We start from the raw sequence: 115343 nt of genomic DNA, 5'->3' as shown, positions 1-115343 counted from the left end.
CCGCCGAGCAGCCCCGTGACGGCCCCTTCGACGAGGAACATCGCCGATATGTCCGACGGTTTCATGCCGTGCGCCCGCAGAACGCCTATTTCCCGTATCCGCTCGTACACGCTCATGAACACGGTGTTGAAGATGCCCACCACGGCGATGATGAGGATGATTCCCATCACGACGAACATGGAGATCCGTTTTGCGCGGGTGATTTCCATGACGCCAGCGCCGAGGTCGAGAAACGAATTGATCCGCAGGGAAGGGAAATCGGCCTGCAGGTCCCGCTGGATGCCCTTGACCGTGTTTGAAAACCGGGCGAGGTTTTCGTTCCGGGGGACCGCCACGTCGAGCTCCGTGGTTGAGTTTTCAAGGTCCAAAAAATCGTTTGCCGCCGCGTACGTCATGAACACGCCGCTGTGGTTGATGACCGGGTCGGCCGTCGAAAGGAGTCCCGCGATCCTGAATACGTCGGCGTTGCGGCTGTCGTATTTTGTCAAGGCGTACAGCGTGATGTTGTCGCCCGCGCCCACCCCCAGGTCCTGCGCAAGCTGCTTTCCCATGATAATCGACCGCGTGCTGCCGGTGTCGAGGAAGGAGCCCGCGAGGTAGCGCCTCAGGCCGAACACAAGCGTGTCCGTGGCAGGGTCGATGACGGTCCCCACCACCGGGATGGTCTCTTCATAGTTTGAGAGCTGGCCCAAGAACAGGGTCCGCCGCGTCACATGGGAAACGCGCTTGTCTTTCGAAAGCGCGAACGTCAGCCGGGCCAGGGTGCTGTCGAGGGTGTAGGTGAGGGGAAACGATTCCTTTTCCTCGTCGTACCGCCGGGTATCGATCTTGAGCGCGCCCGCCGACAGGGTGATGAGATTGTCGATGCTCATCCTGTCCACGCCGGTGAGCGCGGAGTCCATGTATATGAACACGAGGAGCCCCGCCGCGATGGTGATGGCCGACAGTATGGTGCGGCGCTTGTGGCGGCCGATGTTGCGCAAGGCGATTTTTAGGATCATGCCCATGGTTACCTCCGTTCGTCCTTTTCCACGCCGCCGTCGCGGAGGGTGACGATGCGTTTGGCGTGACGCTCCATGCGGAGATCGTGGGTTGAAAAAACGAATGTGGTCGCCCGCTCGGAGTTCATTTTTTCCATGATGGAGATGACGTCTTCCGCAGTGGAGGAATCGAGGTTGGCCGTTGGCTCGTCGGCGAGCACCACGAGCGGCTCCTTGACAAGTGCGCGCGCGATGGCCACGCGCTGCTCCTGGCCTCCCGAAAGCTCCCGGGGAAGACGGTCGGCCATGGCCCCGAGCCCGACGCTTTCGATGACGCCGATGGCTTTCCTGGCCATTTCGGCCTTGGAGTATTTTCGTTCTATGACAAGCGGGAGCTCGACATTTTCCCTCACGGAGAGCACCGGGATCAGATTGTACGACTGGAAAATAAAAGCGATGTTGTCGCGGCGGTAGTCGGAGAGCTGTCTCTCCGTAAAGTTGCCGAGTTCTTTTCCATTGTATAAGACGCTGCCGCTTGTGGGCGTGTCGAGGCATCCTACGATGTTGAGCAGCGTGCTCTTGCCCGAGCCCGACGGGCCCACGATCGACAAAAATTCCCCTTTTTCAATGGCGAGCGTCACCCCCCGCAACGCCTCGATCTTCTTGTCGCCCTTGAGGTAATCCTTGCGGATGTTCTTGATGTCAAGGATAGGCATGCAATACTCCTCCTGTTTCACGTGTCCCACCACGGAGGCACCGAGAGCACAGCGCTCCCCTACAGAGTTGGAAGTTGAAGGTTGAAAGTTGAAAGCAACGGCCCGAACAAAACATGTTCAACTGTAAACCATTTGTCTTCTCTGTGTCCTCTGTGTCTCGTGGTGATTTTTTATTTGGTCTTCAGCCTTTTAACCAGATTCTCCATGTCCTTTAAGTAGCGTTTGAGCGCGGCGCTGCCCTCTGCCGTGAGCGACGCCCGGGTGAGCGGCTTGTTGTCGCGGAACTCCTTGGTGATCCGTATGTATCCCGCCCCCTCGAGTGTCTTGAGCTGCACCGACAAATTCCCTGCTGTAAAGTCAAGTTTCTCACGAATTTCACCGAACGGAACGGAACTCCTCTCGCAGCTGGCGAGGTACGAAAGAATCAGGAGGCGTGCCCGCTCGTGGATGACCTTGTCCTCCGCCAGCGAACCGAAATCATACCCAGCAACCGTCATGCCTGGCTTCCTTTTTTCTGAGGAAGATACCATATGAATGATAGAAGCAGCAGTCCGCATCCGAGCGTAAGCGCAAGTCCCAGAAGCGGTGAAACGGTGTTGAAGACCACCAGGATGCAGCCGGTGACGATGAACCAATAGCCGAAAACCAGGAATTCATCGATCCTCAGGAACGTGTTGAAGGTGTTGTACAACAGCCCCACGCCGATCGAGACAAAGGGAATTATCAGCTTGGCATGGCCCGTTTCCCACGCGCAGACGCACGCGAAAAGAAGAACAAGGCCTGTCGGGATGAAGTGGTGATACATCTTGCCCGCATAGTATTCCCGCACGAGCCGGAACAGCGAGATGCCGGGATCGAAGGCGCGTGCCGATTTCAGAACGCCGGTGTTCTTAAGGATTCCCAGCATCGCGACATCGAGCGCCGCGGCGCAGAATGCAAGCGCCTTCAGGTAAACGGGGATTGCATCGAATCCACCGAAATGCGCTTCAAGGAAATAAAAAAGGCCGCAGAACAAAAATACCGACAGGGCCGACAGCAGCACGGTGAGCCGGAGTGATCCGCGGAAGTCGATCTGGTTGAGTATCGATGAGTTCTTTTCAATCGCCTTCCTTACGAAAGTAATATCCTGCGTAAGCTGGTCCAGTTGTTCCCTGGAGAGGGTGTCCATAGGCGTCTCCTTCCGCATGGCAAAGTAGTTTGTATTATAAACTACTTTGTAATATAACACAAAAAGGCGAAAATGTCAATAGGAACCAAAAAAAGGAGATAAGAATGGAATGGTGAAGCTGTGGGTCTTTAGGGTTATGAGCAGGTGTTCCGTTTTTCCTCTTCCCAATGCTTGCGGAAGGCCTGGGCATGCTTCTCGATCCACTCCTTGCAGATTTCGTTCATGGAGCGGTCGTTGAGGGGATCGTGGCCCAGACGTTCGCCGAGATACCACTTGTATTTTTCAATCTCGTCGATTTCGGCCTTGATCGTTTCTTCCATTTCCTTGCCGGACCCGGAAGAATCGTTGTTCTGCCCCATAGCTCTTTTCACCGTTTAAATGGCGCCCCCGCATTCAAAAGAAAAATCGCCGCGCGAAAAAGCGGTCGATGTTTTCTTTCTTAATGTAAAAATAATATGCGAAAAGCCATATATGCAATTCCGAATGAATGGTTTCTATTTTAGTAATGGGAAACAAATTCACGAAAATTGCAAGACGAGGTACCGAAAGCATCCGCTGGCGGGTGCCCGTTCTTGTCAAGCGGCGGCCGCAGGCCCGCGGCCGGGAATTTTCACGATGTTCATATGGTCATTTTGATCAATTTATATTATACTTATATTCTGACGGAGTTTACATTTCTGAAAAAACATTTGATGCGCGATTGAAGAACCCCGCGCCAAGTCACGGGGAACACGCGGGCAGTGCCAGGCAAACAGCGTCGTCCGACCGAAAAGAGTTGAGTCGTTATGACCATTTCAATTCCCAAAAACGTTTCCGAATTGTTCTCCCGGCGGATCAACATCCTCGTTGTCGAAGACGATGACAACCTTCGTGTCACGCTTGCAGACCTGTTTTCGACGCCGTTCACCGCGGTTACCGCTGCCGCCGATATTGACAAAGCGCGAAGGACGATTGCGAAATTCAGCGGCGTGTGGCATTGCTGGATCATTGACCTGTGCCTGGGCGGAAAACAGGACGAGGGCATGGCGCTTATCAAGGAGAACGGCAATTTTCAGTTTGCCGTAGTCTATTCCGGCATCGGTTCCATGGAAAGCGCGTCCGATGCGATCCGTTTGGGGGCCGAAGCGGTCATTGACAAGGGGAGCGGCAGCATCGCCAAGCTCGTGAGGGAAGTGTGCGCCCTTGCGCCGCTGGCCCTTCTCTGCAAGGGAACGGTGTCCAAAAGCAAGGAAATCCTTTTTCTGCTTAAAAACCCCTTGATCCGCGAGCCCAAGGAGTGGGCGGAGAGGGCGTCCATCACCCTGCGGCAGCTGCAGAACATTTCCACGATGCAAACCGGACTGCCGCCGTCTTTTGTGATACCGTTTTACCATTCCCTGCGGTGCATGCTCGAAGCAACCATAAGCGGAAAATCCCCGCCGGCCGCCGAAGACCGTGAATTCTGCCGGAATTCCATGAAATTTCTTGAAGAAAACCTGCCGATGTACCAAAAGTTGTTCAATCCCGCCACGGCGAAATAGATTTCGTCGATATTTCCCGAAAAATTTGGTATAATATATTGATTTGTCTTTTCCGGTAAAGCCAGGCAAACGACCACGGCGAGGGATTTCCCCGTGATGAAGAGCAATGCGAACATGAATAGAAGTAAATCGCTCGAGGCAACCTTGCAGACGAGCGAAGAGCGTTTCAGGATGGTTTTTGAAGACGGACCGCTGGGAATGACGATGGTGGACCGGGCGGGAAAGTTCATTCGCGCCAACAGCGCATTTTGCCGCATGCTCGGGTATACCGAGAAGGAGGTACTTCAAAAGACGTTTTTAGAGATCACCCATCCCGACCATAGGCAGCAGGATGATGAAAAAGTCAAGAGCCTGTGGACGGGAAAAATTCCGTTTTATAAAACCGAAAAACGTTATCTCAAGAAAAACGGGGATGTGTTTTGGGGCGCCCTGACGGTCGCCATCATCCATGGCGTCGGGGGAAAACCCCTTTACTCCTTGGCGATGATCGAAGACATTTCGGAGCGCAAGCGGTCGGAGTCCATGCTCCAGCAGCTCGTTCGCGACCTGCTTTTCGTTTCCCATGCGGCAATGGAACTGGGTGACCTGCCGAGGGAAAAAGACCTATACCGGCTCATCGGCGAACAATTCGAGCAGATAACACCCCCGAATACGGTGCTGGCGGTAAGCGAATTCGACGAGGGCACGGGCAAGTTTCGTCCCAAGTGCATCATGGGGCTAGAAAAAGTCATGGAGATGGTCAGAAAAATGCTCGGGAAGAACCCCTTGGAAATTCCCGGTGATTTCGGCCCCGAGGCCAGACAGGCATTATTGACTGGTAAATTGGAGAAAGTAAAGACGGGTTTGGGCGATCTGGCGCATGTATTGCCCGAAGCGGTCATGCAACCCATGGCAAAGCTCCTCGGCGTGTCGGCCTTTTATGTTATCGGTTTTGTCAAGGAATCAAAGGTCCTGGGCGGAGTGTCAATCTTTCTTCGCGGCCAAAGCGCCGTTGCCAACCCTTCGGTGATTGAGACCGTTGCCGCGCAGGCGGCAATGGCCATTGCCAGGACAAAAGCGGAGCATGCGCTCGCCGAAAACGAGATACGCTACCGCATGGTGTTCGATCACGCAAAGGACGGCATCGCCCTTGCCGACGCGGAAACGGGCGTGCTTACCGACTGCAACCGGGCCTTCTGCGAAATAGCGGGGCGTGACAAGTCGGAGATTGTGGGCCACCCCCAGTCGAGCCTTCACGCGCCCCAGAAGCTGTCCGGCGGACGGACCCCAAGTTTCGTCGAGGCTCTTGCGAGCAGCGGGGAACTGATCTACCATGACCGGCTCGTTACAAAAACAGGCAAGGAAATCCCTGTGGAAATTCGGGTCGGGCATGTCGAGTTGAACGGCCGTCACTATCTGCTGGGAGTGTTCCGCGACATCACCGAGCGAATGCGGGCCGAGGAAGCGCTGCGAAAAAGCGAATCGCAGCTTTCCAATGCGGTAAAAATGGCCAGGCTGGGCACCTGGGAACTGGATGTCGCCAGCGGAATATTCACGTTTACGGACAGTTTCTACGCCATCTTCCATACCACTGCCGAGCAAATGGGCGGCTACCGGATGTCCATTGCCGATTATGCCAAACGTTTCGTGTACCCGGAAGATTCGAATCAGGTGGCCGAGGAGACACGCAAGGCGATAGAAACCGACGATCCTTATTTCAGCCGCTACGTGGAGCACCGCATGCGCTATGCCGACGGCGGAATCGGGCACATCGCCGTTAGGTTCTTTATTGTCAAGGACCAAAGCGGCAAAACAATCAAAACGTACGGCGTCAACCAAGACATCACGGAGCGCAAGCGGGCCCTGGAGATCCTGCAGGAGAGTGAAAAGAAATACCGGATGGTGGTCGAAAACGCAAACGAGGGCATCATCGTTGTGCGGGACGGGAAACTCGCGTATGCAAACCCGAGAACGCTGCGCATTCTCAATGCCAAAGAGACAGACCTTATCGGCCTTTCTTTTTTGGAATTGGTGCATCCGGAGGACCGCGGGTTTATCGCGGATCGGTATCAGCAACGGATGCGCGGCGAGGCGGTGCCCGACCGATACGAGTTTAGAGTGGTGGGACTGGACGGCAAAATCCTGTGGGTCAACAACGCGGCCGTGCTGATCCAGTGGGAAGGCAAGCCCGCTTCCCTGAATTTCCTCACCGACATCACCGCAGGCAAGCTGGCCGAACAGGAAAAGGAAAAGCTCCAGGCGCAATTTCTCCAGGCCCAGAAGATGGAAGCCGTTGGCAGGCTGGCGGGCGGGGTGGCGCACGATTTCAACAACCTGCTGTCGGCGATTTCCGGGTATTCCAGCCTGGCCATGGCCAAGCTCAACGAGTCCGATCCCATGTACCGCGACCTGACCATGGTGAGCAATGCGGCGGCAAAAGCCGCGAACGTGGTGCGCCAGCTCCTGCTTTTCAGCCGGAAGCAGCCCATTGAGCCGGTGCCGCTCAACCTCAACAGCACTGTGAAGTCGCTTGCCAAGATGCTCGAGCGTCTCATCGGCGAGGACATCACCATCGAGATCAAGGCGGCGGATGACCTGTGGCCGATTTACGGGGACGAGGGCAGCATCGAGCAGGTGATCATGAACCTCGCGATCAACGCGCGCGATGCCATGCCGGCGGGCGGGAAATTGTGCATTACAACCGAGAATGTAAAAATCGATGAAGCCTATTGCAGGGCGCACAGCAACGGCAGACAGGGCGATTTTGTCCGCCTCGCCATCACGGATACGGGAACCGGTATGGATGAAAAGATCCTCGAGCACCTCTACGAACCGTTCTTTACAACAAAGGAAAAGGGCAAGGGAACTGGGCTGGGACTGTCGGTCGTGTTCGGGATCGTGCAGCAGCATAAGGGATGGGTCAACGTCGAAAGCAGGCCCGGAGCAGGAACCTCGTTTACCATGTATTTCCCCACTTCCACCGTTCACCCTGAGCAAAAAAACGGTAAAAAGGTGATCACCGCCGAGTTTAAAGGCGGCGGCGAACGCGTCCTGCTCGTGGAAGACCACGAGGAGGTGCGCTTTCTCGCCCAAGAGATACTCTCGACAAACGGTTATGTGGTTTTTCCCGTGCCTTCGGCCAAAGAAGCACTGCGGGTATTTGAAAAGGAGAACCGGAAATTCGACCTGGTGTTCACCGACGTGGGGCTTCCCGATCAAAGCGGGGTCGAGCTCGTGGACGAACTGCTCAAGCGCGGAGCCATAAAGGTGCTGTTTTCCAGCGGCTATACCGACGAAAAGGCGAACCGGGATTTTATTAAAAACAAGAACTTCCGCTTTTTACAAAAGCCCTATACGATCCCGGACCTTCTTGTCGCGGTTCGGGAGGTATTGGGGAAGAAGCAATAACGAGGGTGAGAAACAAAAAAGTCAGCAAGCAACTCATTGACAAGAACAAGAAAGGCCTTGACGCACGATGGTAGGAAAAACCGAGATTCTCAAGAGCAGGATCCTTGTCGTTGACGATGAGGAATTTGAGGTTGAGTTGATAAAGCGCATCCTGACAGAGGCCGGCTACCAGGCCGTGGACACCTCGTCGGACCCGCGGGTTGTTGCGCCGCTTCATGCGGAGAACAACTACGATCTCATCCTGCTCGATCTCATGATGCCGGGCATGGACGGGTTCGCGGTGATGGCTAAGCTCAAGGCCATCGACTCCTCGGGATATCTGCCGGTGGTGGTGATCACCGGGGAACTTGACAAGAAGATACGAGCGCTGCAGTCGGGCGCAAAGGATTTTCTGCCGAAGCCCTTTGAGCCCGCCGAGCTGCAAATGCGGGTATACAACATGCTCGAGGTGCGCCTCCTGCACAAGGAACTGCAGCACTATAACGAGATGCTCGAGGAGAAAGTGGTGCAGCGTACCGCCGACCTTAAACAGAACTACCTCGAGACCATTGTGGCGATGACCCGTGCCGCGGAGTACAAGGATAAAGACACGGCCGACCACCTTGAGCGCATCAGCTTCTACTGCAAGGAGATCGCCCTCATGCTCGGGAGCGACGCGGACTTTAGCGACCGGTTATTCTTCTCGAGCCCCATGCATGACATCGGCAAGATAGGCATCCCCGACAATATCCTGCTCAAGCCCGGCGGCTTTACACCGCAGGAATGGGAGGTCATGAAGGCGCACGCCGCCCTTGGCGGCAAAATCCTCGGCAACTGCAAGTCACCGTACCTTAAAATGGGCGAGGAGATCGCCGTGGCCCACCACGAGCGGTGGGACGGCACCGGATATCCCAGAGGGCTCGCAAAGGCCGCCATTCCCCTGTCGGCGCGGATCATGAATCTCGCCGATGTCTACGACGCCCTCAGGAGCCGGCGGCCGTATAAGCCCGCGTTCGACCATGTAAAGGCCGTGGAGATCATCACCAAGGGCGACGGCCGCACCATGCCCTCGCATTTCGATCCTGCGATCCTCGACATGTTCCGCAGGAACAACAGGAAATTCGAGGAGATTTTCGATGAGTTTAGCGGGAAGCCGGTACGTTGATCCGGTAAAGAAAAATTCCGAACTAATTACGGCGCATAATTATTCCAGCCTGTAAAAATGAAAAAATTATAAAAGCCCCGTTTCGGCCCGTGCGTGTAATTCCTTGGCATGCTTGGAGTAACATAAGACCGTATTTTCTCCCCTCGCCGGGCGAAATCGATTTCGTCGCATTACCCTGAATTTTAATTTATAATAAAATGAAAAACAAGAAAGACGACGGCCCGATGGCCAACCAAATCGCGTTGCGCGCAGACACGTTGAAAAAGTGGGAACCCGCAGCCGGGTTGAGGACGATAATTCTTAAAAGTAAAGCAAATGCGACCGTTGAGAAAATCGGAAGAATGGACGAAAAACAAAGGCGTCGCCTTACTGCCGTTGCATTCGGGGAAGACTACAACAAACTCCACGAAAGGGTAAAAAAGGAATTTACCGGCGAGACCTGCATTCTCCCGCCGGCGGCGATCTGCAACGTGCGTCAGGGAAAAAGAAAAAAAGCGACCTGCACCTGTGCGGATATCCACTTTTACTGTTCAAAGATTTATTTCCTGCTGGAATGAGAATGGAGACCCGGAAGTCTTGATGAACGGGCAAGATAAAACGGGGAAGCACGGAAACAATAATTTCCGGAGGTGCCATGCCCACCCAAGAATATATCAATAATCTTGACGCATTTTACAAAGACAACCTTTCACAGGTCAATTCCGGTAAAAGGTTCACCGACAAACTCGACGTGGAGCAGTCCTTTCTCGAGTCTCTGGGGTTCAACGTGCTGTTTGAACAGCAGGCAAGAATGCGAAAGGAATTGAATGAGCTTAACTGGTTCCTGATTACGGCATGCAAATTAAGCCGGGGCCCGTTGTTTGCGGTAGGGTACGGCGGCGGTCACGAACCGCACTCGAAATTCAAGGCATTGATCGAGGCGCTCAATAATATGGACGTGAAAAGGGAGAATTAACCTGTCGTTGTCTGATCATCTTTTAGTAACTATCAAATGATTATTTCCAATTTGGACAGTACCTTTCCAGATTGGAAGAGCAGCTTTTCAAATTATCCTGGTTTATTCCGGCAGTGTCTGAAGGGAGGGCATTTCCAAACCCGGGTACGTTTACCTGTGCCTTTCCGGAAAAGCTCGTGGTCGTCGCAACCGGCAACGAATAGCCGAACCACTTGCCCGACGACGCGATGTCTATCCCGGCCGAATCCTTTAAAATCTGAACGTCATTCGCATAGAGGCCGTGTTCGAGGTGATAGGAGATCTGCCCCGTATACATGGCGTTCAACATTACGGGGAATTCAGAGGCCTTCGCCTTTTCCGAGGCGCTTAAAAACTTGGGGATCACGACCGCAGCCAGAAGGCCGATAATAAGGATAACGGTCATGAGTTCAATGAGGGTGAAACCAGCCGCCCGACGGGTCCACATTCGCGCTCCTGTAAAGGAAACAGGAAATATTATTTTAAAAAGAAGGGACCGCGATCATAACCGAATGAACTCCCATGTAAAGAACCTGAGCTGTACACACGGACTATCAGGGGTGCATGCCGCTTTTTACACGCCTTTTCCGGAGGCCATCCTTACCCTATAATATATCGATTTTGTTGGATATTGTCAAGGTAATAAAAGGCGGAATTCTCGGCAAACAGGAAGCCGGTTTCCGGTCTTTGCATCAACGAATCGCCGTCCTGAGGTCTTTTACTGCGCATTCGCCTCCGTTTCTCTCCTTCCATCCTTTATTTTTCCATTCATGAACATCCAAAGCATGCGGATGCATTTTGGGCCGATGCCATGTGGAAAACTGTTGCGGCTTTTTGTACTCCCTTGTTTCGCCGCAGGAGCACTCGTCTCCTGCGTGCATAACGGCATCTCCGTTACGCGTCCTCCCCCCTCCCTCTCGGTCCGGGGCATACCGCCAATTCCGGATTCCCTTGCGCGGGCGGTTTCGCGCTACCGTAGCTGGAACTTCGCGTCATTCGCGGGCTGGGCGCCGGGCGGCAGCGGAATGGTTGTGGTCTCCCGCGTCAAACAGATCAACCAAGTTCTTTTTGTTGCTTCCCCCGGAGCGCCGGCCAAGCAGCTCACCTTTCTTGGCGAACCCGTCACGAACGTGGCCGTGTGCCCGGATTCATCGCGCCGGATGCTGCTGTTCACCAAGGACAGCGGCGGCGACGAGAATTTCCAGATCTACTCGCTTTCTTTCGGCGAGCGCTCGCCGGCGCGTATCACTTCCGGCGCGGCGCAAAACGAGGGAATCGTCTGGTCGAACGCGGGCGACCGGTTCGCCTTCCACAGCAACAGAAGAAACGGCAGGGATTTCGGCATTTACTTATGCGATATCCGGAACTCCGGGTCCGTCAGACCCCTCGTGGAGGCGACGGGTTCATGGTCGGCGGTGGACTGGTCGCCCGGCGACAGCCTCCTGCTGCTGCTGCATTACCTTTCAAGAACGGCGTCGTATCTTTACGCGTGCAACCTCAAGACGGGCGCCTGTGCGCCCCTGCATGACACGCTCGATACGGTGTCGCAGGAGATCGGCGCGTGGGGTCCGGACGGCCGCGGGATATTTCTCACCTCCGACGAGCGCACGGATTTCCGGACGCTGCGGTACTTTGATGTCGCCTCGCGGCGCGAGACCGTGCTTTCCGCATCAATTCCCTGGGACGTGCGCGAAATCGAAATGTCGCGGGACCGCTCCCGGCTCGCGTTCCAGACCAACCAGCACGGGTACTCGCATGTGTATATCATGAATACCGCCACGTTTGCCTACAGGGAGGTTCCGGGACTTCCCCGGGGAGGGATTTACGGACTCAAGTTTGATCCTTCGGGTGAGCGGCTCGGCATGACCATCACGACGGCGCGGCAACCCGAAGAGGCTTTTTCCCTGCGGCTTTCCGACTTTTCGCTTGTCCGATGGACCGCGAGCGGGCTCGGCGGACTCGATTCGAACGCGCTCGTGACGCCGGAACTCGTGGAATATCCGACGTTCGACAGCGCCGGCGGAGTAACGCGCACCGTTCCCTGTTTCGTTTACAAACCGAAAAACAAGCGGGGCCCCTTCCCGGTGCTCATCGATGTCCACGGCGGGCCCGAAAGCCAGTTCTGGCCCTATTTCAAGCCCGACCTACAGTATGACGTGTGTGATCTCGGACTGTGCGTTCTGGCACCCAATATCCGCGGCTCCGGCGGCTACGGCAAGGAATGGCTGTCTCTTGACAACGGGTACAGGCGCGAGGACGCGGTGAAGGACGTCGGCGCGCTGCTCGATTGGGTTGCCACCAGGCCTGACCTCGACGCGTCGGCCGTCGCGATCTCGGGCGGATCGTACGGCGGCTACGTCGCGCTCGCCTCGCTTATCCGGTACGGCAACGGGCTTACTGCGGGGATTGACCGGTACGGCATCTGTAATTTTGTGACGTTCCTTGAACGCACCGCGCCGTACCGCCGTGATCTGCGCCGCGCCGAGTACGGCGACGAGCGCGACACCGCCATGCGCGCATTTCTCCTGCGCATTTCCCCGCTGACCGGCGCGACCCGCATCAGGTGCCCGCTTTTTATATTCCAGGGCGCGAACGATCCGCGCGTCCCACTTTACGAATCAGAACAAATGGCGGGAGCCGTGCGGGCAAACGGCGGAGTGGTATGGTCAATCGTGGCGAAGGACGAAGGACACGGCATACGGCGGAAGGCGAACCAGGATTATCTTGATTTTGCGGAGGCGATGTTTTTAAAGATGTTTTTATTGGAAAAACGGAAAAAGCAGCAATAAAACACGCCGGCGAATATTTTTTTTATATCAATAGTTCCATTTTGCCCTGCTGTATTCAACCCCCTCCTCCACGGTATACCTGATTTTCACCCTGCTTCGTATCTCGCTCGTCAGCCCTGTCCGGTCCTTCGCACCGAGCGTGATGATGAGCGCGATGTCCTGCGGTGCGCATGAATCGGCGCGGGAAGGGGAAGGCAGGGGAGCGGTTTGGTCCTTTTCAATGGAGAATTTCACCGGGATCGCGCCCTCGCTGAAATACCGCACCGCCGTGTCGTTTTTCCGCAGCGTGTCGCTGTCGAGCCGATAGGTGACGGTGTCGCCGTTGCCGCGGGACAAGAACGTGATGCCTTGGTCGTTGAAATAGATCACCTGGGGCGATGTCCTGATGTCGTTGGAAATGAGCGCGGCTGCCTGCTCGGTCTGCGCATAAAAGGCACTCTTGCGCTTCTGGAGCGTGGTGTGGCGCGAGATGAAGGTCCAGGAAAATAAGGCGAGCGAGATCGCGATGCCGGATATGACAATCGCGACAATGAATTCAATGATGGTGAAACCGCCCTTGGCGGCGGGGCGGCTAGGGCGAGGGCGCATTATCATTGGAAAATCCCTGTAACAAGCGGAACGTTACCGAAGGTCCCTGCTCCGGGGCGCGGCGCACCGAAACAGCGAACTCCTGGTATACAACGACCGAATCGGCCGGCAGGGAATCCCTCCGGATGCGCGTGCGCGTTACCGCAAAGGTGAGACCATTGACAGTATCGGAATAGACCGTATCGCCGGGCAGCACGGGCGACCTCTCGAAGGTTTTTAATCGTTCCATCTCGTTTGCCGCGATGATGGAGGCGCAGGCGACGTTGGTGCGCCTGCCCGCGATTTTATCTCCGGTCACAATGAGCCCAATCACCGCGGTCGTGGTGAATCCGAGGATCAAAACCGCGATGAGCGACTCGATGACGGTCATGCCCGAGGTCGGGCTGCTGAAGAAAATCCGTGGCAGCAGCATGGCGCTATCCCTCCTCCCATCGCGCAATGATCTGCCTGCCAAGGAAAAACGGCATGAAATACTCCGTGACGTTGGGGAGCCTGCGTATCGATCCGCTCATGGAATTCCTTGGCTGTACCGCGGGCGCCGCGGGCAACCCGGACGTCTTTGCGCGCGCCTTCAGCGTCGGCAGGTCCACGAGCTCGTTCGCGCGAAGAACGCCGTACAGCGTTCCCTGATGGCATATCGCGCCCTGCGCCCACAGGATTCCCTTGACAACCGTGTTTTTGTCAGTTTGTATGCCGCCGGGATTTCCGCACGCGACAATTACCGCGTCAACATTCGCGTCCTGCGAAATGAACACAGATACCGGCAACTGGGGCCTGGGTGTCTTCGCCGGCGCGGCCGGAAGCCCCTTGTTCTCGCCGTAAGCAACGATGATGCTTTTGTTTTCGATCCTGCCGCTTTTATATACGAGGAGGGACGACAGGGTCAGCGCGGTGCCCGAAAATGAAGCGCGGTCGCCGATCACGAGCCGTTTGGGGCAGAACACCGAAACATTGAAAAGCCTGGCGTCATCGAAGCATTTGAATTCCCCCGACGTCACGAACTCCACGTCCTCGATGCTGGCCTTCCCGGTTATCTGCACGTCGCCCAGCACAAATATGCGGCGTTTTTCCTTCCAGGCAATGGTGGTGAACGAGCCGTTGATCAGGAGCGAGCCGTTGACCACCTCGGGGATGCCGGCGGCCTGATCGCTGTTCTGTATCAGGAGGGGGGCGACCGGAATCGTGGTGTCAAGTTTCGCGCCGAGCTTTGAGCGGTAATAGGCCACGAGTTTAGCGAGTTCACCCGTTGCCAATTGATCGGCGGACTGTTTTTTGTTGACCGGTTCCGGGCGCGGCTTGCTCGCCGAAACGGGTTTGAGGGCCGCTTCAGGCGCGGGAAAAACCGTTGTTCCCTCAATCCTTCCTCCACCCTCAGGAGCCGAACCGGTCGTGAGAAAACAAACCGAGTCGGGCGAATGATAAATACTGCCGCCGAGTAATCCCTTTGCTGACTTGATAATGTCCCGGAAACGGCCTTGTGACACAAGGACTTTGTAGCACGTTAAAAAGGTGAGCGAAACGGCGCAGTCGCCGAACGAATCCGAGGAAAAAGGCTGCACCGCCAAAGGGGTGTCGTCGGGGACGAGACCGGAGAAGGAGTCGGAGGCGATCGCGGCCGTGGGCCTGCCGAAAAGTTTCTTGTTGAACAGGGAATCGAGGGTGTTGATTTTTGCGAGGGTGTCGGAGGGCTTCTTTGACAAGAGCTCGAGGCCCTTCCAGATGCCGGAACGCGCGTTGCACAGCGCCTGCAGTGACGCGGGACCGCGCAGCGAGGGCTTTGCGATGGTCAGCTGGCCGGCGGTATAGACCGAAGCGACAATGAGGGCGAACACCGCGAAGATGAGCACGGTGGGAAGTACGGCGCCGCCGTTGCCACGGATGTTCATGCAACACCTTTAAAAAGAGTTGACGCAGAAACACAAGGACATAAAAAATATAGTTAGATGAAAATTGAAGAATGTCAAGGTTTTATAGCCTGGCCGCGCTGCTTCGGATTTTCACCCTTCAACTTCCCGCTCAATTTTATTTCTCTGTGGCTTGTGGCGACTTTTTTTATTCCTTTACCGTCAAAACGTACGCGCCGTGCCGGTCGCGAAGCGTCACCGCAGTTTTTTGGATTGCCGTCACCTTCTGGCCCGACAGGGTGTCGCCCACGCCGAGAATGGAGGTCTTGCCGTTGGCGTCTTCGAGGATCGCGAGCGGGTTGCTTTTGTAAAGGATTCCCTTGAGTGAAAGCCTGGGTCGCGCCGACGCCGCCGCGGCGGCGTGATGCACGGTTTCGTCGCCTTGGCGTTCTTGCCAAACGGTTTTAAAGGGGCTTTCAAATCCGCCGCCGTAACGGACGACGGGGGGAGCGGGAGGGAGGCCAAGCGCCTTTTCCACAAGCGCAAACGACGCCGAAAAGGCCGCTTCGTTTTCGAGATCCGGGCTCGCGTGCCGAGTTCCCGAATGCTCCCCGATGCCTAAAGCAAGCCTTGCCGCAACGACCCATGCCGCGATGATGCAGGCGCAAAGCAAGATAAAAACTGGGCGCTTGAGGGCCATCGCATTACTCCGTTTTCGCGAGGAAACAGGTGACGAGGACGCGTACGTCGAGGCCGTTTTTCTGCGCCGTGACCGCGAGACGCTCCACCCGGAAAACCCGCGGCAGGTCCTCGAGCGACGAAACGAAGCGTCCCAGGGAATGGTACGCCGTGGTCATTTCGAGGACCACCGGATATTCCGCGCGCCCCTGCCGCCGCGCTTCCTGCTGAGGAAGCATCTTTACAAACCGTATGTCGGCATCCTTGGCCTTTGCGATCAAAAGCTGCAAAAGGCCCGAGAGGTCGGCGGCGGCGGGGCCGGCCTGTCCCGGCGCCAGCCTTGCGTAGCCGTGGGAAAGCTGCTGCTGTTTGTCAACGAGCCGCGCCCGTATCGCGCCGTAGCGGTCCTTGTCCGACACCAACATCTTGACATGTGAGACCTCTGCCGCGACTGCGCGGTATCCCTGCCACAGCGGCGCAAGCGCGTAGCGCGCGACGCACAGCGACAGAAGAACCGCGCCCGAGAAGACCGCAAGCGGTATTATTTCGCCGGAAAGCCGGCGGAAACATTGAGGTTGCATGTTATCCTAAAATTCAAAAGGTTCGACGATTCATTTCGCTCCAGCGATGAAAGCGTCACGCTGGGATACAGGCCGCTCTGCTGCAAAGACGCGATGAACCCCGTCACTTGTGATTCGCTGTGCACCCACCCCGACAACGCAACGCGCACCGTGCCCGACGCGGGGGAGCCCTCGCTGCCGAGCATTTCCAGAAACATTCCGTCGGGACGCAGGGCACCGAGCGTCTGCAGCATCTGGGACCAGCGCGTCCGGTTGAGAGTTTCGTCGTGCGCCGAAATAAGGAGCCGGGCAAGGGAATCGTTTTTGCCCATGAGCACCTTGAGGTCGGGGTTGTTTGCCAATATGGCCTGATATTGCTTTTTATACGAGGCGAGCCTTCCGTGTGTTGCGGCGGCGAGCATGGGGAGCGCGGCGCACGCGAGCAGGCAACAAAGCACCATGCCTGCCGAAACCGCGTACAGGGCGGTGCGCAGCTTTCTCAACGAGGCCGGCGCCGTATCGGCCGAAAATCGCGGCACGCTCCCGAACCGGCCCGAAAGCGCTGCGCCGGCCGCTGCGAGCGCGTCCGGGTCAGACAGGTCAATTCCCAAGCCGGAGCAGTCGAGCCGGGTCGCGGGAAATTCCGCCGGCGCCTCGCAGGAACCGAGAAGATACACCCGGTTGGGAAACGGTGCGGCGGCCGCGATGCGCGCCCAGTACCGCTCGATCCTTGCAAGGTGAGCGGCAAGCGCCTGCGGCGCGGCCGGGGCCATGGCAAAAACCCCGGCGAGACCGCCGTCGACGATGATTCCTATTTTGTAAAACGACGCCTCTTGATAGACAGAAATAAACGACCGCTCAATATCCGGGACGAGGGCGAGCGGCAGGGTGCACAGGAAGGCGTCGGCCGGGACAACGGCAAGCAGGTTGTGCGAGAGGCGGCTTGTATAATTGGTGATGATCGCCTCGCCCGCCTGCGGCGCCAGGGGGCCGCCCGTTTGCGAGGTAACGAGGGAGCTTGCGGAAACGGAAGACGGAACGTCCGGTCTCCAATGCGAGGGCGCCGCGCCAACCACGCCGCGGTGCAGCAGCAGCAGAGCGCCAAGGGCGTTGCCCGCGTTCCACCGGCGCAGGCGTTTCGCGACCCAGCCCTGCGGGGTTTTTTCAAGGCTCGCCATGAGAAACGAACCTTCGTCGGTGGCAATGATGCCGTGGAGGTGGAACATCGCTGCGATTTCCGTTTTTGTTATTGGGGCGCCTTGACGGTATCGCGGACCACCGGCCGGCGAGCCCCGTTTAAACCCGATGCGGAATCGGGTTTTTTCGATTCGGAATTCTTGTTGATGCTGTCCTCGATTTTTTTGTCCATGAAATCCTTGCTGCTTTTGTCAAGGTTTTTCAATTCCTCCTTTAGATCAACGGCGCTGGCCTTGGTGAGGATGTGCGGCGTTATGTACACCACGAGATTTGACTTGTTGCGCACCTTTGTCGTTGTCCTGAACAGCGGCCCGATAAGCGGGAGATCGCCGAGGAACGGTATTTTTTCCTGTACCTCGCTTTCCTGGCTTTTGATGAGCCCTCCCAGGACGATGGTCTCGCCGTCCTTGAGCCGGACCGTGGTGGTGATTTTCCTGCTCGAAATGTTCGGGTAACCGTCCTTGTTGATGCCTTCGGAGCTCTCGACGTCGGGAGAGATCTCGGCGGTTATCTGGCCGCCCATGGATATCCACGGCGTGATGTCGAGGGTGATGCCGAACTGGATGGGTTGGAACCGTATGGTGTAATCGGTGCCGGCGACGCTGCCCGTCGTCATTTTAAAATACTGCGTCTGGGAGACGTTGATCGACGCCTTGTTTCCGTTGAGCGTGACCACCGAGGGCTGCGCAAGCACCTTTGCCTGGTCCTGCGATTCGAGCATATGCAGAATGAAGAAAAAGTCGTCGGGGAGCGCCGAAATGATGGACGGCACCTGGCTCGCGCCGAAGAGAAAACTTTTAATGACCGAGCCGCTCGTGCCCAGATCAAACGATGAAGCGGCGCTGTCGTACGGTGTCTGGAAACTGGGTGAATTGCGGTACGATTGGCCCTGGGTGTCCTTCCGGTGCCACCAGGCATTGACGCCGAATTCCTTGCTCAGGTTTTCATTGTACTCGACGATCACCGCGTTGATGCCCACCTGCGGGGTGGGGATGTCGATGGTGTTGATGAATTCGCGCACGCTCACGATGTCCTCCGATGTCCCGGACACGAGGAGCGCGTTCTGCTCCTTGATCACCTTCACGTTGTTGGGCGGGATGTCCTTGGGCAAAATCTGCATCACGCCGTCGGCCTTGATGCAGTTGAGGTGGATGAGTTCCGATTTGGAAAGGGCCTGCCCCGAGGGCGTGGCCGCATTGCGGTCGCCGATCAGGATGATCGAGTCCTTCTGGACAAACGTGAACATGGTGCCGCCCAGAAGCAGGGCGAGCGCCTCGGTGAGCGGGACATTCTTGAGCTTGGCGTTGATCTCGCCGCTCACGGTGCCGTACGTGATGATCTGCATGTCGCTCTGCTCCGAGATCGCCTTGATCACGTCCTGCAGGTTGCCATTGGTCACATCGAGCGAGATTTTTCCGTTCGAATAGTCGACGACGAACGAGGTGGCGCCGCCGCGGCCGCCGCGCGGGCCTCCCCCCGGGAAGGGGGGCGTCATGCCGGCGGAAGGCTGGCTGCCGCCGCCCTCGGCCGAGAATACCTGGTAGATGTTCCGCCGCTTGACAAGCTTGAGTCCGCTGCCTTCGAGAAGCGCGCGCAGGCCGTCGTCGAGGTCAACCTGGTAGAGCTTGCCCGTGATCTTGGCGTCCACCTTGGCGTCGGGCACGATGGAGATCGCGGTCTTTGCGCTGATGTCCTTGAGGAACTCCTTCACGTCCATGTTCTGCACGTCAACGGTGAGCTTCCCGCGCGCATAGCTGATCACGGAGCGCAGCTCTTCGGTGGTCTTGCGGATCCGGTACACGCTGCCCTCCTTCACCACCTCGAGGCCGATGGACTTTGCCAGGGTGCGCAGGCCCTCGATGACCGGCACGTCCGACAGGTGCACCGTGACCTTGCCGGCCACATCCTTGTCGAGGATGATGTTGAGGTTGTAGCCCTTCGAGATGGTGCGGACCACGTCCTGGATGTCGGCGTCCTTCACATCAAGCGGAGACATGATCTGCTGTTCCGGGTCGACGGGTTTCTGCTCCGCCGCGGGCTTGACCGCCGGAGCGGACTTCTGCCGCTGTGCCAAGGCGGGAGAACTCCCGAACATTATAAGCGCCAGCACAGCCAGAATACATGCATGGGTACTGCGGATCATACAAGTTCCTTTTCGTTATCGGAAACAGACCGTTTGAGACCGAGAATGTCCTCCACCATTACTACGCGCAAAAGTTCATCGGGCGAGGTGATGCCCTGCTGGATTTTTTCAACGCCGTTTTGGATCATGGTCTTCATGCCGATACCGCGAAAATGAGCCCGGAGCGCACCGTCGGTTGCGTTTTCGGAAATCATCTCGCGTATTGCATCGTTCACCGCGGCAAGCTCGAAAATCCCGGTTCGGCCTTTGAACCCCGACTTGTGGCATGCCTCGCAGCCCTCCGGCACAAAATGCTCGGGCATGGGGATGCCGGGGAGCATGGCTTTCCAGCGTGACAGCGCCTCGCCTTTTTTGTCCGCGCGTTTCTTGCACACCGGGCACAGCACGCGCACGAGGCGCTGCGCGAGAATGCCGAGCAGCGAGGACGAAATGAGGAACCCGGGAACGCCCAGGTCGCGCAGACGCGTGATCGCGGCAATCGCATCGTTGGTGTGCAGGGTGGATAAAACAAGGTGGCCGGTCTGCGCGGCCTGCACCGCGATTTCGGCGGTCTCGCGGTCGCGGATCTCGCCGATGAGGATCGCGTCCGGGTCCTGGCGCAAAATTGAACGCAGCGTGGCGGCAAAGGTGACGCCCGCCTTTTCGTTGATCTGCACTTGGTTCACGCCCTGAACCTTGTACTCGATCGGGTTCTCGATGGTGGTGATGTTGATCGCCTTGGTGCGGATGCGGTTCAGGCACGCGAACAGGGTTGACGATTTGCCCGACCCGGTGGGGCCGGTGACGAAAATCATGCCCTGCGGTTTTTGAATGAGTTCGGAGAGGGTGGCGTATTCGGCGGGTCCCATGCCGATGTGCGAAAGCTCAAGGAGGCCCGCGTCGTGCGCGAGGATACGGACCACGGTCTTTTCGCCGTGGTGCGTGGGAAGCGTTGACACGCGGAAATCGTACGTCTCGCCCTGGTGGGTGTAACGGATACGGCCGTCCTGCGGTACGCGTTTTTCCGCTATGTCAAGGTCAGCCATGATCTTGATGCGCGAGGTGATCGGCACGTACATGCTGTGCGTGGTCTCGGTGTGCTGGGTGAGCATGCCGTCGATGCGGTACCGCACCACGGCATTGTGTTCCGTGGGCTCGATGTGGACGTCCGAGGCGTTGAGCTTGATGGCTTCGTCAAAGATGAGCGACACCATTTTCACCACCGGCTCGCTCTCGGTGCGCTTTTTGATTTCCTCAAGGGAAAGCGATTCATCGCCCTGCGCCTGCCGCTCGTATTCCCGGGAAATCTTGCCGACCGACTGCTTGAGAAAGGAAGCGCCCTCATACAGCTTTTTCTTTGCGGCGGCCATTTTTGAGGGAGAGGTGAGGCTACAGTCAACGAGAAGCCCGGTGGCGGCTTGCACCATAAGAAGGGAGGTGAGATCAACAGGATCACTCACCACTAACTTCAGCACATCGTCGTTGCGCTCAAGGGGAAGGCAGTCCACCTCCTTAAGGGTTTCAAAAGACATTTCACTCATAAGGTCGCGGTTGATGAGCCCTTCTATTTCCGTGAGAAACGGCAGGCCGAACTGCGCTGCCAGTGCTTTATATACCGATTCTTCGGGTACATTAAATTTTTTTACCAGGCATTCGCCAATCCGGTGATAGCCCGCGCCCGAGGCCTTTTCTTCCTGCTGGAATAACAAAGCCCTGTCAAGCGTGTCGCGCCTGATTGCCCCGCAAGAAACCAGTATTTGTCCTAATTGCTCTATCATGCTGATTTTCTATCAATTTATATTAACATATAAGCATTGATTTTATCAAATATAATCGATTTTTATATAATAAATGGAATTTCGGGTTTGAACCCTTAAAGCTTTCTTATCATTCAGCCTACGCGCTTATTTACTGTTGCAATATTGTCTGATGAATTGACATTGCGCTACCAAGTTCGTATAATTAATATTAGATATAGATCGATCACGATCGCGGTTGCAGATCAAATTCCAGGGGACGTTCGTGGCGATGATCCCAAATCCGTTTTCCGTTCTTGAAAAAACCGTTAATGTGCTTGTGGTGGACGACGAGCCCGTGATACTCACGATGCTCGAGCGCGTGCTGAGCGAATTCGGCATTTACTCCGTCCAGATCGCCGAAAGCACAAAAAAGGCGCTCGAGACGATCGAGCAGTTTCCAAAACGCTTCCACGCCTGCCTTTTCGACCTCGGGGTGAACGACGTGGAGCGCAACGAGTTCCATCTTCTCGACCGCTTCGGCAAGACCATCCCGTTCATCATCATTTCGGCCACCGCGGACACGGAAAAATCCTTTGAATGTAAAAACAGGGGCGCCAAGGCGTTCGTGAAGAAGGCTTCAGAAATGTTCAACACCAGGCTTGTGTCAAGCCTCAATAAATACGCGCTCATCAACATGATCTATCCCGGCTACGAGAAGGACGACGAAAACGTTTTGAGCAGGAGCGTGGACGCGCTTGAGACATCAAGTCCGCTCAATGTGAGGGACTGGGCGAAGGAGGTTGACATTTTCGAAGTCAAGCTGCGCAAGGAAAGCAAAGGGCAGATGACCCTCAAGCCGAAACAGGCGCTTTGCGTGTTTCACGTTTTTTCCGGTTTGTTCAGGCACATTGAAAATTCTTTTAACGAAAAAGACCTAATTAAAAATTTTGATTCCAACAAGAGCGGCGAGGCGCTCCTGGACTCAATTGCGTATAAAAAAGTCTTCGAATACTACCTTGCAAACAGGGTGGAAATAGACCCGCGTATTTTCGGCCGTCTTCCCCTCGCGCCAATGGATTGATTCAATTGCGGGGCTGGTTTCTTCTTCCCGCACCCTGGAAAATTCCTCTCCGATATTGCAATAGTTTCAACGGCCGAACGCGCTCTCTATTGGCGCTGGTTTGAAATAAAAAAGGCCGTCATTCAAACAGCCTTTTTAAACGCAAGGATTTTTTTAGCTCATCATTTAATTTTTATCTTTTTCGTGATGCTTCTCAGCCCGCGGTTATTTAGTTGCCCCCACAAACGCGCCGTCGACAAACGCCGCACAATGTTCAATGCCGACAGTGTGGAAATCAAATTCATAGACGGTCAGGAGCAGCCCGTAATTGGTAGGGACGTTGAACCTGATCCTGGCCTGCGAAACCGAATCAGCCGAAAACGCAACCTCGTTCCACACGGTTCCGCCCGCGGCATCATTGAAAGTGCCCGAAGGAAAGACATTGGTCCATGTACCCCTTATAAGAAGCCAAATGTCAACCGAGGTGATCTCGGCCGTTTTCTTGGCCATGAAACGGATTTTATCCGCATATAACTTTTTGGTCGTCAGGTATAAATAAGGGCCCGGCGATGCATCGTTAATGGTGTGGGTGAGGTTTGTGCCTGTCAATCCCTCGTCATCATATGCGGCAGGCATATTGGTCCATCCCCCTGAGTTCGGTGTGGGTGGGGTGGAATCGGTAAAAGAACCTGTGGGGCTGACCCATCCGGTGAGAGGCACGGAGCTCACGGTAAAAGCAAGGTCATTGCCGTAGCTCGTGCCCGCGCTGTTGCTCGCCGCCGCGCGGAAGTGATATGTTCCGGAAAGGCCGCCTAAAAAAGCACCGAAAGTCTGGCCGGTGAGGCCACCGGTTTGGATTGCCGTGGTCGATCCGTAGGCAGTTGTCGGACCATACTCCAGCCATGTTTGGCACGGTTCGCCGCCCTCATCGTTGATCAGGCCGTGTATGTCGGCCGAGGCCGTGTCAACCGACGTTGCGTCAAGGGTAACAACGGTCGGCGCGACAATTTGGGAAGCGGATTGATACAATCCCACTTCGTAAAGCCAGAACTGCCAGCTCGCGTTAATATAATGATACCTGAAACGCATTTTTGAAACATTGCGCGGGGAAAACGTCAGTTCGGTATATTGTCCATCAGTGACCGTGCCGCCAAAAATATTTTGCCATGACGACAAATCGGAATTCCATACATCAACCTGGACCGAGTCGACATGCGAATAACCGAAATCGCAGTCCACCCTCACGCGGCCGCAGTTGATCGGCGCCGGAAGGCTGAAATCGGCCCAGCCGGCCCACCCCAGCCGCGGGGAATTGGTGGCGTAATTGACCGTGGGCTGCACCGGGTTGTCGTAGGCATTCTGCAAATTTGTCCACTGGCCGCCCTCCTCGTCAAGGTATCCGGTGGGAGATACCCATCCCACGGCACATGCCGATGATGCCACGGAAAGCAGAACCGCAACGAACAGCACTATGCGGAACATGAAAGTATTCATGGTACCGTGCACCTCACCGTTAGCGTCACGCGCGTCACCGAAGTTACCGAGTTCACCTTGAAACCGATCACATCGCCTTGGTTGATCGCCGTGCTGGTCCAATTTGTAAAGGTGTTGCCGCTTGAGTACTGCGCGTTGGAAAGCGTGGGCTTGGTGCCCGTCCCGCAGATGCTGTTGACCGGCATGGCGCCCGCGGCGCGCGTAATGTCAATGACGATTGAGCCGCTCACGTCCGACACAATCGTCCAACCGACAATGGTGCCGGTGAACGGCATGGTGGGATTGGCGCCGGATTTCGTCCCCAGGGTGATGGGGGTTCCGCCGTTGTCGATGGTGATACCGAAGCAATAAGTGGCATTGCCTTGCGGCCCTTGAGGGCCCTGCGGCCCGGCAGGCCCTGTGGCTCCAGTCGCTCCTGTCAACCCGATCGGTCCCTGCGGACCAGTGGCGCCTGCAGGTCCAGTTGCGCCAGTCAAGCCGATCGGCCCTTGGGGTCCCGTGGAACCGGCCGGCCCTGCCGGCCCGGTAGCTCCTGTTGCGCCCGTCGCGCCAGTCAAGCCGATGGGCCCTTGGGGGCCCGCGGGACCGGCTGGTCCGACGGCGCCGGTCAAACCAACAGGGCCTTGGGGTCCAGCCGGCCCAATCGGCCCCGTGGCTCCGGATGGTCCGGTTGCACCTGTCAACCCGATCGGTCCCTGCGCCCCGGTGGCCCCCGTAAATCCAATCGGACCTTGAGGCCCAATGGCGCCAGAATCACCCTTGTCGCCTTTTGGTCCCTGCGGACCAGCGACGCCGGTGTCACCCTTTGGTCCCTGCGGGCCAATCGGGCCGGTCAATCCCTGCGGTCCCTGAGGGCCTGCAGAACCCGTCGCACCCGTCAACCCAATCGGTCCCTGAGGACCGGTAGGTCCGGCAAGGCCGATCGGGCCGGGGTCTCCCGTTGCACCCTGAGGCCCCTGGATTCCTTGAGGGCCTGTGGTGCCTTGGCTGCCCATTGCACCGGTCGGTCCGATGATGTTCATGACCACGGTCCAGGCCCCTGCGGACTTTGAACTTACATCGCCTGTTGAGGTATTCAAATAATAATCGCCGTCATTGCCAGCCCCGGACGTAGGCGGGGTAGATCCGTTCATCCATGCCGCGGCAACATCATTGACATTGTTGGTCAGGAGCAATACCGGTGCAAGATGGCCTTCCTTTGAATCGAACGAGGCCACGAGTCCGTCATCCGATGAGAGCGCCACTCCTTTGAATGTCCCGCTCTTCAGCGCAGCGGTCAGGTCGAGCTGCACGACTTTTTCGACGTCAGCCGTTCCAAGTACCTGGGTCGCCGCCGGCGTCGTTTGGGTTTGAATGTCCGAAAGCCTGACATTATTTTCCGGCGCGGTGATGTCGGCGGTCAAGAGCAGTGCCTGCAGCGTTCCGGGACTGGACAGCGCGTTCACATACAGCACCAATTTCGCCGACGCGATCTTCGATACGTCGACGCCCTGGGTCTGGAACGTGACCCATCCCACGGTCTGCAATGCACCGCCGTCAACATAGATTGACTTGTCGGTACCGGTATAGCTCGCGGCCGATGCATCGCCGTCTTTAAGGACGAAGACCGGCGTGGCGATGTTCTGGGAAAGTACGGCCGTTGCACAAACCCCGAGCATTGAAAGGATGATCGCAATTCGTTTCACGCGTCGCCTCCCTAGTTATATTTTGTAAAGTTCAGCGCCTGTTTATCAGTTTCACTCGTATAAACCGCTATAAAGGAACCTTTGCCTACTAGGCCGTTTAAGGGGACAAGTCCCGAATGTCCCGCCATGACTTGGCAGATGCGTCTGCCCGCCAAGTCGTAAAGAGCAATCAGCCCGCGGCTGCCAGAGGTAAGATGGGCAAAAAGCTGGCCGTGATTGCAGCTTAAAACGGCCTGTTGTCCCCCAATCGGACTGGCGTTTGTGATTGCGGCAACCGCTTGCGTATCACGCCATGTATAAACAATTTGATAGACAAGGGTATTGGTTCCATCATAATCCTCATCTTTGGTGCGGTTGCCGTAGGCATCGTAAGTATACGCCAGGGAATCGGTCATGGCGGTACCTGTACCGTCACGGTCGTGCGTTGCAACGGATACCAGAAATCCATTTGAGTAACTCATGAAAGCCGTGCTGATGCAATACCACGTGCCGCTGCTCATCAGCCATTGCACTTCTTTTGCCACCGTTGAGTCCGGATTATAGGTAAAGAGCGTCGCCTGTGTAGCGGTAAAGGCGGAAGAGACCAATTCATAAAGAGAATCCGCCACTGTTTTTCCAAAAGCGTTCAATGTGTACCGGTGGTAATATGTCTCAACTCCTGCGGATATCCGCTGCTCCTCGATAAGACGTCCTTGGCCGTCATAGAGCATGCTGTCGGTGTACCTCAATGAGCCGTCTTTTCTCAAGGTGTGCACGGCAATAAGGTTGTTGCCGCTGTACACGTAGCGAACGATTGTCAGAGTATCAACGCCGGAGAGAAGTAATTCTTCCAATAATTGCCCGTTGCCGTTATACGTGAGTTTATCGGTGCTCATGGGCGATGTCGAACTGTCTGAACCACTCCATACTCGTGACTGGATCCTATTCCCTTGGGCATCGTAGGAATAACCGGTTAGAAACTGAGTGGTTGATCCATTGGCTGCAAAGTTGGTTCGAAGCTCTGCATCAAGCAGGAAGCGGTTTGCGCCAAAACTCAACGAAACAATTGCAAATACCCAGATGGGAAAAAGCTTCACTAAAAACTCCTTTCATAGACATTTAATTAAGCGCTTAAATTTTAGGCCATTATTTTTGAGCCTGATTTTAAAAATCTTTAGATCTATTTTACCAATTTTTAGATAAAAAGTCAATCTTTTTCTTTTTATTTTCGAATTAAGATGAATCTTTTAAATAAAAGAGAAAAGAGGGCGCCGGAAAACAGAAAATGGGATCCTTTACTACTTGCAAAGAATCCCAAATAAATTTATTGCGGAGGAAGAGGGACTCGAACCCCCAAGCCGTTGCCGGCAACGGTTTTCAAGACCGTCGGATTACCATTATCCTATTCCTCCGGCGCAAGAAAAATACGTTGGAAAAGGCAGCGCGGCAATCCTAAATAAAAAATAAGCGGGGCGTCGACATTATTGAATAATATTTAAACCGATTAAAACAGTTGGATCCTACAATAATGGGAATACGAATTACTTCCCTGAAAACCCGGGCCTTCTTTCCCTGTCCTGCCCACAGTTCCGATATGTAAAGTTCTTCATTCCGAATAGACGGTATCGCATGGTGAACTCCTTTACCGAAGTGGATTGAACGAACGAGGACGGCTATACGACGATAAAACGGCAATCTTTATGCCAGGTAAGCATAGTGATGTGATTTTTTCATCAATGTTTTAGATGATTCTCATAATTGGGAGAGGCGACGAGAAAACATTCTATCAATGAAAAGACGAAAGTTTTTCTCCCCGATGCATGACGCAGGGTTCATAAGTTTATTTTAGGAAATACTTAGTCATGGGGATAACTTTTCCCGTGGCACACTAATTGCAGAAATTTTTACAGAGTTCGCTTGGAAAAGAAACCAATCAACAAAGGAGGGAAAAATGCCGCATAAAGCCGCAAAACCGATTCCTGAAGGACTCTATTCACTGACACCACAATTATGGTTCGGCGGGAATTGCCGCGAGGCGATTGACTTTTACAAGAAGGCGTTCAATGCGGTACAGGTCGGCGATGTAGAAACAACGCCGGACGGCAAGGTGATCCATGCGTTGCTGAAGTTCGGAAGCAGCCCCGTTTTTCTTGCCGACAGCATGGGGGGAAGCGACCGTGTCAAACCGCCGGAGCATTACGTTACCATGGGGTTGTATTTTTACGTCGGGGACGTTGACGCTTTGTTCACTCAAGCCACGGCAGCGGGATGTGAAGCGACAATGTCGCTGCAGGACGCTTTCTGGGGCGACCGGACGGGCCAGATAAAAGACCCCTACGGCTATCTCTGGGACATTGCAACCCACACCATTGAGCTGACACCCGTTGAAATGAAGAAAGCTCAGGAAGAGTGGATGGAACAGCAACACGGAGTTATGGCTTAACGGCGGCTGTAATCAGCCGATTGAATGCCTAAAAAGCAAGCGCCGGCACATTGACATGAGCCGGCGCATTTTTTTTGGTAGCCTTTGTTAATTACCGTACAGCGCCTTGAGCTGTTCCACGGTCGGATGGCCTGCGTAAAATTCTCCCTGTGGACCAATATACCCGTTGTTGTGTTTTGCCAGTTTCACGGGCGTAAATCCGCCCTTGGCGTTGGGGATGTTTATCGTCGCAGTGTCCTGTACTGACGAATGAGGTTGCGAAGCGATCTTGGAGCCGGATTTGGCTTCCTCTTTGGCTGGCTCGGACGTTGAAGATGCCTCCGGCACCTGCTGGGCGCTGGACTCCTTTGTCGGAGAGGTCACCGCTGCCGGGTTTGCAGCTGGTTCAGGAACAATTACATAGCCGTTCGAATACGGCCTGAAGTAATATCCTCCGCAATAATAATAAGGAACGCCGCCAACAATAATAGTGGCATATCCGTCGGGAAGGTAGGCGACAAATGTTCCGAAGGGAGGGGCAATCGGGCCGTAATCATACCAGTAAGGCCACCGGGTTCCCCACCCGTAATATCCATGATAAAAACCGTGATGGAAACCATGATCATAATACCCGCCTCGAAATCCGCCCCATGCCGCAGTATCGATTGCCGACACGGCAATGATGATTCCCATGAAGGCGATAAACATCAAAGAAACGTTTGATGAATTTTTCCTCATAATGCACTCCTTTGTTTCTCACCACCCATTAGACCGTCAAATCAAATAAATAGTTACTGAAAAGCACCTGTTTCAACGGAAAATATAAGGCCTCACGCCTAGAAAATCAATAATTAATCTGGAAATTTTACTATTTATCCCGATTGAACCGCAGAATTTTTCCTTTAGTGCAAAAGTCTCAGCCCCTTGCGAGCGACAGCACGCGGACAGCCTTCGCGCCCGCGTCGAGCAGGATGGCTGCGCATTGCGCGGTGGTTGCTCCCGTGGTCACCACGTCATCAACGAGTGCAATGGTTTTTCCTTTTATAAGGCGCGCTTTGCCGGGCGGGACCTGGAACGCGGCAGCAAGGTTTCTCGACCGCTGTTCCTTCGATAGCGCCGTTTGCGTCCTGGTTGCCTTCCGGCGCGTAAGCGCCTGAATGCAGAGGACGGGATGCCCCGCGCTTGAAGCCAGCACCCCGCGGCAAAAATACTCGGCCTGATTGTACCCGCGTCTCAGCTTTCGCAGAAAATGGAGCGGTACCGGCACCGCGATGTCCGTACCGTTGAAAAAGTCCCGAGGAATTAGTTCACCATAGATTTTTCCAATATCAAAGGCGAGCCTCTTAAATCCGCCGTACTTGAATGCGTGTGAAAGTTCTTTCACCGTATCGTCATAATCGAACAATGAGTAGATTCTTTCAAACGGAAAGTCCCAAGCGTATTCACATGCGCACGGCCTGGCGCGGCGGTTCTGGCCGCACAGCGGGCACGCGTCGCGGCGCTCGTGGTTTTGCACGAGGTGGGAAGCGCACCGTGCACAAAGCCAGTGGTTTTTGTCGGAACAGGGATTGCGGCACACGATGCAGAGGCCTGGGAAAACAAGGCCGGCTGCGTTGCGGGCCGCGCGATCAAGAAGGGATTTTATTTTTTGCCGCACCTCAGGCAGATGCATTGGGCTGCCCGGGTTGCGCAGTATCTTCCTCTTTAAAAAGGAAGTGCCTGAGTATGAGCCCGGAAAACAGGATGAAAAACACGATGCACACAATCTGGTTGTGGGACAGCGGGCCGAGTCTCTCCTGGGGCGTGTAGAAGCGCGTGAAATCAACGGCGAACCGCAGCACGGCATACATGATGCCGGTGAGGTACAGGCGGAACCCGGGAAATGTTTTTCGCGTTCCGACAAGCAGTATGATGACGACGATGAGAAGGCCGCCGCTGCTCTCGATGAGCTGGGACGGCAGAAGCGCATGCGCGTGCATCTCGTGCTGGTATGCGCCAGCCGGGCTGTGCAAAGGAAAACTGATGCCGCACGCGGATGAAGTGGCCGCGCCGTAGCAGCAGCCGTTGAGGAAACAGCCGATTCTGGTGAGAAAAATTCCAAAGCCGAGACTGGCGCAAGAAACGTCGGCGTAGGGAAGGAACGGATCCCCTTTCACCCGGAAGTAAATTATTGCGGCGACCAGCGCGCCGATGAACCCGCCGTACATCACGAGCCCGCCGATTCCGAGGTTGCCGGCATGGAACGGATTGATGATGGAAAGCAGGTCGCCTTGGAATTCCTCAAAGTGAAGCACCACGTAGTAGAGGCGCGCGCCCACGATCGCGGCGAGGATCACCCAGAAGCCCAGGTCGGTGATCACGTCGGGATGCAGGCCCTCCTTTTTTGCGCGCGTCGCGGCAAACCAGATGCCGAACAGAAACGACACGGCAAGCATGAACCCGTAGGAGTGGATGGGGACGGTGAATTTCATGAGATGGATATTGAACAGAATGGGGTGCATGGATGAGATGCTTTCCTTGTTGGGTTTTTGAACAATAAGTTACCCATTGAAAAATAAAATCTGAATGGGGATTAGTGGTATAGACTTTTCAAATTAAAAATGTCTGGTGGGGCAACCACTTCGTGGTTTCCCCTGGGGTGGCGCGGCGATCTGCACCCACACCCCTTCAAACAGAAACGCGCGCGAAGCGCAACGCATCCGCCTTGCGGACGTCGCGTTTCCGTAACGCCTTGGTTGCGGTGCATCCTCCTCCGCCTTCGGCGGCCTCCCCCTTGATAAGGGGGAAAGAGTCGCGGCAGAAGGAATTATGCCCGCGCGCCAGGGGCGACCGCAGGCCGTCGCTGGAGCGCGGCGCTGCCCGGACGCCGCCGCGAAGCGGCCTCGCGCCGTGGCAGCCCGAGCCGAAGGCGAGACCGGAGGGACGGACCCTTGGAAGTACCCGAAGCGGTAGAACCGGTGCCGTGACCGGCAGGCGCCATGATTGTTTTGGTAGTTACGAGGCAGGCTGAACTTGCCCCACATGAATATTTAATCAAAAATCTTGTTTGCCGTACCTTGCATTCAACAAAAATCCCAGCAGTATCGCTATTGTCAAGGTAAACGACCCCCCGTAGCTCAAAAAGGGCAGGGGCACGCCCACCACGGGCATCATGCCGAGGGTCATGGAGACGTTGATGAAAATGTGAAAGGCAAGGAGCGACACCGAGCCGACGATGACGAGGTTGGTGAACCGGTTGCGCACCACCTGCGTCGTGGTGTATCCGCGGATGATGATAAAAAGAAATAAAAGAAGGATGGCGATGCAGCCGGCGAGTCCGAACTGCTCACCCAGTACCGAGAAGATGAAATCGGTGTGCTGTTCCGGCAGAAACGACAGCCGCGTCTGCGTGCCCTTTTGGTAGCCCTTTCCCGCCAGCGAGCCTGAGCCGATCGCGACCTTGGATTGGATCACCTGGTATCCGGCGCCGGCAGGATCCATCTGCGGGTTGATAAAGGTGAGAATGCGTTTTTTCTGGTAGTCCTTGAGCACGCCGTTCCACGCCACGGTGGTGATGCCGGCCGTGAACAGGTTGATAATCACGACGCTTGTAAGGATGAGAAACCGCGGCCGCGCAAAATAAAGCACGCTGCACAGGATCACGAAGAAAATGCCCCAAGGGATGGTCTCCCAGATTCCGCCTTGCGTCTTAAAAGTAAAGGCCAAGATAAGGGGGATTGCCGAAAGTGCGAATGAAACAAGGGGCGAGAAAAGGAAAAAAAGCTCCAGGATCGTGAGCCCCGCCCAGTACATCATGGGCACCGACATGAGGCCGAGAATGAGCGCGGTGCCCAGGTCGGGCTGTTTGAGGATGAGCCCGAACGGCGCCAAGATCATAATGCCGGGCACGATGAACGACGGCAAGCGTTCCAGCGTGACGGTCTTGGTGGAAAAATACCGGGCGAGCGCGAGCAGAAGGCCGATCTTGGCGAACTCGGACGGCTGCAGGCGGAGGCCTGCGATGGACACCCATCGTTCCGCTCCCTTGCTGATGACGCCGGTGAAGACACCGTACAAAAGCAGCAGCAGCGAAGCGCCGTACATCACATAGGCAAATGAGAAGTAGAACCGGGCCGGGATCGAGGTGACGAGAAGAATGATGAAAAGCCCCATGATGATCCAGATGATTTGATTCCTCGTGGAATGGATGAGCGGCCCCGCATCGTAGATGTGGGTGGCGGAATACACGAGTAGAACGCCGATGGTCCACAGGGCAAGCGCGGCAAGGATCAGCGCAAGGTCGAATTCGTTTTTTTTCTGCAGTTCGAACATATCGTCATCACCGAGCCGCTGTTTTTATTTTGCCTTTTTCGTCGCGCGCGGCCTGCGCGTAGGCATCGGAAATTTTTTTGCCCTCTCGGTCGTTTGCGAAGAAATACCGCAAAACCGCGCCCGCAATGGGCGCCGCGACGCTTCCGCCGTGGCCCGCGTTTTCGGCAACCGTGGCGATGGCGATCACCGGGCTGTCGACCGGTGCGCAGGCCATGAACAGAGCATGAGTCTTCTGGCCCGGGTTTTCGGCGCTGCCGGTCTTTCCGCCCACCGGAACATTGGGCACGGCGGCACGTCCGCCGGTGCCGCCCGCGGCCATCACCTCGATGAGGGATTTATGGAGCGCCGCGACCACCGTTGAATCGAGCGAAAGCGTCCGTGACACGACAGGGTTCTGCTGGGCGATCACCGTGCCGTCGCTGCTGCGCACCTCCTTCATGAGGAAGGGCCGGTACACGCATTGGCCGTTGCCGAGGGCGCCGGCCAACGAGGCGAGCTGGATCGGTGTGACAAGCTGTGTCTGCCCGATGGCCATGTCCATGTCCAGGCCCTTGGTCCACACCCAGCCGCGCGCCGCGAAGCGCTTGTTGTATTCCTCTTCGCCCGAGAGCCATCCCGTCTTTTCACCCGACAGATCAATGCCGGTGGGCTGGCCCAGACCGTACAGAGCCGCCGCCTTGTTGATGAGCTTGTCGCCGAGCCGCAGGCCCAATTGGTAAAAGTAAATGTCGCATGACTGCTTGACAGCGCCCACGAGGTCGAGGCTGCCGTGCCCCTTGAGGTCCCAGCAATGGGCGACACGGCTGCCGAACCGGAAACTTCCGCGGCAGGGAACCGGCATATGGGAATCGGCGGTGATTGTTTTACTCATGAGCCCGGCCACCGCAGTCACGGGCTTGAACGTCGATCCCGGCGGGTAGGTGCCTGCAATGGCGCGGTTGTTAAGCGGCAGGGCCGGGTCGAGCGCGATGGATGCCCAGTTTTTCGAGCGCAGCGTTGCCGCTGCGGAGAAGATGTTGGGGTCGACACTGGGGCTGGATATCATCGCGAGCACCTCGCCGCTGCGCGGGTCAAGCACGACGGTCGCGCCCTTGAGCGTGTCCGGGAACGAGTCGTCGGCCGTGGCCTGCAGTTTGGCGTCGAGGGTGAGGTACACGTTGCCGCCCGGCACCGGTTCGATCCGCGGCATGTTTTTTATGGGGCCCAGGCTTTTCCCGTAGGCGTTGACCTCGATGTATTCCTCCCCGTCCTTGCCCCGGAAGAGGTCTTCGTACTGCCGCTCGATGCCGGCCTTGCCCACGAGGTCGCCGAACCGGTAGCCGAAGTTCTTGAGGGAGTCAAATTGATTTTCGGGAATCTCGCTCATGTACCCGACGACGTGGAACGCCTTGGCGCCCAGCGGATATTCGCGCCGTGATTCCGTTTCCACCACGATGCCGGGCAGCTCCATGGAATGCTCCTCGATGATGGAGACGAGCGCCATGGAGACGTCCTCCTTGAGCCGCGCCGGATCGAACCGCCGCTTTTGCGCCTCACGCATCTGCTGCAGCAGTTCCAGGCTGTCGAACACGGGATTTCCCTCGTCGTCGCGGATCTTGATGAGGTTGTTGATAATCTCGGATCGTTTTTTCACCTTGTAGGGCAGCACGCAGACGGAATAGGAAGGGCGGTTGCGCGCGAGCACGACGCCGTTTCTGTCGAGGATCAGGCCGCGGGGCGCCTTGATGACGCGCAGCTGCATGCCGTTTTCCCTTGACAGACGGGCATTTGTCTCGCCCTGGATCACCTGCAAAAAGAACAGCCGGGCGATGAGCACGGCAAACAGCGCGCACACCACGATGATGAGGCGGAGGCTTTTCGCCGCGCGTTCCTGCTGGTCGTCCTGGAAGTGCAGGCTGATCGGCATGGGCGCCCTACTTTCTCACGGAGGGCTTGGGGATCATTTCCCATAAGTAAAACAGCGCGGCAACCGCCACGGAATACAGCGCGCGGGGAAGGGTGCGGAAAAAGAGCCCGGAAAACAGCGAGCCCAGCGAATCGTGGAGCTTGAGCACCTGCACCGCCATAAAGAGCGCGTCGTGGACGATGAACACCACGATCAGCAGTACGGTCTTGACGAGCGGGTCGGTGCGCATCACGCGCTCGTTAAACAGGCCGATAAAGGCGCCGGTCAGGGTTTTCACGAGCGCGTTCTGCCCCAGAAGAGAGGGCGAATAGAGGTCTTGTCCCAACCCGAGAAAGAACCCGACAAAAATACCGGGCATCACGCCGTATTTGAGCGAAAAGAAAAAAAGCACGATGAGAAGAAGGTCGGGGGTAGCGTTCCCGAGGGAAATCGCGGGAACAAACGACGTCTGCAGGACGAGCGCCGCTAAGAACGCGATGAGCCATTTTACGGGATCGGGTATCATGGCGCCGCCTCAAGGGAATCGAGTTCGCTTTTGAATGACGCCCATCGGGGGGGCATTTTTATCACAAACACTTCCTCCAGCCGGTCGAAGTTCGCCTCGATTTTCACCCATGCCTTTTTGAACAGGGGGTCGCGGTTCTGTTCGAGCCTGGCAACAAGACCTGCCAGGAGTCCCCGCGGATAAATGCCTCCGAGGCCCGAGGTGATGACGCTGTCGCCGACCGCGACATCGGCGTGCGCCCTGAACATGATGAAGAAATCCGTGCCGTTTTCGGTTTCGAGGATGCCGATTTCCCGGGTGCGCCGGATCATGACGCTGGTGCGGTTCGCGGGATCGGCCATGAGTTGCACGAGCGACATGCGGCCCATGACCTTGATTAGCTTTCCCGCAACGCCGCGCGTGGTCATCACCGGCATGTAGGGCAGAAGGCCTTTGTCCTTCCCGACGTTGACAATTGCGCTGCGGGAGATGAGCGACGGGTCGCGCGCCACCACGCGCGCCGGCACCAGCGTATAGGGATACTGCCGGGAGATGTCGAGAAGGTCGGTGAGCCGCTCGTTTTCCTGCGTCCGGTCGGCCGTCTGGGCGAGCTTGACTGAAAGGGAGGCGACCTCCTCCTTGAGCCTGCGGTTCTCGGCGAAGATGTTCTTGATGTGCGTGGTCTGGGCGATGTAAAAATGGAACGGGTAAAAAATGCTGTAGATGAGGACCCTGCTGATGAGCTGCTGCTGCAGCACCGAGCTCGACAGCATCCAAAGGCACACGCCCGCCACGACCACGAGCGAGGTGATGTTGCGATGGGTGGCGAAAAACCGGATGATCCACTGCATGATTTACTCTGGCTGGGATTTCCTTAGCCCGGCCGACACACCAGGCTATCGCCTCCTGCCGGTGTTCAGGAGCACGGGCTTGTACGTTTCCAGGTTTTCCATGATCTTGAGCGCACCGCGCGCGACGCAGGTGAGCGGGTCGTCGATCACGTTGACCGGCAGGTTGGTTTCCTGGCGGAGCCGCTCGTCGAACCCGCGGAGGAGCGCGCTCCCGCCCGTCATGATTATTCCTTTGTCAAGAATGTCGGCCGACAGTTCGGGCGGCGTCTGCTCGAGCGCCTGCTTCACCGCCTCCACGATGGTGGAGATGGGCTCGTTGAGCGCGTCGCGGATCTCGGTGGACGTGATGCGCAGCGTCTTGGGGATGCCCGCCACGAGGTCGCGGCCCTTCACTTCCATCTCGAGTTCTTCCTCGAGCGGGAACGCGGAGCCGATCTGGATTTTTATCTGCTCGGCTGTCGTATCGCCGATGAGCAGGTTGTAGGTCTTCTTGAGGTACGAGACGATCGCCTCGTCCATTTCGTCGCCGCCCACGCGCACCGACATGTCGCACACCATGCCGAACAGCGCGATCACCGCGATCTCCGCGGTGCCGCCGCCGATATCGATTACCATGTTGCCCGACGGCTCGTTCACCGGAATGCCCATGCCGATGGCCGACGACATGGGCTCGGCGACCAGGTACACCTCGCGCACGCCCGCGCTCTCGGCCGAGTCGATCACCGCGCGCTTCTCAACTTCGGTGATGCCCGACGGCACGCCGATCACGGCGCGCGGCCTGAAGAGCGACGGGTATTTCCTGACTTTATTGATGAAGTGCTTGAGCATCTCCTCCACGAGGTCGAAGTCGGCGATCACGCCGTCCTTCATGGGACGGATCGCCTCAATTTCGCCCGGCGTGCGGCCGAGCATGCGTTTGGCCTCGAGGCCGAAGGCCTTCACGTTTTTTGTTGTTTTGTCAAGAGCAACGACCGACGGTTCGTCTATGAGAAGGCCCCTGCCGCTCACGTAGATGAGCGTGTTTGCCGTTCCGAGATCGATGCCTAGATCGTTCGAGAGAAAAGGAAAAAGTGCCATCTGGCAAGCCTCATAAAAATCAAAACGTGGAGAAACGGACATGATCAACTGCTGACGTTAAACCGGCTTTGAGCTTTAAAAAATAACGCGTTACGCACGACGCCAGCGGCAGTTCACTTTAAAAGAAAAATATACATCTTAACACCAATTTACGTAAAGAATTGTCGCAAAATGGAAAATGATATCAAACCTATAGGATTTATTGGCCTTGTGGGGCGGGTGGGAGTGAAGTTTTTGACGAATCAGGAACAGCGGGAGCAACCTTCTGCTCTACGGGCGTTTGCGTTTCCGGCAAAACGGTTTTTTCCGGCACCAGTGCACTGTCCGTCGGCACGGGTGCGGGCTTCTCCCCGGCACCTTTATTGGAGGACGAGAGGGTGTCGGGCACGGGCGCCGCCGGGACCGGGGCGGGAGCGGCTTTCTGTTCCGGAGGGGCGTTTTGAACGGCAGGAACCGGTTTGTTGACATGTGCGACTGGCTTCGGCTCCGGCAGGGAGTAGGTGAGCGCGAACGAAGGGTTGAAGTCAACGTCGGTCACGAGCGAACTTACCACGAAGGCCATGTCGAGGGTGAGCATGGCGAACCGCAGGGCCGCGCCGAAGTTGATGATCTCGGTCTCATAATTAAACCGTTTTCCAATCCGGATAGCCACATATTTAATGGGCCACGCCTCGATGCCCACGGGCACGGTCAGGCGGTTTGCGATCTGCGATGCCGAGGTTATTTTATTTCCCACGTCGCGGTACACGACGTCGGCGGCAACGGTGTACGGGATGCGCAGCAGCGTGTCGGTGTAGGCCGCGCCGGCGCGGCCGCTCCGCGGCAGGGGCGCCCCCTGCCCGAAATTTTTCGTTTCGTCAAGGAAGCCCGTGGTGGTTCCCACGTTGAGCACGCTGGCGCCCAGCGAAAGCTTTTGCGGCATAAGCCAGTAGGCGATGCCCGCGCTCAGGCAAATTCCGTAGGCGGTGGTGGTGACGATGCGCTCCTGAAGGCCGTTGATGGTGAGACCGAGCCCGAGGTTCTCATTCTTGTAGCCTACGCACAGGGACATGTCGGTGCCGTCGTAGGAACCGGGGGTGTTGTATTGGGGAACGGCGTTATAATCTGCGGGGATTATTCCGTCGATGAAATGATTGGCGACCGACGCGCCGAAAAAAAGATTTGAAATGCTCCAGGCTCCTTCAATGGACGCGATGGTGTAATCAAAGGGACGCGGCGAGGCGCACACCATGAGATAGGGCCTGTCGGTGAGCATGAGCGATGCGGGATTGAACGAGGTGAACCCGTACCCGCCCAGCGCCGTGCCCGCGTAGCCGAGGGCTATCTGCCGCGGCGCGGGCGGGTTGTCGAGAAACTGGAATCCGGCCATGGATGCTTCTTCGTCAAGCGCGAACACATCGAAGACGAGCGCAAGAAGCGGGATGAAGATGCGGGAAGATTTACGGATGATTCGGTTCATAAGTGATTGAAAGATACATCGTGATACTACGTGATTATCAATTCAATATTTGCCTCTCATCCTTTGAGGGAAATCTTTTCTGTGGAATAAACCGTTAAAATTTATATACAAGATCTAGCTTCTGGTCTATCCCCGCCCAGACCTTGTCGGTTGTTACCGCGTAATTAAGCACCAGCCCTTTTCTGACCTTGACAAGCTCCCAGCCGAATCCGGCGGTGATCTTAAAGGTGAAATCCCGCCAGTACGAACCGCCGTCCGACACGATGTCGCGGTCGATGACGATGTCGCCGAGGCCCGTGCGCAGGCAGAAGGTGCTCCAGCACTGCCACTCGAAGCCGGTGAAGAACTGCGCTGCCATCTTGTCAAGCCTTGTAAACGTCCCGTCAACGATGTAACCGTTGAGGTCGCAAGTCCACATGAGGGGTTTCCCCTGGAGGCTGGCGTGATACGCGCTGGCAAGAACGAATACCGGCATGACCATGTCGGTTATCAACGAGGGGCTGCCTTCGTCACCGAGGCCGTAGTCCTGCTCCAGGGACGACGAAACCTGCCACTCCATGTCGATGCTTGCCGGCGCGCCGGTGAGGAGTTGAAGCGGGTTGACATCGCGCACAATGAGCGCGAGCATGAGGCTGTCGGCGGGTTTGTACTGGACGGCGAGGGAGAACCCGCCCACGGCGGTCGCGTCGGAATAGGTGAGGCTCGTTTTCACATAGGACGTGGGCACGCGCTGGTAGAAAAACCCGACGGAAAGCCCGGCGGACAGGCGGCGCGTGATCAGGTAGCTGAGCGCGGCCTTCACCGTGAGCGTGGTGAATGAGCCGGCATCGAGCTTTTCCTCGGAGGCGTTGTACAGGTTGTCGATGAAGGGGTCGCCGCGGTACAGCGCGCCGAGGCCGATGCCGACGCGGGGCGGCAGCTTGAACTCAAACGAGGCAAACGCCTCGGTGCGGCCCATCGAATACAGGCCCGCGCCGAATGAGAATAGCCGTTTGTCAATGAGCGAGAGCTGCGCCGGGTTCCACCACGTGGAAAAATAACCGGGGGAGGCGCTCTCCGCCCCGCCCATGGCGGCAGCCTCTGCGTCAACGGGCGCCCGCAGATACGCGCCGGGCTGACCGCCCGACTGCGCGCGTGCGCCCATGGCCGCGCATAAAAGCGCCGCGGCCAGGACCGTCCCGATCCGCAAACTATTTTGCCACGATGATTTTTCCAAACGACCTTTCCCCCGTCTGCGCCGTTATCCTGAAATAGTACACGCCCACGGCCACGCGCTTTCCGGCGTTGTTGGTGCCGTCCCAGACATCACGCGTCCGGTCGGTGCTCCTGCCGTTGCCCAGCGGATCGTCCGTGCCGGCCTTGCGGTCCTCGTTGGTGATCACGTTCTTGACCAGGTCCATGTTCCAATCGTACACCGTGATGCTCACCTTTGAGGCCTTGGAAAGGCTGTAGGCGAAAATGGAACGCGTCGGGCCGAACGCACTCCCGCCCAGAATGCCGGGATAGGCATACGACTCCTTGAGGCTGCTCTCGATTTTTCTTTCACGGTGCACATACACAAAGGGGGTGCTGTCGGCCTCGTCCTGCGGCTCGTGGCGCGAGAAGAAAAGCCCGTTGTTGATGACGCCCGACGATGTGGTGCCGATCCAGAACGAGCCGCTAGTGTCCGATTTCGGGAGATACAGGATGTCGGCGATGTTGTCGGGCGTCAGGCCGTTCATGGCAAGGGAGATCCGGTGCGCAAACGACTGCTCGGAACGAAGGGTTTCGTTCTTGACGTTTCCGGAAAACGCGGACAAAATGCTGGTGTTCTCGTCCTTGTTGGGCTTTCTCGCGCAGTATACGGTGCTGTCCGGGCCGAAGGTGATGGAGGTTACGTATTGCGAAACGGCATAGGGTGCCCATGAGCTGTCCGCGGAATGGTACCGGTACAGCAGGGTGTCGAACGCGCCGCCGCCGCTCGCGGTGACGATGCTCGCAAAAAGCAAGGGCGAATGCATGCTCGAAAACAGGTCGAGGTATTTGTTAAACGGCCCGGGCGCGTTGGAAAGCCGCGCCGGAAACCGCGACCACAGGGTGTCTTTCGGCGAAAACCGGAACAGCGCGGCGGGCGTCAGCACATAGAGGAGCGTGGAGTCGGCGGACTGGTTGAGCGCGCCGACGGCAAGCACCTGCTTTGAGGAATCGGGGAACACGCTGAAACTGTCGGCGCTCGTCAGCCGCACCGCGGCGGGATCGAACCCGCGCTTGACACCGGGGAAAAACGCCTGCATGGTGCGGCCCGATGGGTCCCACCGCACCAGCCCGCCGTCGACGCAGGCGATCCAGAATGCGTTGCCGGCGTACGCGACGCCGATGCCCCGCACCTCCGCCGCGGCGGGAAGCGAATCGGGTTTGAACGGAAGCGCGATGCTGTCGTACGAATGGGCGGCATGGCGGTAGTACCAGAGTTTTGCGGTTCTTGTGAAGTGAAGCGTGTCGAGACAGACGACCGCGGTGCCGCCGCCGAACCCGAGGGCGAGAATGGAAAGCGGCGCCTTGTAGCCGAGCCAGGAAAGGGTGTCGGACGTTGCGATGGTGTAGTTGAGGCCCTGGTCGGTGACCATCCAGAGCGTGTCGCCGTCGCCGGCAAACCCGTAGATGTTGTTGCTCGTTATTTCCCGCGTGGGCAGATCGGCCCCGCCGGCGAGAGAAAGCGCGCACAGGACGAGCGCGCCGGCGAGCACGGCCTTGCGTAAATTATCTCTTGTCAACTATGCGCGCTCCTTTCGGCGGCTCGAACGTAAACGAGCCTTTCGGGATTTTCCCGTTCCACGTGGTCTTGGTGAATGCATAGGTGGTTTCGTTGCCGTGCGAATCGATGATAAAAAGTTCATGAACCACTGCCGACTTGCCCTCGGCGGTGATGCGGACGTATGAAGCGTCCCCTGATTTCTGGTCCGACGCGCTGTCGGCCTTCCATTCGAGAACGTCGTACCCATTCTTGTTTTTCGATGCGGTGAGGGGATAGTTACCGCAGTATTCCGCCACCATGCGCGAGGGGATCATGGAGGTGTTGTTTGACAGGGAAGAAATGACCACCTGCGACAGGTTCCTGTCGTACTGCCACAGGGTGGCGCCGTCGCTCACCCACAGCGTAGGGCCGAGATCTACCCGGAACTTGTCGCCCGGCGCGAGCAGGATGCTGCCGCGCAGGTTGTCGGTCTTCTCGCGCACCTTCCACACGATGCGGACGTCAACCGAGGCGGAGAGCGTTTTCGATCCGTTGTAATTCTGTTTGATCCTGTCAATAAGCCGGTCTTGTTGACAAAAGCAACAGGTTGCGGCGATGACGAGGAAAAGAAAGGTTGATGTGATTTGTCGCAAGGAATTGTCCGAATCTGTATATAAAAAACGTTGAATGATAACAACTGACAGTAAATTTTCCTCGACAACCGGCCTCCGCGGGTGCGCCCAACGGATGTGTGAATCTTGCGACTCGCGGTACCCGGCCGCACCCAGGAGAGGGGAGTGCCGAGGACCCCGCAGCCCCGTGAGGGGCGAGGAGGTCGAGGCCGGGGGAGATACCTCTCCCCCGGAAAAATCAACAAAAAGAATTACGAATATCCCAAAAAATTGTTTTTACAAATAGTTACAAACTTTGCCCGCCTGCCGCGCCCCCCGATTTCTGGCCCTGCAGGAAATGCTCGAGCTCGTCGGGCTTCATGCGCACCTCGCGCATCTTGCTGCCGTCGGGCGGGCCAACGATGCCGGCCTGGTGCAGCTCGTCCATGATGCGGCCGGCGCGCGCGTAGCCGATTTTCATCCTGCGCTGCAGAAGCGACGTTGAGCCCTGGCCCATGCTCACGATCATGCGCGCGGCCTCATCGAACAGATCGTCCCGGCCGCCGTCGCAGCTGTAGCCGTCGGGCCCGGCGGATGCGTCGCCGACAAGGTCGGAGAAATTCTCGAACTTGATCATTTCGTAATGCTGGTCGTTGATCTCCTTTGCCAGGCTTTCGACATCTTTTTCCGATATGTATGCGCCGTGATACCGTTCGAGGTCGGGCGCGCCGTTGCGCAGGAACAGCATGTCGCCTTCGCCGAGCAGTTGCTCGGCTCCCTGGTGGCCGAGGATAGTGCGGGAATCGATCGACTGAATGGTGCGGAACGCCATGCGCGACGCGAGGTTGGCCTTGATGGGCCCCGTGATGATGTCAACCGACGGCCGCTGCGTGGCCACCACGAGGTGGATGCCGGCTGCGCGGCCGAGCTGTGCGATGCGCAGGATGTGGCTTTCCACGTCCTTGGACGCGGTGAGCATGAGGTCTGCGAGCTCGTCGACGAAGATGACGATCCTCGGCAGCGCGATTTTTTCGTCTTCGGTAAGGGATTCCTCAGCGTATTCTTTTGCCGCAAGCCGCGCGTTGGCGCCCTCGATGTCGCGCGCGCGCAGTTTTTTAAGGAGCGCGAACCGGCGCTGTATCTCCATCACCACCCAGTACAGCGCCTTCACCGCCTCCTTGGGCTCGGTGACCACGGGCGAAACGAGATGGGGGATGCCCTCGTAAATAGTGAGCTCCACCTTTTTGGGGTCTATCATGATCATGCGCAGCTCGTGCGGCGTTTTCGTCATGAGCAGGCTGCACAGAATGGCGTTGATGCACACGCTCTTGCCCGATCCGGTCTGGCCCGCCACGAGCAGGTGCGGCATTTTGTCAACGTCGGTGACGAACGGGACGCCGGAGATGTTCTGTCCCACGATCATGGGCAGCTTTGCCTTTGCCTTCTTGAACGCGTCGGACATCAGGATGTGCTTGAAGTGCACGATCTGCTTGGTCTTGTTCGGCAGCTCGATGCCGATCGCGGCCTTGCCCGGGATGGGCGCCTCGATGCGGATCTTCTGGCCGCCCACGGCCATGGCGATGTCGTTCTGCAGGTTGAGCACGCGCGCCACCTTGACGCCGGGCGCAAGCTCGATCTCGTAGCGCGTCACTACCGGGCCGTAGCACACGTTGCTCACTTTGCCCTCGATGTCGAAGTTGAGCAACGTGCGCTCGAGGATCTGCGAGTTCTCGTTGATGGATTTTTCGTCGGCCTGCAGCGCGGTTTCGGGCGGGGTGGACAGCACGTCGGGCGAGGGCAGGCGGTACGGGTTCTGGTTCTCGATGGGCTTGCCGGGCAGCACGGGCGCCTTTGAGCGGCCGCCTGCTTCCCCTGTGTCAAGAGCTTCCTCCGGCACCGGTTCGGCCGCGGCTTCACCGGCGTCTTCGGGCTCGATGGCCATGGTGGTGATCTTGATGGGCTCCTTGAGCTTTTGCCTGAACGCCTGCAGGTCGCGTTCCTGTTGCAGCTGGCGTTCGTGTTCCACTTCGTCAATTTCCTCGCCCTTGCCGCCGGCCGCCTCTGCCGCGGCAGTCTCGGCCTTTTTGGGCTTGGCAGCGCCTTTGGCCCTGGCCGGCGTCTGGCCTTGTTTCGGCCGTGAAAAAACGCCGCCGAGCCAGAGCGCGGCGGCGATCACGAACTTGTACGCCGCCACGCTGGCGGAAACGGGGTTGATGCGGAAGCAGAGCAGTCCCGTGATCGCGATTGCGAAAAAGGAAATAAAATAGGGGCCGAACTCATGGCTGCCGAACAGGTAATGGAGCGCATCGGTGATCGCGTTGCCGATGAGGTTCTCGGTGACGGTGAATTTCTTCTGCGCGAGCGCGGGCAGGTTGTGGATGGCAAACACCAGCGATATCTCCACGACGAGCGCCGATATGAACAGCAGGGTATTGGTCTTGAGCTCGGTGCCGGCAAGGTTTTTCCACCCGATGAAGCAGAGGGAAAGCGGGAACAGCAGCGACGGCAGCGCGCCGAACAGGTACACGAGTCCCTTTGCCATACCGGTGCCGAAATACGGGCCGAGGACGTTTTCGGTGTTATTGACAAAAAAGGAAACAAGCGAGATAAGGACCAGCACGCCGAGCGCGATGAACGCCATGCCCCATACCGGATGGCCGTACACGGGCTTCTTTCGGGGCCGCGACGGCCGCCGCTCGCGCGGGGCCTTCTCTTCCTGTTCCTCTGGCTCGACGTCGTCTTGGTCCAGGTCGTCGTCTTCTTTTTCTGTTTTGTCGCCGTTTTTTGCCATGGCAGCGATTACTCCGGAAACTTTTTTTCAAGTGAATAAAGCGCGAAACGTACGATCTTTGCCTTTTTTGAAAGCTCGGATGCAGAAGTAACTTTTAAAAATTCCTCAATCACGCGGCCGGCCTCCTGGCCGCGCTTGAAATTCGCGCGAAGAACGTCGCCGGCCTTTGCGCGAAACAGCTCCTCGGGCCGGTTCCCGTCCGCAAACGGGTCTGAACCGGTATCGCGGCCCGCAAGCAGGTTACCGCGGCCGATCCCGGCTTCAACCGCGTCAAGCGAATGGCGCATTGATTTGAGAGAGACCGCGCAACGTTTGTCGAGCCGCATGAACCGGTAATATTCCTCGATCACGCGGAGCGCCTCGCGCAGCCGGTTGAGGTTCGCGTCGAGCACACGGTAGACCTGTTGTGAGGCAAGATCGGGTTTGTTTTTTTTCGGCATGAGCAAGGAAAGGGCATCCTTTTATTTGGCCGATTATGAATGAATATTCGCTATAAAATATAAGTAATGGGAGGGGAGACGGAATTGGAATTAGGCGGTATGTTGTTCAACGGGGGAAATTTGCTTTTTAAGGATGGAAGAGATAGTTTTTTAAGGTGATGTGTTGAGGGGTGTGACATATAGAAAAAGAATTGCGTGGCCCGCACCTTCAGGTCGGGCCCGTTGAATGGAACAGTTGTAAATTGAAATCATGAATAATCGTTTTAATCCAAAAGTCCATCCGGTTCATTACAATGTTGCCGGTCATGTACATGAACTGACATTTTCATGCTACAAGCAGCGTTCTTATCTGAGCGATCAGACAGCGTGCGAGCTTTTCTTGTCGGAATTGCAGAAAGCAGGAGATGAACACTTGTTTAGTTTATGGGCCTATGTTTTGATGCCTAACCACGCTCATCTGCTGATTTGGCCGCAAAAAACCAGTTATGATATTTCGAGAATTCAGAATGACATCAAAGGAAAGATGGCGAAACGGTATCGGGATCATATTTTATTTAATGAAAAAGACCGTTTTAAGTCGTTTATCCTTCTGGAAAGGAATCGAGAGGTGTTCAGGTTCTGGCAGCACGGCGGCGGATTTGACCGAAATCTTTGGAACGCAAAGGCTATCTGCGATTCGATAGGCTACATCGAAGCCAATCCGGTAAGAAAAAAATTGGCGTCAACTCCGGAGGAATACCGATGGTCTTCGGCATATGCCCGGATAAACAAATGTAGTTTGATCCCAGATAGATTCAACATGCCGGCTGTGATGCTCAATCCGCAAAGGCAGCAATTTACTTTTAGGTAAATTCTTTTTACAACCGGCAGAGGCCCGACCTGAAGGTCGGGGCACACGAAATATCCTAATAAAACCTATTTGAAATAAAAAAAAGGGTGGCCTGTATCTTTAGGTCAGGCCTGTTGCAAGCACAAGTATAATTATGATATGAAAACCACCATCTATTATTTCTCCGGCACCGGCAATTCCCTCCGCGTCGCAAGGGACCTTGCGGAAAAGTCCGGCGCAAGCACAATCCCCATAGCTTCAGTCATTGACGAGAAAGAAATCAAACCCGACGCCGACACCATCGGCATCATATTTCCGGTGTATTACAACGGCTTGCCGCCCATCATAAAAACCTTCGCCGAAAAGCTTTCCGTTCTTCCTTCCCAATATATTTTCGCCGTTGCCACCTACGGCGGCGGCATGGGCGATTCGTTCAGGAATCTCCATCGCATTCTCCGCGCACGCGGAGCGGGGCTTTCCGCAACCTTCGGCGTTCACATGCCGCAAAACGCGTTTAGAAAGTTTTGGGAGAATCATCAAAGAGTTTTTGCTGCCTCTAAAAGAAAGTTGGAAACCATCGGCGCAAGAATTGCGCGGCGACAAACGGGCAGCTTACTATCCGACAAGCTTTGGTACATGGCCCTGATCCCGCTTCGCCCATTGTTCAATTCGCTGGTCAGAAATTCTTTGGCAAAAGTCTCCGTCTCTCCGCGGGAAACGCCGGTGGAGGAACTCATCCATCGCGCAGACGCGGGCTTTCAAATAAATGACAAATGCAACGGCTGCGGCATCTGCGCGAAAGTCTGTCCTGTCAAGAACATCAAAATGGCAGACAATAGACCTCAGTGGCAGCATCACTGCGAAAACTGCCTTGCCTGCTACAACTGGTGCCCGAACCGGGCGATTATCGGGACGGTGGCGCAGAAGGGGTATTTTTACCGGCATCCGGAGGTTACCATGGCGGAAATTATTGAACAGCGGAAGACAAAATGATTGGACCATTCCATTCATCAAACATCACGCAAATCAGCATTTATCATTATAGTAATATTCACGCGTCATAATTAATTTTAGTCATGAATCATCAAACAATATGATAGAGGATAGTTCATGTTCGAAATCTCCACCGAATCCTCCTTTTCCGCGGCCCACCACCTCAACCGGTACGACGGCCCGTGCGAAAACGTGCACGGCCACAACTGGCAGGTGCGCGCCGTTGTCAGATGCGAAAAGCTCGACCCGATCGGCATCGGCATGGATTTCCGCACATTCAAGGCCGCGCTTACCGACGTGCTCAAGGAGCTCGACCACTCCGACCTCAACGCGCTGTTCGAGAAAAAGAACCAGAACCCCTCGTCGGAAAACTGCGCGCAGCACATCTTTGAGAAGCTCGAGGCGCTTGTCGCAAACAATGGCTGCAACATGGTGCGCGTGGAAGTGACCGAAACGCCGGGCAACACTGCGGCCTATTACCGGTGACCCATGCTTACCGTATGCGAAACATTCAAGAGCATCCAGGGTGAGTCCACGCTGGCGGGCGAGGTGTGCGCGTTCGTGCGGCTTGCGGGCTGCAACCTTTCGTGCGTGTATTGCGATTCGCGGTATGCGCGTACGGGCGGAACGAGCATGAGCGTGGACGACGTTTGCGCGTGGGTGCGCTCGCAGGAGTGCCGGCTGGTGGAAATCACGGGCGGCGAGCCCCTGCTGCAGAAAGAGACCGCCATCCTTGCCGGCCGGCTCTGCGACGACGGCCACACCGTGCTCGTGGAGACCAACGGCTCAAAGGACATCTCCATGCTCCCCGAGCCGTGCATACGAATACTTGATGTCAAGAGCCCTGCCAGCGGCGCGGGCGGCTCGCTGCACATGCCCAACCTCAACGAGCTGCGGCCGCACGACGAATGCAAGTTCGTGCTGTGCGACCGCGCCGATTTCGAATGGGCGGTCGATTTTGTCGCCCAATACCGGCTGGCCGGCCGGTGCACCATTATTTTCTCGCCTGCCTGGAACATCCTCGCGCCCAAGGACCTTGCCGCATGGATGCTTGAGAAAAACACGGTGGCGAGGCTGGGGCTGCAGGTGCACAAGTTCATCTGGGGCGACGCAAGGGGCCGTTGACATGCGGAAAAAAGCCGTGGTTCTCCTCAGCGGCGGGCTCGATTCGGCCACCTGCTGCGCTATTGCCAGATCGCATGGTTTCGAGATCCACGCGCTCTCGTTCGATTACGGGCAGCGCCATTCCACGGAACTGGCGGCGGCGAAGCGCGTGGCAAAATCCTTTTCCGTCAAGAACCATCTGACAATCAAGATTGACAAATCGGTATTGGCGGGAAGCTCCCTTACCTCGAAAAAACCGGTGCCGAAGAAACGGTCCCTTAAGAAAATCGGGTCTGAGATTCCGAGCACGTATGTTCCCGCGCGCAACACCATTTTTCTGTCCTATGCGGTTGCCTATGCGGAGATCATCGGCAGCAGGGACATCTTCATCGGGGTCAACGCGCTTGATTATTCCGGCTACCCGGACTGCAGGCCGCTCTATATAGCCGCGTTTGAAAAAATGGCCAACCTTGCGACCAAAGCGGGAGTTGAGGGAATAAGAATCAAAATTCATGCGCCGCTGATCAATTTGACAAAAGCGCAAATCATCAGGCGCGGCAAAAAGCTCGGCGTGGATTACGGCATCACGCACAGCTGCTATGATCCAGCGCCGTCAGGGCTTGCCTGCGGCGCCTGCGACAGTTGCCTGCTGCGGAAAAAGGGGTTTGAGCAGGCCGGGGTAAAAGATCCGACAAGATACATCAAAAAAGATGGCCACGGAGACACAGAGAACACAAAGTGAAAAGAAAGGTATTTCCCCAAGGAGGTTTGTGATGAAAAAAGTGCTCAAGATCACCGGAATAGTCGCCGGCGTGCTGCTCGCGCTTATGGTCATCGGCGCCTTCGTCGGCAGCATCGGCATGGGCGAGATCAAAAAGCTGACTATCGCCAACGTCGATCTTTCCCAAAAGGCCGACGGCGTGTACCGCGGCTCGTACCACAAGGGCAGGTGGAATTACGACGTCGAGGTGGCGGTGGCCGGCCACAAGATCATTGGCATAAAACAGACCAACCCTGCAATGCGGGCGACCAAGGGATTGACGGATAAGATTGCGGCAAAAATCATCGAGAAGCAGGCGGAGAAGATCGACGCGGTGTCGGGCGCGAGCGTGAACACCATGGCGATGTGCAAGGCGGTGGAAATCGCGCTGAACCAGGGAGCCGTTGTGAAGTGATCGCGCCAAAAAGGGCCGAGGGGTTTGTTGAGGGGGAACCAGGATGAAAACTGTATGCGCATGGTGCGGGAAGCTGCTTGACGATTCGGACAACGGCCGCGACTCCGGCGGCAAACCGATTTCACACGGAATATGCCCTGATTGCGCGCGCAGGCTCCTGTTGACGCAGGCAAGGCCGCTCCGGCGGTTCCTTAACCGCTTTGCCGAGCCGGTGTTCCTGGTGAACGCGGAGGGAAGGGTCATTGCCGGCAACGCGGCCGCCCTATCGGCGCTGGGCAAAAAACCGGAAGAAGTGGACGACAAACTCGGTGGAGACGCGATCGGGTGCAGATGGGCTTCATTGCCGGGTGGGTGCGGAAAGACCGTTCATTGCAAGACTTGCACCATCCGGAACACCGTCACCAACACGATTAACACTGGCAAAAGCAATATAAAGGTTCCGGCATATCCCGACCTCGCCAACATAACCGGGGATTTTCGTATTCGGTTTCTCATCACCACGGAAAAGGCAGGCGAGGGTGTGCTCCTCAGGATAGATGAAATAAAGCAAGAACGGGCATGAAGCGGCAACAGGAACGGGTCCGCAGAAAAAAATCGCATTCCACCAGCAGATGCTTATTTTGTTTCCGGCATCCTAACTACTATTTTCCTATAACAGTCGATAAAATGAATCTTCGATAATAACGCCTAACTTTCGGGAGGCAATCATGAAACTTTCACGGATGATTCTGCTCATTGGCGGCGCGGTGCTTGTCATGTCGGCAACCGCGCCCGCAAAATCGCTGCTGGAGAAGCCGATCTTCTGGATCAACGCGAAGACCGGGAAGCTTGACAGCTGCAAATACTGGAAGATGTTCATCGGCAAGTACGACGCGGTGACGCTCGTGCGGAAGTTTCCGGGCGAGGACTCCCTTCCCGTCAATGCCGACATCAACCTCACGGTGATGTCGAGCGGGTACATCGAGGGCTCCGGCTACTCGGCCAAGGGCCGCGTCGACTGCAACGCCTTGTTCGTGATCGACACCGGCGGTGGCGCCGTGAAGCTCCCGGTTGACAGCATCGACTATGTTTTCGCCGGCGGCGCAAAGGTGAAGCCGAGGGGTGGGAAGGTGTGCGACCTGGCCATCGACGTGGAGGGGAACAAGGTGCCCGGCGTTAGGCAGATGCTTTTGACGAAATACAAGCTGGTGGTGGATGCCGACGAGCGCAACCTCAAGCCGCTGGAAGACATCACGCTCGCGTATTTCTCCTTTTCCAAGTCCTCGCTCGCGGCGGCGCAGAAGGCGGACAAGGAGGCGGCCGCATCCGGCAAGTGATTTCCTGATTTGATCAACGTTGACAAAGGGGTGTCCTGCTGGACGCCCTTTTTTATTTCAGCATGTCAGGCGTGAAAATGGTCGCATGGTTCCTGCCGTGCTCCTTGGAAAAATAGAGCGCCTTGTCCGATGCGTCAATGAGGGGCTGCTGCGCCGCGGCGTGCTGGGGCATCACCGCGCAGCCCAGGCTGATGGTGACGTGGAGCTGCTTGTCAAGCGAGACAATGGCGCGCTGCTCCACGGTGCGGCGGATGCGCTCCGCGATGATCATGGCGCCCTCGCCCGCGGTTTCCGGGATGATCACGGCGAATTCCTCGCCGCCGTAGCGCGCCGCGATATCGTTGACGCGGATGGACTGCCTGATGCACTGCGCGATTTCCTTGAGCACCAGGTCGCCCACGGGGTGGCCGTAGGTGTCGTTGAACGACTTGAAATGGTCGATGTCCATGAGCAGCAGCGACAGGGGGCGCTTGTAGCGCCGGGCGCGCTCGATTTCCTTGGCGAGCTGCTCCTGGAAGGTTCGGTGGTTGTACAGCAACGTGAGGCCGTCGGTGCTGGCGAGCATTTCCATTTTCTGGTACAGGTGCGCTCGCTCGATGGCCACCGAAGCGTTGCCCAGCAGCGTTGAGAGGTATTTTTCGGTCTCGCCCGCGAACTGGTTTGCCGCGTCGCTCTCGATCGACAGCAGGCCCAGGATGCGCTGCTCCTCGTCGAGGATCGGGAAGATGATGAGCGACAGCATGGACGGGTTCCGCCCCTCGTTGGGCAGGAAGCGGTAATATTTCCCCCGGTACGACGGAAGGTTTCCCATGTTGACGATGGTCCGTTTTGTAAACGCGTACGAGTACAGGCCCGCGTTGATGGGGAATTCCATCCCCTCCTGCAGTTCCGGCGAGGCGCCCACAATCCGGTTGATCACGCCGCGCTTGGTCTGCTCGTTGAACGTGACGAGCATCATGCGCGCGGCGCGCGTGAGGAGGCCCACCATGCTGAACAGCACCTCGAACACCTGGTCGGCGCGCAGCGCGGTGATGAACTTTTGCGACGCCTCGTAGAAGATCTGGAAGCTCCTCGCGGCCCGCTCCTGCTCGAAACGCATGCGCACGTTGGTGATGAACGCGGCCGCGAGCACCGAGAACCGCCGCATCGTGTCCTTGTGCTGCTCGTTGAAGCAGTGCTTGTCGGGGCTGTCGACCACGAGCGCGCCCAGGAGCTCCTGGGAGTCCGAGAGGATGGGCACCGCGAGCACCGAGTTGATGGGCTCGAGCGCGGTATAATATAAAAGCTCGGCCGGGTACATGGTCAGATCGCCGGTCATAAAAGAGTTTTTCTCCACGCCCACGCGGCCCACGAGGCCTTTCCCGAGGGGAATCGCGATGCTGTTGTTGATGGCATGGCTCTTGGAATGGAACGAATTGAGCGCGAACACCTGGTTCACCTCATCGTACACAAACCCGAGCGCCGAATAGGCCTTAAAATTCCTGCTCATGAAATAGACAACGCTTGACAAAAGATCGTCCATGCTCGATTTGTTGTAGATGCCCGTGTCCGGTTCCATTAAAAGGTTCTTGGAATTGCCCGGAGCGGGGGAGGCGACGGGAGTGGGCATTGGCGGGCCCATGGCGAGCGCCGCGGTTTTTGCCGGTGCCGGGGAAGCCTGCCGGGCGCTGGCTGCGGGCCTCCGCTGGCGTACAATAAAATAAGGAATAAGGCCCGAAATAACAAGCGCCGCCAGGGGCTGCCAGAGCGGGGATATCCGGTGCGCGAGCAGTTGCAGCCAGTCGGGAGACTGGAACACGTTGAAATAGCCGTTGACAACCAGGGAACCAATCTCGGCGCCAAGGATAGAGCCGAGCACCACGAGCCATTGCGATGCCGAGCCCAGCGTTCCGTACAGGATGACCGCGGCGAAGTACAAAAGGAAAAGCGGGGACGACGGATAGCCGTAGAGGGCGCCATGGCTTGACAAATGCACTGCGGCGATGGCGAGCATCGCAATCAGGCAGGCCGGACCCAGCCGGAGAACCAGGATCAGTTCCTCCCGCGCCGCCACGATGACGCCCGCCATGCAGGCGGCCGCCAGGATTCCCAGCGCCCACGAAAGAAAGGGAACTTTCACAAGCGCGGGATCGGCCACTCCCGAGGCGAAAAATGCGGCGCAGGCGAGGAACAATACCGTAAGGGCGGCGTTGGCCGTGCTCGGTGGTCTTTTATTCATGCAGGCCCGCACCTCGGGAAAAACAATGTATTTTCATTGTTGCCGGAATCATTCTCATCTATTATTATCCGGGCGCCGGAGTCAAAAAAAGCGGGGCGGCGTTTGACCCTTAAGACATTGTAATATGCGCGCATGAGAAAATCAAAGCTTTTCGGAAGTTTCAAATCCTTTTTATCAAGTTTCCTGCCCGACGCCGCGATGGTGTCGCTGCTCAAATGGAGCGTGGCGCGGAAATACAAGGCGCCGCGGTTTGAATTTCCCTACGCGTGCGGCCCCCTCCCGCGCATCCTCGTCATTCTTCCCGAAGAGCCGCTTGCGGCGCTCCACCAGGTGTCGTGCCTCACCTCGGTTGCCGCGCATTTCAAGGCCGCGCATTTGGTGGCGCTGTGCGAAAAACGGGTGGCGCCGTTTTTCAAAACGCTCGGCACCGTTTCGAAATTCATGGAATACGACGCGGCGGACCGTTATCTTTTTTCAAGGGAATTCGACGGGATCGGAAGAGAAATAAGCGCCGGGCGCTTCGACATGTGCCTGATGCTCGAGCCGAATCCCGACCTTTCGCTGCTCTACTGCGCGGGCAAAAGCGCGGCCCAGGTGCGCATCGGCATCAAGGGCGCGGGAGACTATCCGTTCCTCAACCTGCATGTGAATCCCGCGCCGTGCCGCACCTATCTCACGGACCGGAGCATGCTTCTTGCCGCCATGCTCGGGGTTCCTTCGGGGCCCAAGGCGCGCTGGAGCGTGACCCGGGAAGCTGCCGATGAGGCGGGGCTTATGCTGCGCGAGATGAAGGTGCCGCTCGCGGCGCGGCTCATCGGCATCGACGGCGCGTATTTTTACCGCCGCCACGGCAGGCAGTGGACGCAGTCACTCCTTGACATGCTGCAGAAAAAACCGTTCGTGTGCTGGCTGTTTTCACACGGTGAACCGGGGGGAGACGCGGCGGCGTGGGCCGGCGAGCGGAACCTGCCGCTGCTCGCGGACCTGCCGGCGGCCCGCAGCGCCGCCGTTATTTCCAAATCGGAATTCGTGGTCGCTGGGCCCACCGTGTTGTTCGAGCTCGCCGATTTGCTGCGCACGTCCGCGGTGGGCGTGTTCGAGGAAGCGGAACTTGGCACATACTGCCGGGAGTCCGCGACGAGCAGGGGTCTGGGGTATGTAAGCCGTCCCGACGGTTCGACCATCGACGCCATTGAACGGTGCGTTGACGCCATGCCGGTAAAACGATAAGGACGGCATGAAAAACTTACTCTTTATTGCTGCGGTTTTATTTCACTTTTTTTATGCCGGCTGCTGCGCCCCAGAGTAGTACAATTCCGAGTCGGCCTGCCGGAAGTCGCTTAATGACAAATGCGAATCGGCGCAGGAGGCCTGCGGGGAGGTACCGATTCAGAAGGGACTCATTAAAAGCCGCAGCCAGAGCACGCCGCGCCCAGTTTTTTTGCTTACTTTTTAATCTTTCTTCGGGGATGATTATTCTTGCCCCTTCCTACCATCTGCCCGCCCTATAAATTGCCCTTGTTGATAAATTATAGAAAATTATCCCCAGATGAGTTATATTGGAATCATACCTGTTACAAGAACAGAATTTTTACACCTGGATCGACGAATATTTCTTGAGACGCAGGCTGTAAAGGGGCAAAAACAATGGAGCCGTCTTCGCACGTCTTCCCCCCGACACTATCCGCCGTCGACGAGGCTGCCGCGGGATTCTGCGGCCAGGTGAAGGAGCTCAACCCCAAGGTCGATGCCGCGCTCGTTGACAAAGCGTACCGATTTTCGTGGAACGCGCACCGCGACCAGAAGCGGAAGTCAGGCGACCCGTTCCTGGCGCATCCGGTGGCCGTGGCCCTCATCCTCGCCGAACAGAAGTTCGATTCCGTCACCGTCGCGGCCGGCCTGCTTCACGACGTGCTCGAGGATACTTCCATCACCCGCGAGAAGATCCGCGACGAGTTCGGCGAGGAGATCCTCCTGCTCGTCGAGGGCGTTACCAAGATCCAGCGCTTCCAGCTGCGATCGCGCGAGGAGCGCCAGGCCGAGACCTACCGCAAGATGCTTCTCTCCATGGCCGAGGACATCCGCGTCATCATCATCAAGTTCGCCGACCGCCTGCACAACCTGAGGACCCTCAGTTACCTCGAGCCCGCGAAGATCCGCCAGGTGGCTGCCGAAACGCTCGACATCTACGCACCGCTCGCGCACCGGCTGGGCATGGCGAAAATCAAGTGGGAGCTCGAGGACCTCGCGTTCAAATACCTCTACCCGGCCGAGCACAAGGAGATCGTGGCAAAGGTGGTCGCCTCGCGCGGCGAGCGGGAGGTGCTCATCGAGACTCTTGCCGAGCCGCTGCGCCGTCGGCTCAAGGAGGAGGGCATCGAGTCAACGGTCATCGGCAGGCCCAAGCATTTCTACAGCATCTACCGCAAGATGATACAGCGCAACAAGCCGTTCGAGGAGGTATATGACCTGCTCGCCATCCGCATCATCACCAACACGGTGCGCGACTGCTACTTTGCGCTCGGCGTGGTGCATTCGATGTGGAAGCCCATCCAGGAGCGATTCAAGGACTACATCAGCTCGCCCAAGCCCAACGGCTACCGGTCGCTGCACACCACGGTATTCGGCGAAAAGGGGAACATCATCGAGGTGCAGATCCGCACGTGGGAGATGAACCAGGTGGCAGAGGAGGGCATCGCCGCCCACTGGGTTTACAAAGAAGAAGGCGGCACCGCGGTCTCGCGCGACGACCGCTCGCTGTCGTGGCTGCGCAACATCATCGACTGGCAGAAGGACCTCACCGACTCGACCGAGTTCTACGAGTTCTTCAAGATCGACCTGTTCCACGCCGAGATCTTCGTGTTCACGCCCAAGGGCGACCTCATCTCGCTGCCCAAGGGCGCCACAGTGCTCGATTTCGCGTTCGCGGTCCACACCGACCTCGGCATCCACTGCATGGGCGCAAAGGTTGACGGAAAGATAGAGCCGGTCAGCAAGGAGCTCAAGAGCGGCATGACCGTGCAGGTGCTGCATTCGGTCAACAAGAAACCTTCGGTTGACTGGCTGCGCGAGGTAAAAACCGCCAAGGCGCGCTCCCGGATCCGGCGCTGGCTCAAGAGCGCCGGCCGCCAGGAGAGCATCGAGCTCGGCAAGAAGATCGTGGGCGCGCAGCTCAAGAAGATCAACCGCACCGGCGCGTTCATCGAACAGGCGCCCGCGATCCTGTCGTCGCTCGGCGTCAACACGCTCGACCGGCTCTACGAGATGATCGGCTCCGGTGAGCTCCCCGCGGCCCGTGTCATTGAATTTGTCCAGAACCGGAACGTGCGGCGGTTCGGGCCGTCGGCGATGGTGTCGCGCATCGTGCGCACCTTCCGCAGGGGAAACCGGGTGCGCGGCGTCCTCGTGGGCGGCTCCGACAACCTCATGGTGCGGTTCGCGAAATGCTGCAACCCGATCCCGGGCGATCCCATCACGGGGTTCGTCACGAGGGGACGCGGCATCGCCATCCACCGCACCGACTGCCCCAACGTGCCGCTGTTTTCCGACGACGAGGAACGCAAGGTTCAGGTGAGCTGGGACGAGGGCGAGGCGAAAAAATACACGGTGTCGCTGCAGATCACGGCCGGCGACCGGCCCGGCCTCCTGCACGAGGTGTCGGAGATATTTTCGAACCTCGGCGTCAACGTGTCGGACGGCAGCATCCGCACGCGGGGCCAGCAGGCGAACGCATTATTTACAATAGAGATTTCCGACAAGAACCAGCTCAAGCAGATTTTCAGGAGAATCCAGAAGGTTAAGGGGATCGAGAAGATCGTGCGGACAAAGGAGCGGGAGGATTTGTCGGAGAAGGAAGACGTGTGAAAAAAATATTCCAACCTCGGCCTCCGGCGGGCGGGGTCTCTCCTGGGTGTAGCGGGGCACCAGCCGCTGCAAGCCCGAACCTCCCGCTGGGCGCACCCTTGGACCGACGGCGAGAAAACGGCTTTTTCAACAACCTGTTAGGCCGCTCCACTCCGATAAAAATTAACACTCAAACTCTTACCTCCTCACCTTCCCAACAACTCAACTTCTAAACTTGTAACCCTCCACGCCCTCACCTCGTTTACGCGTCAACCCGTCAACTTGTTTTCGCATTTACTATTTTATTATCATGACTTTGGACGCCCTTACCATCGTTATTCTCTCCACCGGCTTCATCACCGGCGTGGGCGGCGGGGTAGGGCTGCTTTTCCTTTTTTCCTTCCTGCGGCCAAGGGAGGTCAAGGAGGAGCAGCATTATAAGACTACGTTTGCATTCCAGGGAAACCTTCGGCAGACCCATCTGCTTGACGCGATACAGTTCCTCGAGATCGGCAGGCGCGAGGGCATTCTCCACATCTACTGCGGAAGGCGCAAAGGGTATCTTATTTTCATCAAGGGCCAGGTGGTGGACGCGTTCTACAGGAATTTCACCAAGCGCGAGGCGGTGTTCGCCATGCTCGACCTTGAAGACGGCGATTTTTACTTTGAGCCAAAACACATTTCCCAGCCGCGCCTGATTTCGGACTCGGTCATGGACATCACGTTTGAGTGGGACGCGCGGAAAACAAGGAAGGCGGGCGGTGACGGTGTTGGCCGAACCTGATCTGAGATAGTATTTTATACTTTCCTTTAAAAAATATTCCTGAGAGGCGACAGACCATGAAGGACACGCTTAAAATCTTTTCCGGCAATTCGAACCCCGAACTTGCCAAAAAAATCTGCAGGCATGCGGGCATCGCGCCGGGAAAGTGCGAGATCATCAAGTTCAGCAACGAGAACATCAAGGTGCGGATCCTCGAAAGCGTGCGCGGCAAGGATGTGTATGTGGTGCAGTCGTCGTGCCCGCCGGTCAACGAGAACATCATGGAGATGCTCATCATGATCGACGCGATCAAGCATGCAAAGGCGGATTCGATCACCGCGGTGCTGCCGTACTACCCGTATGCGCGTTCGGACAAAAAAGACGAGCCGCGCATTTCCATCACGGCGCGGCTGATCGCTGACCTGCTCGAGACCGCAGGCGCCGACCGCGTCATGACCATGAATCTGCACTCGCCGCAGATCGCGGGCTTTTTCCGCATTCCGGTGGACCACCTGCTTGCCGGAAAGCTCATTTGTAAATATTATAAGGAAAAGGCGGGCATCGAAAACAGCGTGGTGGTGGCGCCCGATGCCGGGAGCGCGAAGCGCGCCGGCATATATGCCATCAACCTGGGCCTGCCGCTTGCCATCCTCGACAAGCGCCGAGACGACGATTCTGAATGCGCGAAGGTCCACCACGTGATCGGCGAGGTCAAAGGCAAGCGCGCCCTCATCTTCGACGACGAAATAGCCACGGGCGGCTCCATCCTCGAGGTGGTGCGGGCGCTGGAATCACTCGGCGTCAAGGAGATTGAGGCGAGCTGCGTGCACGCGGTGCTCTCCGGAAAAGCGGTGGAGCGGCTCGGCAAATCGCCGCTTTCGCGGCTCGTGGTCACCGACACCGTGACCATTCCCCCTGAAAAGCGGATGTCTAAAATGGTGGTGCTTTCGGTTTCCGAGCTTTTTGCAAAGGCAATTGTCTACAGCAACCGGGGCAGCTCGATAAGCGGGTTGTTTGGGACGATGTAGACAAACTACTGCAAATAGATCCGCTGCTAGCGTAAGCTGCCAATTTCCGGTTATTTTAAAATGAGGATCTTATTTTTAATTCATTAACCATCATTTTCCAATATCCGAACTTTAATTAATGGCAGATTTGGCTTTGCAAATGCACCATTTTTTTCTTGCATTTTTATCAAAAAGTGCTATATTTTCCTATAACTGCTTTGTAACCGATTTGAAATGCGATTGACGGGCCAGGATAATTAGCAAATTCAATTAGATAGACGAGGTAAGCGTTTTTTAAGCGAAACGGTTCAAGCGTTAAAAAACCTAAGTTTCTTTTTGCCTTACTATGAATTTCCGTCACCAAAGATAAACCCAATTTAATTTAAAAAGGGGGACTGATGAAACGATTTAGTGAACTTGTGTTGATGATTTTTGTTTGTGCGGCGAGCGTCTTCGCCTTGCCGAAAAATGTTACCGATACGTTGAAAATGGGACTTGTATGGTCCGACGAATTCAACGGCACCAAGCTGGATACGAGTTCCTGGTACAGCGATACCGGGCCGGTGTACAACGCAGAACAGGAGAAATACGTTGACAGTTGCATTGAAGTCAGCAACGGCAGCTTGAAGATTTGGTCCAAAAGTAAAATAACCGTTCCCGTTCGCGGGGGTGTTTATCCTTCCGGCCGAATCGACACCCATGACAGGAAGATATTTACCTACGGTTATTTTGAAGCGGCCCTTAAATGCCCGCAAGGAATGAATGGAAAGAATGGGCCTGGTCTGTGGTCTGCATGCTGGCTCCTGGGCAACAGCATCCAGCACGGCGTTGCGTGGCCCACCTGCGGCGAGATGGAACTCTACGAACAGAGAACCTGTTCCTGCATCGTACCCGCAAACGCGGCGCAGCCGGTGCCGGCGGTTGCGGGCGACGATGAATTCATCGCATGCTGCCACTACGGCATCAATGGCGCACCGAGCTATCACAGCTGCCAGCATAATTATCCCACGGCCCTCACCGACCGCTACCACACCTATGGGGTTCTGTGGGACACAACCTATGTAAAATATTATTTCGATGACACGTTGTTCTGGGGCCCGAATTACCCCTCCGCGCAATTCACCACCCCCAGCATTACTACACCAGACAATGCCGTGGCGTTTCGTTCGCCGTTCTACTGGATCATCAACGTCGCGGTGGGCGGCGCGTACCAGGGACAGAACATCGACGCTTCAATATTCCCGACGCACATGGACGTCGATTATGTCAGGGTGTACCAGAGGAACGCACCAACCATCGGTGTTAAAAATGATTTCAGGTATCACGCTCCGAAGCCGTCTTCATTCGTTCTTGCGGACCCGTCGGCCGCTCAGCTCAAGGTTTATGACCTGAGGGGGAAACTGGTTGCCGATTACACCAGTAAGGTCCGCGCAATGCAAAAGGGAGAAAATGCGCTGAAGGCGCTGCCTGCCGTCGGGGCAAATGCCTATGTGGTGCGGCTGTTTGATAACGGCAATTGGCAGTCTCAGAAATACGTGGCAACAAGATAACATTTCTTTTATTATCAAGAAAATAGCCCGGAAAAAATCCGGGCTATTTTTTTTATCCCCTTTTCGCGAGCACGCCCTATTTTTAAAGGCAAGGAATTCCGGACGGTACATTACATGTTGAAAAATCCTGCGCAAAATTCTCTTTATTCACGGGCCATCCCGCACATAGTTTTTTTTACGTTTTATTTCCTCTATTTTTATTTCATTGTTGATCCGCAGCTTCGCTTTTTTGCCCACACGACGTTGGGCGACCTTCATCTTTTTACCCAGAAAGAGGTGCTGCTGATCGACCTGTGGAAAGCGCCGTGCCAGCTGAGCCTGCTCTGCGCCGATTTCATCCTGCGCTATCTTGTCTTCGGATGGGCCGGGCCGGCGCTTTTTACGGTCTGCGGCATTTGCCTTTTCTGGATCACGACACTTCTGGCATCCTCGACGACCGGCGCGAAAGCAAAGGCAATTCCTTATCTCCCGGTTTTGATGATCCTTGCATTGCCCCTGGAACATGATTTCATTTACGCCAATCTGCTTCCTTTTTTCCTGGCGCTTGCCCTCAGTGTCCTCTATGTCAATTTGCCCAAATCGTCGATGATACGAGTCCCTGTTTTCATTGTGTTTGCGGCAGTGGTCTATTTTGTCGGAGAAAATGTCTTTTTCATCTATTGCGCCATTTGTCTTCTTCATGAAATCTTTGCCGGGAAATCCATTTTGAAAGTGTCGCTCATTGTCGTCATGAGCGCTTGCATTCCGGCCGTGGCCCGCCTGGTTGTCTGGCCCACCGGGCTTCCGAGAATGAACTCGCTTTCGAATTATTTATGGTATGACTGCTCCACAAAAGATTATATCACCCTCTACGGTTTCGCTTGTTCGGTTCCCTTCTCCATGCTGCTTTCGTGGATCATAAAACGGGCGGATCAGGTGAGTTTACTTGCGAGAACGCCGGAAGACGCCCCGGATGCGGGCGCTTTTTCGTGGCGCTCGGGGACCCTGTTTTGTGCGGCCGCCGCCCTTGTCGGCGCGGGTTTTCTTCTTGACAGGTTTCTTCACGCCTACTTGACGCTGATACCCGTTACAGGCCCCCGGCTCTGGATCCACGAAGCGACCATGACCAATGCACCTGTAGGATATGGGGTTCTGTTTTTTATCGAGATCATCCTCTCTTTATCCGTTTCATTGTTGATTTACTTCCGGTTTTCACGGATGCGCGCTGCGATCAGGTTTGTGGCATTCTTTCTGCTTTCCCTCTTGACAACTTATTTTCTCGGCGCCTATGTTCTCATTTTTGCATCGGCGTGCATCCTCGGTGAATGGCACCTGAATAAAAAGCCGGTGCGGATCATGATTCTTGGTATCACGGCACTCGCGCTGTCATTTGTTATTACCCTTATTGCACAAAAAGCATGGACGCAGGCCTTGATTCCGTTTAACCCGTTTTTATTGCATGCCGAAACCAATGAGGGGCCCTGTGTCCTGAGAATGATGCAGTTTTTTCCGCTCCTCATGGTTGTCGCCGGTTGGGGAATTTCCTGGAGAAAATTCCACTTAGACAAGGGCCTGGTCATTCCGGCAAGGGAGCAAAAACCGCCATTGCGTTTTACAACCGCTTTGTCTGATTTCCTGGATCGTCCCTTAAAGCGGTCCGGCGTCGCCATCACAAGTTTGCTCATGCTTCTTGTCTTAGGGTTGGTGGCTGCCGGTGTCACCTTTGATTTCGAACGGCATGCCAGGTTCCGTCTCAATTACATGGCGAGGACCGGACAATGGGACAAGGTGCTTTGGGAGGCGCGGTATCTGGGCGAAAAATCGCTGAACGCCAATGTCCGAATGGACATAAACCGCGCGCTGTTTCAAACCGGACGGATGAGCGACGATTTTTTCATGATCCCCCAGAATCCGAATTACGTTCTTCCCGGCTTGGAAGACGCGCATGTTCGCCTGCAGTATGTCGAGACATGGCTCGAGCTCGGCCTGATATCGCCGGCGGAGGAGGAGGCGTACAACATCCTGGCCGAGGCAAAACATCCCCTCATTCTCCTTCTGCTGGCCAAAATCCATTGCGTGAAAGACCAGCCGAACACGGCGCGGGTGTTTCTGAGGGCCTTGGAACAACAGCCGGGATGCGCCGCATGGGCGGAACCGTACGAGCGGTATCTTGACAATCCGGCATCCGGGCCGGCCGCGCCGGAAATCAAACGGCTCCGGGAGCAGGCCTTCAGGGGCAGGCAGCTCATGGGAAACAACACTAATGTCCTGGCCCTGCTCGAAATACTCCTCAAGGACAATCCCGGCAACAGAATGGCCTTCGAATATTGGATGATTTATAATTTGCTGTTCCTCAGGGAGAAGAAGCTCGCCTCTTCTTTACATCTGCTAAACGATCTGAACGTGCCCGGTTACCACCGGCTTTACCAGCAGGCATATCTGCAGATGAACATGAGCGGTGCGCCGCAGTTCAAAGTGGATTCGATTGCCATCGAGCCGGCCACAAAACTCTTGTACGACAGGTTCATGGGCGCCTTCCGTAACCGCGATCCCAATGCGCCGCCCCTCGACGCGGTGTACGGCTTCCGGAATACCTATTTTTACCTGGATCTATACCTGGAATCGATGCGGAACAATGAAAACAATAAAGATTAAAACAGCATATTTATTGCTTCTTTGCATCGGCGCCGCGGCCGGCGGCATCCTGTTTTTTTTATTGTCTGTTCCGCCGAAACCCGACCTGCGGTCATGCGAGGTGGTTTACACGGTGCCGCGGATCAAGCCAGATTATACCAACGTCACCGTCCCTCCCAACATCGCGCCGCTCAATTTCCTGATTGAGGAGCCGGCGGACGCATACTTTGTACAGTTCATGGGGCAGGTTGGCGAACCCTTTGCAGTCGCCTCGAAAACGCCGGCGGTCAAAATTCCTTTCGGTAAATGGAAAAAGCTGCTCTCCGGCAACGCAGGCCAATCATATCGGATGGACATATATGTCAAAAAGGAAAAAAAATGGACGCGGTTTGTTTCCGTTACCAATGAAATCGCCAAGGAAAAAATAGACCCTTACTGCACCTACCGGAAACTCTCCACGCTGTTCTTCAACCCGAATCCCGAAATGGGATTATACCAGCGAAACATCGAGAATTTCGACGAACGGCTCCTGCTTCACCGGCGGCAGATCAGGAATTACTGCATCAACTGCCACACCTCGGGAGCGGACCGGACCGAGACCATGCTGTTTCACGTGAGGCGCTCCCACGACCGTGGGCCCGGCATGGTCATCATGCACAAGGGAACCGTGCGGTTCGAGACCCGATCAATGACGCCGCGCGGCCTCATCTCCCTCACCAGCATCCATCCCGACGGCACGGTGATGGCTTTCGCGGCTGTCAAGATGGGCTTTTTCTCGTTCATCGGCAACAAGAGCAACGACGACCGGCTGCAGTTCGAATATTCGGCGGACCTCGGCCTGTACGACATCGCGACGGGCGAGATCAGGTTCATTCCGCAATTGTCAACGCCGGACTTCAACGAGACGTGGCCGAACTGGTCGGGCGACGGCAGATATCTTTATTTTTCGCGGTGCCCCGTGATTTGGCCCATGCCGAAGCTGAAGGAAGAACGGGTATTGCCCGAAAATTACAAAGACGTGAAATACGACCTCATGCGGGTTTCGTATGACGGGGCGACAAGAACGTTCGGGGAACCGGAAACGCTGCTCACCGCCCGGCAGACCGGGAAAAGCTGCCTGCAGCCGAGCGCCTCCAACGACGGACGGTTCGTGGTGTTTTTCCTCACCGACTACGGCGTGTTTCCCATCAACTGTCCCGAGGCCGACATGTATCTCATGGACACCAGGACCCGCGCCTACAGCGCAATGGCCTGTAACAGCCCGCAGGCCGAATCGATGGTGCGCTGGTCGGCCAACGACCGCTGGATCATGTTCGGCTCAAAACGCAGGGACATTATGTTTACGCGGCTCTACTTTGCTTATGTTGATTCGAACGGCCAGAGCAGGCGCGCCGTGGAACTGCCGCAGGAGGACCCCATGGCCGCCGAGACCGACCTCAGGCTTTTCACCACCGGAGCGTTTCTGAGCGAGCCGCATCCTTACCCCACCGAAGATCTGGTCAATGCAATTCTGGACGTGGAAAAGAATGAAAAAGCGAGTGAAGCTTCGAAGCAAGAGGGCGGAAGGATTCCGGGCGAACAGGGACGTTAATGGGCGTTTCCAATAAAGATAAGAGAAATTGATTTGGCGGAAGGAGTCTCTCTCCGGCCGCCGGCCACCGCCGCCGCAAAATGCCGCACATAACGTTAACGTGGCGGCATCGCTCAGTCGGGCATTCCCAAAAACACACGTGATCGCGCAAATATCACATTGACGTATGGGATCCGGCGCTCACTTCTTACCGGCAAAAACAACCGCGTTCACCGGGGAGCACGACGGGGTTTGCGCGCGCGAAAAGGCGTCCAGCGGCACCAGCTGCGGAAATTCTCCCATCATGAGGCCGTCATCAACGGTATGCAGGTCGGAAAGCGAACCGCAAAGTTGGGCCACGGCATCATCTTTGAACACAATGAACGAGGCGCCAAAACGTTTCCAGAAATCAATGCCGGTTTCGAGAGCGCCGTCGTCATGCGCGACGCGTCCGAACAGCAGGACCTCCTGCGGCCGGGCATACATCGGCCGTATCGTCTGGATGGCGAGATTGACCATGTAGGCGGCGAGGCCGCTGTAGTAGAGGATGCGGTCGCTGACATTCGACAGCAGGTCGATAAAAAAAACATGGCCGGCATCGAGGTGCGTGACGAGCAGCGCCCGGATTCCGTTTGGCCCGTCGATGGAAACCGTGACATTAACGTGCCGGCCCGGCACCACTTCAAGCGTGGTTTGCACCGCATGCGCGCCGGTGTGTTCCCAAACGTATACGCACGGGGGTGATTGAGATGAGTCAGGTTTTTGCGCTTGCGCCCCGACCCCTGCAGCATGTGCTTCTTTTACCATACAAAAGTTAGACAGCGGTTTTACTGATTTTGTTTCACCGCCGCATCGATGCCCGCTTTCGCACCACGGCCTCCTCAGAAACCGGCTTCGCCAAGAAAAGGGTCCAACGCTTTATTTCATTATAACAACATGCCGTTCCAAATGGGTGCTTCCGCTGGAGAATCGGAGTAGGTACAAACCCGGCGAAAGCATGCCGAGGTTCCACACGATTTCGCTTCCGTCTGATCCCTGCGCCGTCCGGCAATATTTTTGCACCATTTTTCCCGACGCCGTGAACAGATCAAGTGTTGCCTCACGGCCGCTTTTAATTGCGGCCCTGACAACGGCCGTGCCGCGGCGGGCATTTGATATTGTCAAGTTACCGGGCGCGATTTCCCGCGCCTTCGGGCTGATCACCGCCTGCGGCCCGCCGACAATGGACTTCATCGCCGCGTACTTGTAGTTGCGGTTCGGATTTGCAATGTCGTCGGTGAGGCCCCAGCACCCGTAGCGGTTGTACCCGCTGCTCAGGGTGAACTGCATGGCGAGCAGCCCGCCCAGGGCGAGGAACGCCGTGTCGTAATTGTATTTGAGCAGCTCGCCCATGCCCGCGTCGCGCTCGGCAAGGATGCGGTTGGCGATGTTGGTGGTGCTGCCGCCGCCGTGGTCGGGCCCGCCCTCGTAGGAGACGAAGCCGCCGGCGAGGCTCCACGTTTTTGCCTGGGCGATCCACTGCATGCGGCCCGCCTCGTTGACCTGGCCGGTCTCGTCGATCTGGCTCTGGATGTCGGCGTGGCAGTCGGAAAGGATTTTGGCAACGCTTTCTCCCGTGTCAACGCCGCCCGTGAAATACGTCTGACAACCGATCGCGTAGAGGTAGTTTTTCGGCGGGCCGAAGGCCGTGTTGACATACTGCAACATGGGCTCCACCCACCATTTGAGCATGGGCTTGTGGCTGCACAACACCACGCGCACCCGGTTGTTGAGCGCGCCGGGTCCGAACACGCTGTCGAAGGTCATGGCGAGCGACACGGTGCGGCGCGCGTGGTTCTGCTGCTCGGTGATCCCGAGCGCGGCGGCCCAGGCCTGGTTGTAGGCGGTCTGTTCGTAGCCCGGCGCCGTGTTCCACACCTCGTTGCTGCTCTCCACGTAAATGTTGAGACTTGACTTGAGGGAATCCTTGAACAGCTGCGCAAGGCGGCGCACGTAGCCCGCGTCCGCAGAGATCGGCACGTTGATCCACGCGTCCTTGTTCACGGTGTTCGCGATCTGGATCACGTATTCCCACGCTCCGCCGTCGGGCTTTCCGATCGGCGCGATGGCGGTCTGTCCCGCGTCGGAAACGAGCTTGCGCTTGCTCCACGGCGTGGTGCCGGGATACGCGGGGTCAATGCCGTTGGGGTTGGTGAACGGCATGAACCGTATCGCGGCGAAATTTATTCCCGAGAGAGCGGCGAGAAAATTGTCGGTGAAAACCTTGGACGTGCCCAACGGATATCCCGGATGGCTCATGACAAACCGCGTGAACCCGCTGCCGGCCGCGCTCGCCGGGGCGCGCTTCGTGCCGGTGAACTCAAGACAGATGAACCCGCCGCCGGGCGCGGGCGCGTCGGTAATGACAAAATCAAAGGTTGTGGCATTTGACAAGGAGTCATACGCGAGGTTCTGCACCGTTCCCTCGCCCGTGCTGCGCACGCTCGCGCGGCCGGTAAGGCCGCATTTGTACGTTCCGCGCAGGTCGAGATGGTACGACGCCGGGTCGTCCACCGTGCCCGCCCACTCCGCCACCGGCCGCAGGTCGAGCACGAAATTGGCGTCGCACGCGGGCCAGCCCGACGAATCAACGTCGGCCGTGGCGAGGTCGGCGCCCGTGCCGACCTTGGTCCAGCGGTAATTCTCCTTCGCGATATCGACAAAGGTGCCTCCGCGCTCGGGGAGACTGATGTTGATGCCGAGCTGGCCGGCGAGGGAAGTCAGGACAAGCAGGGCGACGATGATGAATGATTTTTGGATTTTCACGACAGCTCCTTATTTTTCTTTATGGCTGATTGGAAAACCATCGTTAGTAATGTAAAATATTTTCGATCGGGCGAGACGAACTGCTTCTATATTGTATAATATATCATCAAAGAATTGACTTTATCATTGAAATTTCTCTCGAACCCATCAAATCAATACTATTTTTCTTACTGGAGGCGACTTCAATGAACCGCAGAAAATCAACTTCATCCGGATCGACCAAAAAAGAAAAAGGCCGCCAGGTGTTCGGCGCCAATGCCGACGAGATGCTGGCGAAAAAGATAATCGCCCATTCAAAGGAAAGCGCCGGCGGCGGCAAGGCCGGAAAACAGGTACACGGCGCCGCGCCGAAAGAAGCAGAAACTCCAAAGCCCGAATTCACCTACCGCACTCCTGAGGAAAAACGCCGCTCCAAAACAGCGGGCTACGGCATCGCCGCGCTGGCGTGCCTGTTTGTCCTCGGCATCATAAGCTTTCTCTGGGCAAAGCTGAAAAAAGACTGATCCGTGAGACTGCTCGTCCTCGCCGACATCCACGCGAAAACCGCTTCACTCGCCTCGATTGCGGAAGAACTTGCCGCGGCCGACGCCGTTCTGGCAGCGGGCGACATCACGCATTTCAGCGGCAGGGAAGCCATGCTTGCCGTGATCAACGAAATAAAAAAATATTCCCCGTCGTTCTACGCCGTGGCGGGCAACTGTGATAAACCCGAAGCGGGCGCCGCGCTCGCTGAAACCGTTTACGGCATAGACAGGAAAATCGCAAGCGTCAAGGGAATACCCGTTGCGGGCATCGGCGGGTCGCTGCCGTCCCCGCTGGGAAAAACGCCGAACGAGTTCGCAGAGGCGGATTTTAAACGTTTTCTTGATCAGGAACCGTTTGCGTCTTGTGAACCGGGCGCATTCATTTTTCTTTCGCACCAGCCGCCCTATGCCACCAACGTTGACAAGGCGTGGGTCGGCGGTCATGTCGGCAGCAGGGAAATAAGAAATTTCATTGAAGTCAAAAAGCCCTTTTTGTGCGTCACCGGGCATATTCACGAGTCGCGGGGCGTTGATGTAATAGGTGATACGACGATCGTGAATCCGGGCGCGTTTAAAAGCGGGAATTATGCGGTGATCGAGGTAGAGGGTGGAAGGGTGAAGAATGTTGTCTTGAAGAAAGTTTGATGATGGTCTTGCCGGATCAAATATTCCACCGGCATAATGCAAATCCCTCATGCTTTTCTGATTATCACCTTGTCAATATCCACTTCATTAAGCTTCTTCCAAGCATTTCCTAAAATGTTTCCGATATGCTCCACCGGCCATGCCGGCGTCTGGCCGAAAAAAATGCACAGGTAAGATCCTCGATGACTGTAGGCGATTCCGCCCGGAGGAATCGACGGCACGAGTTTCCCTTTTTCATCACGGGAAATGGGTATCGTTCCATACAATTACCCGCCCCAGGCGGTCAATTCGACCGTTGCCGGAAGGATCTTGACAAGCGCACCGCACACCGGCAGGTCAAAAAGCTCTGCGCGCAGTTCGAGCGATCCGAAATCGAGGATTATCTTTTCGGGCATCTGAAGCATCCCTGAACATGGTCGTTCACCATTCCCACCGCCTGCATGTGCGAATAGCAGATGACCGGGCCCACGAAGGTGAAGCCGCGTTTTTTGAGATCGGCGCTCATGGCGTCTGAAAGCGGCGTCCGGGCAGGTATGTCTTTCCAGGTTTTGTACGGCCGCTTCGGCAGCACGGTCTTGCCGTTTGTAAAACGCCACATATAATCGGAGAACGTGCCGAATTCCCCGAGGACCTCGATGAACCGTTTCGCGTTGTTGATCGCTGATTTGATTTTAAGCCTGTTGCGGATGATGGTCTTGTCCGCCATGAGCCGCTTGATGTCTTTTGGGGTATATTTTGAAATTTTTACCCAGTCCCAATTGTCAAACGCTTTCCTGAAATTCCCGCGCCGCTTGAGTATGGTGATCCAGCTCAGGCCGGCCTGAAACCCTTCAAGGATGAGCATTTCGAACAATTTCTTGTCATCGTGGACCGGCATGCCCCATTCGTTGTCGTGGTAGTCAAGGTAAACAGGGTCCATGCCGGCCCACGAGCACCGTATCGGTTCTTTTTTCATGTCATTAAGATACGCTTCGGATGACAGGCATTTCCACTATTTTGATCTGATGAAATTGATGAATGGATGGCCGCTTGATTCAAAGAAAAAAAATTTCATTGTTCAATAAGCGACATATGGTGCAAGTGTCATTCCCGCGAAAGCGGGAAAACGACTGTGACCGCATGCATGACTAATGGAGTTTGGGTTCTCTTACCAATCCATGCTTGAATTTTTGACTGGACTCCCGCGTCCGCGGGAGTGACATTCGTTATCCATTTACGCTGATTAATATCACGGAAAAAACATATTTTAGGTGGGAGCCATAAAGTTCATCAAATATAAAAAAACGCATGCGCTCAAAATTGATTACAGGCATATTGGTTTTTACCGCTCTGGCCATCAGGCTTGTCTATGTTTTTATTCTTCCGCCCACGCAGACGGTTTCCTTTCGCCTCGAAGGTCTTAACGACGAGGCCTCGCACCTCAATTACGTCCATTACCTCGCGAAGCACAGGGAATTTCCGGTCCAGCGCCACCATGCGCGCGAAACCGACTCGTTTGTCAGAAACGAGTTCGAATACTATCAGGCGCCCGCGTATTACCTTCTCGGCGCCGCGCTCGAGCTCGTGGTCGGAAGAAACCACAGCCTCCTTGCGTGCCGGCTGCTGTCGTTTATTTTCGGGGCGCTGTCGCTGCTTGTCATAGCAAGAATTTTTACGGCGCTGTCTTTTCCCGCCGGCGTCGGCACCGGCGCCGTGCTGTTCACGGCATTCCTCCCGGTCCATGCTTACTTCTGCTCCGTCGCGTCAAACGACGCAATGAGCTGGCTCATTGCACTGCTGATCGCCCCTGAAATTATCCGCCTGTGCGGATTGGGAAAGGAAATGCCCGCACCGGAATTGCGGCGGATTGCTGTCTATTTGGGTCTGCTGCTGGGAATAGGCATGCTCACGAAGACCTCGCTCATCCTTTTTCTTCCTGTCATCATCGCGCTTTTTATATACCGGCTGTTAGTGTCGCGCAACGTTCAATGGCTTTTTTCACTCTGCGCCGCGCTCGGCATCGCCGTTGTTCTTGCCGGACCATGGTACCTGCGCAACCTCGGCGTGTACGGCTCGCTGTTCGCCTTTGGCGTGGGGAACGGCCCGCCGCAGTTCTTTCTTTTCACGCCGCGCCAGTTTGTCCGCTTTCTCAAGCTCGCGCTGTACTGCTTCTGGTTCCCCATGCAGCATGTGCCCGCGTCGCACGCCGTGGGTGCTTTCTTGTGGTTCGAGGCGGCCGCCGTGCTCGCCAACGCGGCGCTTTTCGCCGCATACATGGTCTCCAAAAAGAAAATTGCTTTATGGGAAATATTCCTGGCCAGCCTTTTGCTGCTCAACATCGCGGCCTACATCAATTACAACCTGCACTGGGACAACGCCGACGGCAGGTTTCTGTTCCCGTCGCTCGCCGCGCTGCTTGTTTTTTTCTGCGTTCCATTGTATCATTTCTCCGAAGGGCGGAGGTGGCGGCGGGTGGTGATGCCGGTGCTGGTGGGTGAGGCGCTGGTTCCTTATGTTTTGTTGCTGCTGGTGCCGTAATCTTTTTTCCTCAATGATGATCATGGATGAATCAATGGCTCACACTTTTTTAACCGCTAAAAGGATTGTCTTGCCGCTTGTCAATCTCAGTTTGATCATCTTTTTCCTGCCCGGTTGCGGCATCCACCGCTACGAAAACCCCGCCATCATGAAAAAACCGGTCCCTGCCGCCCCGAATGAGTATGAAACGATCATCGCGCCGCTCGACAGCGAGCTCGTGCCGATCGGCAAGCAGCTGTTCTTGTTGAGAAACGACGTGGCCGACATGAAAAACAAGCTCTGGGACGGCGGGTCGAACCAGCGCATCAACAGGATCGACAACAACATCGACACCGCCAAGAAGGAGATTTCCGCGCTTTCGAGGATACGCAAGGAGCTCCTCAATACGATATACTACATCGATCCCGGATACGTGGAGGCGGAGGTGGTACCTTACAAAGGGGAAAAAACGAATTATAAAAAGGGGAACGCGCCCGTCATCCTCGTCACGCTCCAGGACCAGCGGGCATACCTTGACGCAAGGGAAAACGGCGAGAGACTGTCGGAGACCATCGAGTACAGGCCGCTCATCAGGATGGCGATGAAGCAGTTTGAGAGCCTGCCCGATTCGCTCAAGCCGAAGATCCAGCCCATCGGCTCGCCCGGGCCCGTGCGGCATTTGGAACCGTATACGCCTCCCAAGGCGCCCTAGCCTGATGTAATCAAAAATTCATTGCAAAGAGCGAACTCAATAAGGCTCCGGCCGGACCGTTCTCAGTAGGCGACACCTTCCTTGCGGCTTCTGAACCATTTGAGATACAAGTCCGGTTCGGAAAAATCCTGCCCCGTGGTTTGGACGAGAAACCCGCGCGCATTGGACTGCTCGAGGCTGTCGCCGAACCAGAGCTGTCCGATTGCATTGATGATTTTGATCCGGTCTATGGCCTCGGGCCAGACCTTTTCGTTCCAGCGGGTCTCGGAGAATCCCGACGAATCCCAGATGGCCCTGTCGAACCCGATGGAAATCATTTCGGCCCTCACATTGGGGCTGCTAAAACCGTTGAAATACATTTTCTCCATTTCTTCCCTGAATTCCCTGGTGTCAAGCCTGCCGGCGATTGTGCCGCCGTTGGCGCCGACCCATTCTTTCCATTGCTGCAGCACGAGGGCCGGCTGGCTGCTCTTGAACCACGGCTCCGGATCCGCGGGCATGCCGAAGTCCTTTCCGCAAAGGTAGCGCAGGCTCCTGATGGCGGCCAGGTACTCCTTCCAGAGCGCGCCGGTCGTGTCGCGGCAGGCGGAGTCCATCCGCGCGATGCATGCGTCAAGCACCATTCTCGAATGGACCGCGCTCAGGATGTGCGCGTAAACGGCGGGCTTGGTGCGCGCCACGTTGCCGTCGTACCGGTCGGCGGGCAGGCGCATCGCCCGCAGCGGCGCGCCCTCGATGAAGAAATCGCCGGTTCCGACCTTTTTGGCGGCCGGCGGCTTGAGCGGGTGGGCGCGGGGATCAAACGGAACCTGGTTGACGGAAAGCACCTGCGCGTCGCCGTATGCCTTTTTCAGATAGTATGCCAGGAAATATCCCATGGTGTTCGTCGCGTACCGCAGATGGTAAATGTTCTTGTCTGTAAAGTTCTTGATCAGGTGGCCGTTTCCGTAGAAGATGACCGCCTTGGCGTCGGCGCGGTTCGCAAGATGTCCGGTGATCGCGCGCGCGAGCAGGCTGTCGCGCGCATGGAAGAAGAAATCGGATTGGGCGATCGTCAGCTTGTAGTCGGGTAGATCGCGGCCGTATTCCGGCGTGGTTTCCGGGCCGAACAGCTCAAGCGTGATTTGTTTTTGCAGGGGCGCATGCGCGTTAAGGCTGTCGGTCCTGACGGCGATCCGCCTCAGGTCGCAGAGGAATTCCATGCCTTCCATGGTCCCGTGTGGGGCAAGCACCGTGGATTGAAAGAGCGGCTTCGGATCATTGGTCCTGATGAAATCCTTTATCAACGCAATTTGCGCGCTGTCCCTTTCAAGTACCAAAACGATCTTCCGGTCGACATCCGCGTCCTTCGCTGCCAATGAAACCCATTTGTTAAGCAGCTGGACAAGGGAATAATAGGGAAGGGGCTGGCCGTGCCCGAAATCGCCGAACATCAGGATACGCCTGGACCTCAGGTCGTTCAGCAGGTACTCTTCGGGGCTCGTGTGGATTCTTTTCAGCACCTGGCCTCCGCAGGACGCGAGGCCCGCGGCAAAACAGGCAAGAAGCACAAGCAGCAATTTTTTTGGTTTCAAGGTGCGTCTCCGGTTTCAATGCGATTTTAACATGGGGGAAAACAGCGCGGACTCAGGAGCGCCTGCGGAGGCGATTGATCTTTTCCCACAGCGCCTGCGCGAGCGTGAGGTCCTGTTTTGCGGTGATCTTGAAATTGAGCGGGTCGCCCGGTGCGATGCCCACGGGTATTCCCGACGCTTCCATGAGCATTGCCTCGTCGGTGGGGGGAAGGGGGAAAAATGCCGCGTGGCCGAGCGCCTCGATCAGTTTGGCGCGCCTGAACAATTGGGGCGTCTGCACGCGCGCCAGTTCGTTTCTGTCAAGTGTGTCACCTGCGCGGTCAGCGGTGAATTTTCTGACCGTGTCAACCTCGGGCGTCGCGGCGATGACGGCGTCATATTTCTGCGATCCGGCAATCACCGAGTCAATGATTTCCGGCGACACGAACGGACGCGCAGAATCGTGTATCATGACCCATTCCGCCCGCGAAGCGTCCACGCCGTTTTTCACCGACTGCCAACGGTGTTCGCCGCCGGGTATAATTTCGATTTCTTTTTTGACAGGGCACTTTTTTATGATGCGACGGGCCCGCGAGATCATATCTGATGGAACGACGAGAATAATCCGGTTCATCGAACCATGGCGGCAGAACGTCAGGAGTGAATGGACGAACAGCGGCCTGTCGCCAAGCTTTACAAATGCCTTGGGGGTTTTTGCGCCCAGGCGCTTCCCGCTTCCCGCGGCGACGATAATGCAGTCAATGTAGTCATTTTTCATGATTATTAATCCAGCGATCTGAGTACAGCGGTCACCAGTTAGATTTCAGCTGTCAGCAATCACCGGTCAGTAAAAATTAGATTAATGTGTCTTTTATTAATTCTGCCATTTGATAGATGCTAATCGTTTGTCCGTAGCCAGTCGAAGGATGAACGCCCAGGGTTCCCCTCCTTAAAGCTCAGGGTAAACTCGCCTCACCGCGAGCGGTGTGATTCAAACAAAAAAATCCGTCCTCATCAATAACTCTTAACTCTTCACTATTCACTCTTCACCGTTTCTCTGTGCCTCTGTGTCTCTGCGGTTATTTTTTTTTCTTTCCCCTTTCCACAATCCCCGCCACCTTCATGGGCAGCCCGAAAATCCTGATGAACCCCCGCGCGTCCTTCTGGTCGTAGAAATCGGTGTCGGTGAACGAGGCGAGGTCGTGCAGATACAAGGATTTCGGCGAAGACGCGCCCGCCGGGCAGATGTTTCCCTTGTACAGCTTGAGTCTCACCGAGCCGGAAACGTTTTCCTGCGTCTTGTTGACAAACGCGTCAAGCGATTCCCGCAGCTTGGAGAACCACTGGCCGTAGTACACGAGCTCGGCGTATCTAAGGGCGACCGCTTCCTTGAAATGCAGGGTGTCGCGGTCGAGCACGAGCCGCTCGAGCTCGCGGTGCGCGGCATAAAGGATGGAGCCGCCCGGCGTTTCGTACACGCCCCGCGACTTGATTCCCACGAGCCTGTTTTCCACCATGTCGGCGTGGCCCACGCCGTGCAGGGCTCCGATGCGGTTGAGCTCGGTGAGGAGCTTTACAGGGGATAACTTTTTTTGGTTCATCGAGACCGGCGTGCCCTTCTCGAACCCCACGGTGACATACTGCGGCCTGCCGGGCGCCCTTTCGATGGTGCTTGACAGAGTGAAAACGTTGTCGGGCGGCTGCCGCGACGGGTCTTCGAGCACGCCGCCCTCGTGGCTGATGTGCCAGATGTTGCGGTCTTCGGAGTAAATCCGTTTTTTCGATTGCGAAACCGGAATGTTCCGCGCTGCGGCGTAGGCGAGGCAGTCCTCGCGCGAGCGGAGCTTCCACTTGGGGTCCTTCCACGGCGAAATGATCTCAAGCGTGGGGTCGAGCGCCATCACGGTGAGCTCGAACCGCACCTGGTCGTTGCCCTTGCCCGTCGCGCCGTGCGCCACGGCCTGCGCATTTTCCCGGTGCGCGATCTCGACCGCGCGCTTCGCGATGATGGGCCGGGCAAAGCTCGTGCCCAGCAGATAGCTTCCTTCGTACACCGCGCCGGTCCTCAGCGTGGGGAAGATGTAATCGGTGATGAATTCCTCGCGCAGGTCTTCCTGGCAGTATTTCCATGCGCCGGTTTTGAGCGCCTTTTGCCGCAGGCCGCTTGTTTCCTCCGCCTGCCCGACATCGGCGCACATGGCGATGACCTGGCAGTCATAGTTTTCCCTGAGCCACGGGATCATGATGGAGGTGTCGAGGCCGCCGGAGTAGAGCAGGACGACTTTTTTCATGGGAGAGCCTTTCAAAGTATAATGATGATGCTTGACGACGTGTGGATGCCAGTCCTATCTACCGCGCAGAAACACCTGCGCAGAAATAATATCTTTGTTTGATTTGTCAATTATAAAATACATTCCCGTTGCAAAAGTTCCGACGGGAATCAGAATCCGCGCGCGTTCGTTGCGGATAAAAGTCAGGGGAATTGATCTGCCGGCGCAATCCACCATCTGCAGATGGTCGGTCGGCTCTCCGCGGATAAAGGCATAGGTGTTTTCCGATGTCCTGATCCTCCACAAGGGTCGTCCGTCGGGCGCTTGGACGGGCGCGAAGCGGACCCCTGCCATTCCCGAATCGCAATTGATGATGTCCCCGAGAAAGTCGCTGATCATGGTCACGGTCGTGTCCATGTCGGCCGAGATGGCCGGGAAACCGTGGCCGGTGCCGTCGAAGAGCCGCAGGCCGCTGTAGATGCCCACATGCTGCGCGCGGCGGTACAGGGGAGCACTGCCGTACACGTGGAGGATGTTAAGACCGTATCCCCAGAAAATGCTGCCTGTATCATACGGCACAACGCTGTCCTGCAGTCCGTGGAAGCTAATCACGGGCGCGTCACCGCGGTTCATCCACAACGTGTCGCCGATGGCGCCCCAGCAGTTGATCACCGCGCTGATGCGCGACGAGTAGCCGGGAGTGCCGCTGTTTCCCTCGATGTTTCCCAGTGCCGAGGTGTCTATGGCGGTCCAAACTTCGCTTTGGTCAAGATAGGCATGGTGGATCGCGGTGAACGCGCCCGCCGACGTGCCGCCTTCAAAGATCAGTGACGTGTCGATGCGCCAGTCGGTTGCATGAGCCCTGAAGAACCGCACCGCGGCCTTGGCGTCCTGCACCGCGCGGTAATTCGCACGCTCAAAATAGTCGGCCTTGGGCGCCGTGATGGACTCGATGCCGAGCCGGTAATTTATCGACGATGTGACATAGCCGCGGCGGCCGAACTCGGCGCACAGCCTGAGTATCACATCGTCGGAGGCCTTGTCGCCGGTGATGAACGCGCCGCCGTGGATCAGCACGAGGAGCGGCCGCTTCTGCGCGGTGTCACCCCGGGGCTGGTACACGTCGCAGCGCAGGGTGTCCATGGCACCGGTCAGGTCGATATTTTTACCGTACACAAGGTCTCGCGTTGTGTCAAGACCAGAAAACACCGGCGACAGGTATTTTCCCGAGCACGCGGCATGGCAGGGCTGCGCGGCAAAAAACAGCGCCGCGCATGCGCACACGAAAATGATCCGTGCGGTTATAGCTTGCATTCGACAAGCACCCGCTCGAAAATAGAAAGCGCCGTTGAAATGTCTTTTTCCTCAACGATGAGCGGCGGCATGAACCGCATCGTATTGTGCTCGGCCTTGATCACCAGAAGGCCCTTTTCCCTGCACTGCGGCACAAGCTCCTTGGGATCGCTCTCCATTTCGGCGCCCACGAGAAGTCCCATGCCCCTTATTTCCTTTATGGAGGGATGCTTTTCGGCGATGCCAGCAAGGCCCTTTTTCAGCAACTCGCCGTTCTTCTTGACATTAGAGAGAAACACCGGCTGTGTGATGATGCTGAGCGTCACACAGCCGAGCGCGCACGCCAGCGGGTTGCCGCCGAACGTGGTGCCGTGGTTTCCCGGGGATATGGCCGCGGCGATGTGCTCCCTGCACACCGCGGCGCCGAGCGGCAGTCCGCCGCCCAGGGGCTTTGCGGCCGCGAGGATGTCCGGGACAATGCCGTATTGCTCGCAGCACCACAGCGTGCCGGTCCGGCCCATGCCGCATTGTATCTCGTCAAAGACGAGCGCGATTTTCTTCTGGTCCGCATAGTCCCGCAAAAACTGCAGAAATTCCTTTGCCGCAGGATTGACCCCGCCCTCGCCCTGCAGCGGCTCCACGATGATCGCGGCAAAGTCGTTCTTGTCAAGAGCTGCCTTCGTGCCGGGGATGTCGTTGAGCGTGGCATAGTGGAAACCCTCGAGCAGTGGGCCGAACCCCTCGTGAAAATGTTCCTGCGCCGTGGCCGAGAGCGCGCCGTAGGTCCTGCCGTGAAAACCCTTGTAAAAGGAAAGGATATGGAACTTGTCCTTCGAAATCGCGCTGGCCCATTTCCGCGAGAACTTGATGGCCGCCTCGATCGCCTCGGTGCCGCTGTTGCAGAGAAACACCTTGCCGCCGAAGGTTTTCGCGGAAAGCAATTTCGCGAGCTCGTACTGCGTCTGGGTGAAATACAGGTTCGACGTGTGGATGAGCAGCGAGCCCTGCTCCTTGAGCGCGGCGACAATGGCCGGATGAGAGTGGCCGAGTGCGTTGACCGCGATGCCTGATCCGAAGTCGAGATACTGCCTGCCGTCGGCGTCGTAGAGGTACATGCCCTGGCCCCGGACAAACGGCGAGCCGCTCCGGGAGAAGGTGGGGACGAAGACGTCGTTATAATCGGTATGTTCCATGATTTCCTTATTTTATTTGATTGGTTGATTTTTTCTGATTACCCCAGAATCACTTCATAATGACGGTGCCGCTTGATGTGTCCGGCTTCATTTCTTTTTTAAACGTGTCTTTTCCATTCCATCCGCAAATATGAACCTGCCTGACCCCGTTCTCCACCGATTCCTTTGCCCCTCTTACCTTCGGCATCATGCCGCCCTTGATGTGTCCCGCGGCAATGAGGTCTTCAACTTCTGACGTTTTTATAGTATGCCGAACCTTTCCTTCAACCAACACCCCTGCCACGTCGGAAACAAAAACCAGGTGAGCCGCGTGCAGCGCCTTTGCGATTTCGCTCGCCGCGACGTCCGCGTTTACATTGTAGATATTCCCGCTGTTGTCCCTTGAAATCGGCGACACGACAGGCACAATGCCGTTTTTGGCGCACAAGTCGATGATGCGCGTGTCAACGTGATCGATGTTTCCCACAAAGCCGATGTCCTGTCCCTTGATGGTCATGCGCGACGCGGTGAGAAGGTTGCAGTCTACGCCGCTTATGCCCAGTGCGTGCACGCCCGCGGTCTCAAGGCTATTCACCAACCGTTTGTTCACGTCGCCCGACAGCACCATCTGCACCGTGCCCACGGTCTCGGCGTCGGTGACCCGCATGCCCTCAACGAATTTGTATTCCTTTTTGAGAAGGTCGAGCTGCCTGCCGATGTCCTTGCCGCCGCCGTGTACGATCACCGGAAAAAAGTCCCGCAAAATCGCCGCGATGCTTTTCGCGAAGTCCGCGCAAAAGCCCGTTGCGTCGAGCGTCGAGCCGCCAATTTTGATACAAACGGTTTCCACTTAACTTCCCTTTTTTTCTTAATAGATGGTTTTAAGTCGAAAGGTGGAAGTTGAAAGCAAAGACCATGGTTTGTTTTTAACTTTCAACTCTCCACCTCCAACTTCCAACTCTATTTTGTCTTTCTCCGTGCTCTCCGCGTCTCCGTGGTGATGTTTTTTAAAGCAATCCTGTGGTCTCCGGGAACCCGAACATGATGTTCATGTTCTGCACGGCCTGGCCGCTGGCGCCCTTCACCAGGTTGTCAAGCGCCGACACCGCGATCACGGGCCGGCCGTTTTCCCCGTCCGTAAAGGTGATGTCGCAGAAGTTGGTGTGCGCCACGCCGGCGATGCACGGCAGGTCCTGCGGCTCGCGCATCCGGATGAACGGCTCGTTCTCATAGGCGTTTTTCACAATGTCAAGGCATTCGGCCGCGGTCTTGTTCACGCAAAGGTAAATGGTGGAAAGAATGCCCCGGTTGGTCGGCAGCAGATGCGGCGAAAAGGTGATGGTCACGGGTTTTTTTGCCGCAATCGAAAACTCCTGCTCGATTTCCGCGATGTGCCGGTGCGCGTGGCCGATCGCGTAGGCCGAAAAATTTTCGTGCACCTCCGCAAAATGGCTCGTGAGCTTGAGCGACCGGCCCGCGCCGCTCACGCCCGACTTCGAATCGGCGATCACGAGCGACAGCTGCACGGCCTTGTGCTTGAACAGGGGCAGCAGCGGCAGCATGATGCTTGACGAATAGCAACCGGGGTTGGCCACGATCTTCGCCTTCGCGATCCGGTCCCGGTAATGCTCGCACAGCCCGAACACCGCGTCCTCAAGGAGCTCCGGGCAGGGGTGCTCGGTCTTGTACCATTGCTCGTACGCCTTCGGGTCCTTGATCCGGAAGTCCGCGCTCAGATCGACGACCCGAACGTTCCTGGTGATGAACGGCATGAGCATGCCGGCCGAGGTCGCGTGCGGCAGGCAGGAGAAAACGCAGTCAACGCCGGTGTCGAACGTCTTGTCGGGCGCCATCAGCACGTCGTCGCAGACGCCTTTTGTCTGCGGAAACACAGCGCTCAGTTTCTGGCCCGCGTACGACTGCGACGACACAAAGGCGATGTGTACGAATGGGTGCGACGCAAACAGTTTGACCAGCTCGATGCCGGTGTAGCCGGTCGCGCCGAGAATTCCTACATTTATTTTTTTTGACATAATGTAAAGTCCTGATGTTTTTTTCTTCCAACAGGTTTAAATGCCGCTATAAAATAATTTACCCTTTGCGCCAAAGTAACAGCCGCCCTTTCCGTCATCGATTTCTGGTATAGGTGCCCACCAGCTCTCCCTGCGCGAGAACATGCCCCTTGATGGCCTTGAGGATATCCTTCTTGGTCTTTTCCGCAGGAAGGTTGAGCATGATGTCAAGGGCATACATCTTGAAGAAATAACGGTGCGTGCCGCCTGGAGGGCAGGGCCCGCCGTACCCGATCTTGCGGAAATCGGTGGTGCCCTGTTTGCCGCCGCAGGCAAGGATGTCGCCGTGCGGTACGGCTTCGGGAAGGGAATCAACCGTGGGAGGGATGTCGTAGCACACCCAGTGCACCCAGTCGCCGGCGGGCGCGTCCGGATCGTCGCAGATGAGCGCAATACTCTTCACGTTTTTCGGGACATTGCTCCATGAAAGCGGCGGCGAAACGTCCTCGCCGTCGCAGGTGTATTTCCGGGGGATGGGCTGCATTGAACCGAACGCCGTGCTCGTCACCGTGATGGACATGGTACCTCCCTTTGGGCCGCAGAATGCGGCGATGCAAAAAAGTAAAAGACCCGCTACCGAATGATGCATTTTCATGAATGCCTCCTTTCAATGAAAACCAATATACAAGGGAATAACAGAAAACAAAAGCCCTTTTGGGGAGCGGCCAAAAGGGCTTTCACAACGATGTGCGCTGCTTTGGCTATTTTTTCCGTCTCCCGTTCCTGCTCGGCGTTTCGCCGCGGATGATGCGGTACACCTGTGAAACCGACATCCTGAATTTCTTGGCCAGCCTGGTGCCGGCGATGCCCGACTTGTAGGCCTTTGAGATGTCCTGGTTGCGCTCGCAGTGCTTGTCTTCCAAAGGGCAGATGTCGTATTTGTTCCGCAGCTGGTGCACGGCCTGGCGCGTGATGCCGAATAGGTTGCCGATCGCATCGTCGGTCTTGTATTTGGCCTGCAGTTTGATCAATTGCTGCTTGCTTATCCTTGCCATAAGAACTCCCCTTAGAAACACGATTATGTCACAACGGAATGGGCGATTTGATTAATAAGAATATAGATATGTGGAAATCCGCCTGCAAGAAATTTTTGAACGTTCCCTTTGTCAAAAGCTCGACGGTCTATTTAGTCCCTTGCTGCGGCCGGGCGCAGTCCATGATGCCATCTATTTCCCCTTTTGTAAGCGAGATCTTGAGGGTGACGGTATACCCTTTCTTCTTTGCGTTCGTCTGTTTCACCGTGACCGGGTTGGCCACCCGGCCCACGCAGACGAGCAGGGTGTCCTCCGACAGGGAGCCGTCGTCGACCCGAGGCATGAGCTGGTCCGCGACTTTTTTTATCGCCGCCTGCCTGGCCGCGTCGCGCGCATCGAGCAGCGACGGGCGGCCGGCCGTGGCCGTTGCCGAAACCGTAGTGAGGTGCGAAATTTTTCGCGGCGCCGGGTTTCCAGCGCTGTCCGCAAAGTCCCATGTCCTGTTTTCGTGGAGCACGATGTTCTTGTCGCCGTACACGTTCACGGTGATGTCGCCGGCAAGCCCCGTTCCGCCGCCCTTGATGTCCCACGTGTAGTTGTCGTGGAGGATAAGCGTGCGGCCGTCGGAAAGGGTCACGGATTCGTCTTCGCCGGCGCGGCAGGGAAGGAAAATGCAAACGAGACAAAATAGGGTGAAGGTCATGATGGATTTCATAGGTGCCCTTTCAATCGGGATGCCGCGAGATACCGGGCGGCTTTGAAAATATAGGTTGAAACGCCCGATTGACGCAATGCGGAGTTATGTTATGACCTCGTGATGACAAAAAAGCATGAAATGACGCCGATGTCATTCCCGCTTTCGCGGGAGTGACATGTCCCTAGAAGCAATCACTGTAACATTGCGGTTCAACTAAACGTTGTTTAATTGAAAACAAAATTAAGGAAGAATGCCGACATTTTCAAGGAGGTACCTATGTTTGCAAGCCACGGCCAGACCGACCTGCAGGAAAGCCACGAAATGCAGGTTGACCTCAAACCCTTTATCAATTTTCTCGTGGTGCTTATTCCAGTGCTTATGCTTTCGGCGGAGTTCTCAAAAATCGCGGTGGTGACGTTCACCAACAGCCATGGCGGTGCAAACACCGATTCGATATCAAAAAGGCCGCAACCGGAAAAAAACGATATCGGGCTCACCGTTTTTATTTCAGAGTCCACCCTGACCATCGGCTCGAACAACGGGTTTCTGCCGAGCCTTTACTACAAGGAATTCCATTCCTTTGCCGCAAAGGGCGACAGAAGCAAGGTAACGATGGAGGAGGTCAGTCCCGCCGATTTTAGGACACCGCATGACAAGGATGCAAAGCAATACCAGAAACAGGAGATACTGCTGTATGCAAAAAATCACAGCACAAACGAGGTCGTCAAATCACTGTACTTGAAAAACGGGAATATCTTGCTTGTCAATAATGAGATCAAACCCGTCTCTTCAGCCAGTTTGAATGACGCCGTTTATCTTCTGGAGAATTCACTGAGAAGGGCGCCGGCCGATATCGCGGGGCTCTATGAGATGCGGCCGCTTTCCGCATACGACGAGCTCAAATGCGGGCTGATGAAAATCAGGAATGCGTATAAAGACAAGCCCGGGTGCGAGGACATCATCATCGCCGCGACCAACAGGGTGGTGTACGACAAGATCATCCAGATCATGGACGTGGCACGGGAGACGGGGTTTGTGAATGTGAGTATTGCGAAGGTGAGAGGGTGAGAAGAATTGTGGATTGTGGATTGCGGATTGATAAATCAGAACCAGCAGAATGCCTTCTGCCGATATAGTATGTTCTTCTTCCGCCGGGTAAGCTGGGCTTATCACATAAGGAACGCTAGCCACCCGGGTCTCCGCACACCACAAGACTCCGGCGCCAAAGAGGGGGTGTGGGTGCGGATCGCCACCGCCATCTTGGTTTCTTTTTTGACAAGAAGGCGGCGGAAGCCGCACCCCAGGGGGAGACGTCCCCCACCAGAATTATTTTACATTACATTATCTTGTTTCCCAGCCTTGCCCATCGTATAATAATTACACTTATAGTTTTTCCAGCCAGAAACGGCAACAATCTCACAAGGATTATACTATGGAAACGCAGGAACTGCTGAAATTCCTCCAGGAAAAAGTCGAATTGTTCAAGGGCTTTCCCGAAGAGCGGCTCAGGGAGCTGATCGACGGCTCGCGGCTCAGCACGTTCGAGGGAAACGAGGCGGTCATCGAGTTCGGTGAGGAGGGAAGGTTTCTCGGCGTGCTCCTTTCGGGCACGGCCGAGGCCGCGGTCACCGACAACACCGGCCGCAAGGTGCAGCTCTCGAAGATGGAGGCGGGCGACATTTTCGGCGAGATCTCCCTGATGACCGGCAACCAGACGCTTGCCAACGTCATCGGCATCACGCGCTGCGAGGCGCTTCTCATTCCGCAACAGCTTTTTTCCACGGCGCTCATCACCTATCCGCCCGCCATACGCTACCTTTCGCGGGAGCTGAGCGAGCGCATGGCACAGTGGGCCACGGTGCACAACCTGGCGGCCGAGGCGCTGCAGAAAAGCGACGACCCGTACGGCCTCAAGCTTTCGACCGACACGCCGTCAAAATTACTGGTTGTCAATTGCGGCTCGTCGTCGCTCAAGTACTCGCTGTTCGACACGGCGAACGAGGCGCGAGTGGTGCGCGGGGCAATCGAGCGGATCGGCGACGAGGGGGCGAAACACACCTGCCGCGTGGCGGACAAGGAAGTGTCGGTGGCCGCACCGAAACCGGGCGGCCATAAGGAGGCGTTTCTCGCCATGATGGACGCGCTTTCATCAAAGGCGGTCGGCGCCATGGAAAGCGCCGCCGACATCACGGCAGTCGGCCACCGCGTGGTGCACGGCGGCGACAAACTCACCACACCGGTTGTCATTACGAAGGAAGTAATTGCCGCCATCGAGGAGGCCGCGACGCTCGCGCCTCTACACAACCCGGTGAACCTCGTGGGCATACGCGAGGCCATGAACCTGTTTCCGCACGTGCCGCACGTGGCCGTGTTCGACACCGGGTTCCACCACACGCTGCCGCCGTACGCCTACATGTACGGCCTGCCCTACGAACTTTACAAAGAGAAAAAAATCCGGCGGTACGGGTTCCACGGCACGTCGCATTTGTACGTGTCGCTCAAGGCAGCGGAGTTCCTCAAGCGGTCGTTCAACGGGCTCGAAATCATCTCATGCCATCTCGGCAACGGCGCGTCGCTGGCCGCGGTGGACCACGGCCGGTCCGTGGACACCACCATGGGGTTCACCCCCACGCAGGGGCTCATCATGGGAACGCGCAGCGGCGACCTTGACCCGGGCATCCTCATCCACCTGATGCGCACCGAGCACATGGAGGCCGACGAACTGGAAAAGCTCATCAACAACAAGAGCGGCTTCTTGGGAATGTCGGGCATCACCAATGACATGCGGGAAATCGAGAAGGCCGCGCAGCAGGGACATCACCGCGCGCTGCTTGCCTACAAGACGTTCTGCTACCAGATCCGCAAGTACATCGGCGCGTACGTGGCGGCCATGCAGGGGCTCGACGCGCTCATCTTCACCGGCGGCATCGGGCAGGGGAGCGCGGGCGTGCGCAGCCTCGCGTGCCAGGGCCTGGCGCACATGGGCATAGACCTTGACGAAAAGAAAAACAGGAGCGCCGACGGGTTCAAGGAGATTTCCGACATATCAACCGACGGCTCGGCCGTGCGCATCCTGGTGGTGCCGACCGACGAGGAGCGCATGATCGCGCGCGAGACCGTCCGCGCCGTGTCGTCGGGCTACATCGGCGACATCATCCAGACGCAGAAAAACACGCCGGTGCCCATCGAGGTGTCGGCGCATCACGTGCATTTGTCAGTCGAGCACGTCGCGGCGCTGTTCGGCGCCGGCCACAGCCTCACGCCCGAGCACGAACTGTCGCAACCCGGCCAGTTCGCGTGCAGGGAGAGCGTGAACCTCGTGGGGCCCAAGGGCCGCGTTGAGCGCGTGCGCGTGCTCGGGCCCGAGCGCAAGGAGACCCAGGTGGAGATCGCCATGACCGAGCAGTTCAAGCTCGGCATCCACCCGCCCATCCGCGAGTCGGGCGACCTGGAGAACACGCCCGGCATCACCATCGAGGGGCCGGCCGGCCCGATCACCATCCCGAGAGGCGTGATCTGCGCGCTGCGCCATATCCACATGTCAACCGAGGACGCGCTCAAGTTCGGGCTGCGCGACAAGTTCAAGGTGCGCGTGCGCGTCGAGGGCGACCGCGAGCTCATTTTCGGCGACGTGCTCATAAGAGTTAATCCACAGTTTAGATTGGCAATGCACATTGACACCGATGAGGCGAACGCGGCAAATATTGCGACCGGAGCAATCGGGCATATTGAGGCGGTACAAACAAGAGATTAATAATTTTGATGTAAGAGAAGATAATAAAAAAGAGTTGGGCGTTCCCCCTTGTAGAGGCGCACAGCCGTGCGACTCTACAAGGGGTCGGTCTCCCTACGGGCTCGGCCATTCGGCCTCGTTGCCGCACTGCCACGATGGCCCTTCGGGCCGTGGTCAGGCGGCAATGCGCTCCGGCGCACCCTGCGGTCCACCTAACGCGGCGGCGGATCCCGGTGTATCAATATACTGTGGTTGCGCCGATCGGGCTTTTAGCGCAGAAAAAGTTATGTTAACTGTGTGGCCTGGGGCTCTGGCCCAGGTTCGCAATAATTGGGGAATTTTACTTGCAGATTTGTGGATAAGCCGAGAACCTAAAATGAAAAAATCCCTGTCTGAAAATTTTGCAGAACGATATCGGTTTGATTTGAGCATAGCCATTCTGATCGTGGCAAACCTACTCCCTGTCTTTGGCGTGCTGTTTCTGAAATGGGATGTCTTTTCAATTGTCGCCCTGTATTGGATAGAAAATCTGGTAATCGGTTTTTATAACATTTTGATGATCATCCTTGCCGCCCCACTTAAAACCAAAAATAAACCTGTGAAGATTTTCGATTTGCTAATTTTTATAATCCATTACGGGGCATATACTGGGGCTCAAGGTTTTTTTATATTATTTGTAGTAAAGGGCCTCAATGGAATAGAAGCTGCGTCTCTCATGGGGACCGCATGGCCGGCATTTCTGGCGCCCATACAGTCGATTTACAATGTTGACCTGTACATGTGGAAGATACTGCCGTTTCAAATTAAGCTAACAGTGCTTGCTCTTCTTGTCAGCCACGGAGTATCGTTTATCCAGCATTACCTTGTTGGCAGGGAATACAAAAAGGCGACTTCCGTAAACTTGATGTTCAGGCCATATTCCATGGTGCTTATGATGCAGATGGTCGTTTTGTTCGGCTTTTTCCTTTTTACTTTAAGCTCGATGGCATCTTATTCACCCGCCGCTCTGGCGATTGTTCTTGTGCTGGTAAAAACGATAATTGATGGATTGAAACACGCAAGGATTAATCCAAAAATGGGTAGTTGACCTTCGCAGTCATTCTGTAAGTATTCCGCGAAATCCCGTGTGCAACGCAACCATTGCGGTACATCCCCCTCCGCCTCCGGCGGTTTCCCCCTTGATAAGGGGGAAAGAAAAATGCCGGATTTGACTTGATGCTGCGCGTTAGGGGCGACTGGAGGCCGCGCTGGAGCGCGGTGCTGCCCGGCGCCCCGCGGAGCGGCCTCGCGCCGTGGCAGCCCGAGCCGAAGGCGAGACCGGAAGGAGAACCGACCCCGCCTCGCCCGAAGGTGCGAGGCGGGGGAATGCCCATTTCTACTATGTTTTGTTAAGTATGATTTGACAATATTAATTACTGGACAAAACGAAATCATCAAATTATAATTATGTCAACGGCCGCGGAATGGGGCGGGTGGCGCCGCGGCAGGGAAAAATCTCCCGGTGTCAAGAAGTCTCGCTTGTCAGCGCTCTCCATCTTCGAATTTTCAGGACGCAGATACGCTTAAAGGGGAAATTATGGAAAAAAAGGTTTTATCGTCCCTGTTTCTGATTTTCGCGGTCGTTCTCCAGGCCCGCGCCCAGGCCATCATAACGCAGCAGCCGCAGTCCGACACCGTTCAAGTGGGTCAACCGGCGTCATTCACCGTCGGCGTGGCGGCGGGCGGGCCCTACCTGTATCAATGGTACAAGAACGGCGCGCTCATCACTGGGCCGGGAACCGGAGCCGCCACCTACACCATCAGGGCCGCGGCCCTGACCGATGCCGCCGCCTATTTCGTGATCGTTTCAAAGTTTACCGGTGGCCCGGGCGGATTCAGGATTCAGCGGGACACGTCGGCTATTGCCAATCTGGTGGTGGTGCAAAGTCCTTCGATCACGGTCCAGCCCGTCTCCCAGACCATGTATCTCGGAGGGTCGGTGGTGTTCACGGTATCGGCCACCGGCTCGCCGCTCTCGTACCAGTGGCAGAAAGACGGGACCGATATTCCAGGAGCCACGAGTTCCGCTTTGGCAATCGATAACATTGGATACGGCAGCCCAGGAAGTTACACGGTCATTGTCAGCAACGCCGCGGGCAGTGTCACTTCCAACAAGGCGACCCTCACCGTTGTGGGAATCGTTTTCCAGAACGATCTCAGGGACACATCTGTCAATGCGGGCAGTTCCATCACACTTTCGGTCACCGCCTGGGGCGCGGCGCCGATGACCTATCAATGGCAGCGCTTCATCGCTGGTTTTCCAGGCGGTCCCGCCGCATGGAGAAACATTGCCGGAGCGACCTTGTCAAGCTACACGGTGACGGCTGCCGCTCTCGCCGATACGGGAATGTACCGAGTGATTGCCGCAAACGCTTATGCCAGGGATACATCAAGCACCGGCCGCCTGACTGTGATCGGACAAAAACCGACGATAACTCAGCAGCCCGTTTCAATATCGGCCGCGGTAGGCACGATGGCCCAGTTTTCCGTGGCGGCCAGCGGCACGGCGCCGCTGGCGTATCAATGGTATAAAAACGGCGCAAGGATACGCGGGGCAGTTTCCCCTTTGTATACCATAGCTTCAGTGCAGCTTGCAGATTCAGGGTATTATAGCGTGACAGTCACCAACGGTTTCGGCAGGGATTCGTCAGCAGCCGCCGTCCTGAGGGTGGGACAAAAGCCGAACATCACGACCGATCCGCTGTCGGTTGCGGTCGTGCAGGGCAACCCGGCGATGTTTACCGCCACGGTAAGCGGCAGCGCCCCGATCACCTTCCAATGGCAGCGCAACAGAGCGGACATCGCCGGCGCCACAAACCTCTATTATATCATTACGTCGGCGCAGACAAGCGATTCAGGCGCGGCTTTCAGGCTGATCGCCACCAATCCCTTTGGTAAAGACACCTCGGCGGAGGCCGTTTTGTATGTAACAGGCAATCCCGCACAGCAGAAGCCAGTGATTGTCCAGCAGCCATCTCCTTTGACCGTTTTGGTTGGTCAGACCGCGACATTCATCGTTACGGCGAGCACCGGCGGGGGCATGATTTCTTTTCAATGGCAAAAAAACGGGGTGAACATTGCAGGCGCGGACACGACGGGCTACACGATCCCCGCGGCGGCGCTGAGCGATTCCGGAAATTACACGGTCGTGGTTTCGAACAGCGCGGGCTCGGTTGCCTCGAACCCCGCTCATTTAACCGTGGTACAGCGGCCACTCATCACCAGCCAGCCGTCCTCGCGGACCGCGATGGTCGGCGATACCGTGTTATTTTCCGTGACCGCCGGCGGCACAGGGCTTCTTACTTATCAATGGCAGAAAAACGGGGCCGTCATTGCAGGCGCAACAAGTCCTACCTATCTGAAGGCCGGCGTCGCCTTGGGTGACTCGGGGAACTACCGCGTCATTGTCTCGAACAACTGGGGCAGCGACACATCGCAGGCCGCGTTCCTGACGGTAAAGCCGAAGCCCGTTTCGGGAAGTAAACCTGTCATAACGACGCAGCCTGCCTCGCAGGCGGTGGTGGTGGGGGCAAGGGCGGCGTTTTCGGTGACGGCAACCAGTAGCGACACTCTCATATATCAATGGCAGAAAAACGGCGCACCCATAGCCGGGGCGAACGCCTCGAGCTATGCCATTGGGTCCGCATCGCCGACCGATTCCGGCCGGTATCGCGTGATCGTGTCAAACAGGTACGGTGCGGATACCTCCCTTCAGGCATCACTGACGGTATTCATACGGCCGCAGATCACTATTGACCCGGCGTCCAGAACGGTGCAGGTGGGCGATTCTGTTTCATTCACCGTCGTGGCCATCGGAACGGGACCTCTGTCCTATGCATGGCAGAAATTCGGATTGACGCTCGGCGGCGCCACTGCCGCACATTATCTCATCGCCCCGGTGGCGATGTACGATTCCGGGTTCTACCGCGCCATCGTGTCGAACCAGTGGGGAAGCGATACGTCGGTTGCGGCGAAGCTGACCGTGGTGCCGTCATCCGGTTCAGGCACACCACCCGTCATCACCGCGCAGCCGTCGCCCGATACCGCCGTAACGGGAATAGCGGCATCCTTCTCGGTAATTGCATCGGGTGCGGCACCGCTGTCATACCAATGGCAGAAGAACGGAGTCTCTCTTGTTAACGCAACCAGCGCATTTTTTTCCCTTGCCGCGGTGTCCGCGGCCGATTCCGGCGTGTACCGGGCCATTGTTTCGAATGGCTACGGTGCCGACACCTCCCGCGGCGCGCCCCTGGTCATCGTTGACAAACCGGTCATCACCAGGCAGCCGTCTTCCGTCACGGCGATCGTCGGCGACTCGGTGATTTTTACGGTTGCCGCAAAAGGCACCACCCCGCTTTCGTATCAGTGGCAGAAGAACGGATTACCTATTCCCGGCGCGACGAACGCGATGTACAGGATTCCCGCCGCGGCGCTCTCGGATTCGGGCGTCTTTCGGGCCGCTGTTTCGAATAATTGGGGCAGCGACAGTTCCAGTGCGGCAAGACTGTCGGTCCTGCCGAAATCCTCGGTAGGCAACCTGCCCATCATCACGGTGAATCCCGCTTCAATAACCGTTCAGGCCGGGGACACGGCTTCCTTCTCGGTAAGCGTTCTCAGCGCCGACCCGGTAACGTATCAATGGCAGAAAAACGGGCTTGCCCTTGTCGGCGATTCCCTGCGAAATCTCGTCATTCCAACGGCAACCGGCGCCGATTCGGGCCTTTACCGCGTGATCGCGTCCAACCGATACGGCGCAGACACCTCCGAGGCGGCCACGTTGACTGTTGAGAATGGCACAGTGACCATTGTCAAGCCCAAGATCGTCCTCCAGCCGGTATCGAACACGGCCGCCAGGCTCGGCGACACCGTTGTCTTCAAAGTGTCGGCGACCGGCACACGGCCGCTTGCGTATCGGTGGATCAAAAACGGCGCGACCCTTTCAGGCGCGGCGGATTCCGTCTATACGATCAAGGGTGTCGCGTACGGCGACACGGGAAGCTACCGGGTCATCGTCACGAATTCGGCGGGCAGCGACACTTCGGCGGCTGCACGATGCGCCCTCGCGAGCGCGCCCTCCCTCGGACGGCAGGCCGGGATCAATGCCTACTGGTCTGAGAATCCAGTCTCATCCAGCAGGGGCGCGACGCTCACCTATCAGGTGCCTGATTCAGGAGAAGTGTCGCTGCATATTCTTGATCTTATCGGCGACCTCGTGGTCCAACTTGTTCCGAAAAACACCAGAGTGGTTCCCGGCTCGTTTTCCGTGGTTTGGAGAGGCGTGAATTCCGCAAACAGGTTCGCAGGCGCGGGAGCGTACGTTTATGTTTTCTATTTTAAGAACGGCGCAACCGGCAAGGTGACCGTCATCCGCAAACCCGTCTTCCTGGTGAAATAAGAGGAGGCGAAAAATATGAGACTTGGAAAATCATTCATGATGAAAGCCGGACTTTCGCTCGCCGCGGCCTGCGCAGCCCTTGTCCATGCTTCCCAGGTCGATCTCATGATCGGTTCCCGCGGCTACGGCCTGGGCGGCGCGTACGTGGCGATCGCCGACGATCCCAGCGCCGGGTATTGGAACCCCGCAGGGCTGTCGTACCAGGCGAACGTTTCGCTCATGGAATCGAACTGGATCTTCCAGGACGTCACTAATCTGAACACAAACTATCTTTCGGCGGTCGTGCCGCTGCGGAATGTGGGGGTATTAAGCGCGGGCTGGCTGTTGACAAGCATGAAACTGGAGCAGGGCTGGGACAGTGTCGCCAATGCGCCGGCCAGCACGACCCACGCAAGCGAGGGGACCATCTCTTTAAGCTACGGCCGTCAGATATGCGGGCATTTTTTGATCTTCGAACAGCCGAGCATCGGCCTCACCGTCAACCGGTTCTACTACAGCGCCTCCGACTACGGCGGCAGCGGCCTGGGCCTCGACGTCGGCCTGCTTACCCGCCTTCCCTTTGGCTTCAGCCTCGGCCTCATGGCCCGCAATATCGCTGCCGACGTAAAAGAAGAAAACGTCGATCCCGAATTCCGCCTGGGCGCCGGATATACCGGAATCATCAACGGCATGCACCGGATAATCGTCGATGTCGACGGAGAGTACAAATTGAACCGCGACTACGACCAGTCATTGGGCGTGACCAGCAACCTTAAAATGTTTTGCGGCCTCGAATATACGCTGCTGTACAAGCAATTCGAATTCGCGGTGCGCTGCGGCGGCAACGGCATGCTCTACAATTCGCTGAACGCGTATGGACTTGCCTTTGGCGCCGGGGTCACGTTCAACGGTTATTCGTTCCAATACGCCTATAAGGGGGCCTCAAATTCCGATTTATCAACTGGCAGCGAGCACCGCCTGTCGCTGGTGATAAATCTGAGCGACTTTTTTTCAAAGGCGAGGGCCGCTTCCGACAAAGTTCCTCCGGTCGTCACGCTGAACGGCGACAGCGTGGTGACCATAAGCACCCGTGCCGGCTCTTTCACCGACCCTGGCGCAATCGCGCACGACGACGTCGGAGGCAACCTCACCAAGTCCATCATCGTGAGCGGCCAGGTGAATACGACCGTTCCCGGAACGTATTACGTCACCTATGCCGCGACCGATGCGGCCGGCAACAGCGCGTCGGTGGTCCGGCGGGTGAACGTCGAAGCGGCCGATACGGTCGCGCCGGTCATAACGCTCCGCGGCGACAGCGCGGTCACGGTGGCACGAGGCGAGCAATATGTTGAGATGGGCGCAACGGCCATTGACAATAGAGACGGAAAGTTGACAAACATAACAACGAGCGGGGCGGTTGACGCGAAAACGGTGGGCACCTACACCATTGCCTATTCCGCGGCGGACAAGGCCGGTAACGTCGCCACAAAGGTCAGAACGGTCCGGGTGATCCCGTGGCTGTTCAAACACTTCAATGTTCCGTCTCAGCAGCCACTTGCCACCGTCGATACGACCTTTGCCAGGATAACCGTGGCGGGCCTGGGGCCCGATCTCTCCAAAGTGGCAAGTCTTAAAATGAAATGGAAGCTTGACGTTCGGAAATTGGATGCCTTCGATTTCAACCTCAGGACCATGGAAGGCAAGGGAAAAAAGGCGCGTCCGGCCAAGCTTAAAGAAAAATTCATTCAGAATTTTGACCGGAGCGAACCGACGCTGGTGCTGAAAGAAACCGGCATCGAGAATTTTGACGGTGAATACTACGCGGTGAAAAGCGACAGCGGGTTCGTTCTTATACGGACCGACGGCAACAGTGCCATCGTGTTCAAGCCGTGACGACTATTATTGATAAATAAGAATATTGAGAGCGTTCCCCTCACTGGCGTAACGCGCCTGCGAGGGTCGGCCCTCCTTCTGGGCTCGGCCCTCGGCCTCGTTGCCGGACCGCCCGATGCCTTGCGTCTCGATACGCCGCTTAAAAGCGGCTACCCGACGACCGGGCGATTTGGGGGCGGCATGAGGCAAACGGCATAATAAAAAGCACGAAGCGCAATTACCTTACCTCAGGGAATGAAATGACAATTCGCTTTAGTTTCCCCTTCAGTCCTGCCTGCGCGGCGGCGGAGTCCGGAGTAACCGCAGCGGCGCCGACCGGACTTTTGGATCGAGAAAAAAGTAAAGGTCAGCCGTATGGCCTGGGGCGCTGGCCCGGGTTCATAGTCTTACAATTGATTCAACGTTAACTGACAATAGGTAACCGCCGAATCTTCTTTCCGATCCCTGCAGGCTTTTATCCGTCTTCATGTCAGGGAATAATTCGCACAATCAATCATCATTATAATTGACATTTCCTCCAACATCATATATAATTGATAATGAAAATCATTTTCAATACCAAGGACGGATCGTGAAAGAAAATGCGGTGTTGGAACAATTCATGGCGGGCAAGGGCCTGCGGCACAGCAAGCCGCGGGAACAGATCCTGGAAGTTTTTCTCGGCATCGAGAGGCACCTCACCATCGAAGAGCTCTGGGACGCGGTGAAGGCAAAGCATCCGGGCATCGGGTATGCCACCGTGTACCGCACCCTCAAGCTCCTGGCCGAGGCCGGGCTGTGCAGGGAGATAAACTTCGAGGACGGCACCACGCGGTACGAACACCTGTACGGCCATGACCATCACGACCACCTCATCTGCACGACCTGCGGCAGGTTCGTGGAGGTGGTGGACCCGGACATCGAACTGCTGCAGGAGCGGCTTGTCAAGCGGTACGGTTTCCTGCCCGTTTCCCACCGGATGAACCTGTACGGCACCTGCGGCAGATGCAGGAAGGACCTCAGGCGCGGCGCGCGGCGGCCCTATGCGCCGGGTTCGCGAGGAGCAGGGGGGCGCAGATGAAAGTGCCGAGGGTGATCAGGGCCTGCGTGGATGCCGCCATTCGCATGCGGAAAGGACGCGGCGGCTCGGCGAGTGCGGCAAGGAACGCGGCGTTTCCCAACGTGGCGAGGCTCTGCGACGGAACGTCGGCCCGTGTCGTTGCCGTGCAGGGAGATGGAAAGGCTGCCCGCAGGCTTGCCGCCATGGGGGTCGCGCCGGGTGCCGTTATCGTGAAGAAACGGTCTGAGCCGATGCGGGGGCCCGTGATCCTGGAAAAAGGCGCCACGCGGTTCGCCATCGGCTACGGAATGGCGCTCAAGGTGATCGTCCAGCCTCTTGACATTAAAGAAAAGGGCCTCCTGCCGTGAAGAAAGTGGCGATCGTCGGAAATCCCAACGTGGGCAAGAGCCTTGTTTTCTCGCGCATCACCGGCGTGGGCGTGATCTCTGCCAACTACCCCGGCACAACCGTGGACGTCAGGACGGCCCGGTTCGACCATGAAGGTGCGGCGTACGAGCTCATCGACGGGCCGGGCGTGTACTCGCTCGAGGCGCTGTCCCATGCCGACGAAACCGCGCTCGCGATCATTGACAACAGCGACATCATCATCAACGTTCTCGACGCGACCAACCTGGAACGCAACCTGAACCTTACCCTGGGCCTTCTCGCAAGGGAAAAGCCCATGGTGGTGTGCCTCAATTTCTGGGACGACACGGCGCACAAGGGGATTTTCATCCATGCGTCCCTGCTTGAAGAAATCCTCGGCGTTCCGGTGGTCACGGCAAGCGCCCTGCGCGGCCAGGGCATGCACGCGCTTGTCGACGCGCTCCCGCGCGCGGCCGCGGGCCGCCCGCTGGGAAATCCGGCCGATGCATGGGCGACCATCGGCGGAATCGTGAACAGGGTCCAGCGGCTGTCGCACCGCCACCACACGCCGCTTGAAATGCTGGGAGACTTCACGCTCCATCCCGTGGGCGGCCTTGTTTTCGCCTGCGCCGTTCTTGCCGCGACGTTCATCATCGTCCGCATGGCGGGAGAAGCGCTTGTCAATGGCGTGTGCGGGCCGCTGTTCGGGCGCTTCTACCATCCCTTTATCCTGGGGTTGTGCGGCCACATCCCCTGGACGCTGGTTCGCGAGTTGCTGATTGGCCGCGGCGCAGACCCGCTTGCCTCGTTCGGCATGCTCACCACCGGCGTTTACATCGCGGTGGTGCTCGTGTTCCCCTATTTCGTTTCGTTCTACCTCTTGTTCGGCCTGCTCGAGGACATCGGCTACCTTCCGCGGCTCGCCGTGGTGCTTGACACGTTTTTCCACCGGTTGGGCCTCCACGGCTATTCGTCGATACCGGTGATGCTCGGCCTCGGGTGCAAGGTCCCGGCGCTGCTCGCCGCCCGGACGCTCACCACGAGGCGCGAAAAAATCCTCACGGTGTCGCTCGTGCTCATGAGCGCGCCCTGCCTGCCGCAGAGCGCCATGATCGTCTCGCTCGGCATGCGGTACGGCACGGCCGTCGTTGCCGCGGTCTTCGGCATCCTGCTCGCGCTGGCGATCGGCGTCAACGCGGCGCTCAACAAATTGACAAAAGGCGGAGCGCCGGAGCTTTTCCTCGAGATTCCGGAGTACCGGCCGCCGTCGGCGGGGCTCATGGCGCAAAAACTGTGGATCAGGATTCGGGAGTATTTCGGCGAGGTGCTTCCCATGATCGCCGCCGGCGTGCTCGTCATCAATGTCCTCGATGCCCTGTCGGTTATCAGGATCGTTTCGGAAGCCACCGGAAGACCGGTGTCGTTTTTACTCGGCCTTCCGGCCGGCATCGCACCGGTGCTCATCCTGGGATTCTTGCGCAAGGACGTTTCCATCGCGCTGCTCGCGCCGTTCGGGCTTACAGCCGCGCAGTTCGTGGTCGCCTGCCTGTTCATGGTGCTGTACACGCCGTGCGTGGCATCGTTCTTCACGCTTGTCAAGGAACTCGGCGCACGCGCCTCGCTCATGGTGATGGGGACGGTGTTCGCCTCGGCGCTTGCCGTGTGCGCGCTGCTGAGCGGAATATTCCACCTCGCGCGCGCATGGGGAATGGCGATGTAAGGGGCGGAGAATGAGAGAGATTTCAAATCTTGTCGGTGTGGCCCGGGCACTTACAGGTTTATAAGTCATCGGGGAAAAATCAATAAACCTTCGGAGAATTGAAAAACGGCAACACCCTGGACAGGCGTATTGTGCATGTCAACCACCACACCGCTGAGGTCGATGTCCTGGGAATGTGATGAGAAAGGACAGAGGACGATACAAACCAAGGCGAGAGTGATGAAAAGTTTTTTTCTCATTTAGCCTCGACCGGTTTTGGGGAGTTTTATTATTATGATTGCCGGTGCCACCATTGAAAGTCTTCCCGGCGGGGGAGGTTTGGAGGGCGGGCCATAAAAGGCATTTTGTTATTCTCCCTATCTGTAAATATATGCAAAAACCATATATTTTTTAATAGAATTCCCCTTTCGCAGTATATTTTTTCCTCATGAACTCCCGTCTCCAGAATTCCGTGACCCTCGGCATTTATTCATGCTCCCATGGCGCGGTTGACGCCACTTGCGCCGCGCTCGCCTTCGGCATGGTGCAGGTGTATCCGCTCACCTCAAGTCAATTCATCACCTTCATCATCATTTATAATCTCCTTGCATTCGGCACGCAACCGCTGTTCGGCTGGCTTGCCGACCTGATTCGCGACTACCGGCTCACCGCACTCGCGGGAATGGGCCTCACGGCCCTGTCGCTTATCGCAATGAGAATCCATCCCGCGCTCGCTATTGTAATGGCCGGGACCGGCAATGCCATGTTCCATGTGGGCGGCGGCGCGGTTTCGCTCGCGATTTCGCCGCACCGGGCAACCGCGCCGGGGATTTTCGTCGCGCCGGGTGCAATAGGCATATTTATCGGCGCCATGGTGGGCAGGTCCGGCCCCGTTGCCGCTTGGCCGTTTCTTGTCATTCTCGGAATTCTATTTCTTGCGACGATTTTCACCGGGCACCCCGGCATTGTCATTGACGAAACGGCAAATCGTCCGGCTGTCCGCCTGCCGGTAATGTTCGGGATCCTGTTGCTGTTTTCGATCGCGGTGCGGTCATTTGCCGGATTTGCAGCCGGCGCACCCTATCAGGCGCACCACACCGTGATCCTCCTGCTGGTGCTTGCCGCCGTGGCAGGAAAGGCCCTCGGAGGAATAGTTTCCGACAGGTTCGGATGGCTGGCAATCAGCGTGTCGGCGCTGGCGCTGGCGATTCCGATGCTGGGGTTTGGCTGGGTGAATCCCGTGCTTGCCGTGGGCGGCATGGTGCTGCTTCAGCTGACCATGCCGGTCACCCTGACCGCGTTGTGGGAATTGTTCCCCCGCCACCCTGCGTTTTCGTTCGGCCTCGCGGCCGAGGCGCTCATCATCGGCGCAGCGCCGCTGTTTACTCATTACAGACCGCTCTACCGTTCCTGGCTGCTTCTGATGGTTCTTGTTTGTCTATCAGCGATTGCATTGTATGCTGCGTTGAAACTTCTGCCGCAAAAAGCTCAGGGGAAATAAAGAAAATCTGGGCGTTTCGCCGCTTCGCGGGGTCTATCGCTACAAGGGTGCGTCCAACGGATGTTTGGAGCTTGCAACTGCCGAAACCCTGCGGCACCCACGAGAGGGTAGCGGAAGACACCGCAGGCTGAAGCGAGTAGGAAACTTCCCACCACCATTAAAATCCTAAAAAAATGAATTAATTAATGAACTCCAACAGAAATCTGAGCGACTATTTACATGAAAATTGTCAATTATAATGGTATATTATAAATCAAGAGCGTTTCATCAGGTTAACGGAAAGGAATATGATATGCGTAAAAATCACCTTTTCTTCGCCATTCTTGCAACCATTGCTTTCAACATCCCGCTTTTCGCCGACGTCGTCAACCCGAATTTTCACCCGGTGGGCAGGTGCGCCACCATCGACAACCTCGATTCCTTTCCCGACATCGTGATCATCGCCGCGGTGTACGCTCCGGGCAACTCTATTGTGGACCAGTATGTGGTAAAAAAGGATTCCTGCCTGACCTTCGGATATAAATTCAACTTCCTTAAACTTTACTGGACCACGCTTGACTATTTCAACCAGGTCGGCATCACGGGCGTGGGAATCCCGCAGTCGCTTGCAAAAAAAGCCGCCGGCGCCGCGCCCGCAGTGGCGCTCTCCGATACGGTTGTACCCTACGGCGGCACCGTGCCGAATACCGACCCGCTGGTATGGGAGGGATATCATTACCTCCTGTTCTATCAGAACGGCGCTCTCAACGTCTATCTTGCGAAGATAGTATCCGTCAACAGCGACAGCACACGATCGGTGCAGACCTTTGACCCGCCGGCCTCGGGCGTCATCCGTCCGGTGCCGAAGGTCCTTGCGGGCGCGAACAATGCGTCGCTTGCCGTCAACCGCGGCTATGCCGTATTGACAGGTGCTACAGACGGTCCCGCAACGGTGACGTTCTTCGATGTGGCCGGAAGGCCCGCACTGTCGTTCAGCAAGAACTGCTGCACGGGATGCACCTATTTCCATTCCATCGCCGGACTGGCCTCCGGCGTATACTGGGTCAGGCTTTCCACGTCCGGCGGTACCGTGAACAGGCAGCTGCCGCTGTTCCGGTAAGCTGCATGTCCTACGAACTACGGTTCCTTCTTGCCCTTGCCGTCACCGTTGTCACCGAGACAGCGGTGATTTTTATTTTGATCCGCGCCCTATGGAAATCGGGCGCTTCATCCCTGTCGAACGCGCGCATACTTTTTGCGGGCATTTTCGCCTCATCCGCCACGCTGCCGTACCTATGGTTCATTCTTCCCGCACTTGTCAAGCCGTATATCGTTCAGGTGGTGACCGGGGAGATAGGCGTGGTAATGGTGGAGGCGGCGTTTTATTATTTTACGCTGAATGTTTCCGCGAAGAAAGCGGGGATTTTGTCATTGGTTGCCAATGCGGCGTCGATTGTGATCGGGCTGGTGATTTTCAGATAGTAGCCAAAGCCGGCACATGACCGGTTGCGCTGAGCAGAATTTGCTGGAACTTGACAAAAGGGGAGCATGGCCGGCTGCCCTTCGACAATCTCAGGGCGAACGGCTGTCAAGGAATTTTATCCCAGTCATAACAAATAATTAATCACCCGAGCGGCCCGGGGCTTTGACCCAGGATGGAAGTAAAACGATGTTCCATTGCGATGATGTGAAAAATGCGCCCTAAAAATGAAATTGTCCTTATTGTCGCATTGAAGGCATTTCCATTTCTTACCGTACTTTTTAAATGAACAATAGTAATTCAATGCATTGCGGCTTTTTGTCCAGATCCTGTCGTTATTTCAGAAATCCATCCTGGCTCCTGCTTTTTCTTTTCATTTCGTCCTCAGCCATCGACTTCACGCCGCCCGGCCCCAAACAGCGTTTCGCCGCCATCGGCCCCACCGCCGGGCTGCCCGCGGCCCTGCGCGCTGCGCTTGACACCTGCGAAGACTTCCCGCCCATCCCGGCGCCGACGTGCATGGACTGGCTTGCGGATTACCAGGAGGACGGCCAGACCTATCAGCAGTGGCTCGATGCAAAGCCGAACATGCCCGATTCCATTCGGAACGTGATCTACCTCCTGCCGCTGTGCGACATGGCAAATGCCAACGGCCCGCCGCTTGACAAATTAGGAGAGTTCGCGGGGGCGTTTTTCGCGATGAAGGTGAAGATCCTTCCGGTCCTCGTCTTATCCGACAAGGACGTTTTCAGGAGAAGGGACGCACACAATAAAAGCGGCCAACTGCTCGCGACCGACGTGCTCGCCCTCATGAAGAAAAAACTCCCGGCCGACGCGTTCGCCATGCTCGGCATCACCATGGAGGACATGTATCCGGGGCCGGGCTGGAACTTCGTGTTCGGGCTCGCGTCATTCAACGATCGCGTGGGCACCTACAGCTTCGCGCGCTACGACCCGGCATTTTACGGCGAGGAGCCGGGGAAGGCGAGGGACAAGATAATGCTCAAGCGGAGCTGCAAGATACTCGCGCACGAGGGCCTGCACATTTTCGGCCTCGCGCATTGCATCTTCTTTCATTGCGTGGAAAACGGCTGCAACCATATCGGCGAGTTCGACACCACGCCCTTGCAGCTGTGCCCGGTCGACCTGCGCAAGCTGCAGCGCAGCGTCGGCTTTGACGTGATGAAATATTACAAACGGCTGGGGGAGGTGTATGAGGATCTTGGGTTTACAAAAGAGGCCGCATGGGAGAAAAAGAGGTTGATGCGTGTGTCGGCGTCGGTTTTTAGAAAATCAAATTGATAGGAGCGTTCCCCTCCCCTTCGCCAAGGCTCAGGGTCGGGTCGGTTCTCCTTCCGGTTTCGCCTTCGGCTCCGGCTGCCACGGCGCTATGCCGCTTCACGGCGGCGTCCGGTCAGCACCGCTCTCCACAGCGGCCTCCAGTCGCCCCTAACGCGGCGGCGAAGTTCTGATTAGTCAATAACATCCAGTGGCGCCAATCGGAAAACGCAATGTCCCTTCCGCAGGTCCCGCACTAGGTTAGTCGAATTCCTCGGAGTGGTTTCCAAAAATATTTTATCTGCTTTTCAACCGCCGTTCGCAGGTGCGTCCAAAGGCCAACATTCAGCGGTCACCGGTCAAAAAAATACTATTGTCTAATTAATTATTGCTGATAGCGTTTATTGACATGGGGCATTTTTACTTGATGCCCATATAATATCTCTTTTCTTCCACGGACGAAAACTCTCTATTACCACGGTGTCTCGACAGCCACCCGAATGCCAGCCGGCAACGAGAGTCCCGGTGCCAAAGAGGGGGTGTGGGTGCAGATCGCCGCCGCCTTCCCAGATTCGTATTTTGTCAAGGAGGCGGCGGAAGCTGCACCCCAGGGGGAGACTTCCCCCGCCAGAATCATCTTTATGCCTTGTCGGCCAACTCCAAAATCAGCCGCTCCGTATCGTCCCACCCCAGGCACGGGTCCGTGATTGACTTTCCGTAAACATTCCCATCGGCTTTCTGCGTGCCTTCCTCGATGAAGCTCTCGACCATGAGCCCGCGCACCATTTTTGCGAGCAGCGGCGAGTGCCTGCGGCTTTCCATCACCTCGAGCGCGATGCGCGGCTGCTCCTTGAACCGTTTGTTGGAGTTCGAATGGTTGGTGTCGACGATGATTGCCGGATTGACAAGTCCGCGCTTGTGGTATTTCTCGGCGCACAGCATGAGGTCCTCGAAGTGATAGTTGGGGATGTTCTGGCCGTAGTGGTTGACCGCGCCGCGCAGCACCGCGTGCGCATAGGGATTGCCGCTGGTGCTCACCTCCCAGCCGTTGTACAAAAACACGTGGCCCACCTGCGCGGCGCCGATCGCATTGAACATCACCTCGAGGTCGCCGCTGGTCGGGTTTTTCGCGCCGATGGGCACGTCGAGCCCGCTTACCGTGAGCCGGTGGGCCTGGTTCTCCACCGAACGCGCGCCGATGGTCACGTACGACAGCAGGTCTTCGAGATAGGGATAGTTTTCCGGGTACAGCATCTCGTCGGCGGCTGAAAGGCCCGTTTCCGTGAGCGCGCGGATGTGCATCCTGCGGATGGCGCGCAGCCCCTCAACGATGTTGGGTTCCTTTTGCGGGTCTGGCTGGTGCGCCATGCCCTTGTATCCTACGCCGGTCGTGCGCGGCTTGTTGGTGTAGATGCGCGGGACCAGCACGAGCCTGTCTTTTACCTGCTCGCCGATTTTCGCCAGCCTCGTTATATAGTCGCACACCGCGTCCTCGTCGTGCGCCGAACACGGGCCGATGATGAGCACGAACCGGTCTGATGCTCCGGTGAGCGCCGCGATGATCTCCTCGTCGCGCTGCTTTTTGACCGCAGCGCCACCTTTGGGCAGCGGCATCAGGGAAATGATTTCCTTGACAGTGGGGACCTTTTTCAATTTTTTGAAGCTCATGACGCACCTTTGCGGCAGACGGTAATATAATGAATATGAAAAATACGATTTGCCATGGGCGAAAATCCCGCGGAGAATGATTCACAACATGGGAACTACGGAAATGCCGGGCGATTTGAAAAAAAGCTGTCAAATAATTTTTTTCATGTCCAAAAATATACCCATAATAATATATTAAAATATTAATTAGCATTATAATTCAATGTGTTAAATATGATATTTACTATTTATTTTGCAATATCAAATTATTCTTATTATATTACCGTTAGCCCTTGGCGCAATATGGGCGATACTTTCATCATCAATTAAACATTTTTTTCGGGAGGGACCATGAAAAAGTTTCAAATTCTTTTCTTAACGATTGTTCTGCTTTGGTCATTTGCGTTCTGCCAGCGCAAATACGTCGGATGGTCCGCGGGATATCTACCGAACTACGCCAATTTTCCCATTTCCAAGATAAACTGGAAATGCTACACCCATGTGTTCTGGTTTTCCATCAATGCAAACAGTTCGGGTGCAGTGACCGGCCTGGACGCGGCCACCGCAAAAAACTTTACCACCGCGTGCCATCAGAATAATACCAAGGCGGTCATTTGCGTGGGCGGCGCCGGAGCGGCCGCAAACTTCGAAACCGCAACGGCAAACGCGACCATCCTGAACACCTTTGTGAACAGCATGGTGAGCTTCATGCAGGCGAACGGGTTCGACGGCATCGACATAGACTGGGAAGACGACGGCAACGGCATCACGGCCTCCCGGTATCTCGCCCTGTTCCAGGGCCTGAACACCGCCCTGGTGAAAATAACGCCCAAACCGCTGCTCACCGCTGCGGTGGCCGATTACTACTCCACGGTGAGCGCGCCGGTATATCAGTACGTGGACCAGATGAACATCATGTCATATTATGACCTGGCAAGCGCGAGTCCGCAGGAGGTCGCGGCGTTCACGGGCAAGGGCGTTCCGAAGAGTAAACTCGGCATCGGCTACGGATACGACACCGACAACGAGGTGGATGGCCCCAACGAGTGCGGCAACGGCCCCAACGGGAACCCCGCGGACATCAACGCCAAATGCCTGTATTCGATCAACAACGGGTGCGGCGGCATCATGGTGTGGGAGATCGATCGCGCGCCGGAGCCGTGCGACAGCGTCACCGCATACTATGTGAACAAGATGACCACGGGGATAGCGCCCCTGCCGCTTGCCGCCGCGCACCGCGGGCAGAAGGCAATGTTCGCTATTGTAAACAACGGGGTGCGGCAGAGCGAAATTCGTTATTCGGTGCCGTCGGCCCAGGCCGTGGACCTGAGCCTTTTCAGCGCAAACGGCGTCCTGGTGAGAAATCTGGCCCTTGGTATGCGCGACGCGGGACCGGTATATACTATTGTATTGGGCAGCCACTGCTCGGGCATATCAATCAGCCCGGGATCCTATGTTGTAAGGATGTCCACGCAGGTGAGCACCGAGGCCGGCATGATAACGGTCAAATAACTGTCAATGCCCGGTTTTTCTAGTTTTAAAACAAGGAGGAAAATCATGAAAAGGGAGGAAATCCTTGGTATGTCGATTATGATTTTATGCTTTGCGGCACTTTTACGGACAGGACCTTGCGCGGATCCTTTTGCCTTAAAAAGCACCAACGATTTTCCCAGCAAGGTGTGCGCCCCGTACGTGGAATGTTGGGGAAGCTTGTCCGTGTCCAGCCTGGCGACCAGCACGGGCAATAAATTCTACACGCTCGCCTTTATTATTTCCAACGGTACGGCGAACAGCGCGCCGTACTGGGACGGCACCATGCCCATGAGCGACGACAAATACGTGAGCGACATCGCGGCGCTGCGGGCGCAGGGCGGGGACGTGATCATCTCCTTTGGCGGCGCGTCGGGCAGTGAGCTTGCCCAGGTATACACCAGTGCAACCGCGCTGCAGGCCGCGTACCAGCAGGTGATCACGAAATACGGCTTGAAATGGATGGATCTTGACATTGAGGGAGCGTTCATCGCGGATGCGACGGCCATCGACCGCCGCAACCAGGCGCTCAAGAACCTGCAGGCGGCAAACCCGGGCCTGAAGGTCTCCTACACGCTGCCGGTCATGCCCGAAGGACTCACCCAGGACGGCCTGAACCTGCTCTCGAACGCCAAGACGAACGGCGTGCAGGTGGATATTGTCAATGTCATGGCAATGGACTACGGCGCGTGCAACATCGACATGGGCCAGGCCGCGATCAACGCGGCGACCAACACGCACGACCAGTTGAACAACTTGGGCATTTCATCCAGAATCGGCATCACGCCCATGATCGGCGTCAACGACGTGTCATGCGAAAACTTCACAACGGCGAATGCGCAGGCAGTTCTGAATTATGCCAATGAGAACAGCTATATCGGCCTTCTGGCGTTCTGGGCCATGGATGCCGATGCAAATAAGTCATATCTGACCATCTTCAAGGCTTTTAATGCGCCGGTTGAGGCAGCACCTGTGATTGCCAGGGTGGTTTCTGCGGAACCTCAGAAGAAGACGGGAACCTATGACATACTAGGCCGGCTCATAACGCAATCGCGCGGTGCGTTAATGCTGCAAAAATCTATTAATGTCAATGGGAATAATTATATCCTAAAAATCAAATAAACCGTTACGATTGATTAGTCGGTCACGGATTTTTCTCGTTCTTTCGAATAAAAAAGCCGCTTCCCAAAAGGGAAGGGGTTTTTTTAACATCATCCCGGATTGGCTCGTGGGGCGGCAAATGCGGTCATACTCGCCCTTGTTTTGGAGGCGTAAATACGGTCGTAGCGCAATCGAACCACGACATCATAGTAGTTTCCAAGTTCTCATCCAAGCAAATTAAAAAAAGCCTCTTCTCAGAAGGGCGTGCTATGGAAAAATTCCATCCGCTATGCTGCCATCCTGAAATAATGATGATGTAAACCGGAAAGGACAGGCATGTGGTTGGCAGGTGGAAGCGCCATATTCGCAATAAACGCGATGGGAATAGTTACCACGAAACATTTGATTACAGAGCCTTTGATAGCGCATAAGGGCATCTCTTGATTTAGACAATCTTCTGTCCACAACCTTTTGAAGACGTACATTCGCCGATTACAAAACGCCCCCGCTCAAGCCTCTTACCAAATAAGCAGTATCCGGTTCTATCCCACATGAGAATCCTCACCTGGTTGCGGCGCTTATTGAAAAACACAAACAGGTGGCCGCTTAGCGGATCGTTGTGCAGCAGTGACTCGACGCGACCAGAAAGCCCATCATACGTGCGGCGTAAATCCACAGGTTCACAGCAGACAAATATCCGCACTGCCGGTGAAAAGGTCAGCATCAAGCTTCCCTTGCCGACATAATGGATAAAAGAGCTTTTACTTCTTGGGCATTGAACCCGCGTGGGATTGTCAGCGTAAAGCCGCTTCCTGCGATGCTGATGCAATACCCTTGCTATGACAAAGTGCATGAACTGATTTTATGTGAGAGCCTGTGTTATCTGGTAAGGACAATGTACATCACCTGCATGAGTTGACGTCCATGAATTTTTTCGTACGGACAACAACCGCCCAATGGCAGGGAATCTGGCGTATTCTCTCGTTGGTGGAAAGTTCATCACACTCCTTGAGGTCCAACAAAGGATATTAAATTCGCCCAATTGCAGACAAAATACGAACAAGGTTCCGACAATACCGGAATGAGGGGTGCATGAGAACTTGGTGCCAAGGTGCCAGACCTGCTATTAAATATGTGAACATGGTGCGCAAAGCACAGAGTTGGGCGCAACATCCGGTTGGGCTGAATGCAGCAAGACGATATCAAGAGTGGCGAGAATGAGAATTGCCTCACATCCTGTGAGGCAATAAGGAAATCGAGAATGACTTCATACCCCATGAAAAGGAGCATTACCATGTCAATAATTGACAAACAGGGCTTGTACTTCAAATGTAAAATATCGATATTATTGTTCCTTTCTTTCGCATCCTATTCTTTTTGTCAATCAACATGGAAATTGATAAACCCCTATCCTCAAAGTGGTACTCTTTATTCTATAACGCATGGAAATGGTCTGTTCGTAGCAGTAAGTTCCGGTACAATTATAACCTTTCCTGATGGCCAGACATGGGCAATACAGAATTCGAACCTTACAATACCGCCTTTTCACCTCTTCTGACCGGAGAACGATCCCATGTCCGAACCGATGCAGTTCGTGAAGAAATACCTGTCCCAGCTTTTTTCCAGCCGCTCCATTGCGGAGCTCATGGTGCAACTGTCCCCCAAGCACGGGCCGGCGGCGGTGCTGCCCAAGGGTTCTTCGCTGGCGCTCATGAAACAGCGCCTTGCCATGACCGGCCTGTCCGAGGAGCAGGCCGGTATGCTCGCCGACGGCCACAGTACCGATCTTCACGACGCATACGTCAAGAATATCGAGAACTACGTCGGCACCGTGCGGGTGCCGGTGGGGCTTGCCGGGCCGCTGCGCGTGAACGGGCTGTTTGCGCAGGGAGACTATCTGGTGCCGCTCGCCACCACCGAGGCGGCGCTCGTGGCGTCGTACCACCGGGGCTCGCGCGCCATCACCGCAGCGGGCGGGTGCACGGCCATGGTGGTCGGCGAGGGCGTGAGCAGGTCGCCGGGGTTCGTGTTCGGCTCCATGATTGAAGCCGGCACCTTTGTCGCATGGGTAAATGAACACTTCGACGACTTCCGCGTCCAGGCCGCCGCCACCACCCGTTACGGCGTTCTGGCCGACATGAAGACCACGATCGATGGGAACCAGGTCTTTCTTTCCTTTGAATATCTCACCGGGAACGCATCGGGCCAGAACATGGTGACCATAGCCACCGAAGCGGTGTGGGCATTCATCCTCAGGGAATGCCCGGTCAAACCATTACGCTCCTATGTTGAAGCGAACTTGTCCGGTGACAAGAAGGCATCGTTCCAATCCTTTCATTCGGTGCGCGGCAAAAAAGTTACGGTTGAGGTCAGCCTGCCCGACAGGGTGATAAAGGAATTCTTCAGGACCACGGCTGCGGACATGGCGGCCTACGGCCGGATCTCTGCCGCTGGCGGGTCCCTGAGCGGGACCATCGGGCTCCAGGGGCATTATGCAAACAGCATTGCGGCGCTGTACTTGGCCTGTGGCCAGGATGCGGCATGCGTAGCCGAATCCGCAGTGGGACTCACCCGCATGGAGACGGTTGATGGCGGATTGTACGCTTCGGTGAGCCTTCCCAACCTCATGGTGGGAACCGTGGGAGGCGGCACCGGCCTTCCCACGCAGCAGGCCTGCCTGTCGATTTTAAATTGTCCGGGTGACAACGGCGCCAGGGCGTTTGCCGAGGTGGCGGCCGCCGTCTGCCTCGCGGGCGAGCTTTCAATAACGGCCGCGTTGACAACAGGGGAATTCACACGGGCGCACCAGCTCCTTGCCCGCAGACGCGGCCGGCAGAAAGGGTCCGCATGACCGGGAGCAGCGCCATCCAAACGCGCGCGTCGTTCGATCTCGTGCGGTATGCCAACTGCTGGGAAGACGCGGACGTTTTACTCGATGCGCTTGCCCCTGGGCCGGCCGACGCCTGTCTCTCCATCGCCTCGGCGGGCGACAATTCTTTTTCGCTCCTCTCCCGGGGGCCGCGCCTCGTGGTGGCGGTTGACATAAGCAAGGCGCAAGTCGCGTGCGTCGAAATCAAAAAATGGTGCTTTGTTCATTTTTCGCACCCCGTGATGCTTGAATTCCTCGGTTTTACTGGTACGTCTTCTTCGCCGGGAATGCGTCTGGACCGGTTCGAACTGCTTGCGCCGCTATTGTCCGGAGAAAGCAGGGCGTTCTGGGAAAAGAACTTGGCGTCACTACGGTCCGGTCTCATCCATTGCGGCAAGTTCGAACGATATTTCCGGCTGTTTAGGACCGTGATATTGCCGCTTGTCCACTCGCAAAAGACCCTCAACGACCTCTTGCGACCCAAGACAAGGGAGGAGCGCGTCGCATTCTACGAACGCCATTGGAACAACCGGCGCTGGAACCTGCTGTTCAACGTTTTTTTCTCCAAATTCGTGATGGGCAGGCTGGGCCGCGACCCCGAGTTTTTCCGGTATGTGAAAGGCTCCATTGCCGGCCTGGTAATGAACCGCACGCGCCATGCGGTAACCGAGCTGTCCACCCACGACAACCCGTATCTCCGTTATATCGCCTTGGGCAATTTTGGCAACGCGCTGCCGCATTATGCCCGGGCGGAAAACTTCGAGGCGATCCGGCGCAACATTGACCATCTCAAGATTCTCCGCGGCACCGCGCAGGAAGCCTGCGCGGCATACAGCGACGGGTTCGACGCATTCAACCTCTCCGACATTTTTGAATACATGGACTCGTCGCTGTTCGAAAGCACGGCCGCAGACCTGCTTTCCCGTGCGCGCCCGGGCGCACGCCTTGCATACTGGAACATGCTGGTGTCGCGCAGCCTTGCCGAACGTTTCCCCGGCCGCGTTTGCGCCGATGGGGCACGCGCGCAGGAGCTCCTCATGCGCGACCGGGCGTTTTTCTACCAGCGCTTTCATCTTGACCGGACGGTCAACCGATGATTCACCACGACCTAATCCCTGCGTGCATCGTGAGCGGCGCGTTCCTGCTGGTGTTTGCGGCAGCGGAACTCTGGCGCATTCTGGGCAGGCCTTCAAAGGAGGCGACCAGGAAACTGGTCCATTTTTCGTGCGGCACGATATGCCTCGGCTTCTCCTATCTGTTACGGTCGCACTGGACCGTGCTTACGCTCTGTTTCCTGTTTGTCGCAATCATGGTCTTTACAAAACGGTTTGGCCTGCTCCCCTCCATCCACGGCGTGGAGCGGAAATCGCAGGGCAGCCTGTATTATCCGGTAGCCGTGTACGTGTCGTTTGTGCTCTCCTCGGCCTTTCACCGGCCCGACCTCTACCTCATCGGCATTCTGGTGCTTGCGGTCTCCGACTCGCTCGCCGCGCTCGTGGGCGGGCGGTACGGGTTCAAGGTGTATATCGTGGAGGAACATCACAAAAGCCTTGAAGGCTCCGTGTTCTTTTTCCTCGCCACGTTTATCATCATTCATCTCTGCCTCCTACTGCTTTCTCCCGTGGATCGCGCCGTGTCGGTGCTCATGGCGGTGTACTGCAGCCTGCTCGTCACCGCATTCGAGTCGATTTCCCTGGGCGGCGCGGACAACCTGTTTATCCCGCTGGGCACCATCGTGCTGCTGCAACGGGTGGCGGACAAGGGCATTTTTCCCCTTGCGGCCCGGATCACGGCCGTGGCGTCGCTTTTCGCGCTTGTCTATCTTCTGTCGCGGCGGTTCAAACGGTTCGGCATCACGGCGATTATCGGCTTGGCACTCACCGGTTACGCGGCGCTCATGTACGGCGGTCCGGCATGGCTTGTGCCGGTGGTAGTGGGCATCGCGCTCTTCACCACGCTCGATATCTTTATAGAGGAAGGTCCGACCGTTGACACCGTGTACCGCATCAGGCCGGTGTTCTATCTTCTCTTTGTGTCCTTTGCATGGACCGTTGTGGCGGGAATAAACGCGCCGTTCCGCAATGCCGCGTTTGTCTCCTTTGTCACGAACATCACCGCCAATTTCGGCATTCTTTGGCAGCGGCGGGCGCGGATGACCGGCCATCCCTACCGGCTCCCCCTGCCGCTATGGCTGCGGAACGCGCATTGCTGCGTGCGCGCCCTAGCACTCACGCTGGTGTTCGCCGTACCGACGGTCCTCCTCGACCCGCGTTTGTCCGCGCCTTTTACCATCGGCGCAACGGCCGCAGGCACCATCGCCATCGAACTGGTGTACTGGTTTGTGGAGCGCAGGAAGCGCGGCACGTGGAGCGACATGACCTTTCTCCGGTTCACCGCCCTCGTCTCCGCGCTGGTGACGGTTTTGCTTTTTGCGGCTTCGGTGTGGTTCTACAATATCGACACAGGGGCCGCGCTCAAATGAAAACGCTGCTGGCAACAAGCCGGGTCACCTATGTACCGCACAACTACTGCGACGCGCTTGAGGCCGTTCTCGCCGGCGCAGCCGATCACGTGCACGGTCTCCTCATGCTCAACAACCTCGATTTCTCCCTTGTTAAAAAGGCGGCCGGTCTGTTCCTGCTGGGCGCACCCCGGCTTGGCCGGGTGTTTGCGGCCAACCTGTTTTGCGCCATGTTCGACCGCCGCACTGCGGTCTTCCGCTCTCTGCAAAAACCGGTGATTATCGCCCGTGATGCCAATGAAACGCAGGTTATCGACCTTGTCCGGCGCGAGCGCATCGACCTCGTGGTGAACATGCGCACCCGCTGCCTGTTCAAACAGCCGCTGCTGACGGCGCCGCGCCTGGGCTGCATCAACATCCACCACGGCCTTCTGCCCCGGTTTCGCGGCACCATGTGCGACCTGTACGCGCTTGCCGACAACAGGCCGGCCGGCTTCAGCATCCATGTGATGTCGGAAAAACTGGACGACGGCAGGATTCTTTGCCGTAAAGAAGTGTCCGCGCTAGGCGAAAAAGACTATGTGGCCTACCTGTCGAAGACCGGCAGGCAGGAAGGCGAGGCGCTTGCGGCGCTTTTGGGCCAAATCGCGGAGCAGGATTCTCTTCCCGAAGGAATACCGAACAGGGACGACCGCGCGACATACGCGCGGACCCCGAAATCCCGAAGCGAGGTGGCGGCGCTGAAAAAGAAAGGTATGATACTCTGATCCAGGCAACGAGGAGGCTTTGATGGCGGAAAAAATCGGCTACTACACGGGCGCGCATGTCAAGAACAATGTATTCTCCTTTCTCGAAAAGCACCTGACGGAACGGCCCGGCTTCACCGTGCTGCGCTGGGTTGCGCGGCCTACCCTGGAAAAATGGGCGGCGTTACCGGAATGTCCGCTCGTGCACGACGCCATAACCCTCGAACCATTTGTGGACGGCATCCGCCGCGTGGCCGCCGGGTTTCTCGAGCTCGGCTTGCATGCGGGCGACCGCGTCATCCTGTTTCTACCCATGTCGGTCCCGATGTATACGGCCATGTCCGCCTTGCAAATGATCGGCGCCGTGCCTGTGTTCCTCGACTCGTGGGCGCGGCGCGGCCAGCTCGGCGTTGCCGTGCAGATCGCGCAGGCACGGGGCATGATCAGCTTCGAGCAGGCATTTGACTTTTGCGAAGGCGATCCGGTACTGGCCGCCCTTCCGCTGCGCATCGTGTTCGGGCCGGCAAAAAAACAGTACGCGGCGGGGCTGGAACAGCTTTTTGCCGCGCCGCGGCGGGCTGCGCCGGTGCCGGTTGAGCAAGAGCACACCGCGCTCATCACCTTCACAACCGGCAGCTCGGGAAAACCCAAGGGCGCCAACCGCACGCACCGGTTTCTGGCGGCGCAGCACTATGCCATCGACGCGGGCATGCCCTATGCCGCGTCCGACGTTGACCTTCCCCTGTTCCCCATCTTTTCCCTCAACAACATCGCCGCGGGCGTGAGCACGGTGCTGCCCGCCATCGACGCGGGAACGCCGGGCGAAAACGACGCGGCCGTGCTTCTGGCGCAGATACAGGCATGCGGCGTTACTTGCATGACGCTCAACCCCTGGCTGCTGTCCGAGATTTCATCGTTCTGCCAGGGCCGCGGCATTTCGCTTCAGTCAATCCGTCGCGTGGTTGCAGGCGGCGCTGCCGTCAGCCGCGACCAGGTAAAACGCCTGGTAGCGGTTGCGCCCAGCGCGGAAATGTGGGTGCTGTACGGTTCCACCGAAGTAGAGCCCATTGCGCATATCGAGGCGAAAGACATGCTTTCTTTTGAAGGCGGCGCCGCGGCCGATCCGGAACTGGTTGACGACGGCGTCAACGTGGGCCATCTGGTTTCCGGTCTTTCCGCAAAATTCCTCACCATAACCAAAGGCCCAATCACGATCTCAACACAAGAAGACTGGAAACTGCTTGAGGTTCCGGCCGGCACTGTGGGGGAACTTGCAGTGAGCGGCGAACATGTGTGTCGCGACTATGTGAACGACGAAGAGGCCTTCACACGTTCCAAGATCCGCGACGAGCGCGGGACAATCTGGCACCGCACCGGCGACCTTGCACGCATCGACGCCAAAGGGTACCTGTGGCTGGTGGGCCGGGTACACAACGTGATACAACGGGGCGCGACGTTTGTGTTCCCGGTGCGCGCCGAGATTGCGCTCAAGAAACTTCCCTTTGTTGTCAAATGCGCCTTTCTCGGCCTGCCCGATCCCGTACTCGGCGAGCGCTGCATATGCGTGATCGTGCCCACGGATGCAAGCGCCGTGGGTGACGCGGCCAAGGAAGCCCGCATGGCAGCCGAGGTCGAACGCGTCATGAGAAAAAACAGCATGCCGGTTGATGCGGTGATGTTCCGCAAAGCCATACCCATGGACCCGCGACACCACAGCAAGGTGGAATATGAGGTGCTTAAACAGGAGATCCTGCATGAACAATAGCGACGAACAATCGCACCCTTTCTTCCAGCGCCTTCCCAGGTTCGCCCTGGAGCGCTTCAACCCGCTTTCCCATTTTGTCATGATAACGCTCTTTGTGGCGTGCCATTTCTTTGCCGCGCGCTTGGGCGGACGCGCTGTTGTTCACTCCATAGGCGCCATCGTTGCCCTGTCTATCGGCACGGCCGCGTTTTTTTTCAAACTTCGTGTGTATGACGAAATAAAAGATTACGAGGTTGACAGGAAATTCAAACCCACAAGGCCGCTTGCGCGCGGCCTTGTTACCATTGCAGAACTCAAGTGCGTCATTGTTGCGTGCATCGTTGTGGAACTGGCGGCCTTCGGCCTGGTATCGCAGCAGGCAGCATGCGCGATTGCCGTGGCGATCGTCTATTCGTTGCTCATGTACAAGGAATTCTTCATCGGCCCAATCCTCCGTCCGCATCTCACCACGTATGCGGTGTCACACACCTTGGTGAGCGCGATCCTCTCCCTTGCACTTTTTTCAACGCTGCACGGGCGGTTTTTCTGGCAGGAAACCCGCAGTGCATTCCTTTTCGCATTTGCAAACTGGTGTATGTTCAATATTTTTGAATTCGGCCGAAAGACCTACGCAACCTTCGAAGAACGGCCTGGAATCGATTCGTATTCGAGCATTTTCGGCCGCTATGGGGCCGCGGCGCTTTCGGTTGCAATGGCTGCAATCACGGCAGCGGTGGTCCCGTGTATGAGCGGGACACCCCGTCCCGCTACCCCCGTTTTTTTGTGGTTCTGCAGCGCCTTGCTTGCAGGAGCCGGCATCGTGTACGCGGCGTCCAACCGCGGAACAGTTGCGCATATCTTTCGGGTGGCATCGTCGGTGTTCATTATCGTGGTGTTCGCCGGGTTGGCGGTTCTGTTTGCTGCCTTTGCGCCCTTGCGGTGATTTTATTGGTAGAATAAAATAGCAATTCCGAACAGGAGAAACCCAATGCTGGTCACCCCGCAAAGCACCCCCTCGTTCGCGCGGCGCGAAGCCGGAGGCAAGGGATACAACCTCTATCTCATGTCCCGCGAGGGAATCCCGGTGCCGCCGTGGGTAGTGCTCGGCACGGACGTGTTCCGGCGTTTCAAAAAGCTGGCCGGGCTCGAGCCGTCCCTGCAGGAAGCGCTGGCGCCTCTTCTTGCATGTAAAGAAACGCCTGCGGCGCCCTTGTGCGATTCCGTGTCGGCCGGGGTCCGCGAGATCATCGTGAACACTCCCTTTCCTCCGGAAGTGGAACAGGAGGCGCGGCAGGCGTACCGCACGCTGGGGGCGCCGCTCATCGCGGTGCGGTCGTCCGCGGGCGACGAGGATTCGGCGCAGCATTCCTTTGCGGGCCAGCTGTCGAGTTTTTTATATGTGACAAGCGAGAACGACGCGCTCCGCTTTCTCAAGGAGTGCTGGGCATCGGGATTTTCGGCCCGGGGGCTGGCGTACCGGATGCGGAACCGCATCCCCGTATCCGGCGGGCTCGACATCGCGGTGGTGTTCCAGGAAATGGTTGACAGCGAGAAAAGCGGGGTGCTGTTCACCTGCGATCCCATTGCCGCCGACGGTTCAAAAATCACCGTGAACGCCGTGTACGGCGTGGGCGAAGGCCTGGTGTCCGGTCTTCTCGACGCCGACACCTTTGTGCTTTCAAAGGACTCCGACAGGGCCGTTTCCGCCACCATAAATGACAAGAGAAAATGCCTGCGCCGGAAGGCCGGCGGCGGGGTCATCGAGGCTGCGGTGGAGCCGCACCTGCAATCCGCGCCCTGTCTTGACGAAAAGGATCTTTCGGAACTGTGCCGTCTTGGCAAGCGCATCGAATCCTATTTCCGCTTCCCGCAGGATGTTGAATGGGCATGGACCAAGCAGGGCGGTTTCCGCATTCTGCAGGCGCGGCCCGTCACCACCCTGGTTTTCGCGGCCCAAGGCAAGCTTCACATATGGGACAATTCCAACATTGTGGAGAGCTACGGCGGGCTCACCCTGCCGCTCACGTTCGGGTTCGCGCACCACGTGTACCATCAGGTGTATGTACAACTGTGCGACATCATGATGGTGCCGGCAAAGAAGATACGCGCCATGCAGCCGTTCCTGGAGCACATGATCGGGCTCATTTACGGCCGCGTGTATTACAACATCCTGAACTGGTACCGGCTCACCGGTGCCATACTCCCCGGGTTCAGGCACAACCGGGGTTTTATGGAGATCATGATGGGCACTTCGCACAAGCTCGCAGACGAAATCGCAAACCGCATCAAGCCGCCCGGTTTCCAGGAATCGCCATTCTCCAAAATCCAACGGCTTTTCTCGGGCCTCAAGTTCCTCTGGTTCCATGTCACGGCGCAGCGCATGATAAACCGGTTCCTCGCCTATTTCAACCGGGTGTATGCCGAATACCGCGGAATAGACTACGGCCGCATGCCGGCCGACGAAATCTACGGCCTGTACCAGGAGCTGGAAGAACGGCTTTTGCTTGAGTGGAAAGCGCCGATTGTCAACGATTTTCTCACCATGGTGCATTTTGGCCTGTTCAAGAGGCTCACGGAGAAATGGCTTTCGGCGCTCGGGCCGTCGCTCTCGAACGACCTTTTGTGCGGCACGGGCAGCCTCGAATCCGCCGAACCCACCCGGGAGCTCATCCGCATGGCGGGAGCGGCCGCCGCGGAGAACAGCCTTTGCAGCCTCATCGAATCCACGCCCGCCGAAGATTGCCTCGAGGCGCTGCGGCAATCGCCGCACACCGGCTTTGGGGAACGGGTGGACGAGTACATCGCCAAATACGGCCACCGGTGCATGAGCGAGATGAAGCTCGATCAGAAGGACCTTTTCATGGACCCCTCGTTCCTGTTCGTGTGCCTCAAGAACTACCTGCGCGCGGGCCGCACCGACCTCGACGCATTTGTCAAACGTGAGGAAGAGGTGCGCGGCCGGGCCGAGGCGCTCGTGCGGAAACACCTTCGCGGGCCGCGGCGCCTCGTATACCAATGGTCCCTGTTCCACACGCGCCGGGCCGTGCGCAACCGTGAAAACACGCGGTTCTGCCGCACCCGCATCTACGGTGTGGCGCGCGCCATGTTCTACGGGGTGGGCAACGATTATACGCTCCGCGGCATCATTGACAGGCCGGAAGACGTTTTCTATCTCGAGCTCCACGAGCTCACCGGCTCGCTTGACGGCATCCTCACCTGCCAGAACCTCCGGCCGCTCATACAAGCGCGCAAGGAACAATACGTGCAGTACGCGCTCGCGAATCCGCCGTCGCGCCTTGTCACGCGCGGGCCCGTGTACTGGCAGAACGACCTGGGCACCGGGTCCGTTGCCACACCGGCCGAAGCGCCGCCGGCCGCCAACAGCCTCAAGGGCACGGGCGCGTGCCCAGGCCGCGTGGCGGGCACGGCCAAGGTGATAGTCGACCCGTCCGACGACATGGAGCTCAACGGCGAAATACTGGTGACCATGCGCACCGATCCGGGCTGGATCCCGCTGTACCCGTCCATTTCCGGCCTGCTGGTGGAACGCGGCGGCCTGCTTTCTCATTCCGCAATAGTGGCGCGTGAAATGGGCCTGCCCACAGTGGTGGGCATACCGGGCCTCACCCGGCGCATCAAGACCGGCATGCGCGTGCGGTTCGACGGGCAGACAGGGGTTGTGGAAGTGCTTGACGAAAATGGAAAATCGGTATAAACGATGCATGCCGCTTTGGCGGCAGCAAGGAGGCGCGCATGAACCCGCAATCCGGAATGTGTTTGGGAAATTTTGAAAACCAATACGAACGCAAAGCACCATGGGACATCGGACAATCCTACACCGCGTGCTATGGAAAAATTGCATCCATGGTACTCGAATAGGGAAGAACGCCCTACCCCGATGATTTCTCAATAATAGCCGTTCTGTTTTGTAGATCCTTTTAAATAACCACGGGACATTTTCTTTTACGACCACTGAAAACCA

The 115343-nt window shown here is 56.8% G+C and carries 98 protein-coding genes and 1 tRNA gene (1 of these 99 running past the window's edge); 49 read left to right on the top strand and 50 right to left on the bottom strand.

Annotation, left to right across the window (positions count from 1 at the left end; genetic code table 11):
* The 5 genes from VLX68_05590 to VLX68_05570 all read right to left on the bottom strand — a co-directional run.
* On the bottom strand, positions 1-1007 hold the 5' portion of the coding sequence (locus tag VLX68_05590) for an FtsX-like permease family protein (protein ID HUI91706.1). 250 nt of this gene lie to the left of the window's left edge; 1007 of the gene's 1257 nt are visible here — the first part of the coding sequence; the start codon lies at positions 1005-1007; the stop codon falls past the left edge of the window.
* A gap of 2 nt (positions 1008-1009) precedes the next feature.
* A complete protein-coding gene (locus VLX68_05585) occupies positions 1010-1696 on the bottom strand; it encodes an ABC transporter ATP-binding protein (GenBank protein HUI91705.1) in 687 nt (228 codons plus the stop codon).
* A 170-nt stretch (positions 1697-1866) separates the two neighbouring features.
* A complete protein-coding gene (locus tag VLX68_05580) occupies positions 1867-2193 on the bottom strand; it encodes a transcriptional regulator (GenBank protein ID HUI91704.1) in 327 nt (108 codons plus the stop codon).
* Positions 2190-2864: a hypothetical protein gene (locus VLX68_05575; GenBank protein ID HUI91703.1), complete on the bottom strand. Its 675-nt coding sequence runs from the start codon at positions 2862-2864 to the stop codon at positions 2190-2192. The genes VLX68_05580 and VLX68_05575 overlap by 4 nt, the downstream gene beginning before the upstream one ends.
* Positions 2865-2998: 134 nt before the next feature.
* Positions 2999-3235, bottom strand: coding sequence for a hypothetical protein (locus VLX68_05570; protein ID HUI91702.1), 237 nt, complete (start codon positions 3233-3235; stop codon positions 2999-3001).
* Between the two features lie 414 nt (positions 3236-3649).
* Here VLX68_05570 and VLX68_05565 point away from each other — a divergent pair, with 414 nt between their 5' ends.
* The 5 genes from VLX68_05565 (at position 3650) to VLX68_05545 (ending at position 9870) form a co-directional block, all read left to right on the top strand.
* Positions 3650-4384, top strand: a complete 735-nt coding sequence (locus tag VLX68_05565) for a response regulator (GenBank protein ID HUI91701.1) — start codon at positions 3650-3652, stop codon at positions 4382-4384.
* Positions 4385-4498: 114 nt separating this feature from the next.
* A complete protein-coding gene (locus tag VLX68_05560) occupies positions 4499-7771 on the top strand; it encodes a PAS domain S-box protein (protein HUI91700.1) in 3273 nt (1090 codons plus the stop codon).
* 67 nt (positions 7772-7838) lie between these two features.
* Positions 7839-8915, top strand: coding sequence for an HD domain-containing phosphohydrolase (locus tag VLX68_05555; protein ID HUI91699.1), 1077 nt, complete (start codon positions 7839-7841; stop codon positions 8913-8915).
* Between the two features lie 197 nt (positions 8916-9112).
* Positions 9113-9472 carry a hypothetical protein gene (locus tag VLX68_05550; GenBank protein HUI91698.1) on the top strand — a complete coding sequence of 120 codons (360 nt, stop codon included), beginning with the start codon at positions 9113-9115 and terminating at the stop codon, positions 9470-9472.
* A gap of 77 nt (positions 9473-9549) precedes the next feature.
* Entirely contained in the window at positions 9550-9870 is a 321-nt protein-coding gene (locus VLX68_05545) for a hypothetical protein (GenBank protein ID HUI91697.1), read from the top strand.
* Positions 9871-9910: 40 nt separating this feature from the next.
* Here VLX68_05545 and VLX68_05540 read toward each other — a convergent pair whose 3' ends face one another.
* Positions 9911-10336 carry a prepilin-type N-terminal cleavage/methylation domain-containing protein gene (locus VLX68_05540; GenBank protein ID HUI91696.1) on the bottom strand — a complete coding sequence of 142 codons (426 nt, stop codon included), beginning with the start codon at positions 10334-10336 and terminating at the stop codon, positions 9911-9913.
* Positions 10337-10763: 427 nt separating this feature from the next.
* On the opposite strand from VLX68_05540, the gene VLX68_05535 reads away from it, so the two are divergent.
* On the top strand, positions 10764-12677 hold the full coding sequence (locus tag VLX68_05535) for a prolyl oligopeptidase family serine peptidase (GenBank protein HUI91695.1): 1914 nt from the start codon (positions 10764-10766) through the stop codon (positions 12675-12677).
* A 27-nt stretch (positions 12678-12704) separates the two neighbouring features.
* On the opposite strand, the gene VLX68_05530 is transcribed toward VLX68_05535, so the two are convergent.
* From VLX68_05530 to VLX68_05495, 8 genes are all read right to left on the bottom strand, one after another.
* Complete coding sequence (locus VLX68_05530; GenBank protein HUI91694.1) at positions 12705-13265, bottom strand: type II secretion system protein; 561 nt, start codon at positions 13263-13265, stop codon at positions 12705-12707.
* The gene (locus VLX68_05525; GenBank protein HUI91693.1) at positions 13249-13677 is read right to left on the bottom strand and encodes a hypothetical protein; all 429 of its coding nucleotides are present in this window, start codon (positions 13675-13677) and stop codon (positions 13249-13251) included. Before VLX68_05525 ends, VLX68_05530 begins: the two co-directional genes overlap by 17 nt.
* Positions 13678-13681: 4 nt before the next feature.
* Positions 13682-15151: a hypothetical protein gene (locus VLX68_05520; GenBank protein HUI91692.1), complete on the bottom strand. Its 1470-nt coding sequence runs from the start codon at positions 15149-15151 to the stop codon at positions 13682-13684.
* A 166-nt stretch (positions 15152-15317) separates the two neighbouring features.
* Positions 15318-15809 carry a hypothetical protein gene (locus VLX68_05515; GenBank protein HUI91691.1) on the bottom strand — a complete coding sequence of 164 codons (492 nt, stop codon included), beginning with the start codon at positions 15807-15809 and terminating at the stop codon, positions 15318-15320.
* Positions 15810-15813: 4 nt separating this feature from the next.
* Positions 15814-16368: a type 4a pilus biogenesis protein PilO gene (gene pilO, locus VLX68_05510; protein ID HUI91690.1), complete on the bottom strand. Its 555-nt coding sequence runs from the start codon at positions 16366-16368 to the stop codon at positions 15814-15816.
* Complete coding sequence (locus tag VLX68_05505; GenBank protein ID HUI91689.1) at positions 16329-17573, bottom strand: PilN domain-containing protein; 1245 nt, start codon at positions 17571-17573, stop codon at positions 16329-16331. Before VLX68_05505 ends, pilO begins: the two co-directional genes overlap by 40 nt.
* 20 nt (positions 17574-17593) lie before the next feature.
* A complete protein-coding gene (locus VLX68_05500; GenBank protein HUI91688.1) occupies positions 17594-19687 on the bottom strand; it encodes a hypothetical protein in 2094 nt (697 codons plus the stop codon).
* Entirely contained in the window at positions 19684-21444 is a 1761-nt protein-coding gene (locus VLX68_05495) for a GspE/PulE family protein (protein HUI91687.1), read from the bottom strand. Before VLX68_05495 ends, VLX68_05500 begins: the two co-directional genes overlap by 4 nt.
* A 250-nt stretch (positions 21445-21694) precedes the next feature.
* Between VLX68_05495 and VLX68_05490 the strand changes: the two genes are divergently transcribed.
* Entirely contained in the window at positions 21695-22486 is a 792-nt protein-coding gene (locus tag VLX68_05490; protein ID HUI91686.1) for a response regulator, read from the top strand.
* A gap of 204 nt (positions 22487-22690) precedes the next feature.
* On the opposite strand, the gene VLX68_05485 is transcribed toward VLX68_05490, so the two are convergent.
* The 4 genes from VLX68_05485 to VLX68_05470 form a co-directional block, all read right to left on the bottom strand.
* Positions 22691-23959 (bottom strand): hypothetical protein, encoded by a 1269-nt coding sequence (locus VLX68_05485; protein ID HUI91685.1) that lies wholly within the window; start codon positions 23957-23959, stop codon positions 22691-22693.
* Positions 23956-25644, bottom strand: a complete 1689-nt coding sequence (locus tag VLX68_05480) for a hypothetical protein (protein ID HUI91684.1) — start codon at positions 25642-25644, stop codon at positions 23956-23958. The genes VLX68_05485 and VLX68_05480 overlap by 4 nt, the downstream gene beginning before the upstream one ends.
* Positions 25645-25655: 11 nt before the next feature.
* Positions 25656-26720: a hypothetical protein gene (locus VLX68_05475; GenBank protein HUI91683.1), complete on the bottom strand. Its 1065-nt coding sequence runs from the start codon at positions 26718-26720 to the stop codon at positions 25656-25658.
* Between the two features lie 233 nt (positions 26721-26953).
* A tRNA-Ser gene (locus VLX68_05470) sits at positions 26954-27035 on the bottom strand.
* A gap of 539 nt (positions 27036-27574) precedes the next feature.
* On the opposite strand from VLX68_05470, the gene VLX68_05465 reads away from it, so the two are divergent.
* Entirely contained in the window at positions 27575-28066 is a 492-nt protein-coding gene (locus tag VLX68_05465) for a VOC family protein (protein HUI91682.1), read from the top strand.
* Between the two features lie 87 nt (positions 28067-28153).
* On the opposite strand, the gene VLX68_05460 is transcribed toward VLX68_05465, so the two are convergent.
* The 14 genes from VLX68_05460 to VLX68_05395 all read right to left on the bottom strand — a co-directional run bounded on the left by VLX68_05460 (position 28154) and on the right by VLX68_05395 (position 44688).
* Complete coding sequence (locus VLX68_05460) at positions 28154-28783, bottom strand: hypothetical protein (protein HUI91681.1); 630 nt, start codon at positions 28781-28783, stop codon at positions 28154-28156.
* 178 nt (positions 28784-28961) lie between these two features.
* Complete coding sequence (locus tag VLX68_05455) at positions 28962-29717, bottom strand: ComF family protein (protein HUI91680.1); 756 nt, start codon at positions 29715-29717, stop codon at positions 28962-28964.
* Positions 29704-30546, bottom strand: a complete 843-nt coding sequence (lgt, locus tag VLX68_05450) for a prolipoprotein diacylglyceryl transferase (GenBank protein ID HUI91679.1) — start codon at positions 30544-30546, stop codon at positions 29704-29706. Before lgt ends, VLX68_05455 begins: the two co-directional genes overlap by 14 nt.
* Before the next feature lie 532 nt (positions 30547-31078).
* Positions 31079-32356 carry a rod shape-determining protein RodA gene (gene rodA, locus VLX68_05445; protein HUI91678.1) on the bottom strand — a complete coding sequence of 426 codons (1278 nt, stop codon included), beginning with the start codon at positions 32354-32356 and terminating at the stop codon, positions 31079-31081.
* 7 nt (positions 32357-32363) lie between these two features.
* Positions 32364-34262, bottom strand: coding sequence for a penicillin-binding protein 2 (gene mrdA, locus VLX68_05440; GenBank protein HUI91677.1), 1899 nt, complete (start codon positions 34260-34262; stop codon positions 32364-32366).
* Between the two features lie 7 nt (positions 34263-34269).
* The gene (mreD, locus tag VLX68_05435; GenBank protein HUI91676.1) at positions 34270-34767 is read right to left on the bottom strand and encodes a rod shape-determining protein MreD; all 498 of its coding nucleotides are present in this window, start codon (positions 34765-34767) and stop codon (positions 34270-34272) included.
* The gene (gene mreC, locus VLX68_05430; GenBank protein ID HUI91675.1) at positions 34764-35597 is read right to left on the bottom strand and encodes a rod shape-determining protein MreC; all 834 of its coding nucleotides are present in this window, start codon (positions 35595-35597) and stop codon (positions 34764-34766) included. The genes mreD and mreC overlap by 4 nt, the downstream gene beginning before the upstream one ends.
* 45 nt (positions 35598-35642) lie before the next feature.
* The gene (locus tag VLX68_05425; GenBank protein ID HUI91674.1) at positions 35643-36674 is read right to left on the bottom strand and encodes a rod shape-determining protein; all 1032 of its coding nucleotides are present in this window, start codon (positions 36672-36674) and stop codon (positions 35643-35645) included.
* A gap of 199 nt (positions 36675-36873) precedes the next feature.
* Positions 36874-38133 (bottom strand): hypothetical protein, encoded by a 1260-nt coding sequence (locus VLX68_05420; GenBank protein ID HUI91673.1) that lies wholly within the window; start codon positions 38131-38133, stop codon positions 36874-36876.
* Between the two features lie 94 nt (positions 38134-38227).
* Positions 38228-39349, bottom strand: coding sequence for a hypothetical protein (locus VLX68_05415; protein ID HUI91672.1), 1122 nt, complete (start codon positions 39347-39349; stop codon positions 38228-38230).
* Positions 39324-40886 carry a hypothetical protein gene (locus VLX68_05410; protein ID HUI91671.1) on the bottom strand — a complete coding sequence of 521 codons (1563 nt, stop codon included), beginning with the start codon at positions 40884-40886 and terminating at the stop codon, positions 39324-39326. The genes VLX68_05415 and VLX68_05410 overlap by 26 nt, the downstream gene beginning before the upstream one ends.
* Positions 40873-41499 (bottom strand): outer membrane lipoprotein carrier protein LolA, encoded by a 627-nt coding sequence (locus tag VLX68_05405; GenBank protein ID HUI91670.1) that lies wholly within the window; start codon positions 41497-41499, stop codon positions 40873-40875. The genes VLX68_05410 and VLX68_05405 overlap by 14 nt, the downstream gene beginning before the upstream one ends.
* A gap of 265 nt (positions 41500-41764) precedes the next feature.
* On the bottom strand, positions 41765-44248 hold the full coding sequence (locus VLX68_05400) for a DNA translocase FtsK (protein ID HUI91669.1): 2484 nt from the start codon (positions 44246-44248) through the stop codon (positions 41765-41767).
* 8 nt (positions 44249-44256) lie between these two features.
* Complete coding sequence (locus tag VLX68_05395) at positions 44257-44688, bottom strand: hypothetical protein (GenBank protein ID HUI91668.1); 432 nt, start codon at positions 44686-44688, stop codon at positions 44257-44259.
* 250 nt (positions 44689-44938) lie between these two features.
* On the opposite strand from VLX68_05395, the gene VLX68_05390 reads away from it, so the two are divergent.
* From VLX68_05390 to VLX68_05355, 8 genes are all read left to right on the top strand, one after another.
* Positions 44939-45538, top strand: a complete 600-nt coding sequence (locus tag VLX68_05390) for a transposase (protein HUI91667.1) — start codon at positions 44939-44941, stop codon at positions 45536-45538.
* 138 nt (positions 45539-45676) lie between these two features.
* Entirely contained in the window at positions 45677-46510 is an 834-nt protein-coding gene (locus VLX68_05385; GenBank protein HUI91666.1) for an EFR1 family ferrodoxin, read from the top strand.
* A 117-nt stretch (positions 46511-46627) separates the two neighbouring features.
* Positions 46628-46996 (top strand): 6-carboxytetrahydropterin synthase, encoded by a 369-nt coding sequence (locus VLX68_05380; GenBank protein ID HUI91665.1) that lies wholly within the window; start codon positions 46628-46630, stop codon positions 46994-46996.
* A 3-nt stretch (positions 46997-46999) separates the two neighbouring features.
* On the top strand, positions 47000-47635 hold the full coding sequence (locus tag VLX68_05375) for a radical SAM protein (GenBank protein HUI91664.1): 636 nt from the start codon (positions 47000-47002) through the stop codon (positions 47633-47635).
* Position 47636: 1 nt separating this feature from the next.
* Positions 47637-48356 (top strand): 7-cyano-7-deazaguanine synthase QueC, encoded by a 720-nt coding sequence (gene queC, locus VLX68_05370; GenBank protein ID HUI91663.1) that lies wholly within the window; start codon positions 47637-47639, stop codon positions 48354-48356.
* 31 nt (positions 48357-48387) lie between these two features.
* Positions 48388-48789 (top strand): FMN-binding protein, encoded by a 402-nt coding sequence (locus VLX68_05365; GenBank protein HUI91662.1) that lies wholly within the window; start codon positions 48388-48390, stop codon positions 48787-48789.
* Between the two features lie 43 nt (positions 48790-48832).
* Entirely contained in the window at positions 48833-49351 is a 519-nt protein-coding gene (locus VLX68_05360) for a hypothetical protein (GenBank protein ID HUI91661.1), read from the top strand.
* Positions 49352-49496: 145 nt separating this feature from the next.
* Positions 49497-50105, top strand: coding sequence for a hypothetical protein (locus tag VLX68_05355; protein ID HUI91660.1), 609 nt, complete (start codon positions 49497-49499; stop codon positions 50103-50105).
* A 52-nt stretch (positions 50106-50157) separates the two neighbouring features.
* Here the strand turns inward: VLX68_05355 and VLX68_05350 are convergent, their stop codons facing one another.
* A complete protein-coding gene (locus VLX68_05350) occupies positions 50158-52323 on the bottom strand; it encodes a diguanylate cyclase (GenBank protein ID HUI91659.1) in 2166 nt (721 codons plus the stop codon).
* 132 nt (positions 52324-52455) lie between these two features.
* On the opposite strand from VLX68_05350, the gene VLX68_05345 reads away from it, so the two are divergent.
* The 7 genes from VLX68_05345 to VLX68_05315 all read left to right on the top strand — a co-directional run bounded on the left by VLX68_05345 (position 52456) and on the right by VLX68_05315 (position 63690).
* Positions 52456-53553 (top strand): hypothetical protein, encoded by a 1098-nt coding sequence (locus VLX68_05345; GenBank protein ID HUI91658.1) that lies wholly within the window; start codon positions 52456-52458, stop codon positions 53551-53553.
* Positions 53554-53970: 417 nt separating this feature from the next.
* Positions 53971-56187 (top strand): bifunctional (p)ppGpp synthetase/guanosine-3',5'-bis(diphosphate) 3'-pyrophosphohydrolase, encoded by a 2217-nt coding sequence (locus VLX68_05340; GenBank protein ID HUI91657.1) that lies wholly within the window; start codon positions 53971-53973, stop codon positions 56185-56187.
* 289 nt (positions 56188-56476) lie between these two features.
* Positions 56477-56950, top strand: a complete 474-nt coding sequence (locus VLX68_05335) for a DUF4388 domain-containing protein (GenBank protein ID HUI91656.1) — start codon at positions 56477-56479, stop codon at positions 56948-56950.
* A gap of 56 nt (positions 56951-57006) precedes the next feature.
* A complete protein-coding gene (locus VLX68_05330; GenBank protein HUI91655.1) occupies positions 57007-57957 on the top strand; it encodes a ribose-phosphate pyrophosphokinase in 951 nt (316 codons plus the stop codon).
* A 377-nt stretch (positions 57958-58334) separates the two neighbouring features.
* On the top strand, positions 58335-59486 hold the full coding sequence (locus tag VLX68_05325) for a glycoside hydrolase family 16 protein (protein ID HUI91654.1): 1152 nt from the start codon (positions 58335-58337) through the stop codon (positions 59484-59486).
* Between the two features lie 114 nt (positions 59487-59600).
* Positions 59601-62120 carry a DUF6057 family protein gene (locus VLX68_05320; GenBank protein ID HUI91653.1) on the top strand — a complete coding sequence of 840 codons (2520 nt, stop codon included), beginning with the start codon at positions 59601-59603 and terminating at the stop codon, positions 62118-62120.
* The gene (locus tag VLX68_05315) at positions 62101-63690 is read left to right on the top strand and encodes a hypothetical protein (GenBank protein ID HUI91652.1); all 1590 of its coding nucleotides are present in this window, start codon (positions 62101-62103) and stop codon (positions 63688-63690) included. Before VLX68_05320 ends, VLX68_05315 begins: the two co-directional genes overlap by 20 nt.
* Positions 63691-63870: 180 nt before the next feature.
* Here the strand turns inward: VLX68_05315 and VLX68_05310 are convergent, their stop codons facing one another.
* Both VLX68_05310 and VLX68_05305 read right to left on the bottom strand, forming a co-directional pair.
* Complete coding sequence (locus VLX68_05310; protein HUI91651.1) at positions 63871-64368, bottom strand: hypothetical protein; 498 nt, start codon at positions 64366-64368, stop codon at positions 63871-63873.
* Between the two features lie 219 nt (positions 64369-64587).
* Positions 64588-66474 (bottom strand): T9SS type A sorting domain-containing protein, encoded by a 1887-nt coding sequence (locus VLX68_05305; protein ID HUI91650.1) that lies wholly within the window; start codon positions 66472-66474, stop codon positions 64588-64590.
* Positions 66475-66659: 185 nt separating this feature from the next.
* Between VLX68_05305 and VLX68_05300 the strand changes: the two genes are divergently transcribed.
* Together VLX68_05300 and VLX68_05295 are read left to right on the top strand one after the other, a co-directional pair.
* Positions 66660-66977, top strand: a complete 318-nt coding sequence (locus VLX68_05300) for a hypothetical protein (protein HUI91649.1) — start codon at positions 66660-66662, stop codon at positions 66975-66977.
* A 3-nt stretch (positions 66978-66980) separates the two neighbouring features.
* Entirely contained in the window at positions 66981-67643 is a 663-nt protein-coding gene (locus tag VLX68_05295; GenBank protein ID HUI91648.1) for a metallophosphoesterase family protein, read from the top strand.
* 47 nt (positions 67644-67690) lie between these two features.
* On the opposite strand, the gene VLX68_05290 is transcribed toward VLX68_05295, so the two are convergent.
* From VLX68_05290 to VLX68_05280, 3 genes are read right to left on the bottom strand one after another with little or no spacing between them, the layout of a single operon-like run.
* The gene (locus tag VLX68_05290) at positions 67691-67909 is read right to left on the bottom strand and encodes a cyclophilin-like family protein (GenBank protein ID HUI91647.1); all 219 of its coding nucleotides are present in this window, start codon (positions 67907-67909) and stop codon (positions 67691-67693) included.
* The gene (locus VLX68_05285; protein ID HUI91646.1) at positions 67910-68038 is read right to left on the bottom strand and encodes a hypothetical protein; all 129 of its coding nucleotides are present in this window, start codon (positions 68036-68038) and stop codon (positions 67910-67912) included.
* A complete protein-coding gene (locus VLX68_05280; GenBank protein ID HUI91645.1) occupies positions 68023-68598 on the bottom strand; it encodes a DNA-3-methyladenine glycosylase I in 576 nt (191 codons plus the stop codon). The genes VLX68_05285 and VLX68_05280 overlap by 16 nt, the downstream gene beginning before the upstream one ends.
* A gap of 332 nt (positions 68599-68930) precedes the next feature.
* On the opposite strand from VLX68_05280, the gene VLX68_05275 reads away from it, so the two are divergent.
* Together VLX68_05275 and VLX68_05270 are read left to right on the top strand one after the other, a co-directional pair.
* Complete coding sequence (locus VLX68_05275) at positions 68931-70160, top strand: hypothetical protein (protein HUI91644.1); 1230 nt, start codon at positions 68931-68933, stop codon at positions 70158-70160.
* Between the two features lie 34 nt (positions 70161-70194).
* Complete coding sequence (locus VLX68_05270; GenBank protein HUI91643.1) at positions 70195-70851, top strand: hypothetical protein; 657 nt, start codon at positions 70195-70197, stop codon at positions 70849-70851.
* Positions 70852-70913: 62 nt separating this feature from the next.
* Here the strand turns inward: VLX68_05270 and VLX68_05265 are convergent, their stop codons facing one another.
* The 10 genes from VLX68_05265 to VLX68_05220 form a co-directional block, all read right to left on the bottom strand.
* Positions 70914-72425, bottom strand: coding sequence for a hypothetical protein (locus tag VLX68_05265; protein ID HUI91642.1), 1512 nt, complete (start codon positions 72423-72425; stop codon positions 70914-70916).
* Between the two features lie 52 nt (positions 72426-72477).
* Entirely contained in the window at positions 72478-73182 is a 705-nt protein-coding gene (ispD, locus tag VLX68_05260) for a 2-C-methyl-D-erythritol 4-phosphate cytidylyltransferase (protein ID HUI91641.1), read from the bottom strand.
* Between the two features lie 301 nt (positions 73183-73483).
* Complete coding sequence (locus VLX68_05255; GenBank protein HUI91640.1) at positions 73484-74695, bottom strand: argininosuccinate synthase; 1212 nt, start codon at positions 74693-74695, stop codon at positions 73484-73486.
* 54 nt (positions 74696-74749) lie between these two features.
* On the bottom strand, positions 74750-75988 hold the full coding sequence (locus VLX68_05250; GenBank protein HUI91639.1) for an alpha/beta hydrolase: 1239 nt from the start codon (positions 75986-75988) through the stop codon (positions 74750-74752).
* Entirely contained in the window at positions 75976-77160 is a 1185-nt protein-coding gene (locus VLX68_05245) for an aspartate aminotransferase family protein (GenBank protein ID HUI91638.1), read from the bottom strand. The genes VLX68_05250 and VLX68_05245 overlap by 13 nt, the downstream gene beginning before the upstream one ends.
* A gap of 49 nt (positions 77161-77209) precedes the next feature.
* Positions 77210-77989, bottom strand: coding sequence for an acetylglutamate kinase (argB, locus tag VLX68_05240; GenBank protein HUI91637.1), 780 nt, complete (start codon positions 77987-77989; stop codon positions 77210-77212).
* Between the two features lie 157 nt (positions 77990-78146).
* Positions 78147-79172: an N-acetyl-gamma-glutamyl-phosphate reductase gene (gene argC, locus VLX68_05235; protein HUI91636.1), complete on the bottom strand. Its 1026-nt coding sequence runs from the start codon at positions 79170-79172 to the stop codon at positions 78147-78149.
* A gap of 94 nt (positions 79173-79266) precedes the next feature.
* On the bottom strand, positions 79267-79806 hold the full coding sequence (locus VLX68_05230; GenBank protein HUI91635.1) for a YbhB/YbcL family Raf kinase inhibitor-like protein: 540 nt from the start codon (positions 79804-79806) through the stop codon (positions 79267-79269).
* Positions 79807-79912: 106 nt separating this feature from the next.
* A complete protein-coding gene (locus VLX68_05225) occupies positions 79913-80206 on the bottom strand; it encodes a hypothetical protein (protein HUI91634.1) in 294 nt (97 codons plus the stop codon).
* Between the two features lie 127 nt (positions 80207-80333).
* Positions 80334-80900: a hypothetical protein gene (locus tag VLX68_05220; GenBank protein ID HUI91633.1), complete on the bottom strand. Its 567-nt coding sequence runs from the start codon at positions 80898-80900 to the stop codon at positions 80334-80336.
* A 258-nt stretch (positions 80901-81158) separates the two neighbouring features.
* On the opposite strand from VLX68_05220, the gene VLX68_05215 reads away from it, so the two are divergent.
* From VLX68_05215 to VLX68_05160, 12 genes are all read left to right on the top strand, one after another.
* Positions 81159-81950, top strand: a complete 792-nt coding sequence (locus tag VLX68_05215; GenBank protein ID HUI91632.1) for a hypothetical protein — start codon at positions 81159-81161, stop codon at positions 81948-81950.
* A 364-nt stretch (positions 81951-82314) separates the two neighbouring features.
* Positions 82315-84636: an acetate/propionate family kinase gene (locus tag VLX68_05210; protein ID HUI91631.1), complete on the top strand. Its 2322-nt coding sequence runs from the start codon at positions 82315-82317 to the stop codon at positions 84634-84636.
* 163 nt (positions 84637-84799) lie between these two features.
* Positions 84800-85702, top strand: a complete 903-nt coding sequence (locus VLX68_05205) for a DUF6498-containing protein (protein HUI91630.1) — start codon at positions 84800-84802, stop codon at positions 85700-85702.
* A gap of 489 nt (positions 85703-86191) precedes the next feature.
* Positions 86192-90049, top strand: a complete 3858-nt coding sequence (locus VLX68_05200) for an immunoglobulin domain-containing protein (protein ID HUI91629.1) — start codon at positions 86192-86194, stop codon at positions 90047-90049.
* A 15-nt stretch (positions 90050-90064) separates the two neighbouring features.
* Complete coding sequence (locus VLX68_05195; GenBank protein ID HUI91628.1) at positions 90065-91921, top strand: PorV/PorQ family protein; 1857 nt, start codon at positions 90065-90067, stop codon at positions 91919-91921.
* 571 nt (positions 91922-92492) lie between these two features.
* Complete coding sequence (locus tag VLX68_05190) at positions 92493-92981, top strand: Fur family transcriptional regulator (protein ID HUI91627.1); 489 nt, start codon at positions 92493-92495, stop codon at positions 92979-92981.
* The gene (locus VLX68_05185) at positions 92978-93328 is read left to right on the top strand and encodes a FeoA family protein (GenBank protein ID HUI91626.1); all 351 of its coding nucleotides are present in this window, start codon (positions 92978-92980) and stop codon (positions 93326-93328) included. The genes VLX68_05190 and VLX68_05185 overlap by 4 nt, the downstream gene beginning before the upstream one ends.
* Positions 93325-95046: a ferrous iron transporter B gene (locus tag VLX68_05180; GenBank protein ID HUI91625.1), complete on the top strand. Its 1722-nt coding sequence runs from the start codon at positions 93325-93327 to the stop codon at positions 95044-95046. Before VLX68_05185 ends, VLX68_05180 begins: the two co-directional genes overlap by 4 nt.
* 427 nt (positions 95047-95473) lie before the next feature.
* Positions 95474-96526 (top strand): hypothetical protein, encoded by a 1053-nt coding sequence (locus VLX68_05175; protein HUI91624.1) that lies wholly within the window; start codon positions 95474-95476, stop codon positions 96524-96526.
* A 292-nt stretch (positions 96527-96818) separates the two neighbouring features.
* A complete protein-coding gene (locus tag VLX68_05170) occupies positions 96819-97625 on the top strand; it encodes a hypothetical protein (protein HUI91623.1) in 807 nt (268 codons plus the stop codon).
* A 5-nt stretch (positions 97626-97630) separates the two neighbouring features.
* Positions 97631-97987, top strand: a complete 357-nt coding sequence (locus VLX68_05165; protein ID HUI91622.1) for a hypothetical protein — start codon at positions 97631-97633, stop codon at positions 97985-97987.
* A gap of 316 nt (positions 97988-98303) precedes the next feature.
* Positions 98304-99287, top strand: coding sequence for an archaemetzincin (locus tag VLX68_05160; protein HUI91621.1), 984 nt, complete (start codon positions 98304-98306; stop codon positions 99285-99287).
* Positions 99288-99902: 615 nt separating this feature from the next.
* Here VLX68_05160 and VLX68_05155 read toward each other — a convergent pair.
* Positions 99903-100931 (bottom strand): 3-deoxy-7-phosphoheptulonate synthase, encoded by a 1029-nt coding sequence (locus VLX68_05155; protein ID HUI91620.1) that lies wholly within the window; start codon positions 100929-100931, stop codon positions 99903-99905.
* Positions 100932-101261: 330 nt separating this feature from the next.
* On the opposite strand from VLX68_05155, the gene VLX68_05150 reads away from it, so the two are divergent.
* Positions 101262-102422 carry a glycoside hydrolase family 18 protein gene (locus VLX68_05150; GenBank protein HUI91619.1) on the top strand — a complete coding sequence of 387 codons (1161 nt, stop codon included), beginning with the start codon at positions 101262-101264 and terminating at the stop codon, positions 102420-102422.
* Between the two features lie 204 nt (positions 102423-102626).
* Positions 102627-103562: a chitinase gene (locus VLX68_05145; protein HUI91618.1), complete on the top strand. Its 936-nt coding sequence runs from the start codon at positions 102627-102629 to the stop codon at positions 103560-103562.
* A 424-nt stretch (positions 103563-103986) separates the two neighbouring features.
* Here VLX68_05145 and tnpB read toward each other — a convergent pair whose 3' ends face one another.
* Positions 103987-104265 (bottom strand): IS66 family insertion sequence element accessory protein TnpB, encoded by a 279-nt coding sequence (tnpB, locus tag VLX68_05140; GenBank protein ID HUI91617.1) that lies wholly within the window; start codon positions 104263-104265, stop codon positions 103987-103989.
* Between the two features lie 849 nt (positions 104266-105114).
* Between tnpB and VLX68_05135 the strand changes: the two genes are divergently transcribed.
* The 8 genes from VLX68_05135 to VLX68_05100 are packed head-to-tail and all read left to right on the top strand — an operon-like array spanning position 105115 to position 115240.
* A complete protein-coding gene (locus tag VLX68_05135) occupies positions 105115-106392 on the top strand; it encodes a hydroxymethylglutaryl-CoA reductase (GenBank protein ID HUI91616.1) in 1278 nt (425 codons plus the stop codon).
* Positions 106389-107507 (top strand): DUF3419 family protein, encoded by a 1119-nt coding sequence (locus tag VLX68_05130; protein ID HUI91615.1) that lies wholly within the window; start codon positions 106389-106391, stop codon positions 107505-107507. The genes VLX68_05135 and VLX68_05130 overlap by 4 nt, the downstream gene beginning before the upstream one ends.
* A complete protein-coding gene (locus tag VLX68_05125; GenBank protein ID HUI91614.1) occupies positions 107504-108892 on the top strand; it encodes a hypothetical protein in 1389 nt (462 codons plus the stop codon). The genes VLX68_05130 and VLX68_05125 overlap by 4 nt, the downstream gene beginning before the upstream one ends.
* Positions 108889-109638, top strand: a complete 750-nt coding sequence (locus VLX68_05120) for a formyltransferase family protein (protein ID HUI91613.1) — start codon at positions 108889-108891, stop codon at positions 109636-109638. The genes VLX68_05125 and VLX68_05120 overlap by 4 nt, the downstream gene beginning before the upstream one ends.
* A 22-nt stretch (positions 109639-109660) precedes the next feature.
* On the top strand, positions 109661-111382 hold the full coding sequence (locus tag VLX68_05115; GenBank protein ID HUI91612.1) for an AMP-binding protein: 1722 nt from the start codon (positions 109661-109663) through the stop codon (positions 111380-111382).
* On the top strand, positions 111372-112304 hold the full coding sequence (locus VLX68_05110; GenBank protein ID HUI91611.1) for a hypothetical protein: 933 nt from the start codon (positions 111372-111374) through the stop codon (positions 112302-112304). Before VLX68_05115 ends, VLX68_05110 begins: the two co-directional genes overlap by 11 nt.
* Before the next feature lie 45 nt (positions 112305-112349).
* Positions 112350-115076, top strand: coding sequence for a phosphoenolpyruvate synthase (locus tag VLX68_05105; protein HUI91610.1), 2727 nt, complete (start codon positions 112350-112352; stop codon positions 115074-115076).
* 38 nt (positions 115077-115114) lie between these two features.
* Positions 115115-115240 carry a hypothetical protein gene (locus VLX68_05100; protein HUI91609.1) on the top strand — a complete coding sequence of 42 codons (126 nt, stop codon included), beginning with the start codon at positions 115115-115117 and terminating at the stop codon, positions 115238-115240.
* Positions 115241-115343 lie beyond the last annotated feature (103 nt).

The organism is Chitinivibrionales bacterium (assembly GCA_035516255.1).
Taxonomy (GTDB): domain Bacteria; phylum Fibrobacterota; class Chitinivibrionia; order Chitinivibrionales; family FEN-1185; genus FEN-1185.
This window is presented reverse-complemented; position numbering and strand designations above follow the sequence as displayed.

Coding starts and splice junctions, on each gene's coding strand:
- VLX68_05585 (HUI91705.1), bottom strand. CDS start 1,696: ATGCCTATCCTTGACATCAAGAACATCCGCAAGGATTACCTCAAGGGC.
- VLX68_05120 (HUI91613.1), top strand. CDS start 108,889: ATGAAAACGCTGCTGGCAACAAGCCGGGTCACCTATGTACCGCACAAC.
- VLX68_05100 (HUI91609.1), top strand. CDS start 115,115: ATGAACCCGCAATCCGGAATGTGTTTGGGAAATTTTGAAAACCAATAC.
- VLX68_05125 (HUI91614.1), top strand. CDS start 107,504: ATGATTCACCACGACCTAATCCCTGCGTGCATCGTGAGCGGCGCGTTC.
- VLX68_05505 (HUI91689.1), bottom strand. CDS start 17,573: ATGTTCCACCTCCACGGCATCATTGCCACCGACGAAGGTTCGTTTCTC.
- VLX68_05220 (HUI91633.1), bottom strand. CDS start 80,900: ATGAAATCCATCATGACCTTCACCCTATTTTGTCTCGTTTGCATTTTC.
- VLX68_05565 (HUI91701.1), top strand. CDS start 3,650: ATGACCATTTCAATTCCCAAAAACGTTTCCGAATTGTTCTCCCGGCGG.
- VLX68_05360 (HUI91661.1), top strand. CDS start 48,833: ATGAAAACTGTATGCGCATGGTGCGGGAAGCTGCTTGACGATTCGGAC.
- VLX68_05490 (HUI91686.1), top strand. CDS start 21,695: ATGATCCCAAATCCGTTTTCCGTTCTTGAAAAAACCGTTAATGTGCTT.
- VLX68_05525 (HUI91693.1), bottom strand. CDS start 13,677: ATGCTGCTGCCACGGATTTTCTTCAGCAGCCCGACCTCGGGCATGACC.
- mrdA (HUI91677.1), bottom strand. CDS start 34,262: ATGCCGATCAGCCTGCACTTCCAGGACGACCAGCAGGAACGCGCGGCG.
- argC (HUI91636.1), bottom strand. CDS start 79,172: ATGTCAAAAAAAATAAATGTAGGAATTCTCGGCGCGACCGGCTACACC.
- VLX68_05315 (HUI91652.1), top strand. CDS start 62,101: ATGAAAACAATAAAGATTAAAACAGCATATTTATTGCTTCTTTGCATC.
- VLX68_05345 (HUI91658.1), top strand. CDS start 52,456: ATGAGAAAATCAAAGCTTTTCGGAAGTTTCAAATCCTTTTTATCAAGT.
- VLX68_05515 (HUI91691.1), bottom strand. CDS start 15,809: ATGGCCCTCAAGCGCCCAGTTTTTATCTTGCTTTGCGCCTGCATCATC.
- VLX68_05530 (HUI91694.1), bottom strand. CDS start 13,265: ATGCGCCCTCGCCCTAGCCGCCCCGCCGCCAAGGGCGGTTTCACCATC.
- VLX68_05365 (HUI91662.1), top strand. CDS start 48,388: ATGAAAAAAGTGCTCAAGATCACCGGAATAGTCGCCGGCGTGCTGCTC.
- VLX68_05385 (HUI91666.1), top strand. CDS start 45,677: ATGAAAACCACCATCTATTATTTCTCCGGCACCGGCAATTCCCTCCGC.
- VLX68_05115 (HUI91612.1), top strand. CDS start 109,661: ATGGCGGAAAAAATCGGCTACTACACGGGCGCGCATGTCAAGAACAAT.
- VLX68_05155 (HUI91620.1), bottom strand. CDS start 100,931: ATGAGCTTCAAAAAATTGAAAAAGGTCCCCACTGTCAAGGAAATCATT.
- tnpB (HUI91617.1), bottom strand. CDS start 104,265: ATGCTGACCTTTTCACCGGCAGTGCGGATATTTGTCTGCTGTGAACCT.
- VLX68_05135 (HUI91616.1), top strand. CDS start 105,115: ATGTCCGAACCGATGCAGTTCGTGAAGAAATACCTGTCCCAGCTTTTT.
- pilO (HUI91690.1), bottom strand. CDS start 16,368: ATGCAACCTCAATGTTTCCGCCGGCTTTCCGGCGAAATAATACCGCTT.
- VLX68_05245 (HUI91638.1), bottom strand. CDS start 77,160: ATGGAACATACCGATTATAACGACGTCTTCGTCCCCACCTTCTCCCGG.
- VLX68_05555 (HUI91699.1), top strand. CDS start 7,839: ATGGTAGGAAAAACCGAGATTCTCAAGAGCAGGATCCTTGTCGTTGAC.
- VLX68_05130 (HUI91615.1), top strand. CDS start 106,389: ATGACCGGGAGCAGCGCCATCCAAACGCGCGCGTCGTTCGATCTCGTG.
- VLX68_05545 (HUI91697.1), top strand. CDS start 9,550: ATGCCCACCCAAGAATATATCAATAATCTTGACGCATTTTACAAAGAC.
- VLX68_05300 (HUI91649.1), top strand. CDS start 66,660: ATGAACCGCAGAAAATCAACTTCATCCGGATCGACCAAAAAAGAAAAA.
- VLX68_05495 (HUI91687.1), bottom strand. CDS start 21,444: ATGATAGAGCAATTAGGACAAATACTGGTTTCTTGCGGGGCAATCAGG.
- VLX68_05165 (HUI91622.1), top strand. CDS start 97,631: ATGTCCTACGAACTACGGTTCCTTCTTGCCCTTGCCGTCACCGTTGTC.
- ispD (HUI91641.1), bottom strand. CDS start 73,182: ATGAAAAATGACTACATTGACTGCATTATCGTCGCCGCGGGAAGCGGG.
- VLX68_05110 (HUI91611.1), top strand. CDS start 111,372: ATGAACAATAGCGACGAACAATCGCACCCTTTCTTCCAGCGCCTTCCC.
- VLX68_05280 (HUI91645.1), bottom strand. CDS start 68,598: ATGAAAAAAGAACCGATACGGTGCTCGTGGGCCGGCATGGACCCTGTT.
- VLX68_05255 (HUI91640.1), bottom strand. CDS start 74,695: ATGAAAAAAGTCGTCCTGCTCTACTCCGGCGGCCTCGACACCTCCATC.
- VLX68_05460 (HUI91681.1), bottom strand. CDS start 28,783: ATGAGGAAAAATTCATCAAACGTTTCTTTGATGTTTATCGCCTTCATG.
- VLX68_05425 (HUI91674.1), bottom strand. CDS start 36,674: ATGGCACTTTTTCCTTTTCTCTCGAACGATCTAGGCATCGATCTCGGA.
- VLX68_05550 (HUI91698.1), top strand. CDS start 9,113: ATGAAAAACAAGAAAGACGACGGCCCGATGGCCAACCAAATCGCGTTG.
- VLX68_05150 (HUI91619.1), top strand. CDS start 101,262: ATGAAAAAGTTTCAAATTCTTTTCTTAACGATTGTTCTGCTTTGGTCA.
- lgt (HUI91679.1), bottom strand. CDS start 30,546: ATGCACCCCATTCTGTTCAATATCCATCTCATGAAATTCACCGTCCCC.
- VLX68_05250 (HUI91639.1), bottom strand. CDS start 75,988: ATGCAAGCTATAACCGCACGGATCATTTTCGTGTGCGCATGCGCGGCG.
- VLX68_05215 (HUI91632.1), top strand. CDS start 81,159: ATGTTTGCAAGCCACGGCCAGACCGACCTGCAGGAAAGCCACGAAATG.
- VLX68_05465 (HUI91682.1), top strand. CDS start 27,575: ATGCCGCATAAAGCCGCAAAACCGATTCCTGAAGGACTCTATTCACTG.
- VLX68_05225 (HUI91634.1), bottom strand. CDS start 80,206: ATGGCAAGGATAAGCAAGCAGCAATTGATCAAACTGCAGGCCAAATAC.
- VLX68_05420 (HUI91673.1), bottom strand. CDS start 38,133: ATGAACCGAATCATCCGTAAATCTTCCCGCATCTTCATCCCGCTTCTT.
- VLX68_05575 (HUI91703.1), bottom strand. CDS start 2,864: ATGGACACCCTCTCCAGGGAACAACTGGACCAGCTTACGCAGGATATT.
- VLX68_05380 (HUI91665.1), top strand. CDS start 46,628: ATGTTCGAAATCTCCACCGAATCCTCCTTTTCCGCGGCCCACCACCTC.
- VLX68_05210 (HUI91631.1), top strand. CDS start 82,315: ATGGAAACGCAGGAACTGCTGAAATTCCTCCAGGAAAAAGTCGAATTG.
- VLX68_05105 (HUI91610.1), top strand. CDS start 112,350: ATGCTGGTCACCCCGCAAAGCACCCCCTCGTTCGCGCGGCGCGAAGCC.
- VLX68_05520 (HUI91692.1), bottom strand. CDS start 15,151: ATGAACATCCGTGGCAACGGCGGCGCCGTACTTCCCACCGTGCTCATC.
- VLX68_05270 (HUI91643.1), top strand. CDS start 70,195: ATGGCTCACACTTTTTTAACCGCTAAAAGGATTGTCTTGCCGCTTGTC.
- VLX68_05330 (HUI91655.1), top strand. CDS start 57,007: ATGAAGGACACGCTTAAAATCTTTTCCGGCAATTCGAACCCCGAACTT.
- VLX68_05355 (HUI91660.1), top strand. CDS start 49,497: ATGAAACTTTCACGGATGATTCTGCTCATTGGCGGCGCGGTGCTTGTC.
- VLX68_05320 (HUI91653.1), top strand. CDS start 59,601: ATGTTGAAAAATCCTGCGCAAAATTCTCTTTATTCACGGGCCATCCCG.
- VLX68_05580 (HUI91704.1), bottom strand. CDS start 2,193: ATGACGGTTGCTGGGTATGATTTCGGTTCGCTGGCGGAGGACAAGGTC.
- VLX68_05500 (HUI91688.1), bottom strand. CDS start 19,687: ATGATCCGCAGTACCCATGCATGTATTCTGGCTGTGCTGGCGCTTATA.
- VLX68_05485 (HUI91685.1), bottom strand. CDS start 23,959: ATGAATACTTTCATGTTCCGCATAGTGCTGTTCGTTGCGGTTCTGCTT.
- VLX68_05275 (HUI91644.1), top strand. CDS start 68,931: ATGCGCTCAAAATTGATTACAGGCATATTGGTTTTTACCGCTCTGGCC.
- rodA (HUI91678.1), bottom strand. CDS start 32,356: ATGTTCGAACTGCAGAAAAAAAACGAATTCGACCTTGCGCTGATCCTT.
- VLX68_05185 (HUI91626.1), top strand. CDS start 92,978: ATGAAAGTGCCGAGGGTGATCAGGGCCTGCGTGGATGCCGCCATTCGC.
- VLX68_05175 (HUI91624.1), top strand. CDS start 95,474: ATGAACTCCCGTCTCCAGAATTCCGTGACCCTCGGCATTTATTCATGC.
- VLX68_05395 (HUI91668.1), bottom strand. CDS start 44,688: ATGCCGAAAAAAAACAAACCCGATCTTGCCTCACAACAGGTCTACCGT.
- mreC (HUI91675.1), bottom strand. CDS start 35,597: ATGCAGTGGATCATCCGGTTTTTCGCCACCCATCGCAACATCACCTCG.
- VLX68_05455 (HUI91680.1), bottom strand. CDS start 29,717: ATGCATCTGCCTGAGGTGCGGCAAAAAATAAAATCCCTTCTTGATCGC.
- VLX68_05390 (HUI91667.1), top strand. CDS start 44,939: ATGAATAATCGTTTTAATCCAAAAGTCCATCCGGTTCATTACAATGTT.
- queC (HUI91663.1), top strand. CDS start 47,637: ATGCGGAAAAAAGCCGTGGTTCTCCTCAGCGGCGGGCTCGATTCGGCC.
- VLX68_05340 (HUI91657.1), top strand. CDS start 53,971: ATGGAGCCGTCTTCGCACGTCTTCCCCCCGACACTATCCGCCGTCGAC.
- VLX68_05285 (HUI91646.1), bottom strand. CDS start 68,038: ATGCCCGAAAAGATAATCCTCGATTTCGGATCGCTCGAACTGCGCGCA.
- mreD (HUI91676.1), bottom strand. CDS start 34,767: ATGATACCCGATCCCGTAAAATGGCTCATCGCGTTCTTAGCGGCGCTC.
- VLX68_05205 (HUI91630.1), top strand. CDS start 84,800: ATGCGCTCCGGCGCACCCTGCGGTCCACCTAACGCGGCGGCGGATCCC.
- VLX68_05325 (HUI91654.1), top strand. CDS start 58,335: ATGAAACGATTTAGTGAACTTGTGTTGATGATTTTTGTTTGTGCGGCG.
- VLX68_05230 (HUI91635.1), bottom strand. CDS start 79,806: ATGAAAATGCATCATTCGGTAGCGGGTCTTTTACTTTTTTGCATCGCC.
- VLX68_05195 (HUI91628.1), top strand. CDS start 90,065: ATGAGACTTGGAAAATCATTCATGATGAAAGCCGGACTTTCGCTCGCC.
- VLX68_05400 (HUI91669.1), bottom strand. CDS start 44,248: ATGGCAAAAAACGGCGACAAAACAGAAAAAGAAGACGACGACCTGGAC.
- VLX68_05375 (HUI91664.1), top strand. CDS start 47,000: ATGCTTACCGTATGCGAAACATTCAAGAGCATCCAGGGTGAGTCCACG.
- VLX68_05560 (HUI91700.1), top strand. CDS start 4,499: ATGAATAGAAGTAAATCGCTCGAGGCAACCTTGCAGACGAGCGAAGAG.
- VLX68_05200 (HUI91629.1), top strand. CDS start 86,192: ATGGAAAAAAAGGTTTTATCGTCCCTGTTTCTGATTTTCGCGGTCGTT.
- VLX68_05350 (HUI91659.1), bottom strand. CDS start 52,323: ATGAATAAAAGACCACCGAGCACGGCCAACGCCGCCCTTACGGTATTG.
- VLX68_05335 (HUI91656.1), top strand. CDS start 56,477: ATGACTTTGGACGCCCTTACCATCGTTATTCTCTCCACCGGCTTCATC.
- VLX68_05170 (HUI91623.1), top strand. CDS start 96,819: ATGCGTAAAAATCACCTTTTCTTCGCCATTCTTGCAACCATTGCTTTC.
- VLX68_05540 (HUI91696.1), bottom strand. CDS start 10,336: ATGTGGACCCGTCGGGCGGCTGGTTTCACCCTCATTGAACTCATGACC.